Annotated in this window: 99 protein-coding genes and 1 pseudogene (2 of these 100 cut by a window edge); 47 read left to right on the top strand and 53 right to left on the bottom strand. The window is 63.4% G+C overall.

Annotation, left to right across the window (positions count from 1 at the left end; translation table 11 throughout):
* The 4 genes from AC07OE_RS13815 to AC07OE_RS13800 all read right to left on the bottom strand — a co-directional run.
* Window positions 1-284, bottom strand: the start of a protein-coding gene (locus AC07OE_RS13815) for a CysB family HTH-type transcriptional regulator (protein WP_495071144.1). It extends 658 nt beyond the left edge of the window; 284 of the gene's 942 nt are visible here — the first part of the coding sequence; it begins with the start codon at window positions 282-284; its stop codon lies beyond the left edge, outside the window.
* Window positions 285-290: 6 nt separating this feature from the next.
* Window positions 291-1,586: an O-acetylhomoserine aminocarboxypropyltransferase/cysteine synthase family protein gene (locus tag AC07OE_RS13810; RefSeq protein WP_495071143.1), complete on the bottom strand. Its 1,296-nt coding sequence runs from the start codon at window positions 1,584-1,586 to the stop codon at window positions 291-293.
* A 167-nt stretch (window positions 1,587-1,753) separates the two neighbouring features.
* Window positions 1,754-2,941, bottom strand: a complete 1,188-nt coding sequence (locus AC07OE_RS13805; RefSeq protein ID WP_495071142.1) for an MFS transporter — start codon at window positions 2,939-2,941, stop codon at window positions 1,754-1,756.
* Window positions 2,941-3,867 carry a TauD/TfdA dioxygenase family protein gene (locus tag AC07OE_RS13800; RefSeq protein ID WP_495071141.1) on the bottom strand — a complete coding sequence of 309 codons (927 nt, stop codon included), beginning with the start codon at window positions 3,865-3,867 and terminating at the stop codon, window positions 2,941-2,943. The genes AC07OE_RS13805 and AC07OE_RS13800 overlap by 1 nt, the downstream gene beginning before the upstream one ends.
* A gap of 208 nt (window positions 3,868-4,075) precedes the next feature.
* Here AC07OE_RS13800 and AC07OE_RS13795 point away from each other — a divergent pair, with 208 nt between their 5' ends.
* From AC07OE_RS13795 to AC07OE_RS13775, 5 genes are read left to right on the top strand one after another with little or no spacing between them, the layout of a single operon-like run.
* A complete protein-coding gene (locus AC07OE_RS13795) occupies window positions 4,076-5,089 on the top strand; it encodes an ABC transporter substrate-binding protein (RefSeq protein WP_495071140.1) in 1,014 nt (337 codons plus the stop codon).
* Window positions 5,086-5,940 (top strand): ABC transporter ATP-binding protein, encoded by an 855-nt coding sequence (locus tag AC07OE_RS13790; RefSeq protein WP_495071139.1) that lies wholly within the window; start codon window positions 5,086-5,088, stop codon window positions 5,938-5,940. Before AC07OE_RS13795 ends, AC07OE_RS13790 begins: the two co-directional genes overlap by 4 nt.
* A complete protein-coding gene (locus AC07OE_RS13785) occupies window positions 5,933-6,772 on the top strand; it encodes an ABC transporter permease (RefSeq protein WP_495071138.1) in 840 nt (279 codons plus the stop codon). Before AC07OE_RS13790 ends, AC07OE_RS13785 begins: the two co-directional genes overlap by 8 nt.
* Window positions 6,773-6,805: 33 nt before the next feature.
* The gene (locus tag AC07OE_RS13780; protein ID WP_495071137.1) at window positions 6,806-8,158 is read left to right on the top strand and encodes an LLM class flavin-dependent oxidoreductase; all 1,353 of its coding nucleotides are present in this window, start codon (window positions 6,806-6,808) and stop codon (window positions 8,156-8,158) included.
* 31 nt (window positions 8,159-8,189) lie between these two features.
* On the top strand, window positions 8,190-9,077 hold the full coding sequence (locus AC07OE_RS13775; protein WP_495071136.1) for a DMT family transporter: 888 nt from the start codon (window positions 8,190-8,192) through the stop codon (window positions 9,075-9,077).
* A 10-nt stretch (window positions 9,078-9,087) separates the two neighbouring features.
* Here AC07OE_RS13775 and AC07OE_RS13770 read toward each other — a convergent pair whose 3' ends face one another.
* The 3 genes from AC07OE_RS13770 to AC07OE_RS13760 form a co-directional block, all read right to left on the bottom strand.
* Complete coding sequence (locus AC07OE_RS13770; RefSeq protein WP_495071135.1) at window positions 9,088-9,303, bottom strand: TOBE domain-containing protein; 216 nt, start codon at window positions 9,301-9,303, stop codon at window positions 9,088-9,090.
* Window positions 9,304-9,338: 35 nt separating this feature from the next.
* Complete coding sequence (ssuE, locus tag AC07OE_RS13765) at window positions 9,339-9,929, bottom strand: NADPH-dependent FMN reductase (RefSeq protein ID WP_495071134.1); 591 nt, start codon at window positions 9,927-9,929, stop codon at window positions 9,339-9,341.
* A gap of 73 nt (window positions 9,930-10,002) precedes the next feature.
* Window positions 10,003-11,016, bottom strand: coding sequence for a sulfate ABC transporter substrate-binding protein (locus AC07OE_RS13760; RefSeq protein ID WP_495071133.1), 1,014 nt, complete (start codon window positions 11,014-11,016; stop codon window positions 10,003-10,005).
* A gap of 380 nt (window positions 11,017-11,396) precedes the next feature.
* On the opposite strand from AC07OE_RS13760, the gene AC07OE_RS13755 reads away from it, so the two are divergent.
* From AC07OE_RS13755 to AC07OE_RS13725, 7 genes are all read left to right on the top strand, one after another.
* Window positions 11,397-12,704, top strand: a complete 1,308-nt coding sequence (locus tag AC07OE_RS13755; RefSeq protein ID WP_495071132.1) for an ABC transporter substrate-binding protein — start codon at window positions 11,397-11,399, stop codon at window positions 12,702-12,704.
* Between the two features lie 76 nt (window positions 12,705-12,780).
* Entirely contained in the window at window positions 12,781-13,641 is an 861-nt protein-coding gene (locus AC07OE_RS13750) for a carbohydrate ABC transporter permease (protein WP_495071131.1), read from the top strand.
* An 8-nt stretch (window positions 13,642-13,649) separates the two neighbouring features.
* Window positions 13,650-14,480, top strand: coding sequence for a carbohydrate ABC transporter permease (locus AC07OE_RS13745; protein ID WP_495071130.1), 831 nt, complete (start codon window positions 13,650-13,652; stop codon window positions 14,478-14,480).
* Window positions 14,481-14,508: 28 nt separating this feature from the next.
* The gene (locus AC07OE_RS13740; RefSeq protein ID WP_495071129.1) at window positions 14,509-15,552 is read left to right on the top strand and encodes an ABC transporter ATP-binding protein; all 1,044 of its coding nucleotides are present in this window, start codon (window positions 14,509-14,511) and stop codon (window positions 15,550-15,552) included.
* 23 nt (window positions 15,553-15,575) lie between these two features.
* On the top strand, window positions 15,576-16,316 hold the full coding sequence (locus tag AC07OE_RS13735; RefSeq protein WP_495071128.1) for an SDR family oxidoreductase: 741 nt from the start codon (window positions 15,576-15,578) through the stop codon (window positions 16,314-16,316).
* Window positions 16,317-16,350: 34 nt separating this feature from the next.
* Window positions 16,351-17,751, top strand: a complete 1,401-nt coding sequence (gene dalD / locus AC07OE_RS13730) for a D-arabinitol 4-dehydrogenase (RefSeq protein WP_495071127.1) — start codon at window positions 16,351-16,353, stop codon at window positions 17,749-17,751.
* A 58-nt stretch (window positions 17,752-17,809) separates the two neighbouring features.
* Window positions 17,810-18,778 (top strand): AraC family transcriptional regulator, encoded by a 969-nt coding sequence (locus tag AC07OE_RS13725; RefSeq protein WP_495071126.1) that lies wholly within the window; start codon window positions 17,810-17,812, stop codon window positions 18,776-18,778.
* A gap of 9 nt (window positions 18,779-18,787) precedes the next feature.
* Here AC07OE_RS13725 and AC07OE_RS13720 read toward each other — a convergent pair whose 3' ends face one another.
* Window positions 18,788-20,389, bottom strand: a complete 1,602-nt coding sequence (locus AC07OE_RS13720; protein ID WP_495071125.1) for a flagellar assembly protein A — start codon at window positions 20,387-20,389, stop codon at window positions 18,788-18,790.
* 78 nt (window positions 20,390-20,467) lie between these two features.
* A complete protein-coding gene (locus tag AC07OE_RS13715) occupies window positions 20,468-21,268 on the bottom strand; it encodes an AraC family transcriptional regulator (protein WP_495071124.1) in 801 nt (266 codons plus the stop codon).
* An 84-nt stretch (window positions 21,269-21,352) separates the two neighbouring features.
* Here AC07OE_RS13715 and AC07OE_RS13710 point away from each other — a divergent pair, with 84 nt between their 5' ends.
* The 6 genes from AC07OE_RS13710 to AC07OE_RS13685 all read left to right on the top strand — a co-directional run bounded on the left by AC07OE_RS13710 (window position 21,353) and on the right by AC07OE_RS13685 (window position 29,425).
* Window positions 21,353-22,300, top strand: a complete 948-nt coding sequence (locus AC07OE_RS13710; RefSeq protein WP_495071123.1) for a DMT family transporter — start codon at window positions 21,353-21,355, stop codon at window positions 22,298-22,300.
* Window positions 22,297-23,526, top strand: coding sequence for a YbfB/YjiJ family MFS transporter (locus tag AC07OE_RS13705; protein WP_495071122.1), 1,230 nt, complete (start codon window positions 22,297-22,299; stop codon window positions 23,524-23,526). The genes AC07OE_RS13710 and AC07OE_RS13705 overlap by 4 nt, the downstream gene beginning before the upstream one ends.
* Before the next feature lie 113 nt (window positions 23,527-23,639).
* Entirely contained in the window at window positions 23,640-25,193 is a 1,554-nt protein-coding gene (locus AC07OE_RS13700; protein ID WP_495071121.1) for a methyl-accepting chemotaxis protein, read from the top strand.
* A 101-nt stretch (window positions 25,194-25,294) separates the two neighbouring features.
* Complete coding sequence (locus AC07OE_RS13695) at window positions 25,295-26,284, top strand: MYG1 family protein (RefSeq protein ID WP_495071120.1); 990 nt, start codon at window positions 25,295-25,297, stop codon at window positions 26,282-26,284.
* On the top strand, window positions 26,284-26,958 hold the full coding sequence (locus tag AC07OE_RS13690) for a hypothetical protein (protein WP_495071119.1): 675 nt from the start codon (window positions 26,284-26,286) through the stop codon (window positions 26,956-26,958). The genes AC07OE_RS13695 and AC07OE_RS13690 overlap by 1 nt, the downstream gene beginning before the upstream one ends.
* Before the next feature lie 13 nt (window positions 26,959-26,971).
* Entirely contained in the window at window positions 26,972-29,425 is a 2,454-nt protein-coding gene (locus tag AC07OE_RS13685; RefSeq protein ID WP_495071118.1) for a glycoside hydrolase family 3 C-terminal domain-containing protein, read from the top strand.
* A 65-nt stretch (window positions 29,426-29,490) separates the two neighbouring features.
* Here AC07OE_RS13685 and AC07OE_RS13680 read toward each other — a convergent pair whose 3' ends face one another.
* A complete protein-coding gene (locus AC07OE_RS13680) occupies window positions 29,491-30,084 on the bottom strand; it encodes a tRNA-uridine aminocarboxypropyltransferase (RefSeq protein ID WP_495071117.1) in 594 nt (197 codons plus the stop codon).
* A 38-nt stretch (window positions 30,085-30,122) separates the two neighbouring features.
* Between AC07OE_RS13680 and AC07OE_RS13675 the strand changes: the two genes are divergently transcribed.
* Window positions 30,123-31,343: an MFS transporter gene (locus tag AC07OE_RS13675; protein ID WP_495071116.1), complete on the top strand. Its 1,221-nt coding sequence runs from the start codon at window positions 30,123-30,125 to the stop codon at window positions 31,341-31,343.
* Here the strand turns inward: AC07OE_RS13675 and AC07OE_RS13670 are convergent.
* On the bottom strand, window positions 31,244-32,230 hold the full coding sequence (locus tag AC07OE_RS13670; protein ID WP_495071115.1) for a LysR family transcriptional regulator: 987 nt from the start codon (window positions 32,228-32,230) through the stop codon (window positions 31,244-31,246). The genes AC07OE_RS13675 and AC07OE_RS13670 overlap by 100 nt on opposite strands.
* Window positions 32,231-32,331: 101 nt before the next feature.
* Here AC07OE_RS13670 and AC07OE_RS13665 point away from each other — a divergent pair, with 101 nt between their 5' ends.
* The gene (locus AC07OE_RS13665; RefSeq protein ID WP_495071114.1) at window positions 32,332-33,345 is read left to right on the top strand and encodes an NAD-dependent epimerase/dehydratase family protein; all 1,014 of its coding nucleotides are present in this window, start codon (window positions 32,332-32,334) and stop codon (window positions 33,343-33,345) included.
* Between the two features lie 52 nt (window positions 33,346-33,397).
* Here AC07OE_RS13665 and AC07OE_RS13660 read toward each other — a convergent pair whose 3' ends face one another.
* Window positions 33,398-33,901: a DUF2127 domain-containing protein gene (locus AC07OE_RS13660; RefSeq protein WP_495071113.1), complete on the bottom strand. Its 504-nt coding sequence runs from the start codon at window positions 33,899-33,901 to the stop codon at window positions 33,398-33,400.
* Between the two features lie 276 nt (window positions 33,902-34,177).
* On the opposite strand from AC07OE_RS13660, the gene add reads away from it, so the two are divergent.
* Window positions 34,178-35,179 (top strand): adenosine deaminase, encoded by a 1,002-nt coding sequence (add, locus tag AC07OE_RS13655; RefSeq protein ID WP_495071112.1) that lies wholly within the window; start codon window positions 34,178-34,180, stop codon window positions 35,177-35,179.
* 7 nt (window positions 35,180-35,186) lie between these two features.
* Here add and AC07OE_RS13650 read toward each other — a convergent pair whose 3' ends face one another.
* The 10 genes from AC07OE_RS13650 to AC07OE_RS13605 form a co-directional block, all read right to left on the bottom strand.
* Entirely contained in the window at window positions 35,187-35,927 is a 741-nt protein-coding gene (locus tag AC07OE_RS13650) for a toll/interleukin-1 receptor domain-containing protein (protein ID WP_495071111.1), read from the bottom strand.
* Between the two features lie 160 nt (window positions 35,928-36,087).
* Window positions 36,088-37,347: a Zn-dependent hydrolase gene (locus tag AC07OE_RS13645; protein WP_495071110.1), complete on the bottom strand. Its 1,260-nt coding sequence runs from the start codon at window positions 37,345-37,347 to the stop codon at window positions 36,088-36,090.
* 28 nt (window positions 37,348-37,375) lie between these two features.
* Window positions 37,376-38,818 carry a dihydropyrimidinase gene (hydA, locus tag AC07OE_RS13640; RefSeq protein ID WP_495071109.1) on the bottom strand — a complete coding sequence of 481 codons (1,443 nt, stop codon included), beginning with the start codon at window positions 38,816-38,818 and terminating at the stop codon, window positions 37,376-37,378.
* 75 nt (window positions 38,819-38,893) lie between these two features.
* Window positions 38,894-40,201, bottom strand: coding sequence for an NAD-dependent dihydropyrimidine dehydrogenase subunit PreA (gene preA, locus AC07OE_RS13635; protein WP_495071108.1), 1,308 nt, complete (start codon window positions 40,199-40,201; stop codon window positions 38,894-38,896).
* Window positions 40,202-40,232: 31 nt separating this feature from the next.
* Window positions 40,233-41,585 (bottom strand): NAD(P)-dependent oxidoreductase, encoded by a 1,353-nt coding sequence (locus AC07OE_RS13630; RefSeq protein ID WP_495071107.1) that lies wholly within the window; start codon window positions 41,583-41,585, stop codon window positions 40,233-40,235.
* A gap of 130 nt (window positions 41,586-41,715) precedes the next feature.
* A complete protein-coding gene (locus AC07OE_RS13625; protein ID WP_495071106.1) occupies window positions 41,716-42,612 on the bottom strand; it encodes an alpha/beta hydrolase in 897 nt (298 codons plus the stop codon).
* Between the two features lie 207 nt (window positions 42,613-42,819).
* On the bottom strand, window positions 42,820-43,422 hold the full coding sequence (locus tag AC07OE_RS13620; RefSeq protein WP_495071105.1) for a TetR/AcrR family transcriptional regulator: 603 nt from the start codon (window positions 43,420-43,422) through the stop codon (window positions 42,820-42,822).
* Between the two features lie 60 nt (window positions 43,423-43,482).
* A complete protein-coding gene (locus AC07OE_RS13615) occupies window positions 43,483-44,382 on the bottom strand; it encodes a LysR substrate-binding domain-containing protein (RefSeq protein ID WP_495071104.1) in 900 nt (299 codons plus the stop codon).
* Between the two features lie 2 nt (window positions 44,383-44,384).
* A complete protein-coding gene (locus AC07OE_RS13610; protein ID WP_495071103.1) occupies window positions 44,385-45,191 on the bottom strand; it encodes a carbon-nitrogen hydrolase family protein in 807 nt (268 codons plus the stop codon).
* A gap of 5 nt (window positions 45,192-45,196) precedes the next feature.
* Complete coding sequence (locus AC07OE_RS13605; RefSeq protein WP_495071102.1) at window positions 45,197-46,882, bottom strand: flavin monoamine oxidase family protein; 1,686 nt, start codon at window positions 46,880-46,882, stop codon at window positions 45,197-45,199.
* A gap of 200 nt (window positions 46,883-47,082) precedes the next feature.
* On the opposite strand from AC07OE_RS13605, the gene AC07OE_RS13600 reads away from it, so the two are divergent.
* Both AC07OE_RS13600 and AC07OE_RS13595 read left to right on the top strand, forming a co-directional pair.
* Entirely contained in the window at window positions 47,083-48,279 is a 1,197-nt protein-coding gene (locus tag AC07OE_RS13600) for an acyl-CoA dehydrogenase (protein WP_495071101.1), read from the top strand.
* A gap of 51 nt (window positions 48,280-48,330) precedes the next feature.
* Window positions 48,331-49,359: a LacI family DNA-binding transcriptional regulator gene (locus AC07OE_RS13595; protein ID WP_495071100.1), complete on the top strand. Its 1,029-nt coding sequence runs from the start codon at window positions 48,331-48,333 to the stop codon at window positions 49,357-49,359.
* Here AC07OE_RS13595 and AC07OE_RS13590 read toward each other — a convergent pair.
* The 9 genes from AC07OE_RS13590 to AC07OE_RS13550 form a co-directional block, all read right to left on the bottom strand.
* Complete coding sequence (locus AC07OE_RS13590) at window positions 49,356-50,690, bottom strand: GH1 family beta-glucosidase (protein WP_495071099.1); 1,335 nt, start codon at window positions 50,688-50,690, stop codon at window positions 49,356-49,358. The two genes, AC07OE_RS13595 and AC07OE_RS13590, sit on opposite strands and share 4 nt — an antisense overlap.
* An 18-nt stretch (window positions 50,691-50,708) precedes the next feature.
* Window positions 50,709-51,782: a Gfo/Idh/MocA family protein gene (locus AC07OE_RS13585; protein ID WP_495071098.1), complete on the bottom strand. Its 1,074-nt coding sequence runs from the start codon at window positions 51,780-51,782 to the stop codon at window positions 50,709-50,711.
* 5 nt (window positions 51,783-51,787) lie between these two features.
* Entirely contained in the window at window positions 51,788-52,834 is a 1,047-nt protein-coding gene (locus AC07OE_RS13580) for a substrate-binding domain-containing protein (protein WP_495071097.1), read from the bottom strand.
* Between the two features lie 30 nt (window positions 52,835-52,864).
* A complete protein-coding gene (locus tag AC07OE_RS13575) occupies window positions 52,865-53,947 on the bottom strand; it encodes an ABC transporter ATP-binding protein (RefSeq protein WP_495071096.1) in 1,083 nt (360 codons plus the stop codon).
* A gap of 35 nt (window positions 53,948-53,982) precedes the next feature.
* Window positions 53,983-54,882 (bottom strand): carbohydrate ABC transporter permease, encoded by a 900-nt coding sequence (locus tag AC07OE_RS13570; protein WP_495071095.1) that lies wholly within the window; start codon window positions 54,880-54,882, stop codon window positions 53,983-53,985.
* A gap of 13 nt (window positions 54,883-54,895) precedes the next feature.
* Window positions 54,896-55,795: a carbohydrate ABC transporter permease gene (locus tag AC07OE_RS13565; protein ID WP_495071094.1), complete on the bottom strand. Its 900-nt coding sequence runs from the start codon at window positions 55,793-55,795 to the stop codon at window positions 54,896-54,898.
* A gap of 127 nt (window positions 55,796-55,922) precedes the next feature.
* On the bottom strand, window positions 55,923-57,149 hold the full coding sequence (locus AC07OE_RS13560; protein ID WP_495071093.1) for an ABC transporter substrate-binding protein: 1,227 nt from the start codon (window positions 57,147-57,149) through the stop codon (window positions 55,923-55,925).
* Window positions 57,150-57,225: 76 nt separating this feature from the next.
* Window positions 57,226-58,602, bottom strand: coding sequence for a GH1 family beta-glucosidase (locus AC07OE_RS13555; protein ID WP_495071092.1), 1,377 nt, complete (start codon window positions 58,600-58,602; stop codon window positions 57,226-57,228).
* Window positions 58,603-58,616: 14 nt separating this feature from the next.
* Complete coding sequence (locus AC07OE_RS13550) at window positions 58,617-59,762, bottom strand: LacI family DNA-binding transcriptional regulator (RefSeq protein WP_495071091.1); 1,146 nt, start codon at window positions 59,760-59,762, stop codon at window positions 58,617-58,619.
* Window positions 59,763-59,972: 210 nt separating this feature from the next.
* Here AC07OE_RS13550 and AC07OE_RS13545 point away from each other — a divergent pair, with 210 nt between their 5' ends.
* From AC07OE_RS13545 to AC07OE_RS13535, 3 genes are all read left to right on the top strand, one after another.
* Entirely contained in the window at window positions 59,973-62,414 is a 2,442-nt protein-coding gene (locus AC07OE_RS13545) for a beta-mannosidase (protein ID WP_495071090.1), read from the top strand.
* A 66-nt stretch (window positions 62,415-62,480) separates the two neighbouring features.
* The gene (locus tag AC07OE_RS13540; RefSeq protein ID WP_495071089.1) at window positions 62,481-63,341 is read left to right on the top strand and encodes a TolB family protein; all 861 of its coding nucleotides are present in this window, start codon (window positions 62,481-62,483) and stop codon (window positions 63,339-63,341) included.
* A complete protein-coding gene (locus tag AC07OE_RS13535; RefSeq protein WP_495071088.1) occupies window positions 63,338-64,600 on the top strand; it encodes a CaiB/BaiF CoA transferase family protein in 1,263 nt (420 codons plus the stop codon). The genes AC07OE_RS13540 and AC07OE_RS13535 overlap by 4 nt, the downstream gene beginning before the upstream one ends.
* Window positions 64,601-64,615: 15 nt before the next feature.
* Here the strand turns inward: AC07OE_RS13535 and AC07OE_RS13530 are convergent, their stop codons facing one another.
* On the bottom strand, window positions 64,616-65,569 hold the full coding sequence (locus tag AC07OE_RS13530; protein ID WP_495071087.1) for a LysR family transcriptional regulator: 954 nt from the start codon (window positions 65,567-65,569) through the stop codon (window positions 64,616-64,618).
* A 122-nt stretch (window positions 65,570-65,691) separates the two neighbouring features.
* Here AC07OE_RS13530 and AC07OE_RS13525 point away from each other — a divergent pair, with 122 nt between their 5' ends.
* Window positions 65,692-66,357, top strand: coding sequence for an NADPH-dependent F420 reductase (locus tag AC07OE_RS13525; RefSeq protein ID WP_495071086.1), 666 nt, complete (start codon window positions 65,692-65,694; stop codon window positions 66,355-66,357).
* A 16-nt stretch (window positions 66,358-66,373) separates the two neighbouring features.
* On the opposite strand, the gene AC07OE_RS13520 is transcribed toward AC07OE_RS13525, so the two are convergent.
* Window positions 66,374-68,338, bottom strand: a complete 1,965-nt coding sequence (locus AC07OE_RS13520; protein ID WP_495071085.1) for an ATP-binding cassette domain-containing protein — start codon at window positions 68,336-68,338, stop codon at window positions 66,374-66,376.
* Between the two features lie 37 nt (window positions 68,339-68,375).
* A complete protein-coding gene (locus AC07OE_RS13515; RefSeq protein WP_495071084.1) occupies window positions 68,376-69,551 on the bottom strand; it encodes a GGDEF domain-containing protein in 1,176 nt (391 codons plus the stop codon).
* A 77-nt stretch (window positions 69,552-69,628) separates the two neighbouring features.
* Between AC07OE_RS13515 and AC07OE_RS13510 the strand changes: the two genes are divergently transcribed.
* Entirely contained in the window at window positions 69,629-70,495 is an 867-nt protein-coding gene (locus AC07OE_RS13510) for a pirin family protein (RefSeq protein WP_495071083.1), read from the top strand.
* On the opposite strand, the gene AC07OE_RS13505 is transcribed toward AC07OE_RS13510, so the two are convergent.
* Complete coding sequence (locus AC07OE_RS13505; RefSeq protein WP_495071082.1) at window positions 70,467-71,510, bottom strand: LLM class flavin-dependent oxidoreductase; 1,044 nt, start codon at window positions 71,508-71,510, stop codon at window positions 70,467-70,469. The genes AC07OE_RS13510 and AC07OE_RS13505 overlap by 29 nt on opposite strands.
* 113 nt (window positions 71,511-71,623) lie before the next feature.
* On the opposite strand from AC07OE_RS13505, the gene AC07OE_RS13500 reads away from it, so the two are divergent.
* From AC07OE_RS13500 to AC07OE_RS13490, 3 genes and pseudogenes are all read left to right on the top strand, one after another.
* Window positions 71,624-72,148, top strand: coding sequence for an FxDxF family PEP-CTERM protein (locus AC07OE_RS13500; RefSeq protein ID WP_495071081.1), 525 nt, complete (start codon window positions 71,624-71,626; stop codon window positions 72,146-72,148).
* A 16-nt stretch (window positions 72,149-72,164) separates the two neighbouring features.
* Window positions 72,165-72,635, top strand: a pseudogene (locus tag AC07OE_RS13495) (FxDxF family PEP-CTERM protein); the annotation flags it as partial.
* 159 nt (window positions 72,636-72,794) lie between these two features.
* Window positions 72,795-72,965: a hypothetical protein gene (locus AC07OE_RS13490; protein WP_495071080.1), complete on the top strand. Its 171-nt coding sequence runs from the start codon at window positions 72,795-72,797 to the stop codon at window positions 72,963-72,965.
* A gap of 73 nt (window positions 72,966-73,038) precedes the next feature.
* On the opposite strand, the gene AC07OE_RS13485 is transcribed toward AC07OE_RS13490, so the two are convergent.
* Together AC07OE_RS13485 and aptA are read right to left on the bottom strand one after the other, a co-directional pair.
* On the bottom strand, window positions 73,039-74,544 hold the full coding sequence (locus AC07OE_RS13485; RefSeq protein ID WP_495071079.1) for a CoA-acylating methylmalonate-semialdehyde dehydrogenase: 1,506 nt from the start codon (window positions 74,542-74,544) through the stop codon (window positions 73,039-73,041).
* Between the two features lie 94 nt (window positions 74,545-74,638).
* Window positions 74,639-75,949, bottom strand: coding sequence for an omega-aminotransferase AptA (aptA, locus tag AC07OE_RS13480; RefSeq protein WP_495071275.1), 1,311 nt, complete (start codon window positions 75,947-75,949; stop codon window positions 74,639-74,641).
* A gap of 166 nt (window positions 75,950-76,115) precedes the next feature.
* On the opposite strand from aptA, the gene AC07OE_RS13475 reads away from it, so the two are divergent.
* On the top strand, window positions 76,116-77,042 hold the full coding sequence (locus tag AC07OE_RS13475; protein WP_495071078.1) for a LysR family transcriptional regulator: 927 nt from the start codon (window positions 76,116-76,118) through the stop codon (window positions 77,040-77,042).
* Window positions 77,043-77,044: 2 nt separating this feature from the next.
* Here the strand turns inward: AC07OE_RS13475 and AC07OE_RS13470 are convergent, their stop codons facing one another.
* From AC07OE_RS13470 to AC07OE_RS13435, 8 genes are all read right to left on the bottom strand, one after another.
* Entirely contained in the window at window positions 77,045-77,506 is a 462-nt protein-coding gene (locus AC07OE_RS13470; RefSeq protein ID WP_495071077.1) for a MarR family winged helix-turn-helix transcriptional regulator, read from the bottom strand.
* 45 nt (window positions 77,507-77,551) lie between these two features.
* On the bottom strand, window positions 77,552-78,286 hold the full coding sequence (locus tag AC07OE_RS13465) for an ABC transporter ATP-binding protein (protein WP_495071076.1): 735 nt from the start codon (window positions 78,284-78,286) through the stop codon (window positions 77,552-77,554).
* A gap of 11 nt (window positions 78,287-78,297) precedes the next feature.
* Complete coding sequence (locus AC07OE_RS13460) at window positions 78,298-80,067, bottom strand: branched-chain amino acid ABC transporter ATP-binding protein/permease (RefSeq protein WP_495071075.1); 1,770 nt, start codon at window positions 80,065-80,067, stop codon at window positions 78,298-78,300.
* A 1-nt stretch (window position 80,068) separates the two neighbouring features.
* Complete coding sequence (locus tag AC07OE_RS13455) at window positions 80,069-81,109, bottom strand: branched-chain amino acid ABC transporter permease (RefSeq protein WP_495071074.1); 1,041 nt, start codon at window positions 81,107-81,109, stop codon at window positions 80,069-80,071.
* A 102-nt stretch (window positions 81,110-81,211) separates the two neighbouring features.
* Window positions 81,212-82,345: an ABC transporter substrate-binding protein gene (locus AC07OE_RS13450; protein WP_495071073.1), complete on the bottom strand. Its 1,134-nt coding sequence runs from the start codon at window positions 82,343-82,345 to the stop codon at window positions 81,212-81,214.
* Window positions 82,346-82,435: 90 nt separating this feature from the next.
* Complete coding sequence (locus AC07OE_RS13445; RefSeq protein ID WP_495071072.1) at window positions 82,436-83,200, bottom strand: SDR family NAD(P)-dependent oxidoreductase; 765 nt, start codon at window positions 83,198-83,200, stop codon at window positions 82,436-82,438.
* 10 nt (window positions 83,201-83,210) lie between these two features.
* Window positions 83,211-85,082, bottom strand: coding sequence for a feruloyl-CoA synthase (locus AC07OE_RS13440; RefSeq protein WP_495071071.1), 1,872 nt, complete (start codon window positions 85,080-85,082; stop codon window positions 83,211-83,213).
* Between the two features lie 27 nt (window positions 85,083-85,109).
* Entirely contained in the window at window positions 85,110-85,892 is a 783-nt protein-coding gene (locus AC07OE_RS13435; RefSeq protein WP_495071070.1) for a crotonase/enoyl-CoA hydratase family protein, read from the bottom strand.
* A 123-nt stretch (window positions 85,893-86,015) separates the two neighbouring features.
* Between AC07OE_RS13435 and AC07OE_RS13430 the strand changes: the two genes are divergently transcribed.
* Window positions 86,016-86,879, top strand: a complete 864-nt coding sequence (locus tag AC07OE_RS13430) for an amidohydrolase family protein (protein ID WP_495071069.1) — start codon at window positions 86,016-86,018, stop codon at window positions 86,877-86,879.
* 27 nt (window positions 86,880-86,906) lie between these two features.
* Here AC07OE_RS13430 and AC07OE_RS13425 read toward each other — a convergent pair whose 3' ends face one another.
* On the bottom strand, window positions 86,907-88,232 hold the full coding sequence (locus AC07OE_RS13425; protein ID WP_495071068.1) for a D-amino acid dehydrogenase: 1,326 nt from the start codon (window positions 88,230-88,232) through the stop codon (window positions 86,907-86,909).
* Window positions 88,233-88,317: 85 nt separating this feature from the next.
* On the opposite strand from AC07OE_RS13425, the gene AC07OE_RS13420 reads away from it, so the two are divergent.
* Both AC07OE_RS13420 and AC07OE_RS13415 read left to right on the top strand, forming a co-directional pair.
* Window positions 88,318-89,232 carry a LysR family transcriptional regulator ArgP gene (locus tag AC07OE_RS13420; protein ID WP_495071067.1) on the top strand — a complete coding sequence of 305 codons (915 nt, stop codon included), beginning with the start codon at window positions 88,318-88,320 and terminating at the stop codon, window positions 89,230-89,232.
* 57 nt (window positions 89,233-89,289) lie between these two features.
* Window positions 89,290-89,907 carry a TetR/AcrR family transcriptional regulator gene (locus AC07OE_RS13415; protein ID WP_495071066.1) on the top strand — a complete coding sequence of 206 codons (618 nt, stop codon included), beginning with the start codon at window positions 89,290-89,292 and terminating at the stop codon, window positions 89,905-89,907.
* Between the two features lie 42 nt (window positions 89,908-89,949).
* On the opposite strand, the gene AC07OE_RS13410 is transcribed toward AC07OE_RS13415, so the two are convergent.
* On the bottom strand, window positions 89,950-90,864 hold the full coding sequence (locus AC07OE_RS13410; RefSeq protein ID WP_495071065.1) for an aldose 1-epimerase: 915 nt from the start codon (window positions 90,862-90,864) through the stop codon (window positions 89,950-89,952).
* A 400-nt stretch (window positions 90,865-91,264) separates the two neighbouring features.
* Here AC07OE_RS13410 and AC07OE_RS13405 point away from each other — a divergent pair, with 400 nt between their 5' ends.
* From AC07OE_RS13405 to AC07OE_RS13375, 7 genes are all read left to right on the top strand, one after another.
* A complete protein-coding gene (locus AC07OE_RS13405; RefSeq protein WP_495071064.1) occupies window positions 91,265-92,230 on the top strand; it encodes an ABC transporter substrate-binding protein in 966 nt (321 codons plus the stop codon).
* 72 nt (window positions 92,231-92,302) lie between these two features.
* Complete coding sequence (locus AC07OE_RS13400) at window positions 92,303-93,841, top strand: sugar ABC transporter ATP-binding protein (protein WP_495071063.1); 1,539 nt, start codon at window positions 92,303-92,305, stop codon at window positions 93,839-93,841.
* Window positions 93,838-94,905 carry an ABC transporter permease gene (locus AC07OE_RS13395; RefSeq protein ID WP_495071062.1) on the top strand — a complete coding sequence of 356 codons (1,068 nt, stop codon included), beginning with the start codon at window positions 93,838-93,840 and terminating at the stop codon, window positions 94,903-94,905. The genes AC07OE_RS13400 and AC07OE_RS13395 overlap by 4 nt, the downstream gene beginning before the upstream one ends.
* Window positions 94,902-95,861: a galactofuranose ABC transporter, permease protein YjfF gene (gene yjfF / locus AC07OE_RS13390; protein WP_495071061.1), complete on the top strand. Its 960-nt coding sequence runs from the start codon at window positions 94,902-94,904 to the stop codon at window positions 95,859-95,861. The genes AC07OE_RS13395 and yjfF overlap by 4 nt, the downstream gene beginning before the upstream one ends.
* A 2-nt stretch (window positions 95,862-95,863) precedes the next feature.
* The gene (locus tag AC07OE_RS13385; RefSeq protein ID WP_495071060.1) at window positions 95,864-97,513 is read left to right on the top strand and encodes a methyl-accepting chemotaxis protein; all 1,650 of its coding nucleotides are present in this window, start codon (window positions 95,864-95,866) and stop codon (window positions 97,511-97,513) included.
* Window positions 97,514-97,554: 41 nt separating this feature from the next.
* Window positions 97,555-98,538, top strand: coding sequence for an aldo/keto reductase (locus AC07OE_RS13380; RefSeq protein WP_495071059.1), 984 nt, complete (start codon window positions 97,555-97,557; stop codon window positions 98,536-98,538).
* A 6-nt stretch (window positions 98,539-98,544) separates the two neighbouring features.
* On the top strand, window positions 98,545-99,474 hold the full coding sequence (locus tag AC07OE_RS13375) for an NAD(P)-dependent oxidoreductase (RefSeq protein ID WP_495071058.1): 930 nt from the start codon (window positions 98,545-98,547) through the stop codon (window positions 99,472-99,474).
* Between the two features lie 6 nt (window positions 99,475-99,480).
* On the opposite strand, the gene AC07OE_RS13370 is transcribed toward AC07OE_RS13375, so the two are convergent.
* Window positions 99,481-99,903, bottom strand: coding sequence for a universal stress protein (locus AC07OE_RS13370; RefSeq protein WP_495071057.1), 423 nt, complete (start codon window positions 99,901-99,903; stop codon window positions 99,481-99,483).
* A 95-nt stretch (window positions 99,904-99,998) separates the two neighbouring features.
* Here AC07OE_RS13370 and AC07OE_RS13365 point away from each other — a divergent pair, with 95 nt between their 5' ends.
* Complete coding sequence (locus AC07OE_RS13365) at window positions 99,999-100,883, top strand: DNA ligase (protein ID WP_495071056.1); 885 nt, start codon at window positions 99,999-100,001, stop codon at window positions 100,881-100,883.
* Window positions 100,884-100,932: 49 nt separating this feature from the next.
* On the opposite strand, the gene AC07OE_RS13360 is transcribed toward AC07OE_RS13365, so the two are convergent.
* Together AC07OE_RS13360 and AC07OE_RS13355 are read right to left on the bottom strand one after the other, a co-directional pair.
* Window positions 100,933-101,739 carry a metallophosphoesterase gene (locus AC07OE_RS13360; protein ID WP_495071055.1) on the bottom strand — a complete coding sequence of 269 codons (807 nt, stop codon included), beginning with the start codon at window positions 101,737-101,739 and terminating at the stop codon, window positions 100,933-100,935.
* Entirely contained in the window at window positions 101,736-102,698 is a 963-nt protein-coding gene (locus AC07OE_RS13355; protein ID WP_495071054.1) for a LysR family transcriptional regulator, read from the bottom strand. The genes AC07OE_RS13360 and AC07OE_RS13355 overlap by 4 nt, the downstream gene beginning before the upstream one ends.
* Window positions 102,699-102,827: 129 nt before the next feature.
* Here AC07OE_RS13355 and AC07OE_RS13350 point away from each other — a divergent pair, with 129 nt between their 5' ends.
* On the top strand, window positions 102,828-103,235 hold the full coding sequence (locus tag AC07OE_RS13350; RefSeq protein WP_495071053.1) for a hypothetical protein: 408 nt from the start codon (window positions 102,828-102,830) through the stop codon (window positions 103,233-103,235).
* A 124-nt stretch (window positions 103,236-103,359) separates the two neighbouring features.
* Here AC07OE_RS13350 and AC07OE_RS13345 read toward each other — a convergent pair whose 3' ends face one another.
* Both AC07OE_RS13345 and AC07OE_RS13340 read right to left on the bottom strand, forming a co-directional pair.
* The gene (locus tag AC07OE_RS13345) at window positions 103,360-105,243 is read right to left on the bottom strand and encodes a phosphoenolpyruvate carboxykinase (GTP) (RefSeq protein WP_495071052.1); all 1,884 of its coding nucleotides are present in this window, start codon (window positions 105,241-105,243) and stop codon (window positions 103,360-103,362) included.
* 388 nt (window positions 105,244-105,631) lie between these two features.
* Window positions 105,632-105,772, bottom strand: coding sequence for a hypothetical protein (locus tag AC07OE_RS13340; protein WP_495071051.1), 141 nt, complete (start codon window positions 105,770-105,772; stop codon window positions 105,632-105,634).
* A 195-nt stretch (window positions 105,773-105,967) separates the two neighbouring features.
* Between AC07OE_RS13340 and AC07OE_RS13335 the strand changes: the two genes are divergently transcribed.
* Both AC07OE_RS13335 and AC07OE_RS13330 read left to right on the top strand, forming a co-directional pair.
* The gene (locus AC07OE_RS13335) at window positions 105,968-108,301 is read left to right on the top strand and encodes an ATP-binding protein (RefSeq protein WP_495071050.1); all 2,334 of its coding nucleotides are present in this window, start codon (window positions 105,968-105,970) and stop codon (window positions 108,299-108,301) included.
* 141 nt (window positions 108,302-108,442) lie between these two features.
* Entirely contained in the window at window positions 108,443-108,736 is a 294-nt protein-coding gene (locus tag AC07OE_RS13330) for a hypothetical protein (RefSeq protein ID WP_495071049.1), read from the top strand.
* Between the two features lie 13 nt (window positions 108,737-108,749).
* Here AC07OE_RS13330 and recQ read toward each other — a convergent pair whose 3' ends face one another.
* Window positions 108,750-110,633, bottom strand: a complete 1,884-nt coding sequence (gene recQ, locus AC07OE_RS13325) for a DNA helicase RecQ (protein ID WP_495071274.1) — start codon at window positions 110,631-110,633, stop codon at window positions 108,750-108,752.
* Between the two features lie 131 nt (window positions 110,634-110,764).
* On the opposite strand from recQ, the gene AC07OE_RS13320 reads away from it, so the two are divergent.
* Window positions 110,765-112,841, top strand: partial view of an EAL domain-containing protein gene (locus AC07OE_RS13320; protein ID WP_495071048.1) — the 5' portion only. The gene runs 185 nt beyond the window's last position; the window shows 2,077 of its 2,262 coding nt (coding positions 1-2,077); it begins with the start codon at window positions 110,765-110,767; its stop codon lies beyond the right edge, outside the window.

Genomic DNA, 112,841 nt, shown 5'->3' with positions numbered 1-112,841 from the left:
AGCTGGCCTTCCAGCTGCGCGCTGTAGTCTTGTCCGGCGCGTTTCAGGTTGTCGGCGTCCAGCAGCAGGCGCTCCACGATGGGCAGCAGGTCCTGCCCCGGCGCGGTGAGGCCGGTCAGGCGTTTGCCGGCGCGGCCAAAGATGTCCACGCCCAGCTCTTCCTCCAGCTCGCGGATCTGACGGCTTACACCGGGCTGCGAGGTGTGCAGCATGTGGGCCACTTCGGTCAGGTTGTAGCCGCAGCGAACCGCTTCGCGCACCGATCTGAGTTGCTGGAAGTTCATGCTGTCTTACACCGCGGCCAGTGCCTGGTCCAGGTCGGCCAGCAAGTCGTCAATGTGTTCAATGCCGACCGACAGGCGCACGGCATCCACCGGCACGCCCGCCTTGGCCAGCTCTTCGGGCGACAGCTGGCGGTGCGTGGTGGAGGCGGGGTGGGTGGCGAGCGATTTGGCGTCGCCAATGTTCACCAGGCGGGTGAACAGCTGCAGCGCATCGAGGAAACGCGCACCGGCTTCGCGGCCCTGACCTTCGGGCGCCTTCACGCCAAAGGTCAACAGGCCCGAGGCCTTGCCGCCCAAATACTTCTTGGCCAGTTCATGGTCGGGGTGGCCGGGGAGGGCGGCGTAGTTCACCCATGCCACCTTGGCGTGCTTCTGCAGGTGCTGCGCCACTTTCAGCGCGTTGTCGGTGATGCGCTCCAGGCGCAGTGCCAATGTTTCGATACCTTGCAAAATCAGAAAGGCGTTGAACGGCGAAATGGCGGCACCCGTATTGCGCAGCGGCACCACGCGGGCGCGGCCAATGTAGGCGGCGGGGCCCAGGGCTTCGGTGTAGACCACGCCGTGGTAGCTCGGGTCGGGTTCGTTTAGGCGCTTGAACTTGGCTTTGTGCTGGGCCCAAGGGAACTTGCCACTGTCCACAATGGCGCCGCCAATGGTTGTGCCGTGGCCGCCCAGGTACTTGGTGAGCGAGTGCACCACGATGTCGGCGCCGTGTTCAATGGGGCGCAGCAGGTAGGGCGTGGCCACGGTGTTGTCCACGATGAGCGGAATGCCGTGGGCATGCGCGATGTCTGCAATGCGGCGGATATCGGTCACATTGCCCTGCGGGTTGCCCAGCGATTCAACAAAGATCGCCTTGGTGCGCTCGTCGATGAGCGGCGCAAAGCTGTCGGGATTTTGGTGATCGGCAAAGCGCGTGGTGATGCCGAACTGGGGCAGCGTGTGGGCAAACAGGTTGTAGGTGCCGCCATACAGCGCGGTGCTGCTGATGATGTTGTCACCGGCTTCGGCAATGGTCTGGATCGCATAGGTCACCGCGGCCTGGCCCGAGGCCAGCGCCAGCGCGGCCAGGCCGCCTTCCAGGGCCGCCACGCGCTTCTCCAGCACGTCCTGAGTCGGGTTCATGATGCGGGTGTAAATGTTGCCTGGCACCTTCAGGTCGAACAGGTCGGCACCGTGCTGGGCGCTGTCAAAGGCGTAGGCTGCCGTTTGGTAGATCGGCACGGCCACGGCCTTGGTGGTGGGGTCAGGGCTGTAACCAGCGTGGACGGATTGGGTTTCGAATTTCCAGTTGTCAGACATGGGGACCTCTCCTTGGATGTTGGTTTGCTATAAAAACAGAAGCTGCTTGCGCATATTTCACGGGGGGTGTGGCCTATATTTGTATAAAAGCAGGCTGCAACCCCGATGGAGATGGCCTGACTCTAAAGTGCCGAAGTCAAAACTCAAAAGAATAAAAAGTTGAGTCTTTACGCCGAAATCATCTGAGCTCGCGCAGGCTGCCGGTAGGCCAACCAAGCCAGGCCGGCAAACACCGGCACCAACAGCAAGAACGCGGTTTGCAAGCCGACCACAGCACCCAGCGTGCCGCCCAGCAATCCCCCTACCAAACCTCCGCTGGGCCCGGCCAGAGCGCTCAGGCCCGACACCCGGCCGCGCCCCAGTCGCGCACCCAGTTGGGCAAACTGCGTAAGGGTGTGAATCTGCAGCAGCCCCAGACCCACACCCAGCAACGCGCCGCCCACCCACAGCCAAGCCATGTGCCGGCCCAGTGCCAACAGCAGCAAGGCGAGTACGGCCAGCGCACCCCCACTGAGCACTGTGACGCGCGAGCCCAACCGGCCAACCACCGGGCCCAGCACCATCAGCGCGGCAATAAAGCTGGCGCCCTGTACCGCCACCAGGCTGCCCGCGCCCAGTGCCGGCAGCCCCAACTGCTGCACCGCGATGACCACGATGTAGAAGGCGTAGTACATGTGCGCGGCTTGCACCGCACACTCTTGCGCGGCCAATGCCCGCACCTCGGGCTGCTGCCACAGGGCGCGCACCGACTGCAGCATGGACACACGTGCGCCGCCACCCGATGTAACCTGTGGGTGGTGGTTCATCACCTGCGCTGCGAAGAGGGCCGTGGCAAAAAACATGGCACCTATGAGCCAATAGCTGCCCGCATGCCCCAATGCTGGAATGACCGCCGCTGCCAGCACCGGCCCCAGCAGAAACATGCCCGACATATGCGCCCCGCGCTGCCAGCCTGCGCGGCCTTGGCCCAAGTGCTCCAGCGCGGCCATGAACACCGTGTTGAGCGAAACAAAGCGTAGCGGCATTAAAAAGCTGATGAGCGCCGTGAGCAGCAGCAGGTAGAGCGCATGGGGTACGGCGGGAATCAGCACATACAACACGCCCATGGCCCAACTGCCCGCCACAAACAGCCGCGCCGGGCCAAAGCGCTCTACCCAAAAGCCCACTGGAAGGCTGGTGAACACAATGCCCACCGACTGGGCACCGGCCATGGCGGCCAGCAGCCAACCCTGGGCGCCCAGCTCCAGCGCATACAGCGTGGTGGTGAACTTGGCCAGACCCACGCTGATACCCATGAACAGGGACAGGAGCGCAAAGCGCAGCAGGAAGGCGTTGCGCTCCAGAAAACCGCGCATCAAGCGGTCTGCGCAGGCTGTGTGCTGCCGCCCACCGCAAAGCTGCGCCGGCCGTCCACCGACACCGGTACCTCCCCGCGCACTGTCACACGGCGCACCACACGGTGCTGGTGGCCGTAGTCATTGATGGCGTAGTGCTGGGTGGCGCGGTTGTCCCAGATCGCCACGTCACCCGTGGTCCATTGCCAGCGCACGGTGTTCTCCAGGCGTGTGATGTGGTGCTGGAACACCTCGAATAGGCGGTCCGAGTCGTGCGTGTTGTAGCCCACCAGGCGCTTGATGAAGTGGCCTGCAATGAGTGTGCGCTCGCCGGTCTCGGGGTGCACGCGCACCAGCGGGTGCTGCGCCTCAATCAGGCGTGCGCGGAACACCTCGCGATAGTGCTTGGCACCTGCGTCATCGGGCTCCACGCGGGTGGCAGCGTAGTCATAGTCATTGCTGTGCACGGCCCACAACTTGTCGGCCAGGGCTTTCAGCTCTTCGGGCAGCTCGTTATATGCGGTGGCGGTGTTGGCCCAGACCGTGTCGCCACCCGACTCGGGAATGGTCACCCCGCGCAGCACCGACACCTTGGGGTAATCCGCATCAAACGTCACATCGGTGTGCCAGGAGTTGGCGCGCCCGCCATGGTTCGAGTCCAGCTCCAGGATCTGGGTGCCGTTGCGCGAGGGCACGGTGGGGTGGGCCACCACATCGCCCCACAGGCTGGCAAACGCCTGTTGCTCGGCATCGTCCAGGTGCTGCTGGCCGTGGAAAAAGATGACCTTGTGTTTGAGCAGTGCCTGGTGGATGGCCGCAAAGGTGACGGGAGCTAACTGGCCGGACAGGCGTACGCCATGGATGACCGCGCCTATGCGCCCAGCCAGGGGGCGCACCTCAATCGTGGTGGCAGTTGCAGTGTGGGGGTGTTGCAAGACAGCAGACATAAAAACTCCTTGGTGGGACAGCGTTGAAAGACAAGAAAAGAGAGAAAGCGCAGCCATCGTAGGAAGCCACTGTGTTATTGCGAAGCGCTCAATTCGCATGTCGATATGCGTTGCGTGCGTTCGCATATGCAAGTGCATTTTTCTTCGTTGTCGTGTGGACATGCCGTCCTTACGCTGCATTCCGATCACCAACCAATGAGGAATTTGCATGCGACAACTTTTCAAACTTTTGACTGCCTCCGCGGTGGCGCTTGGTTTTGTGGCGGGGGCCTGGGCCGAGGACACTCTGGAGGTCTCGGAGATCCGCTACCAGGGCACCGTGGGCCAGGTGGTCTGGATTGAACTGGCCGAACACCTGGGCTACCTGGCTCCGCTCAAGGCCAAGTGGGTGGGCAACACCATCAGCGGCCCGCAGGATGTGCAGGCGGTGGTCACCAATGACATCGACATTGGCGGTGCCTTCAATGGCGCACTGGTCAAGCTGATCGCAAAGCGGGCGCCCGTGAAGGCGGTGATTGGCTACTACGGGGTAGACGACAACACCTGGAGTGGCTACTACGTCAAGAACGACAGCCCGATCAAAACCGCCCGTGACCTGCTGGGCAAAAAGGTGGCCATGAACACGCTGGGCGCGCACCACGACTTCATCGTGCGCGAGTACCTGGAACGCAACAAGATCACCGATGAGGAGGCCAAACAGGTCACCTTCGTCATCACCCCGCCGGTGACAGGTGAGCAGGCCCTGCGCCAGAACCAGGTGGAGGTAACAACGCTGGGCGGCATCCTGCGCGACAAGGCGCTGGAACGCGGTGGCATCCGCCCGCTGTTCACGGACCGCGACCTGTTTGGTAACTTCACTGCGGGCTCTTATGTGCTGCGCAATAAGTTCATCGAGCAGAACCCCAAGGCGTCCAAACATTTGGTGAGTGCGATTGCCCGCGCCATTGAATGGGCGCGCACCACACCCGCACCGCAGGTGCGCAGCACGTTCGAGTCCATCATCAAAGCGCGTGGCCGCGCCGAGAGCGCCGATGCCATCCAGTACTGGAAGAGCACGGGCATCCCTTCTACCGGTGGTGTGGTGCTGGACAAGGACCTGCAGGTTTGGATTGACTGGCTGGTGAAAGAAGACATCGTCAAATCCGGCCAAATCAAGCCGACAGACTTGTACACCAACGCTTTCAACCCCTACGCCAATGGCGCCAAGGTAGCTGCCAAATGAGCGCCGCCAAGATCCGTTTCGAACACGTCAGCAAGGAGTTCACCGTGCGCGCCGAAGATGGAAGCTCGGACAAGCGCTTCACGGCCCTGCAGGACGTGACGCTAGACATCCGCCCGGGTGAATTCCTGGTGCTCGTCGGTCCCAGCGGCTGCGGCAAGTCCACCCTTCTGGATTTGCTGGCCGGTTTAACCCTGCCCACGAGCGGACGTGTGCTCATTGATGGCAAGCCCATCACCGGCCCTGCGCGCGACCGCGGCGTGGTGTTCCAGCAGTACGCACTGTTCCCGTGGCTTAGCGCGTTGGACAACGTGGCCTTTGGCCTGGAGATCGCAGGTCTGGGCAAGAAGGAGCGCCGGGAAAAGGCAGCGCACTACCTGGAGCTGGTGGGCCTGACTGACTTCCGCAACCACTATCCGCACGAAATGTCGGGCGGCATGAAGCAGCGCGTGGCCATTGCCCGCAGCCTGGCCTATGAGCCACAGGTCTTGCTCATGGACGAGCCCTTTGCCGCGCTGGACGCGCAAACCCGCGAGACCCTGCAGGAAGAGCTGGTAGAGATCTGGCACCGCACGGGCAAGACCATTGTGTTCATCACCCACGGCATCGACGAGGCCGTGGTACTGGGCCAGCGCGTGGCGGTGATGACTTCGCGCCCGGGGCGCATTAAGGAGATTGTGGACATCCCCGACACGCTGCGCGCCGACACACCGGATGTGCGCTCACTGCCCCTGTTTGGCGAGCTGCGCCACGAAATCTGGTCCCTGTTGCACGACGAGGTGGCTGCTGCGCGCCAACAGCGTCGTGCCCGTATTGCAACCCTACCCGCCCGCAAGGAGAGTTTCCATGTCTGATGTTTCGTTGACTGCGGGCGCCGCCCCTGTGGCCCTGGTGTCCCCCGCCCGCTGGACGCGCGTGCTGCGCCAGCTGGGCAATATCGGCTGGCGCTCCGCACTGGTATTGGCGTTGGCGTTGTGGTGGGAGCTGGCTCCGCGCCTGGAGCTGACCGATCCCGCCTTTTTTCCCCCACTCAGCGAAGTGCTGGCTGCGGGTTGGGCCCTAGCTCTGAACGGACAGCTTTGGCAGCACACCTCGGCCAGTGTGGCGCGGGCATTGGGGGGCTTCGCCATCGCCGTGCTGTATGCGGTGCCGCTGGGCCTGGCCATTGGCTGGTACCGCCGGCTGGGTCATTTTCTGAACCCGATCATTGAATTGCTGCGCAACACGGCACCGCTGGCCTTGCTGCCCGTGTTCTTGCTGTTGCTGGGCATTGGGGAAGTGTCCAAGGTGGCCATGGTGGTGTACGCCTGCTCCTGGCCGCTGTTGCTCAACACCATCTCGGCCGTCAAGCAAGTGGACCCGCTGCTGATCAAGTCCGCCCGCACCATGGGTGCCAGTGCAGGCCAGCTATTCCTGAAGGTCATTTTGCCGGCCTCGGTGCCCACCATTTTTGTGGGCATACGTCTGGCCAGTGCTACCGCCATTCTGGTGCTGGTAGCCGCGGAGATGGTGGGGGCCAAGTCCGGCCTGGGCTATCTGATCATCTACGCACAGTACAGCTTTCTGATCCCCGACATGTACTTCGGAATTATCGCCATCACCTTCATCGGCGTGCTGTTCACCTTGGTGTTGGGGCTGGCGGAGCGCCGCCTGACCGCCTGGAAGCCCGCACCAACATTGGCTTAACCCCTTTTCACTTTATTCAATCAAGGAATCTTCATGTCTGACCGCAAACTGCGCCTGGGCGCCTTCATCATGGCCACGGGCCATCACATTGCTGCCTGGCGCCACCCCGGATCACAGATCGACTCGGGTACCAATATCGACCATTACATCGAGGTGGCCAAGACTGCCGAGCGCGGCTTGTTTGACCAGGTCTTTGTGGCCGATAGCCCGGGCCTGTGGTTTGAGGGCGATGACGAGGCTTTCAGCCGCCAGGGCCGGGTCTCGCACTTCGAGCCCGTCACGCTGTGGGCCGCATTGGCCGCCGTGACGAAGCACATTGGCTTTGTGGCCACGGCCTCCACCACCTACGAAGACCCGTACTTGCTGGCACGCAAGTTCGCCTCGCTGGACCACATCAGCAAGGGCCGTGCAGCCTGGAACGTGGTGACCACCAGTGCCGAAAACGTGTACGGCAACTTTGGCCTGGACAAACACCCCGACCCCGAAACGCGCTACGAGCGTTCGCACGAATTTGTGGATGTGGTGAAAGGCCTGTGGGACAGCTTTGAAGACGACGCCTTCAGCCGCGATGCAGCCAGCGGTGTCTACTTTGACCCTGCCAAACTGCACACGCTCAACCACGTGGGCAAGCACCTCAAGGTCAAGGGTCCGCTCAACATCGAACGTTCACCCCAGGGCTATCCTGTCATCGTGCAAGCTGGCTCCTCCGAGCCTGGCAAAGAGTTGGCGGCCGCCACGGCAGAGGCCATCTTCACTGCCTGGACCAGCCTGGCGGAGGCGCAGGCGTTCTATGCCGATGTGAAGGGCCGCTTGGCCAAATATGGCCGCCGGCCGGAACAGCTGCTGGTGCTGCCCGGCATTTCTCCCGTGGTTGGCCGCACGCAGGAAGAGGCCGAGGCCAAGTGGGCCACGCTACAAAAGCTCATCCACCCCTCGGTCGGACTGAGCACCATAGCGCCGTTCTGGCCCGGCGAAGATCTGACGAAATGGGATCTGGATGCCCCACCGCCCTACATTCCCCAGCCACCCATTGGCCGCAACAGCCGGGCCCATGTGGTGCTGGAGCTGGCGCGCCGCGACAAGCTCACCGTGCGCCAGCTCTACGAGTACCTGGCAGGTGCCCGAGGCCACTGGGTGGTGGTGGGTACGCCACAAAAGATTGCTGACGAGATCCAGACCTGGTTTGAGAACGGCGCGGCCGATGGCTTCAACGTCATGCCACCCGTGCTGCCCGAATCGCTCGACGACTTTGTGGACCTGGTCATCCCCGAGCTGCAACGCCGTGGCCTGTCCCGCACCGAGTACGAGGGAACCACATTGCGCGAGAACCTGGGGCTGGAGCGGCCGGTGAACCAGTTCACGGTGCGCAAACAGAAAGCGGCCTAATAGCGTCACTGTCGCGCTCTAAGATCGGGGCATGTCTTCCCGCCCCGATCTTTCTCCCTCTCTCTCCTCCCTCTATCCCCTGTTGTTTGTGGCCCTGTGGAGCACTGGCTTCATCGGCGCCAAATTCGGCCTCCCGGATGCCGGGCCGCTCACCTTTCTAAGCCTGCGCTACGCCATTGTGTTGGTGCTCATGGGCGCATTGGCCTGGTACACAGAAGCCTCGTGGCCGCGCACTGCGCGCGATTGGATGCACATCGGAATTTCGGGTGTGCTGGTGCATGGCGTCTATTTGGGCGGTGTGTTCATCGCCATCAGCCACGGTCTTCCAGCCGGGGTAACGGCCATTGTGGTGGGCCTGCAGCCTGTGCTCACGGCGCTCGGCGCTGGGCTGATGCTGGGTGAGCGCGTGCGCCCCACGCAGTGGGCCGGGCTGGCCCTGGGCTTCGTGGGTGTGGCGCTGGTGGTTGCGCACAAGGTGGCGGGCAATACGGGCGGAGGCCTGTTGCTTCCCATGCTGTTGCCTGCTTTCATCGCCTTGCTTGCTATTACGGCGGGCACGCTGTACCAGAAGCGCTTCTGCCCGTCGTTTGATCTGCGCACCGGGTCGGTGGTGCAGTTCCTGCCCACGCTGGCTCTGACGGTTCTGATGGCAATGGCCACCGAGAACCTGCAGGTGCATTGGACGCCGTCGTTCGTGTTTGCGCTGGCCTGGTTGGTGCTGGTGCTGTCTCTGGGTGCGGTGAGCCTTCTCAATGTGCTGATCCGCAGCGGTAGCGCCGTGAATGTGGCCAGCTTGTTTTACCTGGTGCCGCCTGCCACGGCGCTGGTCGCCTGGACCTTGTTTGGCGAAACCCTCACCGGCCTGTCCTTGCTGGGCATGGGCCTTACTGTGCTGGGGGTGTGGCTAGCGCGTAAGTAGCGTCGTCAGGTCAAAGTTTGGCGATCGACACTTCGGTGGACTTCACCAGCGCCACCACGTCGGAGCCGACCCGCAGTTGCAAATCGTCCACAGAACGCGTGGTGATGACAGAGGTGACGATGCCCCAAGGCGTTTCGACATCGATCTCGGAGACGACATCGCCGCGGATGATTTCGCGGACTTTGCCTTTGAACTGGTTGCGTACGTTGATGGCTTGGATGGACATGGAAATTCCTGAAAAAGTAAATGGGCGTGCGTGACTTAGGAGCTGTACTGCACTTGTGAAAACGCGACCGGCGCGAACCGGGTGGCAATGGCCAGGCCGGTCTGCAGGGTCTCGGTGATCAGGGTGTGCACGGCATCGTCGAGGCGTTCGCCGATGTCGGGGGTGACCTGGTAGCTGCCGCCTTCGGACAGCGTGACCTGGGCGTCGGTGGCATAGATGCCGGGCAGGATGTGCTTGGCACCGAGCGACTGCAACACGGGGCGCAGCGAGTAGTCCAGCGCCAGCATGTGGTGCGGACTGCCGCCGGTTGCCAGGGGCAGGACCACCTTGTTCTTGAAACCGTCTTGCGGCAGCAGGTCCAGAAAGACCTTGAGCACGCCGCTGTACGCCGCCTTGTAGACCGGTGTGGCGACGATGATCACGTCCGCCTCGGACACCTGGCCCGTGGCCTGGCTGATGGAGGGGTGGCCAAAGTCCGCCAACAGCAGGGCCTGGGGAGACAGGTCGCGCACGCGCAGCCGGTCCACCAGCACACCGCGTGCCTCCAGGCGCTGGCCCGCGGCTTCCAGCAGGGCCGCGGTACGCGAGCGCTCCGAAGGGCTGCCTGCGATGAGTAGGACGGACATTCTTGTTTTCTCCCTGCCTTGATGTGCTATGAAAATGATAGCTACTAGCGCAATATTTATGGGGGCTAGAGGCTTATTTCTTGGTGTAGATCTGGTCGAAGCTGGCGCCGTCGGCAAAGTGCGCGGCGTCGGCCTTCTCCCAGCCGCCAAAGGCTTCGTCAATGGTGAACAGCTTCACCGGCTGGAACTGCTTGGCGTACTTGGCCTTGGCTTTTTCAGAAATCGCCGGGCGGTAGAAGTTCTTGCCGATGATGTCCTGGCCTTCTTCGGAGTAAAGGTACTTCAGGTATTCCTCGGCTACGGCGCGGGTGCCCTTCTTGTCCACGTTCTTGTCGACCACGGCCACGGCGGGCTCTGCCAGGATGGACAGGGGAGGCGCGATCACGTCAAACTTGGCGCCGAATTCCTTTTCCAGCAGGTAGGCCTCGTTTTCCCAGGCGATCAACACGTCACCCTGGGCGCGTTGTGCAAAGGTGATGGTGGAGCCCCGTGCGCCGGTGTCCAGAATCGGCACGTTGGCAAACAGCTTGGCAATGAATTCTTTGGCCTTGGCATCACCGCCGTACTTGCGCTTGGCAAATTCCCAAGCCGCCAGGTAGTTCCAGCGGGCGCCACCCGAGGTCTTGGGGTTGGGGGTGATGACTTTCACGTCGGGGCGAATCAGATCGTCCCAGTCCTTGATCTTCTTGGGGTTGCCTTCCCGCACGGCGAACACGATGGTGGACGCATAGGGCGTGGAGTTGTGAGGCAGGCGTTTTTGCCAGTCCGGGTTGATCCAGCCACCGTTTTTCACAATGGCGTTTGTGTCACCGGCCAGGGCCAGGGTGACCACATCGGCATCCAGGCCGTCGATCACCGAGCGGGCCTGTTTGCCCGAGCCACCGTGGCTTTGCTTGATGGTCACGTCCTGGCCGGTCTTGGCCTTCCAGTACTTGCTGAATGCGGCGTTGAATTCGACGTAGAGCTCGCGCGTCGGGTCGTAGGACACATTGAGCAAGGTAACGGCTTGCTGGGCCAGGGCGCCGGCGGTGGCGCTGACCAGGGCAGCAGCCACGGCAAGGTTCAGAAGGTGGCGACGGTGGGCCATGAAACAACTCCAGATAAGCAACGCAACAGTGCGATGGGGTGGATTCTGGAAGCCTGTCGTTAAAACGAGAACTACTGTTTTCTCAGTTCTTAATTACCCAAACATCTTAAAAAGAATGATTTTCGGACCCGGTAAGGGGCTGAAAACGCCTGTGCGATACCCCGCAGTCCCTCTGAAGGCCCTGCGGAACTTCGCCAAAATTTCGCCATATCAATACGTTATCGCGTGTATATGGGAAAACCCTGACTACTTTTTGCATGCGAATACTGTCAATCGTTCCAAAAGTATCAACCTCAAAAGGGGGCGACTTCTACTATTCAGGCCTGTCGATGCATCGTTGGCATTGGCTGAACACCCGAACTTCCATTAGGAGACAAAACATGAAACTCAAGGCATCTTTGGCCCTGGCATTTGGATTGCTGGCCAGCGCCGCATACGCTCAACAGACCGAACTCGTTGTGGCCACCGTGAACAACGGCCACATGATCGAAATGCAGAAGCTCAGCAAGAACTTCGAAACCGCCAACCCCGATATCAAGCTGAAGTGGGTGACGCTGGAAGAAGGCGTGCTGCGTCAACGCGTGACCACGGACATCGCCACCAAGGGCGGCCAGTTCGACGTGATGACCATCGGCATGTACGAAACCCCGATCTGGGGCAAGAAGGGCTGGCTGCAAGAACTGAAGACTGACGCCAAGTACGACGCGGACGACATCCTGCCCGCCATGCGCAATGGCCTGTCGGTGGACGGCAAGATGTTTGCGGTGCCGTTCTACGGCGAGTCTTCCATGCTGATGTACCGCAAGGACTTGGCGGACAAGGCTGGCATCAAAGTGGCTGACCACCCCACCTGGACCGACATCAAGGCCCTGGCTGCCAAGATCCACGATCCCAAGAACGGCGTGTATGGCATCTGCCTGCGTGGCAAACCAGGTTGGGGCGACAACATGGCCTTCCTGTCCACGCTGGTGAACACCAATGGCGGTCAGTGGTTCGACATGAACTGGAAACCCCAACTGGAAAGCCAGCCCTGGAAGGATTCCATCAACTTCTACGTGGACCTGCTGAAGAACTACGGCCCTCCCGGCTCGTCGGCGAACAGCTTCAACGAAATTCTGGCGCTGTACAACGAAGGCAAGTGCGGTATGTGGATCGATGCGACCATCGCAGCCTCCTTCATCACCGACCCCAAGCAGTCCAAAGTGGCTGACAAGGTGGCATTTGCCCAAGCGCCTACCGCTGTGACCCCCAAGGGTGCCAACTGGCTGTGGGCATGGGCACTGGCCATTCCATCGGGTTCCAAGAAAGTGGACGCCGCCACCAAGTTTGTGACCTGGGCGACTTCCAAGGAATACATCGAGCTGGTGGCCAAGACCAATGGTTGGGCCCACGTGCCTACCGGTACTCGCAAGAGCACCTACGCCAACGCCGATTTCCAGAAGGCTGCCAAGTTCGCTGCCGCTGAAAAGGCTGCGATCGACTCTGCCAACCCCAACGACAGCACGCTGCCCAAGAGCCCCTATGTTGGCGTGCAGTTCGCTGCCATCCCCGAGTTCCAGGCGATTGGCGCCACCGTGGGTCAACAAATGAGCGCAGCCTTGGCTGGCAAGACCACAGTAGACGAAGCCCTCAAGGCCTCTCAAGTCGCGGCTGACCGCGAAATGAAGAAGGCGGGCTACTACAAGTAAACCCTCCTCTCCGGTTGGTGGACTTTCAGGCGCGCGGGGTCTCCTCCGCGCGCCCTTTTTCCCGCGAGGTCGTTGTATGAGCCGCTTTATTCCCCGTGCCCTGATGGCGCCGGCCGTTCTATCCCTGTTCCTGTGGATGATCGTGCCCTTGGTGATGACCCTGTATTTCTCGGTCATTCGCTACAACCTGATGCAGCCCGACCAGGTGGGCTTTGTGGGCCTGGAAAACTACATCTACTTCATGACCGACCCGTCCTTTGGCACGGCCGTCATGAATACGCTGTTGCTGCTGGGCAGTGTGATCCTGATCACCGTCATTGGCGGCACCCTGGTGGCCCTGCTGATTGACGAGCCGTTTCTGGGCCGTGGCTTGGTGCGCATCCTGCTGATTTCCCCGTTCTTTGTCATGCCCACGGTGAATGCGCTGCTGTGGAAGCACATGATGATGAACCCCATCTATGGCGTGCTGGCCCAGGTCTGGCACTTCTTTGGCGCAGCGCCGGTGGACTGGCTGACGGACTTCCCGTTGCTCAGCGTCATCGTCATCGTGTCCTGGCAGTGGTTGCCCTTTGCCACGCTGATCTTCATCACTTCGCTGCAAAGCATGAACCGCGAGCAGCTCGAAGCCTCGCGCATGGACGGCGCCAACTACCTGCAGCAGCTGCGCTATTTGTACCTGCCGCACCTGGCCCGCTCCGTGGCCATCGTGGTGATGATTGAAATGATCTTCTTGCTCAGCGTCTTCGCCGAGATCTACACCACCACCGGTGGCGGTCCGGGCGACGCCAGCACCAACGTGGCCTTCCTGATCTTCAAGCAGGCGCTGCTGAACTTTGATGCCGGTGTGGCCTCTGCGGGCGCCCTGTTCGCCGTGGTGCTGGCCAACATTGCCGCGGTCTTCCTGATTCGCATGGTCGGCAAAAACCTGGACAAGTGAGCACACCCATGACACCCCACAAAACCTTCCCCTGGTTGCACTGGCTGCGCACCTTGAGTGCCTGGGCCGTGACCTTCGTGCTGTTCTTCCCGCTGGGTTGGCTGGTGCTCACCGCCTTCAAGACCGAGTTGCAGGCCATCTCGGTGCCGCCGCTGCTGTTCTTCACGCCTACGCTGGAGAACTTTGAGATCGTGCAAGAGCGCAGCGACTACATGCTCTACGCCACCAACTCGCTCATCACCAGCGTGGCCTCCACCATTCTGGGGCTGGCATTGGCCTTCCCCGCGGCCTACGCCATGGCCTTCTTCAAGGGCAAGTACACCAAGGACATTCTGATGTGGATGCTCTCCACTAAGATGATGCCCGCCGTAGGCGCCCTGGTGCCCGTGTATGTGATGGCGCAGACCAGCGGCCTGCTGGACACACGCACTGGCCTGGTCATCGTGTTCACGCTGTCCAACCTGCCCATCATGGTCTGGATGCTGTACTCCTATTTGAAGGAGATTCCGGCCGAGATTCTGGAAGCCTCGCGTATGGACGGCGCCACGCTGTGGCAAGAGTTCCGCCATGTGCTGCTGCCGCTCACCATGGGTGGCCTGGCCTCCACGGGTCTGCTGACCCTGGTGCTGAGCTGGAACGAGGCCTTCTGGTCGCTGAACCTGAGTGCGGCCAAGGCCGGCACGCTGGCCACGCTGATTGCCTCGTACTCCAGCCCTGAAGGTCTGTTCTGGGCCAAGCTGTCCGCCGCGTCCTTCATGGCCATCGGCCCCATCGTGGTGTTCGGCTGGTTCAGCCAAAAACAACTGGTGCAAGGCCTGACCTTCGGCGCCGTCAAGTAAACCAAAACAACAAGCGGAGACCTCTCTCATGTCTTACCTCAAACTCAGCGGCGTTGAAAAACTGTTTGGCGAACACCGCGTCATCAAGGGCATCGACCTGGACATCCAGCCTGGCGAATTTGTGGTGTTTGTGGGCCCATCCGGCTGCGGCAAGTCCACCCTGCTTCGCCTCATCGCTGGCCTTGAAGCCATCGACAACGGCAGCTTGCATTTGGACGGCCGCGACATCACCCACCTGCCCTCCAGCAAGCGCGACTTGGCCATGGTGTTCCAGAGCTACGCTCTGTACCCCCACATGAGCGTGTTCGAGAACATGAGCTTTGCGCTCAAGCTCGCCAACGTAGACCCCGGAGTCATCAAGGAAAAGGTGGATCGCGCCGCCAAGATCCTGAACCTGACCAATTACCTGGAGCGCACGCCCAAGGAACTCTCGGGCGGCCAACGCCAGCGTGTGGCCATCGGTCGCGCCATCGTGCGTGCCCCCAAGGTGTTTTTGTTTGACGAGCCGCTTTCCAACCTCGACGCTGCATTGCGCGGCCAGACCCGTATCGAGATTGCCAAGCTCCACCGCGACCTGGGCGCCACCACCATCTACGTGACGCACGACCAGGTGGAAGCCATGACCCTGGCCGACCGCGTCGTGGTACTGCGCGACGGCAACATCGAGCAGGTGGGCACACCTCTGGAGCTGTACGACCGTCCCGCCAACCAGTTTGTGGCGCAGTTCATCGGCACCCCGCAAATGAATGTGATCGAGGCTGCCAAGCTGCCCCAACTCACCACCGTGGCCGGCATGGCCGTGCCGGCCCTCGGCGCCATTGGCCTGCGTCCTGAAAACCTCACCCTGGTCGCCCCCGGCCAGGGCCAGGTGCAAGCCAAGGTGGAGCTCATCGAAGCCCTGGGCGCCGAGACCCTGATTTACGTGAGCACCGACAGCGGTGCCCAGCTTGTGGCGCGCCTGAATACGCGCACCGAATTGCAAGTGGGTTCCACCGTGGGCGTGCAGATCGACGGCACGTCTGCCCATCTGTTTGACGCCAATGGCCGCGTAGTGGCGGCCGGCAAGCACTGATTCCAACCTCTCCCCTGAAGACCATGAACCCCAACACAACATCCCCTTTGCAAGGCCAGGTGGCTGCCGTCACCGGTGCCGCTTCCGGCATCGGACTGGCCAGCGCGCGCGCGATGGTGGAAGCGGGTGCGCGCGTCGTCCTGATTGACCGCGATGAAGCGGCGCTGGGTCGAGCCTGCGCGGACCTGGGTGTCCAAGCCCTTCCCCTGGTTCTGGACTTGCTGGACGCCAAGCAATGCGCCACGCTGCTGGCGCGCGTGCTGGCGTTGGCCGGACGGCTCGACATCTTCCATGCCAACGCGGGCCTGTACGTGGGCGGTGACCTGGTGGATGCCGACCCGGACGCCATCGACCGCATGCTCAACCTGAACGTGAATGTGGTGATGAAGAACGTCCACAACGTACTGCCCCACATGATCGAAAAAGGCGTGGGCGACATCATCGTCACCAGCTCGCTGGCCGCGCACTTTCCCACGCCGTGGGAGCCCGTCTACGCCTCGTCCAAATGGGCCATCAACTGCTTTGTGCAAACCGTGCGACGCCAGGTCTTCAAACACGGCATCCGCGTGGGTTCCATCTCCCCGGGGCCCGTCATCACTTCGCTGCTGGCCGACTGGCCCGCCGAAAAGCTGGAGGAGGCCAAGGCCAAGGGCAGCTTGCTGGAAGCGTCCGAGGTCGCCAACGTGGTGCTTTTCATGCTCACGCGCCCGCGGGGTATGACCATCCGCGACGTCGTGATGATGCCCACCCAGTTCGACCTGTGAGTGATTTGAGAGTTAACTTTTTCCACGCCTGACCATGTACACGATTCTTCACCTCGGACTGGGTTCGTTCCACCGCGCGCACCAGGCGCTCTATATCCACGAACTGCGTCAGACGGGCGACACCCGCTGGTCCATCGCCGGTGGCAACCTGCGCCCCGATATGGCCGACACCATGGCAGCCCTGCAAGCGCAGGGCGGGGCCTACACACTGGAAACCGTCACGCCCCAGGGTGAGCGCAGCTACACGCGCATCGAGTCCATCCAGCGCGTGATCCCCTACCAGGACGACCTGGCGGATCTGATTGCCGTCGGCGCAGAGCCCGCCACCCGCATCATCTCTTTCACTGTGACCGAGGCCGGCTATTACCTGGACGCCAAAAACCAGCTGGACTGGGCCACCTATGCCGACCTGCGCGGGGACCTGGAGGCCGTCAAACAAGGGCTTGCCGGTCATACCATCTATGGTGGCCTGGTGAGCATCCTGCGTGCGCGGATGCAGAGTGGTGCAGGCCCGGTCACGCTGATGAACTGCGACAACCTGCGGCACAACGGCGAGCGTTCGCGTGCAGGCCTGTTGCAGTTCATTGATGCGCTGGGCGATGCTGCGCTCAAAGCCTGGGTGGAGCAAAACACCAGCAGCCCCAATGGCATGGTGGACCGCATCACCCCGCGCCCTACACCCGATGTGGCCGAACGCGTCAAGACCGCCACTGGCTGGGACGACCGCGCGGCCCTGATGGGTGAGAGCTTCATCCAGTGGGTGCTCGAAGAAAATTTCATTGCAGGCCGCCCCGAATGGGAGAAGGTGGGGGTGGAAATGGTGGCGTCGGTGGACGCGTATGAAGAGGCCAAGATCCGCTTGCTGAACGCCACCCACAGCTGCATTGCCTGGGCCGGTACCCTGGTGGGCTACCAGTACATCCACGAAGGTACGCATGATTCGGTTATCCGCCGCTTTGCCTTTGACTACGTGACGGACGACACCATCCCCGTGCTGGACACGCCCGAAAAGCCCAGCCCCTTGGACCTGCGCAAGTACCGCGATGTGGTGCTGGACCGATTTGGCAACCCCGCCATCTGCGATACCAACCAACGGGTGGCCATGGACGGCTACTCCAAGATCCCCGGCTTTATCGTTCCCACCATCCGTGAGCGCCTGGCGCGGGGCGAGTCGATCACCAGCGTGGCCATGTTGCCCGCGCTGTTCCTGACCTACCTGCAGCGCTGGCACCGGGGTGAAATTGCTTACACCTACCAGGACCAGGCCATGGACCCTGCGGCAGCACACGCCATCTGTGAATCGGCAGACCCGGTGGCCGCATTCGCCGCGGACCCGGTGCTGTGGGGATCGTTGGCCTCGCGCCCCCAACTGGTCGATGCCCTGCGGGTTGGCCATGCGCGGGTTCAGCTCTTTGTGAAAAACCATTTGGGCTGAGTGTTGGGGCTGAATGCTGGTAATGTGAGGTGTTGAACCCTTTTTGACGGAGGTTGCTATGGGCGCTACCCATCCATCGATTGCACAACTGGGGAGTCAGGCCAGTCGTCGTCGCGCGCCTGAGCTGGAGGCGGACTACAACCGCAATCCCTCGTTGGGCTATGAGCCCACCGACGAAGTCGGCTTCATCCGCTGCCTGGACCACGGCTACCCCACGCCCCTGGCGCGCTGGCACTGCCACGACGAGTACGAGCTGCACCTGATCACGGCCACCTCGGGCAAGGCCTTTGTTGGTGACTGGATCGGTCCGTTTGAACCCGGCCACCTGGTGCTGTGCGGGCCACGCCTGCCGCACAACTGGATCTCGCTGGACCTGCCCGACGAGGGCGTGCCTAACCGTGATCTCGTCATCCAGTTCCGCCACGAACCACTGGAGCAGGCCTGCCAGGCCATCCCCGAATTTGCTGAAGTGCTGCCGCTGCTGGAGCGTGCCCGCCACGGGATCGAGTTCTTCGGCATGGCCGAGACGGCCGCAGCGCATTGGCGCTCGGTGAAAGCGTCGCGCGGGCTCAAGCGGGTGGCGGCCTTTTGCGATCTGGCGTCCGAGTTGGCCCGTTGTACCGACTACCGGCTGCTGTCGAATGTGCAGATGCGCGGCGTGGAAAACGACGCTGAGCTGGACCAGATCAACACCATCGTGAACCGCATCACCGAGAACCCCTCGCACTCGCAGACCGCGGCTGAGGTGGCCTCCGAGCTGGCCATGAGTGAAAGCCGCTTCTCCCGCTTCTTCCGCCGTGCCACGGGCAACACCTACACCGACTTCGTGAATCGCGTGCGCATCAACCGTGCCTGCCAATTGCTCATGAGCTCGGACCGGTATGTGACGAACATCTGCTACGACGTGGGCTTCAACAACGTGGCCAATTTCAACCGCCGCTTTCTCGAGCTCAAGGGCATGACGCCCTCGGAGTTTCGCAAGCAGGCCGAGAGCCGCTTTGGCGGGGCTCCGGCCCAGGCTGCCTGATCATGCATATCAGGCAATCGGGTAGGCCTGTCCACTGGGTTCGGTGAACTGAACACGGTTGTCCGGGTCTACCGAAAACGCGCCCGCACCGAACTCCTTGTGCAGCGCCACCCTGCGCTTGCCGAACACCAACTCCACAGCGCCCGAGCTGCCCTGGGTTACCTGCACCTTGGCATTGCGCGTCAAGGCCAGTTCCCGGTCTAGCTCCGCGCGTTCGACCAGGGATTTGGCCCAGGTCTTGGTGGCCTGCTGCCAGGAGGCGCGTACCCGCGGCAGCATCTGTTTAGGGTCTCCCGCATGGTTCAGGTGCGCGATCAGCTTGGCCAGGTTGTCTTCCTGCGCCTTCTCCTTCTCAATGCGCTCCTGCAGCGCCTGGTAGCGCTCTTCCAGTTCGGGGTTGGCCCCCACACACACGCTGGTGGTGCCGGCTTTGTCCGAGCCCACGGTGGGGGTGCGCACCAGCACCATGGCCATGGCGTGTCCGCCAACCAGCTTGCCACGCTGCGGGTTCTTTTCGCCCACGAGGATCTGGTTACCGGCCCGCAGCTCGGACTCCAGCGCCATGTCCTGCAGCACCATCACGGTACCGGCCTGCACGGTGGCGGACTGGGTGAAACGCGCGGTCACGCTACCTTCGGCACGCACCCGCGCGCCCGCAATGATGCCGCCTGCCACCAACACATTGCCACCGCTCTCCACCCATCCGCCTTCCACGGTGCCGCCTATGGACACGTCACCCGTGGCCTGCACCTTCATGCTGTGCATCACGTCGCCATCCACCTGCACACAGCCGTCAAAGTAAATGTTGCCGGTGGTCAGGCTGACATCGGCCACCTTCAGCACCGGCTCCACATGCACCCCTTGCGGCACCAGCACGGGCTGGCCCTTGATGGAGGCACACAGCAGGTTGGCATCGTCGGCCCGGGGCATGCTGCCATGCAGGCCTTCGGCGAATGGCAGGTCCTTGCCCGGTGTAGGGGGTAGCGTTTGCCCTGTGACTGTGCGTCCCGCCAGTCCGGGCGTGGCGGGCTGGCGCCGCATCAGCGGCGTGTTGGCTTCCACCAGGCAGATACCGTTGTGCTCCCGGTAGTCAATCAGGCCATCGGCATTCACCTTGGGCGCCCGGTCAGACAGGCCTTCCGTCAGCGTGCTGAAGGTGGCGTCTTCCCCATGTACCGCCGGCGTTCCACTGGCCACCAGCCACTGGGTGGCCTGTCCTTGTGCGAAGGCGCTGCGCAGGGCTTCCAGGTCCAGCCCATAAGTCACCCCCGCTTCTGCCAGTGCCAGCTGCAGGTCTTCCAGCGTGGCGGAGCGACCGCCTTCTGCGGGCGTCAGGTCGATCAAGGCCTGCATGCCATCGCTGCTCACCGCCACGGCGATGCGTGCAGGGCGCAGCTCGCCCACGGCGTGCTCAAAGGGTTCCTGGCGTTTGTTGCAGTCGGCCACGGCGGTCTGCAGAGCCTGCTCCAGCAGGTGGCAGGTGGCGTAGCCGGCTTCTGCCAATGCCTGGCGCAATTGCTCCTCGGTGACGGGTGGGCGTTGCGCGGACGGTTTACCCCGCAACAGTACCTGCCCACCCAGCGCAATGAGGGAGATTCCAACGATGTCCACGTGCCGTGTCTCCTCTGACGGGAATTAGCTATGGTCCATTCTGGTGCAAAAGCTGGCAAACGCCAATCCGGACAAGCGCTAGGGAGCAGGTGCGCGCGTGCCTTTGCGGTACTCGTCGGGCGTGGTGCCCATCAGGCGCTTGAACATGGAGATAAAGGCTGAAGCGCTGCCGTAGCCCAAGTCCAGCGCAATGGTCTCTACAGTCTGGCCGGCTTCCAGCAGCGGCATGGCACGCACCACGCGCAGCCGCTGGCGCCACTCGGCCAGTGACATGCCCAGGTCGCGCTGGCAGCGGCGCGTGAGCGTGCGCTCGGTGGTGTGCACCGCTTGCGCCAGTTCGGGCAGGGACCGGTTGTCGCCGGGGTTGTCTTCCAGCAGGCGCAGCACCGCACCGAGCAGCGGGTCTTCCGAGGTGGGCAGGTAGCTCCCGGCACGGGGCGCCTGCACCAGTTGGTCCAGCAGCACCTGCAACAGGCGTGCGTCTTGCGCCGTGGTGGGTTGGCCAGACGGCTGCTGGCGCAGGTGTTCCATGAAGGCACGCACCAGCGGGCTCACCGTCAGCGCACACGGCGTGGCCGGCAGCAGATGGCACAACGCAGGCCCCACGTAGAGCGAGCAGTGGTGCGCCTCATAGCGGTTCAGCCCCACGTGCTTGAGGTTGGGCGGCAGCCACACGCCGTACTGCGGTGGCGCCAGGTAGTGGTGGTCGGCTACCTTCACCTCCATCACCCCGCTGAAGGAGTACACAAACTCGCCCCACGCATGTTGGTGCAGCGGGTAAATGCCCTCGGCCGGCGCCACGGCGCTGCGAAACATGATGGGCGCGGGCAGGTTGGGGCTGGAGAGCGGGATTTCCAGCTTGGGCTTGAGGATGGGCATGGTGGGTGGCGGTTGTCGCCTTCGCCGTATGGCTTGTCTGGTTTTCACTATATCAATGAAAGCCGTCAATTCAATAATCCTTGCATGGACACCCGAAAACCTCTCGATTCCCAAGCCATCGGCTGCATGCTGGTGCTGTGCGTGCTGTGGGCTCTTCAACAAGTTGCACTCAAAGCCACCGCTGGCGACATTGCCCCCATCTTTCTGATTGCCCTGCGTTCAGGCGCCGCCGCGGTGTTGGTGGGCCTGCTGATGGTGGTGCGCGGCGAAAACTGGGGCCTGCGCAATGGCAACTGGCGTGCAGGCCTGGTGGTGGGCTCGCTGTTTGCGCTGGAGTTTTTGCTGGTGGGAGAAGGCCTGCGCCACACCAGTGCCTCGCACATGGTGGTGTTCCTGTACACCGCACCCATCTTCGCCGCACTGGGCCTGCACTGGCGCTTGCCGGCGGAGCGCCTGGGAGCGGTGCAGTGGCTGGGCATTGCACTGGCGTTTGGGGGGCTCGCCATTGCGTTCTTTGGGCGCAGCCAGCCCACCGCAGCGGTACCCGGCAACATGCTGCTGGGCGATTTGCTGGGCCTGATGGCCGGCATGGCCTGGGGCGCCACCACGATGGTGGTGCGCTGCTCACGCCTGTCTGGCGCACCTGCCACGCAAACACTGCTCTACCAACTGGTGTGCGCCTTTGGCTTGCTGCTGGTTGTGGCGCTGTTCACCGGGCAAGCCCACTTCGACCCCATTCCCCGCGTCTGGGCCGCGCTGGCCTTTCATACGCTCGTGGTGTCGTTCGCCAGTTTTCTCGTCTGGTTCTGGCTGCTGCGCCACTACCTGGCGTCGCGCCTGGGGGTGTTCTCGTTCATGACGCCGCTGTTCGGCATCGTGCTCGGGGCCTGGCTGCTGGATGAGCCCATCGAGGCCAGCTTTCTGATCGGGGCGGTGCCCGTGCTGTTGGGCATTGTCTTGGTGAGTGGCGGCAACTGGGTGGCGCAACTGTTGGCACCTTTGACCAAAAAAGCAGCCTCCGATCCGCTATGAAAACAGGTACGTACGGCCTGCACAATGCGGGCATGCGTGCTCCAAAACCCATTGCCATCGCCCTGGCCGGTATGGTGTCCCTGGCGGTGGCCATGGGCATTGGCCGGTTTGCCTTCACACCGCTGCTGCCCATGATGCTGCACGACGGCGTGATCGACCTGCACGGCGCCAGCTGGCTGGCCACGGCCAACTACATCGGCTACTGGTTGGGTGCCATGGCCTGTGCACTGCAGCCCTGGGTGTGGTCGCGCCGTCCCGCACTGCCGCCCGTGGTGCACACCCAAGCCATGCGCCTGGGGCTGGCGCTGACGGTGGTGCTCACGCTGGGCATGGCGGCACATTGGCCTGCGGCCTGGCCGCTGTGGCGCTTTCTGGCTGGCATTGCCAGTGCGCTGGTGTTTGTCTACACCTCGGGCTGGTGCCTGGCGCGGCTGGCCGCGCTGGGTGCGCCGCAATTGGCGGGAGTGATCTTTGTCGGGCCGGGGCTGGGCATTGCGGTCAGCGGCCTGGCTGCCACGGCCATGGTGGCTGCTGGCCTCAGTGCGGCCACGGGCTGGATGACCATGGCCGCACTGGCGCTGGTGCTCACCACGCTGCTGTGGCGCCAGCTGCAAGGCGTAGTGCCCGCGGTGGCACCGCCTACCGTGGCGTCCGAGGCATCCGGCGGCGGCGCCATGGCCGTGCTGGCGCTGGCCTATGGCCTGGCCGGTTTTGGCTACATCGTCACCGCCACGTTCTTGCCGGTGATCGCGCGCCAGGCCTTGCCGGACTCGATCTGGCTGGATTTGTTTTGGCCCCTGTTTGGCGTGGGCGTGGGGCTGGGTGCATTGCTCACCATCCGCTTTCCCACGCATTGGGATCGGCGCCATCTGCTCATGGCCTGCTATGCCCTTCAGGCCAGTGGCATTTTGTTGGGGGTGTGGTGGCCCAGCCTGGTTGGCTTTGCGCTGGGCAGCCTGCTCATTGGCTTGCCGTTCACCGCCATCACCCTGTTTGCCATGCAGGAGGTGCGGCGCCTGCGCCCGCATGGTGCCTCGGCCTTCATTGGCCTGCTGACGGCCGTGTATGGTCTGGGCCAGATTGCCGGTCCTCCCTGGGTTGCCCTGCTGCTGGCCCACAGCACCAACACCGCACACGGCTTTGCCGTGTCGCTGGAAACTGCCGCGGCCAGCCTGGTGTTGGGCATCGCGCTGTACTACTGGCTGGCCAAGCGCCACCCGCAGTAAGCCGTCAGACCCGCAGAAACCGCTATCTTTTTTGACGGCCTGGTGCCTAGAATCGCCAGCGCCTGTGCGCAGCCCGTCAAGAAAAGAACCCACCCTCTGAAAGGTGCCGCCCCATGTCTCTCTCCGATTACAAGATCTCGACCAAGCTGGTACTGGCCTTTGTCCTGGTGTCCCTCATAGGCGCAGCCCTGGGGCTGTTCGCTATCCGCAACATGGGCGTGCTGAACGACGCCGACACCGCGCTTTACGAAAAAGAAACTGTGGGCTTGGCACTGGTCAAAGAGGCCAATGTGCAGCGCTACGCGGCCGTGGTGGCATTGCGTGACGCCATCATCGCGACCAACCCGGAGGGGCGGGATGGTGCGCTCAAACGCATGGCCGCCTGGCGCGCCAAAAGCCTGGAGCTGATGAACGAGGCCCGTGGCAAGGCCGATGATCCCGAAACCCTGGCTGCGTTTGCGGCGGTGGACGACGCCTGGAAGGCTGACCAACAGGCGCTGGAGGGCATCCTCAAGCTGCTGGCCACGGCCGAGATGCAGCCCGACTCCCCATTGCTGCAGTTCCTGGGCAGCAGCGTGGTGCAGCCCAGCATCAAGGTGGGTACGGTCATGTCCGATCTCACCAAGGTGTTCGAAGCCAAGGCCCACCGTGTGTCTGATGACAACACCGCGCTGTACGTGAGCAGCCGCAATGTGACCTTGGGCCTGATCGCCGTTTGCGTGCTGCTGGGCGTGGGCCTGGGCGTGGTGATCAGCCGCAGTGTGACCGGCCCCTTGGCCCAAGCCATGGAGACCGCCCGCGCGGTGGCCGAAGGCGATCTGTCCCGCCCCATCCATGCGCAAGGCAAGGACGAAATCGCCCAACTGCTGCAAACCCTGTCTTCCATGCAGGACGGCCTGATCAAGGTGGTGTCCTCCGTGCGCACCGGCTCCGAATCGGTGGCCAGCGCCAGCTCCGAAATCGCCCAAGGTAACCAGGACCTGAGCGCGCGCACCGAAAGCCAGGCCAGCGCACTGGAAGAAACCGCGGCCAGCATGGAAGAGCTGTCGTCCACCGTCAAGGCCAACGCGGACAACGCCCGCCAGGCCAACCAACTGGCGCAAAGTGCCTCCACGGTGGCGATGGAAGGCGGCAGCGTGGTGTCGCAGGTGGTGGACACCATGAAGGGCATCAGCGACAGCTCCAAGCGCATTGCAGACATCATCAACGTGATCGACGGCATCGCGTTCCAGACCAACATCCTGGCGCTGAACGCGGCGGTGGAAGCCGCACGCGCCGGAGAGCAGGGTCGCGGTTTTGCGGTGGTGGCTAGCGAAGTGCGCAGCCTGGCGGGTCGCTCGGCGGAAGCGGCCAAGGAAATCAAGAACCTCATCAACGACAGTGTGGGCCGTGTGGACCAGGGCACTGCGTTGGTCGACAAGGCCGGCAGCACCATGAACGAGGTGGTCACCAGCATCCGTCGTGTGACCGACATCATGGGCGAGATCAGCGCCGCCAGCAGCGAGCAGAGCGCGGGTGTGTCCCAGGTGGGTGAAGCGGTTACGCAAATGGACCAGGCCACCCAGCAAAACGCTGCGCTGGTGGAAGAAATGGCGGCGGCGGCGAGCAGCCTGAGTGGCCAGGCGCAGGAACTGGTGCACGCGGTGTCGGTGTTCAAGCTGCGCTAGCCGCAACAGTGATATTTATCTAAGTTTTTTACTATTGAAACGGGTGATGGTGGTGCAGCTTCATTGGGGAATAGTCAGGTATTTGACCCTAGAATTTCCGCATGACTGCTGCCCCCATCACCATCGCCACGCACAGTGGCACCTTCCACGCTGACGATGTTTTTGGCGTGGGCATCCTCATGGGGGTCTTCCCATCGCACACCCTGGTCCGTACCCGCAAGCAGGAGCTGATTGACGCGGCCGACTACGTCGTGGACGTGGGCGGCACCTGGGACGCAGCCACCGGCCGCTTTGACCACCACCAGCGCGGCTTTGACGGCGCGCGCCCCGCGCGCGAGGTCGACGGCACCAACGTGCCCGGCGTGGGCTACGCCAGTGCGGGCTTGGTGTGGTCGGCCTTTGGTACCGCCTACGTGCAAGCCTGGGCCGCCGCCCAAGGCCACAGCCTGAACGACGAGGCCGTGGCCGAGATCGTGCGCTCCATCGACCATTCGCTGGTGCAGTACCTGGACATTGTGGACACCGGCCAGGGCGATGTGTCGCCCGGCATCTTTGGCCTGTCATCTCTCATTGCTCAGCTCAACACGCATTGGCTGGAAGAGCAGGGCCTGGACCACACCGCCAAGGCCCAACTGCTGGAAACGCGCTTTCGCGAAGCCATTGCCATCACCCGCAAGTTTTTGGACCACGCCATCAGCAAGAAAGTGGCGCAGCTGCGCGCCATGGACACCGTGCGTAACGCCCCGCGCCTGCTGGGCGGCCGCGTGCTGCACCTGCAAGAGGGTGGCATGCCCTGGACGCATGTGGTGGTGAATGAAATGCCCGAGGTGATGTTTGTCATCTATCCCGACTCCGACGGCAACCAGTACCAGATCAAGACCGTGCCGGTGGAAGCTGGATCGTTCACCGCCCGCATGGACCTGCCCGAGGCCTGGGCCGGCCTGCGCGATGCCGAGCTGGCCGCGGTCAGCGGCGTGGCAGACAGCGTGTTCTGCCACCTCAACCTCTTCATTGGTGGCGCGCGCAGTTTTGACGGCGCGGTGAAGCTGGCCGCGCTGGCGCTGGCCAACCGCACGGCGGCGGCTGTCTGATGTCGGTTGCAGCGCATCCCACAGCCCTGCACCAGGTTCGCAGCGCGGTTCTGGCGAATATGAAGCCGGGGCTGGTGCTCTGGAGCGGCTTGGTGCTGCTGTTGCTGGCCTATGTGTGGAGCCCGGCCGTGCAGGGCGGGCTCACCCAGTGGGGCGAGTTCAAGCAGGCCTGGGGCTACACCGGTTCGTTCTTCACCTACGCAGCCTTTGCCGTGCTGGTGCCCGAACTGCTGGCCTGGGCCGTGTTGCGCCAGCCTGTGCCGCCCACCATCGCCCGCGACATGGCGTTTGCCTTTGTCGTGTTCGGCCTTATCGGCATGTCGGTGCAGGTGCTCTACACGGTGCAGATCATCCTGTTTGGCAGCGGCAATGACGCCGCCACCATCGTCAAGAAGATGCTGTTCGACCAGTTTGTCTATTCGCCGGTGTCCAACTTCTTCATGGTGGCTGTCTTCATCTGGAAGGACGAAGGCTTCACCGCCGCCTCGCTCAAACGCTTCTTCACCACTGACTTTCTGAGCCAGCGCTACCTGCCCGTGATCATTGCCGTGTGGTGCGTGTGGGGTCCGGGCGTGCTGGTCATCTACTTCATGCCCACGGCCTTGCAGTTCCCCGTGGCCTCGCTGATTCTGAGCTTCTGGATCCTGATTTTCAAGTTCATGCGCAAACACTAAGAGGAGACACACCATGACCGCCAACACACTCGACGCCCTGCTGGACCCCATGACCCTGGAGGAGCAGGTCTCCCTGCTCACGGGGGCCGATTTCTGGACCACCGTGCCCATCCCCCGCCTGGGCGTGCCCGCCGTGAAGGTGAGCGACGGCCCCAACGGCGCACGGGGTGGCATCTTCAAGGACGGCCCCAGCACCGCCTGCTTTCCGGCCGGCATTGCACTGGCCGCCACCTGGAACCCCGCGCTGATCCAGCAAACCGGCGCCGCGCTGGGTGAAGAAACCAAGATCAAGGGCGCCCGCGTGCTGCTGGCCCCCACGGTGAATCTGCAGCGCACCACGCTGAATGGCCGCAACTTCGAATGCCATTCCGAAGACCCCTGGCTGTCCTCCGAGATGGCCGTGGCCTATGTGCGCGGCGTGCAGAGCACCGGCGTGTCTGCCACCATCAAGCACTTTGTGGGCAACGAGAGCGAATACCAACGCATGTCCATGAGCTCGGACATTCCCGAGCGCGCACTGCGCGAGCTGTACCTGCTGCCGTTTGAGCGCGCCGTCAAAGAAGCCGGCGTCTGGGCCGTGATGACGGCCTACAACCGCATCGACGGCACCTTTGCCGCCGACCACCGCCGCCTGGTGACCGAGGTGCTGCGCAACGAATGGGGCTTTGACGGCTTGGTGATGACGGACTGGTTTGCCAGCCACGACACCGTGCAGGGCGTGCTGGCCGGCACCGACCTGGAAATGCCCGGCACCACGCGTGAGCGCGGCCAAAAACTGGTGGACGCGGTGAAGGCCGGCCGCCTGCCCGCCCAGGCCGTGCGCGACTGCGCCCGCCGCGTGCTGCTGCTCATGCAACGCGTGGGCAGCTTCGCCGACCCGGTGATTCCCGCCGAGCGCGCCGACGACGTGCCCGCCCACCGCCAGCTCATCCGCACGCTGGGTGCCGAGGGCGCCGTGCTGCTGAAGAACGACAAAAACACCCTGCCCCTGGTGGCCAGCACGGCCCGCCGCGTGGCGGTGATCGGCGTGCCCGCCGTGGTGCCGCAGATCATGGGGGGCGGCAGTGCCACGGTGAACGCGCATTACCGCGTGGCCCCGCTGGATGCGCTGCGTGCCCAGTGGCCCAACGCCACCTTCACCCACCACGCGGGGGCCGACATCCACCGCTGGGTGCCCGTGCTGCGCACGCCCATGCAGCTGGAGTTTTTCAACAGCACCGACCTCAGCGGCCCCGTGGTCTGCACCCAGACTGTGGACAACACCGAGCAAATCTGGGCGGGCCATGTGCCCGATGGCGTGCAGCCCGGCAAGTTCTCGGCCCGCGCTACGCTGCGCTTTGTCTCCACGGCCGCGGGTGAGCACCAGTTCTCCCTCATCAGCGCCGGCCTGAGCCGTGCCTCCATCAACGGCACGCCGGTCCTGGACGCCTGGAGCACCTGGAGCCGTGGCGAGCCCTACTTCACCTTTGGCTGCGAAGAAGTGCGCCACACCCGCCACCTGCGAGCCGGCGAGGTGTGCGACATCACCGTGGAGTACAGCTCCGCCGCCTACGAAGAAGTGAACTTCCGCGCCCTGCGCTTTGGCGCCAGCCGCGTGCTGGACGCCACCGACATTGCCGCCGCGGTGGAAGCCGCACGTACCGCCGACGTGGCCGTGGTGTTTGCCGGCCTGAACGCCGAGTGGGACAACGAGGGCCTGGACCGCACCAGCATGACGCTGCCGCACCACCAGAACACCCTCATCGCCCAGGTGGCCGCGGCCAACCCGCGCACCGTGGTCGTCTTGCAAACCGGCTCCCCGGTGACCACGCCCTGGCTGGCCGATGTGCCCGCCGTGCTGCAGGCCTGGTACCCCGGCCAGGAGTGCGGCAACGCCATTGCCGATGTGTTGCTGGGCGCGTCTGAGCCCGGCGGCCGCTTGCCCCAAACCTGGCCTCTGCGCATGGAAGACACCGTGGCCTTTGGCGACCCCGCGCAGTACCCCGGCGTGGACGGCCATGTGCGCTATGGCGAAGACGTGTTCATCGGCTACCGCCACTACCAGCAGAAGAAGCTGGCCGTGCAGTTCCCGTTTGGCCATGGCCTGTCGTACACCACGTTTGACTACGGCCCTGTGCGCGGCGTGCCCGCCACCTTTGGCCCCGGCGACAGCATCACGCTGGAGGTAGATGTGCGCAACACCGGCACTCGTGCCGGTCAGGCTGTGGTGCAGCTGTATGTAAGCGATGCCCAGGCCAGCGTGGCCCGCCCCGGGCGCGAGCTCAAGGCCTTCGCCAAGCTGCACCTGGCCGCCGGCGCCAGCGGCACGGCCAAGCTCACGCTGAACATGCGCGCCTTTGCCTTCTATGACGTGGCGCACCAGCGCTGGACCGCCGAGGCCGGCAGCTTCGGCCTGCACCTGGGCACCAACGCAGACAGCGCCTTTGCCAACCACAGCGTGACGCTGACCGGCGACTGGCACGGTTGATGGGTATGGCGGAGGTTTGCTCCTAAAACAGGAGCTGCTAGCGCATATTTGCCGGGGGCTGGAGCCTAGCTTGGCACCAAACCCTGCTGCTGCGCGACAAAGCCGTCAAACGCCGCCAGCAGCGGTTGCCAGCGCGCGGCGTCGCCTTCCAGCTGCGCCAGCGCAGCGCAGGTGGCCTCCAGCGTCGACAACTGCCCCGGCGCATGCGCCTTGCGGATGGCGTAGCGGCCCGTGGGCACTTCGCGCAGGGCCAGGCGTGGCAAGCGCTGCAGCGCGGGGCTTTGGTGCAGCATCTTGCGGCTCTTGCGCCAGGTGGCGTCCAGCACCACCAGCCGCAGCCGGGCCGGATCGTGCAGCGCCGCGGGGTCCAGTGGCGCAGGGGGTGTGTGGTCTGCGTACGGTGTGGCCGGGTAGAGCAGCAGGGTGGTGCGGGTGTCGGGCAGCAGCGTGTGCAGGGTGGCGTCGTCAAACACCTCGCCCACCACCAGGCGGCTGCCGGGCAGGCTTAGGTGCAGCAGGCGTGCGCTGTTTTTGGCGTGGTGGGCTTCCAGCGGGTGCTGGAGGATGAGCACCTCACAGGCAGGGGCAATAGGCGTGACAAAGCGGCAGATGCAGGTGGCCTGAGGCCGCAGGCAGCGTGGGCAAATGGGGCGGGGCATCAGGGCCCAATTTTTTGGTTCAACACAGAGAGACTTTCATGACAGAAGACAGCACGCGTCAACCAACCTCACTCAGCTGGCGGCTGGGCCTGAACATGCCCATGCACCGCCGCGTGTTTGCCAGCTTCTTTCTCTATGCATTCTGCATCGGCGGCTTCTTTCCCCGGCTGGCCGAAATCCAGCGCAGCATGGGTGTGGGGGAGGGCGCGCTGGGGCTGGCCCTGATCGGCGTGGCGGCGGGCACGCTCGTGTCGCTGACCTTTGGCGGACCGCTGGTGGAGCGGGCTGGGCACCGCCGCGTGTTCCTCTACTTGCTGCCTGTGTTGCCGGTGTTCTACGCCCTTGCCGCCGTGGCCAGCTCGCCGGCCTGGATGTTTGTCTGCCTGTTCCCGGCCGGTCTGATGCTGGGGGCAATCGAAGTGGGCGTCAACCTGGAAGCCGACCGGGCCGAGCATGCGTCGGGCCGACGCATCATGAACCGCTCCCACGCGTTCTGGAGCATTGGCTTTTTCACAGCCGCGGCGCTGGGCTCGCTCATGGCGTACCTGAATGTGTCGCCCCTGGCGCATCTGCTGCTGGTGGTGCTGATCTCGTGCGTGCTGACCACCCTGCTGCTGGGCAAGTTTGAGGTGGCGCCGCAGCGCGAAGCCGATCAGCAGCATGCGGACGTGCCGGCCCCCAAGTTCTCGGTGCCCAGCGGGGCCATCCTGCTGCTGGTGCTGGTCACCCTGCCGGCCATGGTGCTGGAAGGCGCGGGCTTTGACTGGTCTGCCATCTACATGCGCAACATCTTCGATGCCACACCCTTCATGGGCGGCGTGGCTGTGGCCACTGGCGCCGCTGCGCAGGCCTTCACCCGCTATGTGGCCGACCGCTTTGTCGAACGGCACAGCCCCGTGCTGGTGACGCGCTGCCTGCTGAGCGTGCTGGCCGTAGGCTGCCTGCTGGTGTACCTGACGCTGAACCCTGCACTCTCGCTCTTGGGCTTTGCACTGATGGGCGTGGGCAGCAGCGCTATCTTCCCGCTGGCCATGTCCGCCGCCGCGCAGCGCACCGACCGGCCCTCGAATGTGAACGTGGCCGCCCTGGCGCAAACCGCGTTTGTGTCCTTCCTGCTGGCGCCGCCCTTGCTGGGCTTTGTGGCGCAGCACTTCGGCATTCAATGGGCATTTGGCGTGGCCTTGCCGTTGGTAGTGCTGAGCCTGAGTGTGTCGTCCGTCATTGGCGCATCGGGCAAGGCCTCATCCTCCCCCATGTAGGCCTGCAGCCCCTGCAGCAGTGCGTCAAACGTCACCTTGCAGCGTGGCGTGTTGCGCAGGTCTTCGTGCATGGTGAGCCAAGTCTCCAGGTTCAGCGAAAAGTCGTCAGCCAGCAGGTGCACCAGCTGCGGGTGGCGCGCTGCCAGCGGCAGCTGGCAAATGCCAATGCCGCAGCCCGCGCGGATCAGCGCCAGCTGGGCCACATCGTTGTCGGTGCGCAGGGCAAAGGCCTCGCGCTGCCATAGCGCAAACCCCTTGCGGGCCGCGCGCACAAACGCTGTCTCCTCGTCAAAGCCAATCAGCGCGTGTTGGGCCAGTTCGGCCAGGGTGGTGGGGGTGCCGCGGCGTTGCAGGTAGGTGGGGTGCGCGTGAAAACCCAGGCGCACCTGGCCCACGCGTCGGGCAATCAGCTGCTCTTGTTTGGGCTGTGTCATGCGCACGGCAATATCGGCCTCGCGCTGCAGCAGGTCTTGCACGCGGTTGCTCAGCACCAGCTCCACCTTCAGGTCGGGGTAGGCGCTTTGCAGCTGGGCCAGTATGGGGGGCAGCACCTCCACGCCCACCACCTCACTGGCCGTCACACGCACCGTGCCGCGTATGCCATCGCCCTGGCTCTCGGCGGCGCGCTTGAGCGCAGCGGCAGAGCTGCTCATGGCTTGGGCAAACGGCTGCAGCGCCCGCGCGGCGTCGGTGGGCAGCAGCCCGGTTTGTGAGCGGGTGAACAGCGCCACGCCCAGTGCCTTCTCCAGCGCATCAATGTGGCGCCCGACGGTGGGCTGGGCAATGCCCATGGCGCGCGCCGCCCCAGACAGCGAGCCCTCTTCCAGCACGCCCAAATAGGAGCGGTACAGCTCCCAGCCAATCTCTGTGTGGTTGTCGGTAGTCATACAGAAATGTATGGCCGCTGGTGCATGTTGGTCAATTGCTTATTAGCCCCCGCCATCCCAAACTTCATCCCATCGCAACACGTTTTTGAAGGAGCAATGAGATGAGCAACAACACAGCATTGGTATTGGGCGCCACCGGTGGCATTGGCGGCGAAGTGGCACGGCAACTGGTGGCCGCAGGCTGGACCGTGCGCGCCCTGCGCCGCGGTGGTGCGCAGGCCAGTGAGCGGCGTGATGGCATCGAGTGGGTGCGCGGCGACGCCATGGAGCGTGCCGATGTGATGGCCGCCGCCCAGGGCTGCGCCGTCATCGTGCACGCCGTTAACCCGCCCGGCTACCGCCGCTGGGCGCAGGTGGTGCTGCCCATGGTGGAAAACACCATCGCCGCCGCGCAGGCGCAGGGCGCCACCATCGTGCTGCCCGGCACGGTCTACAACTTTGGCCCCAGCGCCTTTCCCCTGCTGCGCGAAGACTCGCCGCAGGAGCCGCTCACCCGCAAAGGCGCCATCCGCGTGGAACTGGAGCGCCGCCTGCGCCAGGCCAGCGGCCAGGGCTGCCAAGTGATCGTGGTGCGCGCGGGCGATTTCTTTGGCCCCAAGGTGGCCAACAGCTGGTTCTCGCAGGGGCTGGTCAAGCCTAACCAACCGGTCAAGGCCATCAGCCTGCCCGGTGCGCCTGGTGTGGGCCACCAGTGGTCGTATGTGCCCGACGTGGCCCGCACCATGCTGCAGCTGCTGCAGCGCCGCGACACGCTGGAGCCCTTTGCCGCCTTCCACATGCAGGGCCATTGGGATGCCGATGGCACCCAGATGGGCGAGTCCATCCGCCGCGTGGTCCTGCGCCGCGGTGGCGCTCAGCCCAAGCTCAGCGCCTTCCCCTGGTGGCTGATGACGCTGGCCGCGCCGTTTGTGGTGACCCTGCGGGAACTGCAGGAGATGCGCTACCTGTGGAAGACGCCTGTGGGCATGAATAACGCCAAGCTGTTGGCGACGCTAGGCCAGGAGCCCCACACGCCGCTGGACGAGGCGGTGGAGGCGGCGTTGGTGGGGCTGGGCTGTCTGGATGCGGCGAAGACAGGAGCGCTAAAGCCGGTCGCTGTGCGCATGACCCATTGAGCGATAGCAACAAGGGCTGCACTGCAGCCCAGCAAGGCAAGACGTGTCTCTCTCAGACTGTGCCTTGGGTCGAAGCCCCGGCGCCTTGATGTCTGCGGCGCCTTAGCCTCACCACCATGTAGGCAACAACTGCAATGTTTCCAACCAACACCAAGCCGTTGATGGCAGTGGTGTGCCGCGCCAAGTGGCTCAGCTCCAGAGGCAAATAGATCGCGCCAGACACCGCAGCTAGCCACTCGGCCCATGCTTTGTCGCGCCACAGGCCATAAGCTTCCGTCAGCCGAATGGCTGCATAGCCCCAGGCCAACAGTACAACCTGGCGCAAGTTCGCGTTCTGAAGCGCGCTAATGTCATTGAGCAGCATCTGGGGGAAGCGCGCATCCGGGTTCACGTGCAAATGGCCCATCAGCGCATAGGCGATGGCGCGCACATCGTGGTGTACCAAGCTCAGCAGACCCAGACTGGCCGCGATCGCGGCCAAGCCCTTCAGTCCCTCAAACAGGGCGATGGCGTGGAGGGCTTTGTTCTTGACAGCGGGTGTGTGAGACGGACGCATAGGTTTGCAATGTACAGGCTGATTGCAGCCATTCGCCGTGTCCATCGTCAAGCGTGGCGACGCCCAGCCCAAGGTTAGCGCCTTCCCCTGGTGGAGATGGGCAACCAGGTCGCCGCGGGCAGATAACAATAGGGGCTCCCCAGAAATCCACAGCAAGGAGTTCCCCATGGCAGCCCCTGAGAAAGTCAAAGGCCCAGCGTCGTACTTCCCGTCCATCGAGAAGACCTACGGCCACCCCATGACGCACTGCCTGGCGGCCGCCCAATGAGCGCGCCTATGTCTCCCGCGGAAGAAAGTCGCCTGCGCGCCCTGCCCAAGGCCGAAGTACACCTGCACCTGGAGGGCTGCTTTGAAGCCGCGCTGATCGCCCATTGGGCCAAGACCGAAGGCGTGGCCTTGCCCCGGCCGCAAGAGGACTTGTTCAAGTTCTCCGGCCTGGCGGACTTTCTGGGCTTTCTGGACCTGGCCTGTGGCCTGGCCCGCACGCAAGACCGCTTGGTGGAACTGAGCTACGGCCTCAGCCAGCGGCTGGCGGCCAACGGCACCGGCTATGCCGATGTCATCTTCAACCCCACCCACTGGCACGCATGGCATGGCCGCCTGGGCCCCATGCTCGACGCCATCCACGCGGGCTTTAGCGCCGCGGAGCAAGACGGCCTGCCCGGCGTGGGCCTGTGCGTCAGCCTGCTGCGCACGCAGTCGGCCGACGAGGCTATTGAGTTGGTAGACACGCTCACCACATTGCGCCACCCGCGCGTGGTGGCTCTGTCGGTAGACGGCAACGAAGCCACCGCCGGCCGCACCGGCCCCCGGTTTGCAGAGGCCTTCCGCAAGGCCGGCAGCGCCGGCCTGCGCCGCACCGTGCATGCGGGCGAATCCAGCGGCCCCGAAGGCGTGTGGGACGCCGTGGACCTGCTGGGCGCGGACCGCATCGACCACGGCGTGCGCGCCATCGAAGACCCGGCACTGGTGCAAATGCTGGCCGACCGGCAGATCCCGCTGGGCGTGTGCCCCACGTCCAATCTGGTGCTGGGGGTGTATCCGTCTATCGAGGCGCACCCCATCGAGCGGCTACGGCAGGCCGGTGTGCGTGTCTCCGTCAACACCGATGACCCGGCGCTGCTGGGCGCGAGTTTGGTGGGGGAGTACGCGCTGTGCCGGCAGGCGTTTGGGTGGACGGATGAGGTGACGCGGGAGGTGGCGCGGACTTCGATTGAGGCTAGTTTTGCGAGTGGGGATCTGAAGGTTGGGTTGCTGGAGAAGATGAGGGCGTGGTGAAAGTTTTTTAGCGATGTAGTTTGTGGTGAAGTGCGTATTGCTTCCCCTTCGTCGTCAGACGGATATCCTTGTCCTCGTCCTGAGTGATTAGGCGTTCCCCTTTTGCTTGCTCGACAAGGGCATCGAACATCAGTCTGGAAATTTTTGAATTGGCGAGTAGTTTCCCGTAATTCATGAAGTCGGCTGTTGTCCGTTCAAATTCCCAAACAATACGACTCATTAGTTCAAGCAAACCGTCACCAGTTCTCTCGGGCGGGGCGGCCGCAACTGAATTGAAGGGATTGTTACCAATTGGTGGTTTAACAAATAGCGGTGCCCCGTGGAGGGTTCGTACAAGCTCATCAAAAGCAAATTCCGTCTGATCTAAACCGGAGAAATCGATAAATAGCTTGGATTTCAAAAACGTTGGAACAGCATGAGTTCCAGTTTGCCGAATTACTGGAATTACCTTGTTTGAATCAATGCTCTTTAACAGGTCTGCTGTGACGATCATCTTTTCGTAGCCTACCCCGCCCGCTCCTGAATTAGCCTTTTCTACATAGCGCTCCGTGCAAACCATGATTACGCGGTCTGACGAAGAAAGGTTTTTCTCCATGAAGTGCGGAAGATCATCACCGGGTTGCAATTCCCATTGATCAAGAATTGCATCTACCCCGGAGTTACGCAATCTTGTTGCAAACTCCAAAACCCATTTCTTGTGTTCTTGGGAGTCGTGTGAATAGGAAATGAATGCTTTAGGAATTTTCATTTTGCGGTCCTTCAAATGCCAAACTCAGCCTATCAGAAGTACACACCGCTCAAGACGGAAAAAAGAAAGCTCCTGATTTGCTACCAAATCAGGAGCTGCTTGCTCAACAAATACGGGGGCTAGAGGCCAATAAGCCTCATATTCTTCCCCTTGTGGCCAGTCAAACCACCCCAGCCCTCTCCAACATCGCATGCAACAGCACATTGCACCCCGCGGTGATGTGCTCCGGCTTCGCATCCTCGATCTCGTTGTGGCTGATGCCGTCTTTGCAGGGGATGAAGATCATGCCGGCGGGGGCGAGCTTGGCCATGTAGACGGCGTCGTGGCCGGCGCCTGAGACGGCGGGCATGTTGCTGTAGCCCAGCTTCTTGGCGGCGCGGCCCACAGCGTCGACGCAGTTCTCGTGGAAGGCGATGGCGTTGTAGCTGGAGACCATTTCTATCTTCACGTCCACGCCGTGCTCCTGGCCGACCTTGGCGGCAAAGGCTTTGACCTCGTCGGCCATCTGGTCCACCAGCGCGTCGGTGGCGTTGCGCAGGTCGATGCTGAACTTGACGCGGCCGGGGATCACGTTGCGGCTGTTGGGGAAGACCTGCACCATGCCCACGGTGCCACGGCCATGCGGCGGGTGGCGGTGTGCCGCGGCCACCACGTCTTGCATGATGCGTGTGGCGGCCAAGAGCGAATCCTTGCGCAGCGCCATGGGCGTGGGGCCGGCGTGGGCTTCCATGCCGGTCACGGTGCAGTCAAACCAGCGGATGCCCAGCACGCCGCTGACCACGCCAATGGTCACGTCGTTGTCTTCCAGCACGGGGCCTTGTTCGATGTGCGTCTCAAAGTACGCGCCAATCGGGTGGTCGCCGGGCTCCTGCGTGCCGATGTAGCCGATGCGTTCCAGCTCGCCCTTCACGCTCTTGCCTTCGGTGTCCGTGGCCGCATACGCATGCTCCAGCGTGAAGGCCTTGGCAAACACGCCCGAGCCCATCATCACCGGCACAAAGCGCGAGCCTTCTTCGTTGGTCCAGAAGGCCACTTCGATCGGCGCTTCGGTCTCAATGCCCAGATCGTTGAGCGTGCGCACCACTTCAATGCCGGCCAGCACGCCGTAGTTGCCATCGAACTTGCCGCCCGTGGGCTGGGTGTCGATGTGGCTGCCGGTCATGATGGGTGGCAGGCTGTTGTTGCGCCCGGCGCGGCGCATGAAGCCGTTGCCGATCTTGTCGATGGTGATGGTCATGCCGGCGTCGCGCGCCCAGCCCAGCACCAGGTCGCGGCCCTGCTTGTCCAGGTCGGTCAGCGTCAGGCGGCAGACACCGCCTTTGGGCGTGGCGCCAATCTGCGCCAGCTCCATGAGCGAAGCCCAGAGGCGGTCGCCGTTGATGCGGACCTTGTCGATGTCGATGGCGGTTGCGGTGGTCATGGTGGTGTCCTTCGGGCTTAGCTTTGGTCTAACGCTTTACGGCGGTGGGGGCCAGCGTCTCGGCGCGCAGGCGGCTGGCAGAGAAGTTGTCGCTGAAGGCGGGGCGCTTGAGGTAGCGGCCCTTGCCCTTCACAGCGCGCAGGTCGCCCTGCACATAGACCAGCTCACCCTGGCTGATGGTGTGGCTGGGGATGCCCTTGACCCGGCGGCCTTCGAAGATGTTGAAGTCGCCCTTGCTGTGCTGCGTCTTGACCGACAGGGTCTTGGTGCCTGCGGGGTCCCACACCACCAAATCGGCGTCGGCGCCCACAGACACGCTGCCCTTTTGGGGGTAGATGTTGAACAGCTTGGCGGTGTTGGCCGAGGTGACGGCCACAAACTCGCTGGGCGTCAGGCGCCCGGTGTTCACGCCTTCGTCCCAGATCACAGCCAGGCGTTCTTCCACGCCGCCGCAGCCATTGGGGATTTTGGTGAAGTCGTCCTTGCCCGCGGCCTTTTGCGCGGCGCAGAAGGTGCAGTGGTCGGTGGCGGTGGTGTGCAGGTTGCCGCTCTGCAGGCCACGCCAGAGGAATTCGCTATTGCCCTTGGGGCGGAAGGGCGGGCTCATGACGTGGGCGGCGGCCGTCGCAAAGTCGGGGTGGCGGTAGACGCTGTCGTCCAGCACCAAGTGGCCGGCCAGCACCTCGCCGTACACGCGCTGGCCGCGTGCGCGGGCGCGGGCAATGGCTTCAGCCGCTTCCACGCAGCTCACGTGCACCACATAGATGGGTACGTTCAGCACATCGGCAATGGCGATGGCGCGGTTGGCGGCTTCGGCTTCCACCATGGGCGGGCGGGAGAGCGGGTGGCCTTCGGGGCCCTTGATGCCCATCTCGGACACCGTTTTCTGCAGCAGGTAGACCAGTTCGCCGTTCTCGGCGTGCACCGTGGGCATGGCACCCAGTTCCAGCGCGCGCTTGAAGCTGTTCACCAGCGTTTCGTCGTCGCACATGATGGCGTTCTTGTAGGCCATGAAGTGCTTGAAGCTGTTCACGCCCTCTTGCTGCACCAGCGTGCCCATGTCCTGGCGCACCTGCTCGCTCCACCAGGTGATGGCGACGTGGAAGGTGTAGTCCGACGCCGACTTCTCGGCCCAGCCGCGCCATTTGCGGTAGGCGTCCATGATGTTTTCTTGCGGGTCGGGGATGACGAAGTCGATGATGGTGGTGTTGCCGCCCGCCAGCCCGGCCGCGGTGCCGGTGTAGAAGTCGTCCATGGTCACCGTGCCCATGAAGGGCAGCTGCATGTGGGTGTGCGGGTCGATGCCGCCAGGCATCACATACTGGCCGCCCGCGTCCACCGTCGTCGCACCGGCGGGCGCCGTCAGGTTCTCGCCCACGGCCACGATCTTGCCGTCCTGGGTAATCACGTCCGCACGAAAAGCACGGTCGGCGTTCACCACGGTGCCGCCTTTGATCAGAATGCTGGTCATAAATGCTCCTAAAACTGTAGCTGCTTTCGCAATGGATACGGGGGCTAGAGGTTGATTTGATGCATAAAGGCCAGCTCAGGCAGCCTGGCGCATGGGGTTATTGGGGTGGGTGGTCCAATCCGCATGTTTATCGCTCACCAGGCTACCAGTGCGCAAGTCTTTTTCGCCGGGCGCCAGGTCGCGCAGGGAGATGGTGTTGGGCACGGGGCATACGGTCACGCACAGGTTGCAGCCCACGCATTCGTCTTCCTTCACCTCGAAGTGGCGCTTGCCGTCTTTCTCGAAGGTGATGGCCTGGTGGCTGGTGTCTTCGCAGGCAATGTGGCAGCGGCCGCACTGGATGCAGCTGTCCTGGTTGATGACGGCTTTGCTGATGTGGTTCAGGTTCAGGTAGCGCCAGTCGCTCACCGTGGGCACGGCGCGGCCGACGATCTCGCTAACGCTCTTGAAGCCCATCTCGTCCATGTAGTCGGACAGGCCGCTCTCCATTTCCTGCACGATCTTGAAGCCGTAGACCATGGCCGCCGTGCAGACCTGCACCGTGCCGGAGCCCAGGGCGATGAAGTCCAGCGCATCGCGCCAGTTGCCAATGCCGCCGATGCCGGAAATGGGCATGCCGGCGGTGGCAGGGTCGCGCGCAATTTCGGCCACCATGTTCAGCGCAATGGGCTTCACGGCCGGGCCGCAGTAGCCACCGTGGCTGCCCTTGCCGCCCGTGCTGGGCGACATGGTCAGCGTGTACGGGTCCACGCCCATGATGGAGTTGATGGTGTTGATCAGGCTCACCGCATCGGCGCCGCCTCGCTTGGCGGCTTGCGCGGGTTTGCGGATGTCGGTGATGTTGGGCGTGAGCTTCACGATGACGGGCAGCTTGCTGTATTGCTTGCACCAGGCGGTGACCATCTCGATGTACTCGGGCACCTGGCCCACGGCGGCGCCCATGCCGCGCTCGCTCATGCCATGCGGGCAGCCGAAGTTCAGCTCAATGGCGTCGGCACCCGTGTCTTCCACGCGCGGCAGGATCGCTTTCCAGCTTTTCTCTTCACAGGGCACCATGAGCGAGACGACCATGGCGCGGTCGGCCCAGTTGCGTTTCACCTCGGTGATCTCGCGCAGGTTCAGCTCCAGGTCGCGGTCGGTGATGAGCTCGATGTTGTTGAAGCCCATGAGGCGGCGGTCGTTGGACAAGAGCGCGCCGTAGCGGGGGCCGTTCACGTTGACGACGGGGGGGCCGGCTTCGCCCAAGGTCTTCCAGACCACGCCGCCCCAGCCGGCTTCAAACGCGCGGTTGACGTTGTAGGCCTTGTCGGTGGGTGGCGCAGAGGCGAGCCAGAAGGGGTTGGGGCTTTTGACGCCAGCGAAGGTGGTTTCCAGATTGGCCATGGTGATTCTCCAGATAGGGGTGACGCGGCGTTCAGGCGGTGATGTAGGCGTGGATGGCGTGGGCCGAGCGTTTGCCGTGCTCCACGGCTTCCACGGTCAGGTCCAGCCCGCCGGCACGGCAGTCGCCGCCGGCCCACACGCCCTTGAGATTGGTGGTGCCTGCCTCGTCGGTGGCAATCTTTCCGCCAGCCAGCGTGAGGCCGGCGTCCGCCAGCACGGGGTTGCCCAGCTTCTGGCCAATGGCCTTGAGCACGGTGTCGGCCTCGAAGGTGATCTCGCGGCCTGTGGGGGTGAGCTTGCCGTTCACCAGGGCTTGGTCGGCCAGGCGGATGGCGCTGACATGGCCGTCCTTGCCCAAGATCTCGACTGGTGCCAGCCAGTTGTGCAGCACCACGCCATTGGTTTGCGCCCATTCTTGCTCGGCCTTGGAGGCGGACATGGTGTCCACCCCGCGGCGGTACACCATGTGCACCACCTTGGCGCCCAGCAGCTTGCTTTGCACCGCGGCGTCTACGGCGGTCATGCCGCCACCGATGACCACCACACGGCGGCCCACGGGCAGGGTGGCCTTGTCTTCGGTCTGGCGCAGCGTGGCGATGAAGTCCACCGCGTCCTGTACGCCTGCCAGCGTTTCGCCGGGTACGCCCAGAGCATGCGTGGTGGCCAGGCCCATGCCCAGAAACACCGCCGCATAGTCCTTGCGCAGTGCTTCCAGCTGTGCCACGGTGTCCAGCTTCCAGTTGTTCTGGATGGTGATGCCACCAATCCCCAGCAACCACTGGATCTCTTGTTGGGCAAAGTCGCCCGGCGTCTTATAGCTGGCCAGGCCGTATTCGTTCAGGCCACCGGCCTTGGGTTTGGCGTCAAACACCACCACGTCATGGCCCTGGCGCGCCAGCGTGTAGGCACAGGCCAGGCCCGCGGGGCCAGCGCCCACCACGGCTACCTTTTTGCCGGTGGGCGCCGCGCGGGTAAAGATTTGCGGCTTGTCGCTTTCCATCAGTGCGTCCACCGCGTGGCGCTGCAGGCGGCCGATGGCCACGGGGCGGTCTTCTTGCGTGTTGCGCACGCAGACGGCTTCGCACAGGTTCTCGGTGGGGCAGACGCGGGCGCACATGCCGCCCAGCGGGTTGCTCTCCAGAATGGTGCGCGCCGCACCACGCAGGTTTCCATCGCCAATGCGGCGGATGAAGGAGGGCACATCAATGCTGGTGGGACAGGCCGTGGCGCAGGGTGCGTCATAACAGTACAGGCAGCGCTCGGCCTCCAGCAGGGCCTGGCTATGGGTAAAACGCGGGGTGGCGTCGGCAAAGCGCTGGGCGTATTCCTCGGTGCTGAGGCGGCCTGCCTGCACGTCGGCGAAGGAAGAAGAAGGGATGGACACGCGGACAACTCCTTAAAAAACTGACCGTTTGGTCAAGTCATGAGTTGCATGCTAGCAATCCACGTGCCACGCTGTAACTAGGGTTTGCCCGCAACCCCGGGCACCTGGGGGATGCGGGCCTTCGGGCGGCTCAGCGTAAAAAGTCGGTCACCGCCTGTGCCACCTGGGCGTCGCGCAAGAGGCGGGTGTGGCCCAGGCCTTCCGTGGCCAGCAGCCGGGCGCCAGAAATGGCCTCGGCAAACGCGCTGCCATCGGCAAAGGGGTTGATGCGGTCGCCCCGGTCATGTACCACCAGGGTGGGTTGGGCAATGCGCGGGCCGCTGGCGTGTGGCTCGAACTGGGCCATGACAATGCCCTCGCGTGCTTCAATGCGGCGCTGCAGGGCCGCGCGCATAGGCTCATGCAGGCCAAACACCTGGGCAAACAGGCGCGTGTATTCGCGTGGCGAGGCGGGTGGTGCCAGCAGCACCAGGCGTTCTGTGGGCAGCCCGCGTGCCGCGGCAAAGGCCAGGCCGTTGGCCGCCAGCGAATGCGCCACCACGCCCTGCACGGTGTGCCCCTGCTGGGCCAGGCGGGCCAGCGTGTATTCCATGGCGCGGGCAAACTGCGGCAGGTTGCTCACCCGCCCGGCGTTTTTGCCGTGGGCCGGCAAATCCAGCAGCACGGGGCGCAGGCCCTGGGCCATGAGGGTTTGGGCCAGGGGCAGCATCTGGCCTGCATGGCCGCCCCAACCATGCACCAACAGCACGCATGCGCCTTCTGCTGGTGCGTCAGGCACGGGTGTGGGGTGGTGCAGGGTCAGGCTGGCCTGTTCAAACGGCCAACGCTCCTGCGTCCAAGCGCCCGGCCAGGGGCGGTCGCGGCGCAGCCAGCGCGGCGGCAGTGGCGTGCCAAACAGGCGGTAGGCCAGGCGCAGGCCCAGCGCCGGCCAAAGCCGCTGGGAGGTGCCCAGGGCCAGGCGCAGCAGGCGGGTGGCGGGATTGCTGGCGTAAAAGTCGGAGGTGGCTTGCAGGGTGGTGGATGACATGGCGGGTTCCGTTTCGTGTCAGTAGTGAATCCAGTCCGCATTGCTGCGGGGCAATCCGTCAAACAGACGGCACAGGCGCAGGCCCAGGGCGAGCACCGCCGCGACGGCGGCAATAAACAGGGCAAAGATCAGCATGGAATTTCCTTTCTTCGCACAGTCGTGCGAAATTTACTCGGACCAGGGGAACAAGATGACACGGTCAAACCTTCAGGTGCGGTAGCTGGCCAGCATGCGTTGCCAGGTGGCCTGGGCGTGCTGGGCGGCGTGGGTGTCGCGCAGAAAGCGCGCGTCGTGCAGCAGGGCCATGGCCATGCCGTTGAGTTCGGCCACCAGTTGGCCAGGGTCGGTGTCGGGGCGCAGGTGGCCGGCGTCCATGGCTTGCAGCACCGTGCGCCGCAATGCGGCGCGCCAGCGGGTCACTTCCTGGAATAGCAGGTCGCGCAGCTCGCCTTCGCGGTCGTCCAGTTCAAAAGCGCCCGCCGTGTACAGGCAGCCGGTGTGCACTTCCACATCGCGCATGCGCACGATCCAGCGCTGCACGATGCCATCCAGCCGCGGCAACCCCTTGGGGGCCTGCATGGCGGGCACAAACACATCGGCCAGAAAGCGGCGGCCGTATTCCTCGATGACTGCCTTTTGCAGTGCCTCGCGCGAACCCACGCGGGAGAACACACCGCTCTTGGACAAACCCGCGCGATCAGCCACCACCTGGAGGTTGATGGCTTCCAGGCCTTCGTCGGCAGCCAGCTGCAGCGCCGCGTCCACGATGGTGGCGCGGGTCAGTTCGCTTTTGTGGGTTTTGGCATCCATGGGGCAAATTTAGCACACTTGTGCGAAATTACAAACCCGGTCGGTTGGAAGCCGCCGAAGCTAGTTCTGGCTGGCCTGTTGCAGCCAGCGGCTGAAGTTTTGCACGGCGGGTTTGTTGTCGGCCCCCTCGGGCAGCACCAGGTAGTAGTGGCGCGCGCCGGGCAGCGCTGCGGGGTGCGCCAGCACCAGTTCGCCACTTGCCAACTCGGCCTCTATGAGCAGGCGCGGCACCAGCGCCACGCCCATGCCTTGTGCCGCGGCAGCGGTGGTCATGGAGAACTGCTCGTAGCGCGGGCCGGACAGGGCCAGCGGGGCCTCCACGCCCTGCGCAGCAAACCAGGCCTGCCAGCTGTCAGGGCGGGTGCTTTGCTGCAACAGGGGCAGGGTGGCCAGCGTTTTGGCGCTCAGGCTTTTGCGCCCGGCCAGCAGCGTGGGACTGCAGACCGTTACCACCTCTTCTGCCATGAGCGGCATGCCGTGGGTACCAGCCCAATGCTGCACTTGGGTTGCGGTGCCGGCGAAGATGGCCGCGTCAAACGGCGTGTCGGCAAACAGAAAAGGGCGGGTGCGGGTCTCGATGTGCACCGTGGTGTCCGGATGCAGCGCGCTGAAGGCCTGCAAGCGCGGAATGAGCCAGCGCGCGGCAAAGGTGGGTACGCTGGCTAGCTGCACGGTGCCGCCGCGTCCCTGGGTGGACATCAGGTCCAGCGTGTCCTGCTCCAGCCCGCGCAGGCGCAGTGCTACCTGCCGGGCGTAGCGCGCACCGGCCGTGGTCAGCGCCACGCCGTGGCGCGTGCGGCGAAACAAGGGCGTACCCACCAGCTCTTCGAGCGCGGTGATCTGGCGCGAGACGGCGCTTTGCGTGAGCGCGAGCTCTTGCGCTGCGCGGGTAAAGCTTTCGTGGCGGGCTGCAGCGTCAAAGCACAGCAGCGCCTGGGTAGCGGGGATTTTGCGGCGCATGGCTATCGGGGCATGTGGGGCGGCACTGTAGCGGCGTCCCGCACATGATCGTTTGCTGCGCGGGCTGCGGTCAGGCGCGCGTCGTTTAGCGTGGCAATCAGCAGCGTGGCATCGCGGTGGGCCTGCGCCACGACCAGGCCATCGGGCGCAGCTAGCAGGCTCAGCCCCCCGTAGTGCACATCGCCCTCGGCGCCCACGTAGTTGGCGTAGGCCACATACAGCTGGTTTTCATAGGCACGCACAGGCACCAGGGACTGGGCCACGAAGTCGTACGCCGGCATATTGGCCGTGGGCACCACGATGAGGTCGGCCCCTGCCAGCGCCAGGCGGCGCGTGGCTTCGGGAAACTCCACGTCGTAGCAAATCAGCAGGCCAATCGTCCAGCCCTGCCAGGTGAAGGTGGTGGCACTGGGGGCCGCGGCCGCAAATTGCTGGCGGTCCAGATCGCCAAACAGATAGGTCTTACGGTAGTTCAGGCAGCGCCGGCCTCGGGCGCTGATCCATTGCGCGGCGTTGAACACCGCGCCGCCAGTGTCTCGCTCCGGGTAGCCATAGACCACGGCAATGCCGTGACTCTGCGCAATGGCCGCTACGGCTTGGGCCCAGGCGCCGTCGGCGGGCTGGGCCAGCTGCTGTACGGCGGCCGCGCCAATGGCGTAGCCGCTGACAAACATCTCCGGGCACACCAGCGCCTGCGCACCCGCCGCCGCGGCCTGTTGCGCGGCCTGCTCCAGGCGCTGCAGGTTGCCTGCCACGTCCAGCGGCAAGGGCGGGCATTGCAGCAGGGCCAGCGTCAGGGGCGTGCGCATGGCGTTCAGTCCGGCAGGGCCATGGGGCCTAGCGCGTCAAATACATCGCCGGGTCCGGGGTTGCTGGCGTGGGTGCGGCCGCCAAGGTGGTGGACGATGCCCCACACGGCGTTCAGCGAAGTCTGCACCGCGCCCTCCACCCAGGCGGGCGTCCATGACACGTCGTCACCCGCAATGAACAGGCCTTTTTGCTCGACGGGAAACGCGTCCTGCATGAAGTGCGCGTACATGCGCTGGTTGTAGCGGTAGTGGCCGGGCAGCGCGCCTTTGAAGGCACCCAGAAAATAGGGGTCGGCCTCCCACGACACACAGATGGGATCGCCAATGATGTGGCTGGCAATGTCTACCTTGGGGTAAATCTTCTTGAGCGCTTGCAGCGCGAGCTTCACGCGCTTTTCGGGCGACTGCGGCAGCATCTTGAGCGCATCCCCCATCCAGGCGTACGACAGGCAAATCACTGCCGGCTGGTCCGGGCCGTTGTCAAACAAATAGGTGCCGCGCGTGAGCCGGTCGGTCAGCGTCATGCTCATCACGTCGCGGCCGGTCTCGGGGTCTTTGTCTTTCCAGAATGGGCGGTCCACCATCACAAAGGTCTTGCTGGACTGCATGTAGCGCGTGCGGTCCAGCGCCATCCACATCTTTTGCGAGAACAGCGACTCTTCCAGCGCAATCTGCGTGGTCAGCAACCAGCTCTGGCAGGTGGTGAGCACGGCGTTGTAGTGGCGTGTGTCGCCCCAGCAGTCGGTCACAGCCAGGCGTCCATCGGCGGCGCGGGCGATGGACGCCACACCGGCGCGCGTGGCGCCAGCGTGCAAGCTTTGCAGGGTGGTGCCTTGCGGCCAATGCGTGATTCGCGTGGGTGCGTGGCGCCACAGGCCGTGTGGTACCTGGTCGGCCCCGCCTACGATGAGGCGCTGCTCGTCGTCGCAGTTGGTCAACACCACGCGCAAAATCTCAAGCATGGAGTTGGGGAAGTCCGAATCCCAACCGCCTGTGCCAAAACCCACCTGGCCAAAAATCTCCCGGTGCCGGAACGACAGCTTGGAGAATGCCTTGGAGCTGGCGATGAAGTCGTAAAACGTGCGGTCGTCCCAGAGCGGCACCAGCGTGTTCCACAGGCGCTTGAGCGTGGGCACATCGCGCGTGCGGATGGCGTCCTGCATGTCGGAGAAACGCGCGTCATCTTCTAGCGCCTTGGCCCAGGCCTCGGCCACTTCGCGAAACACGGCGGGCAGGTCGGTCAGCGATTGCGCGTAGTGCGTCTCGCCCTCCAGATCAATCACCGTGCTGCCCGAGGCGGGGGTCAACGGGTTGGGGAAGGGGCGCGTCTGCAGGCCTAGTTGGTGGACATAGTGGTAGAACGCAGTGCCCGAGACGGGGAAGCGCATGCCGCCCAACTCCGCCACGGTGGCTTGCGTGCCTTCAAAGATTTGCGAGCGCAGGCGACCGCCCATTTTGGACGCTTCGTAGATCACGGGCTTGAGGCCCAGCTTCATGAGTTCGTAGGCCGCCACCATGCCGGCCATGCCGGCGCCCACAATGGCCACCTCTTCGCCCAGGCGCGTCGTAGGTAGCTGGCCCAGACCCGCAGGGTGCGCAATCCAGTCGTCAAACGCGAACGGAAAATCCGGCCCAAATATGGTCACCGGCGGACGCGTGCCGGACGTTGTGGTGGGTGTGGTGATGCCCATGGCAGGAAGCCCAAAACAAAAGCGCACTATGGCATAGGTATGCGTGAATCACAAGATAAGTTGCGCAGAACGACGGCTATAGCAGCCGAATGCCCGATTTAAAAATGCGTATTGCGCATACCTAGGTGCAAAAGCCTTGATTGTGCGAACCGGGTCTGCGGGCTACCATAGCGTTTCCGATCACCGCCTGGAGCCCCCGCATGCCGCACGCCGCTTTCAACTGGCAAGACCCCTTTTTGCTGGACAGCCAGCTCAGCGACGACGAGCGCATGGTGCGGGACGCAGCGGCGGCCTACTGCCAGGACAAGTTGCTGCCCCGTGTGACACAGGCTTTCCGCGACGGCAGCACCGACCCCGCAATTTTTCGCGAGATGGGCGCACTCGGTTTGCTGGGTCCGACGATTCCTGAGCAGTACGGCGGCCCGGGACTGAACTACGTGGCCTACGGCCTGATTGCGCGCGAAGTGGAGCGTGTGGACAGCGGCTACCGCAGCATGATGAGTGTGCAAAGCAGCCTGGTCATGGTGCCCATCTTTGAATATGGCACCGAGGCGCAAAAACAAAAGTACCTGCCCAAGCTGGCCACGGGCGAATACATCGGTTGCTTTGGCCTGACCGAGCCCGACCATGGTTCGGACCCCGGCAGCATGGCGACGCGCGCCCACAAGGTGGCGGGCGGCTACAAGCTGACCGGCAGCAAGATGTGGATCAGCAACAGCCCGATTGCCGATGTGTTTGTGGTCTGGGCCAAAGAGGTGAGCGAGGGCGGCAAGGTCGGTCCCATCCGCGGCTTTGTGCTCGAAAAAGGCATGGCGGGGCTCTCTGCCCCGGCCATCCACGGCAAGGTGGGTTTGCGTGCCAGCATCACTGGCGAGATCGTGATGGACGGCGTGTTCTGCCCCGAGGAAAACGCCTTCCCCGAAGTACAGGGTCTCAAGGGCCCGTTCACCTGCCTGAACAGCGCGCGTTACGGTATCGCCTGGGGCGCACTGGGCGCGGCCGAGGACTGCTGGCTGCGCGCGCGTCAGTACACGCTGGACCGCAAGCAGTTTGGCCGCCCACTGGCCGCTAACCAGTTGATCCAGAAGAAGCTGGCAGATATGCAAACCGAGATTGCGCTGGGCCTGCAGGGCTGCCTGCGCCTGGGTCGCATGAAAGACGAGGGCACGGCGTCGGTGGAGATCACCTCCATCCTCAAACGCAACAGCTGCGGCAAGGCCCTGGACATTGCACGCCTGGCGCGCGACATGATGGGCGGTAACGGTATCAGCGATGAGTTTGGCGTGGCCCGCCACCTGGTGAACCTGGAAGTGGTGAACACGTACGAGGGCACGCATGACATCCACGCGTTAATTCTGGGCCGTGCGCAGACGGGCATTGCTGCCTTTGCCAACTGAGCGCCCCGGCCTGTTGCAGGGCAGGGGCATCGCATAAACTTGTCGGGGTATATGAGTACCCCTTCCGACGCACTCCCCTCCGCCGGGCCAGTCACCCTGCTCGATGTGGCGCGGGTGGCAGGGGTGTCGGCGAGCACGGTATCGCGCATTCTCAACGGCACGGCCAAGGTGGCGCCGGCCAAGCGCGAAGCAGTCGAAGAGGCCATTCGCCGCCTGAACTTCAAGCCCAATCTGTTTGCGCGCAGCCTGAAAACTGGCATCACGATGACCGTGGGTGTGCTCACGCAGGCCATTGAGAGCCAGTTCTACTCGCGTGCGCTCAAGGGCATCGAGATGGGCCTGCAGGGCAGTGGCCATTCCCCCATCATTGTGAGCGGCCACTGGAACGCCGAAGCTGATGCGGCCAGCCTGAAGCTGTTGGCATCACGTCGCGTGGACGGCCTCATCATCCTGACCGGCAATATTGCCGACAGCGAGGTGTTGGCGGCGGCGCAGCACCGCCCGGTGGTGATTACGGAGCGTCAGCTCGAAGGACCCAACCTGCGTTCCATCACGTTGGACCAGAAGCGCGGTGGCTACATGGCTACACAGCACCTGCTGGCCTTGGGCCACACGCGCATTGCCCACCTGGCGGGGGCAGAAGACCGGCCTGACGCGCACCAGCGCTACTTGGGCTACTTGCAGGCGCACGAAGAGGCCGGTGTGGTTCCCAACCCGCGCTGCGTGGTGCGCGGCAACTTCACTGACCAAAGTGGGTACCTGGCCGCGCAAAAATTGTTGGACAGTGGCGAGCCCTTTACGGCCATTTTTTGTGCCAATGACGAGTCGGCCGTGGGTGCGCGTTTGGCGCTGTACCAGCGCGGCATCCGCGTTCCGGAGGACGTGTCCCTGGTGGGGTTTGATGATCTGCCCTTGTGCAGCTACACAACGCCGCCCCTTACCAGCGTGCGCCAGCCGGTCTACGAGGTCGGTTTGTACGCGGCCCACACCTTGTTGGAGATGATGGGCTATCCCAGCGAGGCCATACAAGTGCCGCCCTTGCAGCTCATGGTCCGCCAGACGACCCAGGCTTTGCGCTAGGTCTGGTTGGCGCGTTGTTGTGCGATGAAGTCACGCAGCCATAACGCGCTGCTTTTGGGAATGCGCTGCTGCGTGGCGTAGTCCACATAGCAAATGCCAAAACGGCGGGTGTAGCCGTGGCCCCACTCGTAGTTGTCCAGCAGCGACCAGGCCAGGTAGGCACTGACGGTAACCCCGGCGGCGCGGGCTTGGGCAACGGCTGCGATGTGGGACTGCAGGTAGTTGCGCCGCACCGGATCGTGCACCTGGCCGTTTTCCAGTACGTCGTCCATGGCGGCACCGTTTTCGGCGATGTAGATGTCGGGTACGCGGTAGTCCTGGTGGATGCGTACCAACATTTCGCGCAGGCCGTCGGGCCAGATCTCCCAGCCCATGTCCGAAAACGAAGAGGTAGCGCAACGCACCTCGGCGGCATGCGGAAACGCCTTGGCCACGCTGTACTCCACATGGCCCCGCGAGTAGTAGTTGATGCCCAGGGTGTCGATGGGCTGGCAGATGGTGGCGAGATCCCCGTCTTGAATGCTAGGTACCAGCGAACCATAGCCATCCCAAATGTCTTGCGGATAGTGGCCCAGAAACATGGGGTCCATGAACCAGCGGTTGAACACGCCGTAGGCGTTGTGCGCCGCCTGGCGGGAGGCCGCAGAGTCGTCGGCCGCATGGTAGGGCTTCACATCCAGCACTACGCCCAAGCGGGCTTTGCGGGTGTTGGCCCGCAGGGCTTGCATACCCAGGCCGTGGGCCAGCATCAGGTGGTGGGCCACTTGCAGGGCCTTGGCCTGGTCCATCTCGCCGGGGGCATGTCGACCTTCCAAATAGCCCACGGTGGCTGAGCAGCGCGGCTCGTTGAAGGTGGCGTAGCCATAGACCCGGTCGCCCAGGCGTTGTGCGACCACGGCGGCGTAGTCAGCAAAGGCGTGGCAGGTGTCGCGGTTCAGCCAGCCGCCCTGCGTGTGCAAGCCCATGGGCAAGTCCCAGTGGTAGAGCGTGGCATAGGGCGCGATGCCGTTTTCCAGCAGGCGGTCTACCAGCCGGTCATAGAAATCCAGCCCTTTGGGATTCACCGCGCCGCGGCCTTGCGGGATCACGCGGGGCCAGGCGATAGAAAAGCGATAGGCGTTGTGGCCCAGCGAGCGAATCAGGTCCACATCGGCGCTCCAGCGGTGGTAGTGGTCACATGCCACGTCGCCAGTGCTGTTGTCCTTGATGCGCCCGCTCTTGTGGGCAAATTCATCCCAGATGCTGGATTGGCGGCCGTCTTCATGGACTGCGCCTTCTATCTGGTATGCCGAGGTGGAGGCGCCGAAGTGGAAACCGGGAGGAAAGTTCATGGGGACCGTGGTGGGGCGTTAAAGGGGAAACTCCAGCGGCGCCGGGCGCTCGCAGGTGGTGGTGATCTGCTGTGCCTGGCCTGTACGGGCTGCGTCGAGTGCGCGCTCCATCACCTCCAGCACATGCAAGGCCAGCTCTGCACTGCAGCGGTGCGGGCGTCCCGCTTGCAGGGCCTGCGCCATGTCAATGAGCCCCAGGCCCCGCATATTGGTGGTGTAAGGGCGTTTGCCCGTGGCGCGTATCCAGGGACCGTCGCGGAGGGCCGATTTGACCGTGCCTCCAAAGAGGTTGGGGTCGGGCAGCAGGATGCTGCCCGCCTCGCCATAGAACTCCATGGGTTGGTGTGCGTGCTTCCAGACATCAAAGCTGCTGGTCAGCACCACGTGGGCGCCCCCCGCAAACGCTAGCTGCGTGACGATGTGGGTGGGTACCTCTACGTGCAATGTCTTGCCGGCATTGGGGCCGTTGGCGATGGTGCGCTGGGTGCGCGTGGTGTGCGCTGTGCCGCTGACCTGGGCTACTGGCCCTAAGTGGTGCACCAGGTGCGTGAGGTAGTACACGCCCACATCGAGCAGCGGGCCCGCGCCCGGCTGGTAAAAGAATGCAGGGTTGGGGTGCCATTCATCGGGACCCGGGGCCATGAAGTGGGCCGTGCCGTGGCGGATGCGACCAACGGAGCCACCGTCCACCAGCGCGCGCACGGTCTGCGCCGCCGAACCGAAAAAGGTATCTGGTGCGCTGCCCAGACGCAACTGCTGTTGCGCAGCCAGTGCCGCCAGCGCTTGCCCTTGGGCCAAGGTGGCGGCCAGCGGTTTCTCAGTGTAGAAATGTTTGCCCGCCTGCAGGGCTCGCATGCCGATGGCATGGTGGGCCAGCGGTGGTGCGAGGCTCAGGATGATGTCGGCTTCGCTGTCCAGCAGTGCGTCCGGCGACAGGGCGCGCAAGCCAAACTCCTGGGCACGACGCTGCGCACTGGCGCCCGAGCCCGCGTCGGCCAAGCCGACAATACGAAACAGCTTGCTGCGTTGCAGAGTGCGCAGGTACGCCGGGAATATGTTCCCGACGCCCACAATGCCAAGTGCGAACGACATGGGGCTCAGTCGCGCACTACGGTGGTCAGAGCCAGCGGGCGATGAGGCCCCGGACCGACCGACGCGCGCCACACCACATGGGCAGCAAAGTCACGTTCTACGGGCAGGTTTAGTGCGTAGCACATGTTCAGGAGAAAGCGGCAAGCATTTGTGGTGACCTTGTCCATGGGAATGCGCACAGTGGTCAGTGCCGGAGCGGTGTAGGCGGCGATGTCCGTGTCGTCGTAGCCGACCACGGATACATCGTGCGGCACCTTGCGGCCTGCCTGCAAGAAGCGGGAGATGGCGGCCATGGCCATGACGTCATTGGCGCAAAAGACAGCGGTGTAGTTCTGGTCATGCTGGGTGAGCAGCTGCTCGGCGCCTGCATAGCCGGAGACAAAGCTGAAAGTGCCATCCACCAGGTGTTGCGGCTTGACCTGCACGCCATGCCGCGCCAGTTCGGCATGGAAGCCGCGCATGCGGGCGTGGTTGTCGGGCGCGTCACGGTTACCCTGGATCACGGCAATGTCGCGATGCCCATGGGACAGCAGCGCCATGGCCGCGAGCCGACCCGCATGCTCATGGTCCGCGCTGAAAGAGTGCGCGCCCATTGTCGGGCTGATGTGGTTGAGCAGGACCGTGCGGGGGTAGCGTCGGAACAGGTCTGCCAGATCGGACTCCAGCAGGTCGTTGCTGAGAATGCAAATGCCATCGCATTGGCGCTGCATCAGGAACTCCACGCCTTGCAGCGCTTTTTGGCGTTCATCGCCATGGCCACAGCCGTTGGTGGCCACCATGTGGCGGTCTACCGCCCGCAGTTCCCGGTCAATGGCCTGCAGGATGGGCGAATAGAACGAGCCCTCGAACAAGGGAACGTAAACGCCCAGCATGCCCAGGCTTTTGAGCGAGAGCGCCCGCGCCACATTGGAGGGACGGAAGTCCAGCTCCTGAATGGCGCGTTGCACCCGGCTCAGTGCATCGGCCGATACGCCTCCTCGGCCTGAAATGGCCCGAGACGCGGTACCTACGCCAACCTGAGCCAGTTTGGCGACATCCTTGATGGTTGCCATCGCGAACGCGGTGGAGATTTTTGGACGTCTTTACAGGCGGCTCTCACCGTCGCCATGGAAGATGGATGCACGGGCGCAGTCCACCGACAGGTTTAGCGAATCACCTGCGTGGTACGGTGTCGAGCTTTCGGTATGGATGCTCATTGTCTGGCCATGGCAGTCCACCCACAGGATCTGGTGTGCACCCATGGGCTCCACGAGTTTGACCTTGCCGGTAACGGCACCGGGAGTGCCGTCGGAGGCCAGCTGGATGTGCTCGGGGCGGATGCCCAGAACGACATCCTGGCCATGCTGCGATGCGGCCTTGAAAGGATAGGCGGTCACGTCCAGCGCAAAGTCGCCGGCGCGCACGGTGGTGCGGCCACCAGCGACGTCCAGGCTGCCCTTGATGAAGTTCATGCTGGGAGAGCCCAGGAATCCCGCCACAAACACGTTGGTGGGCTGGCCATAGACCATGGCAGGTGTGTCGATCTGCTGGATCTTGCCAAAGCGCATGACGGCGATGCGGTCGGCCAACGTCATGGCCTCGACCTGGTCGTGGGTCACGTAAATCATGGTGGCGCTCAGGTTCTGGTGCAGTTCCTTGAGCTCACGGCGCAGTTCGGCACGCAGCTTGGCGTCCAGGTTCGACAGCGGTTCGTCGAACAGGAAGACCTTGGCGTCGCGCACCAAGGCCCGGCCAATGGCGACGCGCTGGCGCTGGCCGCCGGAGAGTTGCGAGGGACGGCGTTTGAGCAGGTCCTTGAGCTGCAGCATCTCGGCCGCGCGGTTCACACGCTTTTCGATTTCTGCCTTGTCCACGCCGGCCACGCGCAGGCCGAACGACATGTTGCGTTCCACGTTCATGGTGGGGTAGAGCGCGTAGGACTGGAACACCATGCCGATGTCACGGTCCTTGGGGTCAGCCCAGGTTACGTCCTTGTTGCCAATGATGATCTGGCCGTCGTTGACGTCATAGAAGCCGGCAACCGAATGCAAAAGAGTGGATTTGCCGCAGCCCGAGGGCCCGAGCAGCACGAGGAATTCGCCTTCCTTGACTTCCAGGTTCATGGATTTGAGGATGCTGTTGCCCCCCAAGACGATATCGAGATCTTTGATATGGACGCTGGCCATGATGAGTTCTTTGTGTTGTAAGTTAAAAGAGAAGGTCAGCCCTTGACGGCGCCGGCGGCAATGCCACGGACGAACCAGCGGCCAGAGAAGAAGTAGATGGCCAGGGGCACCAACGAAGTCAGGATGGTGGCGGCCATATCGATGTGGTAGCGGCGCTCACCAAATGTGGTGTTCACCAGGTTGTTGAGCTGTACGGTCATCGGATAGTTGTCCTTGCCCGCGAAGATCAGGCCGAACAGGTAGTCGTTCCAGATGCCGGTCACCTGCAGGATGGTGGCCACAATCAGCATGGGCGTGGCCATGGGCAGCATCAGCTGCAAAAAGATGCGCCAGAAACCACCGCCGTCAATGCGCGCCGCCTTGAACAGCTCTTGTGGCACCGACACGTAGTAGTTCCGGAACAACAGCGTCAACACCGGCATGCCGAAGATGCAGTGCACCAGCAGGATGGCCCAGTAGGTGTTGTAGAAACCGCCAATACGAAACCATGTCACCAAGGGGTAAATCATGACCTGGAAGGGCACGAAGGCGCCCAGCATGAGGATGGCAAACAGCAGGTCTCCCCACTTGGAGCGCCAGAAGCTCAGGGCGTAGCCGTTCAGCGCACCCAGGAAGACGGACAGGATCGTAGCAGGCACTGCCAGACGCACCGAGTTCCAGAAGCCGCCCTGGATGCCTTCGCAGGCGACCGAGATACAGGCGGTGGACCAGGCTTCCACCCAGTTGCCGAACTGGGGATTGCGGGGCCAGGCAAACAGAAGGGCCTCACGGACCTCGGGCCCTGTTTTGAGGGACGTGACGACCATCACGTACAGGGGCAGCAGAAAGAAGGCGGAGACGCTGATCAGGAAGGCATACACCCCCAGGCGGGCTGGCGTGAAGGCACTTTTTCGGGGGCGTGCAGCCTTGGGAGGCAGGGAAACAGTGGAATTCATGGCGTATGTGCTTTCAGTGGCCGGCATTCAGGCGGGCCTGAACTTTGGAGCGCCAGTACAGCATCGGTGTCAGCACGGTGAAGACCGTGATCAGCATGACGACAGAAGCGGCCGACGCCAGGGCGATGTTGTTGCGCTCGAACAGGTGATCAATGATGAACTTGGCGGGCACTTCGCTGGCATCGCCCGGGCCACCATGGGTCATGATGGCCACGATGTCGAAGGTTCGTACCAGTGCTACGGCGAGCAGCACAAAGGACGTGGCAAAAGCGGGGCCAATTTGCGGCAACACGATGCTGAAGTAGTAGCGTGGTTTGGACACGCCCTCGAGTTGGGCGGCTTTCCATTGTTCTTCGTCCACGCCGCGCAGTGCGGCCAGGATGATGGCCATGGTGGTGCCGGAGCCTTGCCAGACCATGGCAATGCCGACCGCATAGATCACCAGGTCTTGCCGGGTGGTCCAGTCAAAGGTGAAGGACTCCCACCCCAAGTCGCGAAAGGCGTGCTGCAAGCCCAGTCCGGGGTTGAACAGCCATTGCCAGATCAAGCCGGTGACCACAAAGCTCATGGCGAAGGGGTACAGAAAAATCGTGCGGAACCAGCTTTCGGCCTTGACGCGCTGGTCAATGAAGATGGCCATCAAGGTGCCCAGCACGATGACGCCGCCGATGTAGACCACCGCCAGAATGCCCATGTGTTGCAGGGACACCATCCAGCGGTCGGTGTTGAACAAACGTTCAAATTGCATGAAACCAACCCAGTCGTCCTTGGGCAGCATTCTGGACGTGGAAAACGAAATCCGGATGCTCCACAGCACCGAGCCTATGTAGGCCAACAAGGTGGTAATGGCCAGAGGCAGCAAGGCGGCATTTAATGCCAGGTTGATGCGTCGTGGTCGTGAACTTCGTGCCATGGTGTAAATCTCAAGTCAAGCAACAATTCCGCTGGGCCCATACTCCCCACCCAGCGGAACCTTATCGAAAAAGGGAAAAGATCGGGGTCATTGCACCCGACGGTGCAGCGCCCCGATCACAGGCACCTTACAGCTTCAGAGCCGCTGCAACAGCCTTGACGGCTTCTTCTGGGGTCTGGTTGGAGTTCCAGAACTTGCTGATGGCATCTTCAAAGGCGCCCTTGACGTCAGGCGACAGCAGGTCGTCAATGCCTTCAACCAGACGGTTTTCTTTCACGGCCTTCACACCACCTGCAGCGCAGATGTCCACGCCGCTCAGGTCCACGTCCGTACGGATGGGGATGGAGCCTTTCTTGTTGTTGAACGCCACTTGGATCGCAGGAGAGATCATCATCTCAGCCAGCTTCTTCTGGGTTTCAGCACTGCCAGCGGCCTTGTTGCGTGGGAACACGAACACGTCGCCACCGATGGAGTAGGGGCTGTTAGCGCCACCAGCCATGAAGCAACCGAATTCCTTGCCGGCTGTCTTGTTGGCGTTGATGAATTCGCCCTTGGCCCAGTCACCCATCAGCTGGAAGCCAGCCTTGCCGTCGATCACCATGCCAGTGGCCAGGTTCCAGTCACGGCCAGGAGAGCCTGGATCGATGTAGGACTTCAGTTTCTTGAAGTTTTCCACAGCCTTGAGGAAGCCGGGGCCTGACACGTCCTTGTTCTTCAGGGTCTTCAGGTACAGGTCCTTGCCGCCGGTAGCGATCAGGATGGAGCGGAAAGCGATGTTTTCCTGCCAGCCTTGTCCACCCAGAGCCAGTGCGGTCACGCCAGTGGCCTTGACTTTGTCCATGGCAGCAAAGATTTCGTCCAGGTTCGCTGGGTCTTTGGTCACGCCAGCCTTGGCCAACACGGCTTTGTTGTACCAGATCCAGTTTTCGTTGTGCAAGTTCACAGGCACTGCGTAGTAGTGGCCATTCACCTTCACTTGGCTCTTGATCTTCTCGGGCAGGATCTTGTCCCAGTTGCCCTTGGCAGCTACGTCATCGAGGTTGTTCAGCAAACCTTCCTTGATGATTTCTTCGTATTGCTTGCCGTAGTTGAACTGGGCTGCCATGGGGGGATCGCCACCGATGGTGCGGTTAATGATCACGGTACGGGCAGCAGCGCCACCGCCGCCAGCGATGGGGGTGTCCACCCAGCTGCCGCCGGCCTTGTTGTAAGCCGCTGCGAATTCCTTGATGGCAGCAGCTTCACCACCGGAAGTCCACCAGTGAATCACTTCTGCCTTTTGAGCGTGGGCCACACCCATGACGCCCATGGTAGCTACCAAAGCTGCCAGAGCATGTTTTTTCCAAATACGCATTCTCGTCTCCTCTGTGGTGGGCAACATGCCCGTTTAAAAATCGGCCAAATGAACGCTATTGATCAACTGGTCCGGATCAAGACCCTCTGCGGAGGGCCAGGAACGCTTTGAAAGCCTGGGCGCTGCGCTTGAGCGTCCGGACTTGTGTCTTGTAATCCACGTGCACGATGCCAAATCGGCGCTCGTAGCCGAAGGCCCATTCGAAGTTGTCCATGAGGGACCAAGCAAAGTAGCCTCGCACGTCCACGCCCGCATCGATGGCGCGGCTCACCGCGGCAAAGTGGGACTTCATGAAGCGCATGCGCTGCTCGTCCACCACTTCGCCGTTGATGACTGCGTCGTCGGACGCCATGCCGTTTTCGGTGATGTAGATGGGTGGCAGGCGGTCGTACTGGTCCTTGAAGCGGCGCAGCAGGTCTTCCAGACCCTGGGGATAGACTTCCCAGCCCATCTGGGTGCGTTCCACGCCTTCGAGTGGAACGTCAACAAAACCGGTTCCACCATCACTGTGCAGATTGCAGCGGAAGTAGTAGTTGATGCCCATGAAGTCCATGGGGCGGCTGATGATCTCCATGTCACCGTCCAGCACCAAGGGCTCGGTACCGGGCCACAGCTTGAACACCTCGTCGGGGTAGCTGCCCTTGAGCAGGGGCTGCAGGATCCAGTCGTTGTGCTGCACTTCGTAGCGGTGCGCCGCAATGATGTCGGCTTCTTTGGTGCTGTCGGTCGTGCCGCGGCCCACATTGCAGACGATGCCGCGCTTGGCAGCGGGGTCATTGGCTTGCAGGATAGGCAGGGCCAGGCCATGGGCCAGCAACAAATGGTGCAAGGCTTGGGTGGGGTAGCGCGGATTGGCCAAGCCGGGGGCGTGGTGACCATTGCCGTAACCCAGGTAGGCAGAGCACCAGGGTTCGTTCAGCGTGGCCCAGCCGGTGACCAGGCCCTTGAGCTCGCGGCTGACCAGGTCGGCGTATTCGGCAAAGCGGTAGGCGGTGTCGCGGTTGAGCCAGCCACCGCGGTCTTCCAGGTACTGGGGCAGGTCCCAGTGGTACAGGGTGACGAAACGCTGGATGCCCTTGTCGGCCAGGCGCTGGAGCAGCTTTTTATAAAAATCCAGGCCCTTGCGGTTGGGCGTGCCGTCGGCGTGCATGACGCGGGGCCAGGCGATCGACAGGCGGTAGGCATCCACACCCAGGGACTCGATCAGGTCCACATCCTCGCTCCAGCGGTGGTAGTGGTCACAGGCACCGTCACCGGTGTCGCCGTGCAGTACCTTGCCGGGCGTGGCAGAGAAGGTGTCCCAGATGCTGGGCAGGCGGCCGTCTTCGGCAATGGCGCCTTCGATTTGGTATGACGCAGTGGCCACGCCCCAGACAAACTCAGGGCGGGACATGGCGGAAGCGGCAGGTGGCGCAACGTGTGCGGCCAGGGCTTGCGCAGTAGGGGTGGACATGCAATAGGCTCCGATTAGTGCGCTGAACCGTCACTGAGCAGGGCTTCTTGGCCTTGGCCAGCAGAATTTGGAACCGGTTCCGCGGTCGGGCTGAATTTAAGCACCTTCCGGTAGGGTGCCTCATCCGAACTAACCCTTAGTAACTCCACGTAACGCAGTTCACATGGCAAAACGCGTTGCAGGGTTCCTGCTGCCTCACCCTGGATGCGGCGCAGCAGGAAGTCGCACAAGGTGCTGGCCACCGTGCGGATATCCAGGAAGAGCGTCGGCAAGGGCGGGAACAGGTAGTCGCTGATATAGGCTCCGTCGCGGGAGACCAGCTCCACGTCTTTGCCCGGGGTGCGGCCGGCATCGCGCAGTCCGGCCATCACACCCAGGGTGGCCACCTCATTGGCGCAGACGAAGCCGGTTGGGGCATCCGCCATGCTGGCGAGTTGGCGGGCTACCGTGCGTGCCACGCGCGCGTCCTGCCCGGCTTCGCAGAGCAGGGCCGGGTCGGCGGGCAGCCCTGCGTGTTGCAGTGCCGCCCAGTAGCCGCGCCGGCGTTGCAGCGCATAGGTGTAAGCCAGTGGGGGGCTGATCAGGGCAATGCGGCGGTGGCCGCGCTCAATCAGGTACTGCGTCGCGACAAAGGCGGCCTGCTCGTTGTCGGCGTCCACATAAGGGTGCTCGGACACCAGCTCAGTGCGCCCGAAGGTCACGAACGGGAAGTTGTGTTCCAGCAGGTAGCGCACGCGCGGGTCTTGCGGCTGCGTGGTGTCCAGCACGATGCCATCGGCCAAGCGGCCTTCCACGATGCGGCGAATGGCGGGCAAAGGGTCTTCGGTGGCGGTATTCCAGGGGACGATTTGCAGCTGATATGGGGTGCCGGCCAGGCAACTGGCAATGGTTTCAATCTGCGCTGCCACGATGGCGTCGGGCACATCCTGCATCGGGGCCACGGCTTTTTGGTAGTACAGCAGGAAGGTCCGGCCCGTGCGCAGTTTGACGCCGCGCAGGTCGGGCTCGTAGCCCGCGGCCCGGGCGGCCAGACGCACAGCCTCGGTTGTTTGGGCACCCACATCGGGCGCGCCTTTCAAGGCCTTGGACACGGTGGACACAGACAACCCCAAGCTCTGTGCGAGGCTTTTGAGGGTGGGGCGGTGTTTGAGCGAGGCCATGAACGACAAAAAAAGAAGTTGCGAAATCGTTATCGTATATGAGAGACTGCGAGTGGTTTCAATGGAACCATGAATGGAATATTAATTGCATATTCCAAGAAATTCCAACCCATGCCAATGCTGGATTACCCTCGTAACTGGTTTGTTCTGGATTACGAAATCGATTTTGTTTTATAGTCATTTGGACTATCCGCCGAAGAAAAACACACCATGACACGTCCAGCCAATTCCCCTGTGTGCACCCTTGACCTGGGGGGCCACTGGCACCTCCACGATGCGGAGGGCGGCCATGCCTGCGACATAACGATTCCGGGCGACGTGCACTCTGCACTGCTGGCGAATGGCGCCATCCCCGACCCTTACTTTGGCGCCAACGAGCATGTGGTGCAGTGGGTGGCGCACCGTGACTGGGTGCTGCGCCGTAACTTTGAGGTACCCGCCGATGCCTTGGGCCGCTGGGTGCTGACGCTGGACCAGGTGGACTGCCTGGCCAGTGTGTGGCTCAACGGCCAGAAAGTGGCCGATCTGGAGAACCAGTTCCGCCGCCACCGGCTGGACGTGACAGCCCAGCTGCGCAGCGGCAGCAATGAGCTGAAGGTGGTGCTGCACGACGCCTTTGCCGAGGCGAACAAGCGCCACGACGAACACCGCTTCCCGTTGCCCTGGGATTTCAACGGCGACCGGAAGGCCCCGGTGAACCTGCTGCGCAAGACCCAGTGCGCCGCCGGCTGGGACTGGAACCTGAGCCTGATGCCGCTCGGCTTGTATGGCGAGGTGCAGCTGCAGTGCGTGCCGGTGGCCCAGGTGGAGCACATCACCGTGCACCAGACCCATGGCGCCAAGGGTGTGGACGTGGTGGTGGAAGTGGACACCCGCGTGGCCCAGGCCGGCGTGGCGCAACTGGTGGTCCGTTTCAACGGTGAAGAACGCGTGGTCGAGGTCCACTTGGCCTCCGGCCAAACGCAGCACCGCGAAACCTTTGTGGTGGCATCCCCCCGCCTGTGGTGGCCCGCCGGCCAGGGCGCGCAGCCGCTGTACCCGCTGGAGGTGGTGCTGGACGGCGTGTTGCACACGCGCCGCGTGGGCCTGCGCACCATCGCGCTGGTGACCGAGCCCGACGCCGTGGGCACCACCATGAAGCTGCGCGTGAATGGCCGCGATGTGTATGCCAAGGGTGCGAACTGGATTCCGGCCGACGCACTGCCAGGCCGTATCACCGAGGCCGCGGTGCGCCCGTTGCTGGAGTCCGCGCGCGATGCGCACATGAACATGATCCGCGTCTGGGGCGGTGGCAACTACGAGACCGAGTTCTTCTACGACCTCTGCGACGAACTAGGCCTGCTGGTCTGGCAGGACTTCATGTTCTCCTGCATGCACTACCCGTCCACCAAGGACTTTTTGGCCGAGGTGCAACAAGAGGCGGTGTACCAGGTGCGCCGCCTGCAGCACCGCGCCAGTGTGGCGCTCTGGTGTGGTGACAATGAAATCATCGGCGCCCTGGGTTGGTACGACGACGCCAAGGCCAACCGCGACCGCTACCTGGTGAACTACGACCGCCTGAACCGATTGCTGGCCGAGGCCGTCGAAGACCACGACCCGGCGCGCCGCTTCTGGCCCTCATCGCCCTCGCTGGGCGAGCTGGACTTTGCCGACGGCTGGCACTGCGATACGCGCGGCGATTTGCACTTCTGGGACGTGTGGCACTCGGCCAAGCCGTTCGAGCACTACCGCACGGTCAAGCCGCGCTTTGCCAGCGAATTCGGCTTCCAGTCCTTCCCGTCTACCTACACCGTGGAGAGCTTCACCGAGCCCGCGGACCGCAATGTGTCGTCCCGCGTGATGGAGGTACACCAGCGCAACAAGGGCGGCAACGCGCGCATTGTGGAGACGCTGACGCGCTACTTCCGCTTCCCGCGCGACTTTGACCAGCTCACCTATGTCTCGCAAATCCAGCAGGCGCTGGCCATGCAGACCGCCATCGATTCGTGGCGTTCGCTCAAACCGCGCTGCATGGGCACGCTGTACTGGCAGCTCAACGACACCTGGCCCGTGGCCTCGTGGTCCAGCATCGAGTACGGCGGGCGCTGGAAGGTACTGCAGTACCTGGCCCGTAACTTCTACGCGCCGGTGAGCGTGGTGGCCGTGCCGCAGGACGGTGAAGGTTGTTTTGCGGTGGTGGCGGTGAGCGATGAACCGGTGGCGCAGGCTCTGCAGGTGCAGGTGGTGGCCGTGCAGGTGCACACCGGCGCCACGCGCACGCTGTGGAGTGGCGAGGCCACGCTGACCCACGAGGCAGCGCAGACCCTGGCCGCGCTGGACGATGCGCTGGTCGGCGCGGAAGAGTTTGTGCAGATCCGCTGGACCACGCAGAGCGGTGCAAACACCGGCTGCCGCGACCATCTGGTGCGCCCCTACAAGGACACGCCCATGGCCACCGCCCCCGTCGTGGCCACGCGGGTGGACAGCCACACCGTGCGCCTGGAAAGCCCGCAGACCAGCTTCTTTGTGTGGCTGGAGACACCCGCGGCCGGCCGTTTTGAGGACAATGCCCTCACCCTGCTGCCTGGTCAGGTGCGCACCCTGCGCTGGCTGGGCGCCGAGCCGCTCGACATGAGCACCCTGCGCGTACGGCATCTGGCACAAAGTTATTGATAAAAGGGGCCTGTAGCCCCCGAAAACAATAGATAAGTTGCTATTGTTTTTGAAGTGGAGGATGCCATGGCCCCTGTGCACAGCACGCTGGAAATCTACGACCTGGAGCTGCGCCAGCGGCGCGTACTCCTGAGACTGCCGCGCCACCTGGAGGCGCCCAACTGGAGCCGCGACGGAGCGTTCCTGGTGGTCAACGGCGACGGCCTGCTCTACCGTGTGCCGCTGGACCAGCCGCGACTGGAGCCTATCCCCACTGGTAGCGCCCGGCGCTGCAACAACGACCACGGCATCTCGCCCGACGGGCAGATGCTGGTGATCAGCCACCACGACACGCAGGACGGTGAATCCATCCTCAGCCTGCTGCCCATCGGAGGTGGGGAGCCTGAGCTCGTGACGGCGCTGGCGCCCTCCTACTGGCATGGCTGGTCCCCCGATGGGCGCATGCTGGCCTTTGTGGCCGGGCGTGCTGCCCATGCCGACTTCAAGATCTACCAGCTGGACCTGCAAACCCGTGAGGAGAAACAGCTGAGCTTTGGCGCGGGGCTGGACGACGGGCCAGAGTACTCGCCTTGCGGCCGCTACCTCTATTTCAATGGCTTTCGTGCCGGCCGCATGCAGATCTGGCGCATGGACGCCGATGGCGGCAATCCGCAACAGCTGGTGCGGTCCGAGAGTTCGGACTGGTTTCCCCACCCCTCGCCCGACGGGCAGCACCTGCTGTTCCTGCGCTACCTGCAGGACCAGGGGCAGGGCCACCCGTTTGGCCAGAGTGTGCAGCTCCTGTTATTAGATCTGCGCAGCGGCGCACTCACCGAGCTGACCGAACCCTTCTATGGCGGACAAGGTACCCTTAACGTACCGTGCTGGGCGCCCGACAGCCGCGCCTTTGCTTTTGTGTCTTACCGCAACCCGGATTTCCAACCATGACCACCCCTGCCTCTGCAGTCCCCGGCGCCCTCAGCCACCTCAAAGTCCTGGACCTGTCCCGCGTGCTGGCCGGTCCCTGGTGTACCCAGATGCTGGCCGACCTGGGCGCCGATGTGGTGAAAGTCGAGCGGCCGGTCACGGGGGATGACACGCGGCACTGGGGACCTCCGTTTCTGCAAGACGCACGTGGCCATGACACGGCCCACGCCACCTACTTCACGGCCTGCAACCGCAACAAGCGCTCCATCACCATCGATATCGCCAAGGCCGAGGGCCAGGCGCTGATCCGCCAGATGGCGCTGCAAAGCGACATACTGGTGGAAAACTTCAAGGTGGGCGGCTTGGCGCACTACGGGCTGGACTACGCCAGCCTGAAGGCCCTGAACCCGCGCCTGATCTACTGCTCCATCACAGGCTTTGGCCAGGACGGGCCGTACGCGGAACGCGCGGGCTATGACCTCATGGTGCAGGCCATGAGCGGCATGATGAGCATCACCGGCCAGCCCGATGGCGCACCTGGCGCCGGCCCGCAGCGCGCGGGTGTGGCCATTACCGATGTGTTCACCGGAATCTACGCCACCAGCGCCATCCTGGCGGCGGTGGAAATGCGCCACCGCACGGGCCAGGGCCAGCACATCGACATGGCGCTGTTGGATGTGGGCATGGCCATTTTGGCCAACCAGGCCGCGGGCTTTTTGAACACCGGCAAGGTGCCCCAGCGCATGGGCAATGCCCACCCCAGCCTGGTGCCTTACCAGGACTTCCCCACGGCGGATGGCGCCATGCTGCTGGCCGTGGGCAACGACGGGCAGTTCGCCCGCTTCAGCGAGGCGGCCGGCCACCCCGAGTGGGCGCAGGACCCGCGCTTTGGCACCAACACCGAACGCGTGGCGCACCGCGCCACGCTGATTCCACTGATGAGCGCAGTGACGCGCGGGCGCACCACGGCCGAGTGGATTGCGCTGCTGGAGCACCGCGCCGTGCCCTGCGGCCCCATCAACACCATGGACCAGGCCTTTGCCGATACGCAGGTGCAGGCCCGGGGTTTGGTGCAAAAGCAGGCGCTAGCCCCCGCCGCTACTGCGCAAACAGCTATTGAAAACATAGCAACTGTGGCCAGCCCGTTGCGCCTGAGCGATGCCCCGGTGCAACTGCGCTATGCGCCGCCGGCGCTGGGCGAGCACACCGAAGAAGTGTTGGCGGGGCTGGGGCTGAACGCCGCTGCGATTGCCGCGTTGCGCACCCAAGGGGTGGTGTGACCGCGAGCGGCGGACTCAGATGCCCACGCTGCGCAGCTGCGCGGGGCTGAGGTTCAGCTCCTCCATTTGGGCGAAGCCCTGGAGCAGGTAGTCCACCGTGACCCGCACCCGGGGCGCTACCAGTGCGCGGTGCGGATACTGGAGTGTCACGCTGCGGCTGCCGGGGTCGTGCAAGCCCGGAAGCACCACCTGCAGCGCGCCGCTTTGCAGGTGGTGCCAGGCATGGTGAACACCGCACTGGGCAATGCCCATGCCATACAGGGCTGCATCCACCGTGGCTTCGGGGTCTGACAGTACCAGCACCGGGTTGTCCGGCACCCACTCCAGCGGCGTGCTGCCCGGGCGGCGGAAGCGCCAGGGCGACGCCGTGCCGTTGAGAAAGCGCACCGCGACCAGTTGATGCCGGGTCAGATCGTCGACCGACTGGGGCTGGCCCCGTGCCGCCAGGTAGGTGGGCGCGGCCACCAGCACCAGATGCAATTGGCACACGGTGCGAAACACCAGGCTGGAGTCATGTGGGTCGCCGCCGCGCAGCCCCAGGTCAAAGCCTTCACGCACCAGATCCACGCGGCGGTCTTCAAACTCGACGTCGGGCAGCAGGCCTGGGTGCGCCTGTTGCAGACCGGGCAGCAGCGGCAACAGGCAGCGGCGGCCAAACCCGTGGCTGCAGGCAATGCGCACACGGCCCACCGCCTGGGCGCGCTGGGCGGCTACGCCGTCGATGGCCGCGTCCAGGGCGTCAATCGCCTCGCGCGCGCCTTGCAGGAACACCTCGCCCTCGCGGGTGAGCTGCAGGCTGCGGGTGCTGCGGTTCATCAGACGCACCCCCAGCGCCCCTTCCAGGCCCGCCACATTCTTCCCCACGGCCGCGGCCGAGATGCCCAGGGTGCGCGCGGCCGCTGCAAAGCTGCCGCGATCGGCGGCTTGCACAAAGGAGAGCATGGCCCTCACACGCTGGGTGGCATCCATGGGGTAATTCTAAACATTGAGTTGTGAATGTACCTACCTTTAGTGTCGTTCACTTTGTCATTGCAAGTGCCCAGAATTCGTCTGCACTCCCTGCAATCCCTCCATTTCACAAAGGAATCACCATGAACACATCCTCCGCAAAGTCCGTCGCCATCCTAGGCAATGGCGGTGTTGGCATTGCTCTAGCCAAGGGCTTTTCCTCGCTGGGTTTTGAAGTCATTTTTGGCACCCGCGATGTCAGCAGCAGCAAGACCCAGGCGGCGCTAGCCGCCGTGCCGGGTGCCCGGGCTGCCAGCTACGCCGAGGCCGCCCGTGCCGGCCAGTACGCCGTGCTGGCCTTGCCCTGGGGCGGCCTGGAGGCCGGACTTCAGGCCGCAGGGCCTGACAACCTGGCGGGCAAACTGGTCATTGACCCCAGCAACCCGCTGGATTTCAGCGCTGGCGCGCCCACACTGGCGGTTGGCCACACCGATTCAGCGGGGGAGCTGGTGCAGCGCCTGTTGCCGGGCGCCAAGGTCGTCAAAGCCTTCAACACCATCACCGCTGCGCACATGGTGCACCCCAAGTTGCCAGACGGGCAGCCGGACATGTTCATTGCCGGCGACGATGCGCAGGCCAAGGCCCAGGTGAGCGAATGGCTCATGGCTTGGGGCTGGCGCAACCCCGTGGACATGGGAGGCATTGCGGCCAGTCGCCTGCTGGAAGCGCTGGCCATGCTGTGGATCAGCTACGGCTTTCGCAACAACCATTGGACACACGGCTTCAGCCTGCTGGGCCGAAAAGCCTGATCTCCGGTGGGCTTGCTCAGGCGGGCTTGCCCAGTTCTTCCCAGCGCTCCAGCGCGGCCATCAGTTCCTCGTCGATCTGCGCATTGCGTTCAGACAGGGCGATGGCGCGCGCGTTGTCGCTGGCATAGAGACTGCCGTCAGCCAGGGCTTCGGTGATCTCCGCCTGTTCCGCCTCCAATGCGGCAATCCGGTCAGGCAGGCTGTCCAGCTCGCGTTGCTCCTTGAAGCTGAGCTTCTTGGCCTTGGTGGGGGTGGGCGCGGCTGGCGCGGTGGCGCTGACCTGGGCAGTGGCCTGCTCCTGTTTTTGTAGCTGCTCGCGCTCGTAGTTGAAGGGCTTGGCCGTGGTTTTGCCCTGGGCCGCATTGATGGCGTTGGCGCGTTTAGTCTGGATCAGCCAGTCGCTCACGCCGCCTTCGTATTCGCGCCATTTGGCATCGCCTTCGTAGGCAATGGTGCTGGTGACCACGTTGTCGAGGAAGGTCCGGTCATGGCTGACCAGGAACACGGTGCCATCGTAGCTTTGCAGCAGGTCTTCCAGCAGTTCCAGCGTGTCGATGTCCAGGTCGTTGGTCGGTTCGTCCAGCACCAGCACGTTGGCGGGGCGGGCGAACAGTCGGGCCAGCAGCAGGCGGTTGCGTTCACCACCGCTCAAGCTGCGCACGGGTGAGGTGGCGCGCGCCGGCGAGAACAAGAAGTCGCCCAGGTAGCTCTTGCGGTGCTTCTTCTGGTTGCCAATCTCGATCCATTCGGAGCCGGGGCTGATGAAGTCTTCCAGCGTCGCGTCCAGGTCCAGCGCGTTGCGCATCTGGTCGAAGTAGGCGACGGTGACGTTTGCACCCAGGCGCACCGTGCCCCAGGGGCTGTGGCCGGGTTCGGGCTTGGGGGCGTTGGCCGGTGCCGGGTCGGGCTTGTGCTCGCCCAGGATCAGCTTGAGCAGCGTGGTCTTGCCCGCGCCGTTCGGGCCCAACAGGCCGATCTTGTCGCCGCGCAGAATCGTTGCGGTGAAGTTGTCGACGATCTTGCGGTCACCAAAGGTTTTGCTCACGTGCACCATCTCGGAGACCAGCTTGCCGCTCTTGTCGCCGCTGTTCACGTCCATGTTGACGCTGCCGACCACGTCGCGGCGTGCTTCGCGGCTGGCGCGCAGCTCTTGCAGGCGGTTGATGCGTGCGGTGGCGCGGGTGCGCCGTGCTTCCACGCCCTTGCGAATCCACACTTCTTCCTGCGCCAGCAGCTTGTCGGCCTTGGCATTGATGATGGCTTCCTGCGCCAGTTGCTCTTCCTTTTGCAGCAGGTAGGCGGCAAAGTTGCCGGGGTAGCTCATCAGCTTGCCGCGGTCCAGTTCGACGATGCGCGTCGCCACGTTGTCCAGGAACGAGCGGTCGTGGGTGATCGTGATGATGGACCCTTTGAAGTCCACCAGCAGGCCTTCCAGCCATTCGATGGAGTCCAGATCCAAGTGGTTGGTCGGCTCGTCGAGCAGCAGTACGTCGGGCTGGGCCACCAAGGCCTGGGCCAGGGCCACGCGTTTCTTGGTTCCGCCGGACAGGGTGTTCACCACCGCGTCGGGGTTCAGGTGCAGGCGCTGCAGGGTTTCGTTGACGCGCTGCTCCCAGTTCCAGCCGTCCAGCGTTTCGATCTCGCTTTGCATCGCATCCAGGTCGCCGTGGCCCAGGCAATACTCTTCAATCAGGCCGATGACCCTCTCCAGACCTGCGCGAACAGCTATGAAAACTGTAGCATCTCCGTCCAGTTGCGGCTCCTGTGCCACATAGGAAATGCGGGTGCCGCCTTGCACTTGCAGCGTGCCGTCGTCGGGTTTTTCCATGCCGCCCAAGATCTTGAGCATGGAGGATTTGCCCGCGCCGTTGCGACCGATCAGGCCCACGCGCTCCTGCGTTTCCAGGGAAAAGTCAGCGTGGTCGAGCAGCGGGACGTGCCCAAATGCCAGCTGGGCGTCGAGAAGGGTAATAAGTGCCATAGGGATCCGTGTAACCCCCGATTATCCCTTGCCCCGTTTAAACCACCCGGTTGCGTCCCCGTTGCTTGGCCAGGTACAGGGCTTTGTCTGCCTCGGTGTAGAGCGTTTCGAAGTCACGCTTTTCCTCCACCGTGGTGCTTGCCAGGCCAAAGCTGGCGGTAACGGAGATGGTGGTGGACTCCCACGGCACGGGTGCGCTTTCCAGCCGGTAGCGCAGCTTCTCGGCCAGCTTGCGCCCGGCCTCGGCTGAGGTGTTGGGCAGCAGCACGATGAATTCCTCGCCGCCCAAGCGGCCCACCAGGTCCGTGCTGCGCACCGTGGTGCTGGCCAGCGTGGCCACATGGCGCAGTACGGCGTCGCCGGCCGGGTGGCCCCAGGTGTCGTTGATGCGCTTGAAGTGGTCCAGGTCCAGCAGAAGAATGGTGGTGGAGCTCCCTTGGCGCTGGGCACGGTCCAGCTCGCGCCGGCTCAGCTCCACAAAGGTGTTGCGGTTGAACAGACCGGTCAGGCCGTCCTGCCGGGTCAGTCGCTCCAGCTCGCGCTGTTTTTGCTGCAGTTCGGCCTGGGCCTTGTCCAATTGCTCCTGCTGCAGGGTGATGACCGTGAACTTGCGCCACAGCAGCACCGACAGCGCCCAGCCCGCGCCGCAGGCTGCAAACGCGCTGAGCCGGTTGGACAGCAGCAGGGCCGGATTGAGCTGGGTCCAGCCCAGCGCGACGTGGAAACCGCTGTAGGCCGCAACGTACAGCAGGGCCGCACTGACGGGGCGCATGTAGAGCACCAGGCTGACCACCATGCAGGTCACCAGAAATGGCGTGATATTCGGGGTGACCCACTGGTCAATGGCGACAGCCGCAATGGCGAACGCCATGGCCACGGCCACGGTGAACAGACCCAGCCATCGCCCGGCCAGCGTGCGGTGGCCATGGCGCAAGGCGCGCGCGGCCCAGGTGCAACCCAGCATGGCCAGGCCCATGCCGGTGTGTACCAGTAGCAGGGCCAGCTTCCAGCGGTAGGCCGTGTCTTCGGGGGGCGCGGTGAGTGCCAGCACCAGAAACACCAGCGCCAACACACCGTTGATTCCGGCCACCACGGGACTCAGCAGGCGGGTGCGCTCCAGGTTGGTGGCGCAGGCCTCGTCCGCCACGCGGTCGTGCTCGGTGCGCCAGCGTTCCAGCGTGTGGCGCAGGTCTCGGGAAAGGGGGGTAATCATGGGGCGCTGGTGACTGTAGCAGAGCAGACTTGCTACGATGTGCTGGCGGCGCGTGCGCTGCGCAACCAAGGATTTTTATGCCCGAACGCATTACCCCCCGCGCCCACGATCTGGGCGGCGGCTTCACGGTGCGGCGCGTGCTGCCCGCCATGCAGCGCCAGGCCATCGGCCCCTTTGTCTTTTTTGACCACTTTGGCCCGGTCACCGCGCATCCTGGCGACAACCACGATGTGCGCCCCCACCCCCACATTGGCCTGGCCACGGTGACCTATTTGCTGGAGGGCGCGATGATGCACCGCGACTCCACGGGCGTGGTGCAGCGCATCGAGCCCGGTGCCATCAACTGGATGACGGCGGGCCGCGGCATCGTGCACTCCGAGCGTACGCCGGACGACCTGCGCAGCGTCACCCGCCGCAGCCATGGCTTTCAGCTCTGGTCTGCGCTGCCAGCCGAGCATGAAGAAGATGCGCCGTCGTTCGCCCACACCCCGGCCAGTGCGATTCCCGCAGTGCAATTGCCGGGTGCCACGGTGCGTGTGCTCATCGGGTCGGCGTTTGGCGCGACTTCGCCTGTGGCTACCTTGTCCCCCACGCTGTATTTGGCGCTGGAACTGGAAGCAGGCGCTCTGATCACCATCCCCGATTCGGCGCAAGAACGCGGCATGTACAGCGTGGACGGCCCGCTGGAGGTGGATGGCGAGCTGCTCGAGCCCGGTGAAATGCTGGTGCTGGAGGCCGGCAGCACACCCACCCTGTGCGCCCGCGAGACCACGCGGGTGATGGTGTTGGGTGGTGCTCCGCTGGGCCACCGCCACATGGTGTGGAATTTTGTCTCCAGTCGCAAGGAGCGCATCCTGCAGGCGCAGGACGACTGGGAGGCCCAGCGCTTTCCCACCGTGCCTGGCGAAACCGAATTTATCCCCCTGCCTGCACGGCGCCCCTAGCGGCGTCGGCCTGGGCGTCCTGGATGGACTGCGCTGCAATGTCCAGTGAGCGCAGGCGCAGCGCGGGGTCAAATACGTCGCAGACCAGCATCAGCTCGTCGGCTTGCGTGGCTTGGGCCATTGCGGTCAGGCCCTTTTGCACCGTGGATGGGCCGCCAATCACGGCTTCGCCCAGAAAATCGCCAATCGCGGCACGCGCGTCGGCCGGGCACTGGGCCAGAAAGTTGGGCACCGGGGCCGGCAAGGCCTTGCGTTGCCCGGTCAAGATACCCAGCACACGCTGGTAAATGCTGCTGGCCAGCAGCTCGGCTTCCTCGTCCGTGGGGGCGGCCACCAGGGGCACGCCCACCATCACATAGGGCTTGGCCAGCGTGGCCGAGGGCTTGAACAGGCTGCGGTAAAGGTCCACCGCCTGGTGCAAGAAGCGGGGCGCAAAGTGCGAGGCAAACGCATAGGGCAGGCCCATGTGTGCGGCCAGCTGCGCCGAATACAGGCTGGAACCGAGCAGCCAGATCGGCACATGGGTGTCCGCACCGGGCATGGCTACCAGCTTTTGCCCTGGCTGCAGCGGGCCCAACAGGGTTTGCAGCTCCATCACATCACGCGGAAAGTCTTCCTCGCTCTCCACCTTGCTGCGGCGCAGGGCGCGCATGGTGGCAGGGTCGGTGCCAGGCGCGCGGCCCAGGCCCAGGTCGATGCGACCCGGATACAGCTCGGCCAACGTGCCAAAGGCCTCGGCCACCACCAGCGGCGCATGGTTGGGCAGCATGATGCCGCCCGAGCCCACGCGAATGCGTTCGGTGCCGCCGGCAATATGGCCGACCAGCACCGCCGTGGCGGAGCTGGCAATGCCCGGCATGTTGTGGTGTTCAGCCAGCCAGTAGCGGCTGAAGCCCAGTTTTTCGGCATGTTGCGCGGTGCGCAAGGCAATCTGCAGAGCCTCGCCGACGGTGCCACCTTCGCGCACGGCAACGAGGTCCAAGAGCGACAGGCGGGTGTTTTTGGGAGGATTCATGTAAGCAATTGTCATAAGAAGCCAAAAACCTTGCCCGACTAGTCCGATTGAACTATTGCTGCAATGCAATACAGGGTTAATACTGAACCCGTCACACAATTTTTGGAGTTTCTATGCTGACATCTGTCATGAAAAAGACCGCAGTCGCCTTTGCGATTGCTGTAGCGGTGGGCTCAGCGGGAGCTATGTCCGTTAATTTTGGTACGGTTACAGGCGTCGTTGGCGTTGCTGACGTCCATGTCTCGGGTTCGTTTGACGACGTTTATAGCTTTACCCTAGGCTCCGGTACGGCAGGTTTGGGTAGTTTTGTCGGTGTGGATCTGTTGGGCGATTTGGCACTGCAATATCGCTTTGGCGTTGGTGCCACTCCGGTCTGGGGCAGTTTCTCTCCCTCTTTCACGGTGCCTTCCGATGCAAATACAGGTGCCTTTTCGCTCGCCACGACTTTTAGTGGTCTGACCGCGGGCACCAAATACTGGGTGAATCTGAAGGGTTCGGCGACGGACGCGACCTATTCCGTCACTTTGGCGCCGGTACCAGAGCCTGAAACTTATGCCCTGTTGCTGGCAGGTTTGGGGCTGATGGGAACTATCGCTCGTCGCCGCAAAGCAGCTGTCGCTGTCCAAGAAGGAGTTTGAGATGAAAAAGATTGCCCAACTCTCGCTGGTAGCAGCAGCTCTGGTCGCTGGACAGGCAGCCAACGCCCTGAGTTTTCAAACCGTTGCCAACTCCAGCTTTACTGAATATTTCACCCTGACGCCCGTCACGACCAATCGCTTGGCACTGTCGGTTTCGGGTCTGGCTGCGCAGTTCAGCGCTCTGAATTTTGAAATTTTGAGCGGTGGCCCTGCAGTGACTGGAACCTTGGTAAATGGCAGCCTGGTCGGCGCATTCAATGATGCGCGTAATGCAGGCTACACATTGACTGGCGGAACCTCTTATGTTCTGAAAATCACCGGTACTACCAAGGCCAACCCGCCTGGCCTGTATGGTCTGGTTTCCATCGGCACATTGAACGGCACCGTCACCCCCGTCCCAGAACCCGAGTCTTACGCCATGCTGTTGGCCGGTCTGGGGTTGGTGGGCACCATCGCGCGTCGTCGTTCAAAGAAGCAAGCTGTTTAATCACAGTTTCTGATCCCAAAAAAGGCTTGCGTGCTCCGCAAGCCTTTTTTGTTTTTTGCTGTGTAACCCACGAATACATATTGGATCCAAACGGACTATTGCTGCAATGCAGCATAGGGTTAATACTAGGAACGTCATTCAATTACCACTGGGGGTTTTATGAAGTTCAAGTCACTGATCGTCATCGCAGTCACAGCCACTTCCACCTGGGCGGTTCATGCAGCAGGTCAGGATTTACTCACCATTGCCGCACCCGACAGAAACCCCGCAGCCCTGCTTTTGGTGGGGCTGGGATTGATGGGAGCCATCGCTCGTCGTCGGTTCCGCTAATTCACCGGGGCACCTTCGGGTGCGTCGAAAAAAAGGGCTTGTCATCGATCGACAAGCCCTTTTGCATTTAAGACTAGCGGCTGCTGGGGAAGCTGAACACCGCCCCTTCGCGCACCCCGGCGCTGGGCCAGCGCTGCGTGATGGTCTTGCGCTTGGTGTAGAAGCGCACGGCGTCGGGGCCGTAGGCGTGCAGATCGCCAAACAGGCTGCGCTTCCAGCCGCCGAACGAGTGGTAGGCCACGGGCACGGGTAGGGGCACGTTCACGCCCACCATGCCGACCAGGATGTTGTCTGTGAAGTAACGCGCGGCCTCGCCATCCCGCGTGAAGATGCAAGTACCGTTGCCGTATTCGTGGGCGTCAATGAGGTCCATCGCTTCCTGCAGCGTCTTCACGCGCACCACGCCCAGCACCGGGCCAAAGATTTCTTCCTGGTAGATCACCATGCCGGGCTTGACGTTGTCAAACAGGCAGGGGCCCAGGTAGTAGCCGTCTTCATGGCCGGCCACTGTGAGGCCGCGGCCATCCACGACCAGTGTGGCGCCCTCCTTCACGCCCTGGTCCACATAACCCTTCACCTTCTCGAAGTGCGGTTTGGTGACCAGCGGGCCCATGTCCATACCGGGGGATGTACCGGGGCCCACCTTCATTTTTGCGATTTCGGTCTTCAGGCCGGCAATCACGGCGTCGGCCGTGGCGTCGCCCACGGCGACCACCAGAGGAATCGCCATGCAGCGTTCACCGCAGGAGCCATAGGCTGCGCCCATGAGGGCAGAGACCGCATTGGCCACGTCAGCATCCGGCATGACCACAGCGTGGTTCTTGGCGCCGCCCAGAGCCTGCACGCGCTTGCCGTGCTTGCAGCCTTCCGAATAGATGTATTCGGCGATCGGCGTCGAGCCCACAAAGCTCACGGCCTTCACGCGCGGGTCGCGCAACAGCGTGTCCACGGCTTCCTTGTCACCGTTGACCACGTTGAGCACACCGGGCGGCAGGCCGGCTTCCAGTGCCAGTTCGGCCACGCGCAGCGTGGAGCTGGGGTCGCGCTCCGAGGGCTTGAGCACAAAGGTGTTGCCACAGGCCACGGCCATGGGCCACATCCACAGCGGCACCATGGCGGGGAAGTTGAAGGGGGTGATGCCAGCGGTTACGCCCAAGGCCTGGAACTCGCTCCACGAGTCGATGGCCGGGCCGACATTCTTGCTGTGCTCGCCTTTGAGCAGCTCGGGCGCGTAGCTGGCGTATTCCACGTTTTCGATGCCGCGTTGCAGCTCGCCCAGCGCGTCGCTGAGCACCTTGCCGTGTTCGGCGGTGATGAGTGCACAGAGTTCGTCGGCGTGCTTTTCCAGCAAGACCTTGAGATTGCTCATGACGCGCGCGCGCTTGAGGGGCGGCGTGTTGCGCCAGGCGGGGAAGGCGGCCTGCGCATTGGCAATAGCTTCTTCCACGGTGGCCTTAGGGGCTAGCAGCACACGCTTCTCGGCACGGCCGGTGGCGGGGTTGAAGACGTCTTGCGCGCGTTCGCCGGTGGTGATGATCTTGCCGCCGATCAGGTGGCCGACGGTGGGGAGTGAGGACATAGGGTGCTTTATAAGAAAAATGGGCTGCTAGCCCGCATGGAATGTGCGCTAGTAGCTATGAAAACAATAGTGATTCGCAGCGTCAAAGACGTGCTCAGGCGGTTTCGTTGATGGCCTCGCCCAAGGCGTTGACCAGGCTGTCGATTTCTGCCTCGGTGGTGATGAAGGGCGGCGCCAGTGCAATGCAGTCGCCGGCATAGCGCACGTAAAAGCCCTTGTCCAAGCAGCGCATGGCCACCTCGTAGGGGCGCTTGGCGGGCTCGCCGGGCACGGCGGCCAGGGTAAAGCCTGCCGACAGGCCCAGGTTGCGAATGTCGGTGATGTGCTTGGTGCCGCGCAGGCTGTGCACGGCTTTCTCGAAGTAGGGGGCCAACGCGTTCACCCGCTCAATCATGTTTTCCTTGACCAGCAGGTCCAGCGCCGCAATGCCGGCCGCGCAGGCCACGGGGTGCGCGGAGTAGGTGTAGCCGTGGGGGAATTCCAGCATGTAGTCCGGGCCGCCCTGTGCCATGAAGGTGTCGTAAATCTCCTTCTTGGCCACGGTCACGCCCAGGGGCTGGGCGCCGTTGGTGATCTGCTTGGCCGCGTTCAGGATGTCTGGCACCACGCCAAAGTAACCTGCGCCCGTGTAAGCGCCCAAGCGGCCAAAGCCGGTGATGACTTCGTCAAAAATCAGCAGGATGTTGTTCTGGGTGCAGATCTCGCGCAGGCGCTGCAGGTAGCCCACAGGCGGCACCACAATGCCGGCCGAGCCGGACATGGGCTCTACGATCACGGCGGCGATGTTGGACGCGTCGTGCAGCGCGATCAGGCGCAACAGCTCGTCCGCCATGTCGCCGCCTTTTTCGGGCAGGCCCTTGCTGAAGGCGTTGGATGCCAGTTGGGTGTGGGCCAGGTGGTCGGCCTCAATGCCCTGGCCGAAGGTCTTGCGGTTGGCCGGCAGGCCGCCCACCGAGATGCCGCCGAAGTTCACGCCGTGATAACCCTTCTCGCGGCCGATCAGGCGGGTCTTGCTGCCCATGCCTTTGGCGCGCCAGTAAGCGCGGGCCATCTTGAGCGCGGTGTCGGCGGACTCGGAGCCGGAGCCGGTGTAGAACACATAGTCCAGGCCTTCGGGGGTCAGCTCCACAATCTTGTTGGCCAGCTCAAACGACAGCGGGTGGCCGAACTGGAATGCGGGCGAGTAGTCCATGGTCGCCATTTGCTTGCTCACCGCCTCGGTGATCTCGCGGCGGCCGTGGCCCAAGCCTGCGCACCACAGGCCCGACAGGCCGTCAAAAATCTTCTTGCCGTTGGAATCGGTGAAATAGGCACCCTGCGCGCCCACCATCATGCGGGGCTTGGCCTTGAAATCACGGTTGCCGGTAAAGGCCATCCAGTGCGATTCCATCCACTCGCGGGACATGGGGAATTTGGATGCGCTGGTGATGGCCTCACCGGTGGCGGGCGTGGTGCTGTCATTGAGCTTCATGGGGAACTCCAAGGGTTAAAGCCGGATTAGGCGATGCTGCATTGTGGGTAGCTCTGTTACTCTTATAAAGTCACAAATAGCACTATTCACTTGTTACTTTATGAAAGTTAAAGCCAAAGCGGTTCTCGGCCAGATCAGCGACATGGACCTGCGCCTGTTGCGCGTGTTCAAAGCGGTGGTCGATTGCGGGGGCATGGCCGCGGCCGAACTGGAACTCAATATAGGCACTTCCACCGTTAGCCGCCACATCAAAGATCTGGAAACCCGACTCGGACTGACCCTGTGCCGGCGCGGCCGGGCGGGCTTTGCGCTCACGCCCGAGGGCGAAAAAATCTACGCCCAGACCGGCCAGCTGCTGGCCGCTACCGATGCGTTTCGCAGCAGTGTGGACGAAATTCATCAACGCATGGGCGGGCAACTCCAGGTGGCGGTGTTCGACAAGACGGCCAGCAATCCGGCCAGCCACATTGCTGAAGCCATCGCGCACTTTCATGCAGAAGCACCGGACGTGGGGCTGAATCTGCATGTGGCCACGCTGACAGCTATTGAGCGTGGCGTGCTGGACGGGCAGTTCCACGTGGGCGTCATTCCTGGCCACCGCAGTTCGGACGTGCTGGAGTACACGCCGCTGTTTGACGAGGGCATGCTGCTCTACTGCGGCACGCGCCATGCGCTGTGGAATGCGGACCACAGTGTCCTGAACTGGGACACGCTGCCCAAACACGAATTTGCCGGGCTGGGCTACCACTCGCCCAATATGGAGCTGAGCCAGCGCATGCGCCTGCCGCGCCGCGCCACGGGTTTCGACCAGGAGTCGATCGCCACGCTGATTCTGTCGGGCCAGTTTCTGGGCTTTCTGCCTGACCACTACGCCGAGAGCTTTGTGCGCCGCGGCCTCATGCAGGCGGTACGGCCCGACTTGCTGCACTACGCGTGCCAGTTCTTCGCCATCACACGGAAGTCACCGCAGCCCAGCCGGGCGACGCGGGCGTTTCAGCAGTGTTTGGTGCGGGCGCACCAGGCCTAGCGTCACAGATAAATTTTTTGCAGCAGCTGCATGAGGGTTTTCCTTTCTGCGGCACTGAGGCGGGCCGTGGCCTCTTCTTCCAGCTCGAATGCCGTGACTTCGGCCTGCTGCATGAGGGTGCTTCCACTGGGGGTCAGGTGCAAACCCATGGCCCGGCCGTCACGCGGATGGGGCCGGCGCACGATCAGCGAACGCTTTTGCAACTGGTTGATCATGCCGACCAGGTTGGGCGGCTGGATGTTCAGGGTCGCGCACAGTTGCCGCGAGGTGATGCCGGGGTTGTGGCCGATCAGTGAGAGCACAGAAAAATCGACCGGCCTCAGGCCGTACACCGCCATGTTGCGCAGAAAGGCGTCGACGATGACCAGCGTCGCACGCCGGGCGTTATAGCCGACCAAGCTGTCCAGAAACCGAGTGTCGACCTGTTCAATGGCTTTGTCGGGAGGGGATTTTCGGATGTTCATGGGTTCGGGTCACCACCGCGGTTGGGGTGTGCGATTGTGCCCAACTCAGGCCTTGCGTTTTGCGGCACCCAAGTAGGTGTCGATCACGCGCGGGTCCTCGGCCAACTGGGCCGCCGGGCCCTGCAGCGCAAGTTCACCCATTTCCAGAACGTAGCCGTGGTCGGCCACGGCCAGCGCCGCCCGGGCGTTTTGCTCCACCAGCACGATGGTCACGCCGGTGCGACGCAACTGTTCGATGATGGTGAAGATCTCGCGCACGATCAACGGGGCCAAGCCCAGGCTGGGCTCATCGAGCATCAGGAGTTTGGGGTCCGCCATCAGCGAGCGACCGACGGCCAGCATCTGCCGTTCGCCGCCCGAGAGGGTGCCGGCCAGCTGGCTGCGGCGCTCTTTCAGGCGTGGAAACAGGGTGTAGACCTCGTCAAGTTTGTCGCGCCAGCGGGCGTTGCCCAGGCGTTTCTGTCGGAAGCCGCCGAGAACGAGGTTGTCCTCGACCGGCATGCTGGAGAACAGTTCGCGTTTCTCGGGCACCAGCGAGATGCCGCACATGACGCGTTCCTCCAGCGTCAGGCGGGCGATGTCCTGGCCGTCAAAGTGGACCGAGCCCTGGCCGGGCAAGATGCCCATCAGGGTGTTGAGCAGCGTGGACTTGCCAGCACCGTTGGGCCCGATCACGGTGATCACACGGCCCTTGTCGGCCTGCAGACTGAGGCCATGCAGCACTTCGGCGCGGCCGTAGCCGGAGCGCAGGTTCTGTACCTGCAACAAAGGGGTAGGCATGTTCGTCATCGTTAGTGCTCCGTGCCCAGGTAGGCGGCACGCACCTTGGGGTCCTGCTGGATGTGTGCGGGTGGACCCTGCGTCAGCAAGGTGCCGAACTCCATCACCACCAAGTGGTCGCAGACGTCCATCACCAAGTCCATGTCGTGTTCCACGAGCAGGATGCTCATGCCCTCGGACTGCAATTGCCGCAGCACGGCGATCAGGTCCTGCTTCTCTTTGTGGCGCAGGCCGGCGGCCGGCTCGTCCAGCAGCAGCAGGGTCGGGTCACTGCACAGGGCGCGGGCGATCTCCATCAGGCGCTGCAGGCCCATGGCCAGGTTGCCAGCCTGCTCATGCAGGTGCGCGCCCATGCCAATGCGCTCCAGCTGGCGCTGTGCTTCCCGGAAGAGCTGCCGCTCCTCCTCGCGGTTCAGCCGTGCCATGGCACTCAGCACACCCTTGCGTCCGCGCAGGTGGGCGCCCAGCGCCACGTTTTCCAGCACGGTCATGTCGGGGATCATCTTCACGTGCTGGAAGGTACGGCCCATGCCGCGGCGCACGATCTCGCGCGTGGGCAAGCGGTCCAGCTTTTCTCCCGCAAACACCACGTGGCCGCGCGTCATGCCCAGCACGCCGGTGATCAAGTTGAAGGTGGTGGATTTTCCGGCGCCGTTCGGGCCGATCAAGCCGACGATCTGGCCAGCATGGATCTGGAAGTTGATGTCATTGACGGCCACCAGCCCGCCGAATTCCTTGCGGATCGCCTCTACGCTCAGCAGCAGTTCGCCGGGGGCGGGCTTGGCGCGCTCCGGCAGGGGGGTGGCTTCGCTCCAGTCGTTGGAGCGCTGGCGGCGCGGCAGCTTCTTCTCGACCAAGGACCACGCGCCATCGGGCAGGTACTTGAGCACCAGCACCAGGCTCACACCGAAAACAATGATCTCGTAGCTGCCACTGGTGCCAATCAGGCGCGGTAACAGCACCTGCAGTTGGTCATCCAGCACCTTGATCAGGCCGGCACCCACCAACGCCCCCCAGACATGGCCAATACCGCCAATCACGGCCATGAAGAGGTATTCGATGCCCATCTTCAGGCCGAAGGCCGTGGGGCTGATCGAACGCTGGAAGTGCGCGAACAGCCAGCCTGCCAGTGCGGCCAGCAGCGCCGCCAGCACGAATATCGTGACTTTGTAGCGGAAGGTGTTGACGCCCATGGCTTCCGCCATCTGCGCGCCACTCTTCAGGGCGCGGATGGCACGGCCAGCGCGCGAGTCCAGCAGGTTGAGCACGCCCACGGCCGCCAGCAGCACGATGCACCAGGTCAGTACGAAAAAGCCACGGCCCTCGCCAAAGTCGAGGCCGCCCAGCGCCAGAGACTTGATGCCGGTGATGCCGTCGTATTTGCCCAGCGCCTCCAGGTTGCCCATCAAGTAGTAGAGCGACAGGCCCCAGGCAATGGTGGCCAGGGGCAGGTAGTGGCCCGACATGCGCAGTGTGATGAGGGCCAGCAGTAGGGCGCATGCGGCCGTCAGTGCCAGGCCAATGGGCAGGGTGAGCCAGGGAGAGACGCCCAGTTGTACGGTCAGCACAGCCGTGGTGTATGCGCCGATGCCGACAAAGGCAGCTTGTCCGAATGAGGTGAGTCCGCTCACTCCGGTGAACAGCACCAGGCCCAGGCAGGTCAGGCTGTACAGGCCGATGGTGTTGAGCTGGGTGAACCAGAAGTCCGGCAGCGGCAGCACGGTCAGCAGCGGGATGGCCAGGGCGGGGGCCATGAAGCCCAGGGTACGCGGTGACTTCATGTCAATGGTCCTCGTCAGCGTGGGTGCTGGTGAGTGAGCGCACCAGGAGCACAGGAAGGATGACAGTGAATACGATGACTTCCTTGAAGGCGCTGGCCCAGAAGGAGCCGAACGATTCGATTACACCCACGAACATGGCGCCGACCAGCGCACCCGGGTAGCTGGACAGGCCCGCCACGACGGCGGCTACAAAACCTTTGAGGCCGATGATGAAGCCCGAGTCGTAGAAGATGGTGGTGGTGGGGCCGATCAGCAGGCCCGAGAGTGCGCCGATCAGCGCAGCCATGGTGAAGCTGAGTTGGCCGGCCGCCTGGCTGGAGATGCCCATGAGGCGTGCACCCAGGCGGTTCACAGCGGTGGCCCGCAGTGCCTTGCCGAAGAGGGAGCGCTCGAAAAACAGCCACAGCAGTGCGATGAGCGCGAGCGAGACCACACCGATGATCAGGGCCTGCCCCGATAGCGTGACGGGACCGAGGTTCAGGCGCAGGTCCCAGAACGCTGGATTGCGGAAACCCTCGGCGCCGAAGAACAGCAGGCCCAGGCCGGTCAAGGCAAAGTGCACACCCACCGAAACAATCAACAGTACCAGCGGCGTGGCCGACTCCAGCGATTGGTAGGCCACGCGGTAGATCAAGGGGCCGAAGGCCGTGACCACCGCGACGGACAGCAGGGCCTGCAGCAGCAGGGGGAGTTGGTGCGGCGCAGCCCAGACCGTGAGCAGGGAAACAAGGGTCGGGACGACCAGGGTTTTGAGGGCCGCCTTGCCTGCGGCCGCCAAGTCATGGTGGTGGCGCCAGCAGGTGTACAGCTCCATGAGCGCGGCCACGCCGGCCAACAGCAGCAGCAGCCAGACCGTGCCGGGCACCCGCCCGGTCTGCAGGATGGCCAGCGTCAGGGCGCCATAGGCGACGAACTCACCCTGCGCAATGAAGATCACCCGTGTCACAGCGAACACGAGCACGGTGGCGATGCCCAGCAGCGCATAGATGGCGCCGTTGGTGATGCCGTCGAGCAGCAGAATGCTCGCGATAGTCGAATCCATGGGTGAAGGTCCGGACAGTGAAAGAAATGGGGGCTGCCCGGTGCAGGCCTAAGCCCGCACCGGAACTGTCATGCCGCGGGCAGCGGCAGGGTAAACCAATGCTTATTGCACAACGACGAACTTGCCGTCCTTGACTTGCAACAGCACGGCAGTTTCGTTGGTGTAGCCCCAGTGGTCCGTGGCGCTCCAGTTCATCACGCCGTGCGAGAACACGGTGCGACCCATGGTTTCCATGGCGTCACGCAGCGCGGCACGGAATTCGGGCGTGCCTGGCTTAGCCTTCTGCAGCGCCATGGGCACGATCTTCTGCAACACGATGGCGGCGTCGTAGGCGTGGGCGGCAAACTGGTTGCGGCTGCCCGCACCGTAGGCCTTCTCGTAGTTGGTGACGAAATCCACCGAGGCTTTCTTGGACGGGTGGTTGTCGGGCAATTGCTCTGCCACCACGGCCGGGCCGGAGGACACATAGCCGCCTTCCACGTCCTTGCCGCCGATGCGCATCAGGTCTGGCGTGGCGGCGGCGTGGGTCTGGTAGACCTTGCCTTTGTAGCCTCGGTCAACCAGGCCCATTTGCGGCATGGCGGCGCCCGATCCCGAGGCCACCACCAAGATCGCGTCCGGGTTGGCCGAGGTCAGCTTGAGCGCTTGGGGCGTCACACTGGTGTCCGTGCGGGCAAAGCGCTCGACCGACACCAGCTTGATGCCGGCTTTTTCCAGGGCGGGCTTCATGGCGCTGAGCCAAATCTCGCCGTAGGCGTCGGCGTAGCCGAGGAATCCGACGGTTTTGACGCCGGTCTTCTTCATATGTTCGACGATCGGGTGGGCGATCACGTCGGCGCCTTGCGGCAGACGGAACAACCAGCGCTCCTGGTCGGGCGGGCCGCCTACGGGTGAGGCTGCGAGCTGCACGGTTTTGGCTTCGGCAGCCAACGCAATCATCGCAGCCGACACTGGCGTGATGGTCGAGCCGATGATCATGTCGACTTTGTCATCGGTGATAAAGCGCCGCGCATTGTTCGCACCCTTGCCCGGGTCAGAGGCATCGTCCAAGATGATCAGGTTGACCTTTTCGCCGGAGATGGTCTTGGGAAAGAGTTTGAACTGGTTGTTCACCGGAATGCCAAGCCCGGAGCCCGGGCCGGTCAGCGAGAGGCTGACGCCAATATTGATGTCTGCCAGCGCAGAGCCGCAGGCCAGTGCGGCCATCGCAGCCAACAGGGTTAAGCGTAGTTTCATGGGGGTCTCCTCTTGGTTTTGGGTTGTGCAACGCGGGTGAAAACGATCGGGTACGGGGTGAAGCTCTGGTCTGGGGCTTGCTGGAGCGACTTAGCGTGGCGCCATGCGCAGAGCCCCATCGAGGCGGATCACCTCACCATTGAGGTGACCGTTGGTGACGATGTGGCAAGCCAACTGTGCGAACTCCTCGGGCTTGCCCAAGCGCGGCGGAAAGGGGATGGACGCGGCCAGTGACTGCTGAACGGCCTCGGGCAACTCCTTCATGAGCGGCGTGGCAAACAGGCCGGGCGCCACGGTGCAGACGCGGATGCCGTGCTGAGCCAGGTCACGCGCCATGGGCAAGGTCATGCCGACCAGGCCGCCTTTGGACGCGCTGTAGGCCTGCTGCCCGACCTGCCCGTCGAAGGCGGCCACCGAGGCGGTGAACATCATCACGCCGCGCGCACCGTCTTCCAGCGTCGGTAGTTTCACGCACTGCGCGGCGAAGAGGCGGCTGATGTTGTAGCTGCCGATCAGGTTGATGTGGACCACGCGTGCAAAATCTTCCAGCGGCGCAGGGTTGCCGTCCTTGCCAACAATGCGTTTGGCGCTGCCGATGCCGGCGACGTTCATCAGAATGCGCGCTGGGCCGTGTGCCGCTGCGGCCTTGGCCAGTGCGGCGGTCACGCTGTCGGTGTTGGTGATGTCGCAGGTGCAGGCAATGCCGCCAATTTCTGCCGCAACTTTCTCGGCCCACGCCGTGTTCACGTCGAGCACCGCCACCTTGGCGCCCAGGCGCGCCAGTTCGCGGGCGGTGGCTTCGCCCAGGCCCGATGCGCCACCCGTCACCAGTGCGGTTTGTCCTTCGATGTGCATGGGAGTGTCCTCAGGGCTGGGGTTGAAGAATGTGGGGCGCGCTGCCGTTGTGCAGGGCCTGTACCAGGGCATCACGGTGCTTGAGCACGGCGCGCTGGTTAATGGAGCCCTTGTCGGTCACCTCGCCCTTGTCTATGGAGGGCGGGTCCGTCAGCAGCAGCGCGCGCGCGATGCGGTTGGCACTGCCCGTGGCCTGGCGGGCAAGTTCGTTGAGGATGGCCTGGAAGCGATCCCGCACGGGGGCGCTGGCCAGCACCGCATCCCATGGCGCATCCGCGGGCAGGCCACTGACCGCGCGGCAGGCTGGGGATGGGAAGATCAGCGCCCCGACTTCCTTCATGTTCAGGCCTGTGAACACCACGTCCTGCACATAGGGGGCGCCGGTCACGATGACTTTGGCGCGCATGGGCCCCACGCTGACAAAGGTTCCCGTGGCCAGCTTGAAGTCCTCGGCAATGCGGCCGTCGAACTTGAGGCCGCGGTGGACGTCCTCGGGGTCGATCCATTGCACGGCGTCGCCGGTGCAGAGATAGCCTTCGTCGTCAAAGGCATCGCGTGTGGCCTGCTCAGAGCGCCAGTACCCCGGTGTGACATTCGGGCCCTTGTAACGTACCTCGGTTTTGCCGTTCACTTGTACCAGCTTGAGCGTCATGCCCGGCACCGGAACGCCAATGTCGCCGGCCTTTACATTCGGGCTATTGACGAACATAGCCGAAGGGGCCGATTCGGTCATGCCAAGACCGGTGGCCATGACAATGCGTTCACCGACCTCGGCTTGTGCGATCTGGTGCAGGCTGTCCCACACCGGCTGGGCCAGGCCGGCGCCCGAGTAGAAAAACATGCGTACACGGGACAGCAACTGCTTGCGCAGTGCTTCGTCGCTCTCCATGGCCTGGGCGATCATCTCGAAACCTGTGGGCACATTGAAATAGACCGTGGGAGCGATCTCGCGCAGGTTGCGCAGGGTCTCTCCAATCAGGCCCGCAGTGGGCTTGCCGTCGTCAATGTAGAGCGTGCCACCGTGCTGCAGCGTGAGGCCCACGTTGTGATTGCCGCCGAAGGTATGGTTCCACGGAAGCCAGTCCACGAAGACCGGGGGGGCTTCGGCCAACACGGGCAGGGACAAGGTGATCTGCTGCAGGTTGGCGCACCACATGCGGTGGGTGTTGATCACCGGCTTGGGCATCTTGGTGGAGCCCGATGTGAACAAGAATTTGGCAATGGTGTCGGGGCGTACCGCATGCATGGCGGTGTCCACCGCGGCAGTGGCCACGGTGCTGCGCAGCGCATCGAATGCGGTGGTGGTGCGGCCTTCGATCGCACCCTGGGCCAGCACCACTTCGATCTCCGTCCCGACCGTAGCCTGGATGGCACGACCGTAGCGCGCACCGTCGGCAGCGAACACCAGGCCCGGCGTCAGCGTGGCCAGCACATGGCGCAGCTTGTCATAGTCCTGGCTCACGGTGGCGTAAGCGGGAGAGACTGGACAGTAGGGGATGCCAGCATAGATGCAGCCCAGCGAGAGCAGGGCATGTTCCAGCGTGTTCTCGCTCAGGATCACCACCGGGCGCTCGGCGTCCAGTTGGCGATCCAGGAGCGCCTGGCCAATGCGGCGTGCCGCATCCAGCGTCTGGGCGTAGCTGATGTGCTGCCAGTCACCGGTGCGGCCTTCGCCCAGCTGTTCGCGGCGGGCCATGAAGCTGCGCTCCGGTTCGGCTTCCGCCCAGTGCACCAGAAAGTCGCTCAAGCGCCGGGCATAGGCGCCCAGCGGCAACTCGGCCTGCACGTAGCGGGTGCCGGGTACGCCGTCGCGCACCGCTACGCGGGTCACGCCAAAGGGCACAGGCCGGTAGCGCGGTGGGGTGGTGGAGGTCTCACTCATGGTCTTGTTCTGCGATCGGTGGCTGAGTCAGGCCTTCTTGACCTTGGCGGCTTTGCCGTCCAGGAAGGCGCGCACGCGCTGTTTAGCCTCCGGTGCGCTTTGGGCAATGGCGGCCATCATGGCTTCGGTCAGGAAGCCCTGGTCGGCAGGCTGCTCGGCAATGCGGGGGAGGGCATGGATCAGTGCGTAGTTGGTGAGCGGGGCGTTTTGCGCCACGCGCAGGGCGAGCTCCATGGCTTTGTCGAAAGCCGCGCCTTGCGGAACGAGGTACTGGGCGAAGCCGACTTTTTCGCCGTCCTCAGCGTTGTAGACGCGGCCGGTCAGCATCATGTCGCTCATGCGCGCGGCACCGATCAGACGCGGGATGCGCACCGCGCCGCCACCGCCTACAAAGATGCCACGTGAACCTTCGGGCAGGGCATAGAAGGTAGACGTATCCGCCACGCGGATATGGCAGGCGCTGGCCAGTTCCAGGCCGCCACCGACCACCGCGCCGCGCAGCGCAGCGATCACGGGCACGGGGCCGTATTGCACGCGTTCCAGCGCGGCATGCCACATGCGGGAGTGGTACAGACCCTGGCCTGCGTCACGCTCCTTGAGTTCGCTCAGGTCCAGACCGGCGCAGAAGTGTTCTCCCTCGCCGTCGATGACGGCAGCGCGCACACCGTCGGGCATGTTTTCGAACAGATCGCGCAGGGACAGGATCAAGGCGTCATTGAGCGCATTGCGTTTGGCCGGGCGCGTCAGACGGATGACGGCAACTTCCTGTTGCTCGCCGCGGCGCTCGAAGTGAATGTCTGGATTGCTCATGTTGCGTTTCTTTCTGGAATCGATTATGGTTATTGAATATAACTAAATCAAGCGGTCGCCAGCCGCTTTTCATCAGGACTTACCCTTGGATGCCAGTCCGGCATTCGCCGCCAGGAGACCACCATGGACCACCAGAATCTCATCGCTATCGACATCCATACCCACGCAGAAGTCAGCTGCTGGAACCCGTTCGACAACTACGGTGAAGAGTACGACCGCGCGGCCGACAAGTACTTTCGCAACAGCCGCCGCCCGACCATCCAGGAGACGGTGGACTACTACCGCGAACGCAAGATCGGGTTGGTGATGTTCACGGTGGACAGCGAGTCCCAACTGGGGCGCCGACGCATTCCGAACGAAGAGATTGCCGAGGCCGCCAAGGCCAACAGCGACATGATGATGGCCTTCGCCAGCATCGACCCGCACAAGGGGAAGATGGGTGCGCGTGAAGCGCGCCGCCTCATTGAAGAGCACGGTATCAAGGGCTTCAAGTTCCACCCCACGGTGCAGGGCTACCACCCCTACGACAAGATGGCCTGGCCGATCTACGAGGTGATTGCGGAGCACAAGCTGCCGGCCATCTTCCACACGGGCCACAGCGGCATCGGCAGCGGCATGCGCTGCGGTGGCGGGCTGCGCCTGGAGTACAGCAACCCCATGCACCTGGACGACGTGGCAATCAGTTTTCCCGACATGCAGATCGTCATGGCCCACCCCAGCTTCCCCTGGCAGGACGAGGCGCTGAGTGTGGCCACCCACAAGCCCAATGTCTGGATTGACCTGTCGGGCTGGAGCCCCAAGTACTTCCCCAAGCAGCTGGTGCAGTACGCCAACACGCTACTGAAAGACCGCGTGCTGTTCGGCTCAGACTACCCGCTGATCACGCCCGAGCGCTGGATGAAAGATTTTGAAGAGGCCGGCTTCAAGCCCGAGGTCATGCCCGGCATCCTCAAGGGCAACGCGGTGCGCCTGCTGGGGCTGGCTTAGGCCGCGGGGCCTTTGCGGCCCCAGCGCTTACATGCCGTAGAACCTGAAATTCATCTCCGGCTTGTCTCCATGGATCAGCTCGGCGATCGCCTTGCCTGAGCCCGCACCGTGCGTCCAGCCCAGCGTGCCGTGTCCCGCGTTGACCCAGAGCCCGCGCACCGGGCTTTGGCCGATGTAGGGGATGTTGGTGGGGGTGGCTGGGCGCAGGCCGGTCCAGTAGTTAGGCTGGCCGCCTTCGGCCTCGCTGCGGGTGTCGCAGACGCCGGGCAGCACTTCCTCGATGCGGCGCGCCAGCATGTTGCAGCGGGCCTGGGCCACGGGCGAATCCAGGGTCAGGTCAAAGCCGCCCACTTCGATGGTGCCGGCCACGCGCAGCTGGTCGCCCAGGCGGCTGATGGCGATCTTCTTGGCGTCGTCGATGGTGGAGACCAACGGTGCCAGCTCGGGCTTCAGGATCTTGAAGGTGGCGCTGTAGCCCTTGCCGGGATAGATGGGCAGGTTCACACCCACGGTACGCAACAGAGGCGCGGTGTACGAGCCCGCGGCCACCACGATGTGGTCGGCCTGCAGCGTGTGCAGCGATCCAGGAGTATTTCGGCCTCTGGCCCCTGTGGACAGTGCGCGAACAGCTATGGATTTGATAGTGCCGTGGCTGACGTTGAGCGAATCCACGCTGTGCTCGTACAGAAACTCGGCGCCGCGCGCCGCGCAGAGTTTGGCCAGTTCCTGGGTGAACACGCGGCAATCGCCCGACTCATCGCTGGGCGTGATGGTGCCGCCCACGATGTTGCTGCTGAACGAGGTGAACGCCGGTTCGATCTTCAACAGCTCTTCCTTGCTGATGACCTGGCGGTTCACGCCGTACTTGCGCATCAGCGCGGCGGCGTCGCCCGCAGTGTCAAAGGATTGCTGGTCGCAGTAGTAGTGGGCAATGCCGCGCTCCAGCCGGTTGTATTCGATGCCGGTGGCGGCCACGACGTCTTTCAGCGCTGCGTGGCTGTAGGCGCCCAGTGCGACGAGTTGCTGCACATTGCGCTCAAACGCGGTGTCATTGCAATTGGCCAGGAACTGCAGGCCCCAGGTGTACTGGTGCAGGCCGGCGCCAAAGGGGTTTTGCGGGCGGAACAGCAGCGGGGCTTCCTTGCTCAGCATCCACTTCAGGGCTTTCAGCGGGGCTTCCTTGTTGGCCCAGGGCTCGCAGTAGCTCACCGAAATTTGCGCGCCGTTGGCAAAGCTGGTTTCCATCGCGGCGTCGGGCTGGCGCTCCACCACGGTCACTTCATGGCCCAGCTCCAGCAAATGCCAGGCGGTGCAAATGCCGATGGTGCCGGCGCCGAGAACAATGATTTTCATCCTGCCAGTGTCGTGCAAGGCAGGTAACTCTAAAAGTGAAATGAAAGTGTTTGCGAAAACATTAGGAGCGCTAATAATCTCGCCCATGCGAACTTTTGACACCGATGCCCTGGAATGCCTGGCTGCCATTGTGGAAGAGGGCGGCTTCGAGCGCGCCGCCGTGCGCCTGTCCATCACCCAGTCCGCCGTTTCCCAGCGTCTGCGCGCGCTGGAAGCCCAGGTGGGCACCGTGCTGCTGGTGCGCAGCCGCCCGGTCAAGGCCACCAGCGCCGGGCGCCTGCTTATCAAGCACGCGATGCAGATGCGCCTGCTGCGCGCCGACCTGGAGGGCGATCTCAAAGAGCTGGCCCCCAACACCGGTGCGGTGCGCGAGGACGAACGCATCTCGATTGCCGTGAACGCCGACAGCATTGCCACCTGGGCGCTCTCGGCGCTGGACCCGCTGGTACACGCTGGGCTGCCGCTGGAAATCATTACCGACGACCAGGACTTTACCCACGAATGGCTGCGTGAAGGCCAGGTGCTGGGCTGCGTGACCACGCTCAAGCAGGCGCTGCGCGGCTGCAAGGTGCTGCCGCTGGGGGCCATGCACTATGTGGCGGTGGTCAGCAAAGACTACGCGCAGGCCCATTGTCCGCAGGGGCTGACGCCGCATAACTTCCGCAGCATTCCGTTTGTGGCGTTCAACCGCAAGGACGATTTGCCCTCCGAATTCGTGGGTCGGGCGCTCAGCCTGCGCCGCGTTTCCGTGGGGCAGCGCTTTGTGCCCAGCTCTGAGGGCATGGTGCGCGCGGTGCTGGCCGGCTGGGGTGCCAGCGTGGTGCCAGAGCTGCTGGTGCGTGGCCTGATTGACAGCGGGCAACTGGTCAACCTGGTGCCCACGGTGACCCTGCCGGTGAACCTGTACTGGCACTGCTGGAACCTCAATTCCGAGGTGATAGACCGACTGACCAATGCGCTGTCGCAAGCGGCGGCCCGTCTGTTGGACAGCAAAAACTGAGCAGTCACAAATTGACCGACCTCTCCACGGTTTGACGGCCGTGAATAGAATGGGGCCATGAACACCGCTGCCCCCGTCAAAATTTCCTTCAAACAGCAAATGCTGCAGGCGCGGGAAGACGCCATCATCCGTGCAGTGAACCAGCTGCTGGCCGAAAAAGGCTTTGAGGCGATGACCGTGGACGAGGTGGCGGCCCAGGTAGGCATAGCCAAGGCCAGCCTGTACAAGCACTTTCCCAGCAAGGAGGACCTGGCCGCCGCGGCCATGGCCCACCTCATGGGGCAGGCCCAGGCCTTTTTGGACACCTTGGCCGAAGACCAGCCGCCTCTGGACAAACTGCGCGCCGTGGTGCGGTGGACCATGGGCCTGAAGCTCGGCGGCGAAATGCCTTCGTTACCCAGCCAGAACTCCACGCTGCGTGCCACCCTGATGGACAACCGCGCCTACATGGATGGCCTGATGGATGTGAGCGACCGGCTGGGTGCCTGGATCGAGGCGGCGCAGGCGCAAGGCGTGATCAACCCGAAATTGCCGGCTATTGCCGTGCTCTACACGCTGTACGCGCGGGCCTGTGACCCGGTGCTGGAGTTCCTCAAGATGAGTGAGCTGCACTCTGACGACGAAATCATCGAGCTGGTGCTGTCCACCTGCTTTGACGGTCTAAATGCCCGCTAGCCCCCGTAGATTCTGCGCAGGCAGCTCCTAAAACAATAGCGTTTAGCCTAGCGTTTCAAAACGCCATTCCACGCGCTGGCTCAGTGTCTGCCCGGTGCTGAGCACCTGCAGGCCCGGCTGGCCGTCCATATGGAACGCGTCGATCGGGTGGGTCACGGGCTCAAAACAGAAGTGGGGCCCTTGCGCTGGGCGGTACAGCAGGCAAAAGCCATCGTTTGCGCCACGGGCCAGCACGGCGGGGTCGCGCATGTGCAGGCGCAGGCCGTGTTCGGGCCAATCGATATGGGCCTGGCCGCTCCAGCCGGAGTAGGCGTTGTCGATCAGGCTGCCACGCACGTCCATGCCGGTGCGCGGGTCCCAGCTGGGGGGGAAATCAGTCGTGTGGGCCGTGGGCATGGGGTCGTTCCCACTGAGCCACACGCCTTGTACGGACGCCTGCAAGCGCGCACTTGGCGTGCGCAAAAACGCCGGGTGCTGGCCCAGGCCGTAAGGCAGGCTGTCCGGGCCCAGGTGGGTCACTTCCAGCAGTTGGTCCATGCCGTCCTCGCGCAGCACAAAGCGTTGCAGCGCACGGTAGTGGTGGGGGCTACCACCGAAGTGTGCGGACTCCAGCGCCATTTCCAGCGTATCCACGCCGCGTTGGCGGATCACCCAAGGCTGCAGCCAGCCATCTCCGTGGATGGGATAAGGCTCGCCCACGCGATTGGGGGCCATGGGGTGGGTGATGCCGTTGTGTGCAAAGCCACCGTGCCCAATGCGATTGGACCAGGGAACCAGGGGGAAGGATGCGGTGGTGTAAAGGTCATTGCTGGCCCCATCCCAGGGGCGCCACAGGTCCACCGCGCCCTGCTCTGCGGTGCGCTGCCAGGTGGCCACACTGCCGCCCAGGGTCGGTAGCAACCCCAAGCGCTGGTTGGCGTGTTGCAGCCAGTGGATGGTGTGGGAGGCAGGAGACATGGGTACTTTCAAGGGCGCGAACGCAGCGGTCGCGGGGTCCAAAACGTGCGGCATCCTACGGTGGTTTGGCCATAAACAAAAATCAAAAAATGGCTGTCTGACATATCGAATTAAATATGTATTGAGATGAAGATTTGTTGCGGCGAAATTCATCAAAAATTCAGATTTACTAGGGATTTCGCGGTACCTAGGGTTTTCCTGAATTTGAATATCAGTATGAGTAATACCTAAAACTCTATTGGTTCTGTGTATTTTTGATACGTATCATCCGCCTCACTTCTTGACGTAACTGGCAGCTTGAAATCGTTGTCTAAACCGAAGAGGGAGCGAGAGGCTGAACGCGGGCGGCCTCACTAACGCCCGATACCCGTTTTCATTGATAGAGAAAGAGGAGACACCCATGACAAACAATCGCCGTACCCTGATGGCCACCCTGTTGGCCGCATCCTTCGCCGTGGCTGCCCCCATGAGCGCATTCGCACAAAAGAAAATTGTGGTTGGTTTCAGCCAGATTGGTGCCGAGAGTGAGTGGCGTACCGCCAACACCAACTCCATGAAGACAGCGGCTGCCGCAGCCGGCATCGAGCTGAAGTTCTCGGACGCGCAGCAAAAGCAGGAAAACCAGATCAAGGCCCTGCGCTCGTTCATCGCCCAAAAGGTGGACGTGATTGCTTTGACGCCTGTCGTCGAATCCGGCTGGGACACCGTGCTGAAGGAAATCAAGGATGCCAAGATCCCCTTGATCCTGATGGACCGTTCGGTGGATTCCAAAGATACGTCCTTGTACGCAACCCATATCGGCTTTGACTTTGTCAAAGAAGGCGAAATGGCCGGTCAATGGCTGGTTGAAAAAGCCAAGACCATGAAGGGCGACATCAACGTCGTCGAACTGCAAGGTACCGTGGGTTCCGCGCCAGCGGTTGACCGCAAGAAGGGCTTCGAAGACGCCATCAAGGCCAACCCCAACATCAAGATCATCCGTTCTCAGACCGGTGACTTCACCCGTGCCAAGGGCAAGGAAGTCATGGAAGCCTTCCTGAAGGCCGAGGGCAAGAAGATCAATGTGCTCTACGCACACAACGATGACATGGCCATCGGTGCGATCCAGGCTATCGAAGAAGCCGGCCTCAAGCCCGCCAAGGACATTCTGGTGATTTCTGTGGACGGTGTGAAGGGCGCGTTTGAAGCCATGATCGCTGGCAAGCTCAACGTCACCGTGGAATGCAGCCCTCTGCTCGGACCCCTGGTGATGGCAACTGCCAAGGACCTCGCTGCTGGCAAGACCGTGGCTCGCCGCATCATCGGCAAGGACGGCGTGTACCCCATGGAAACTGCTGCCAAAGAGTTCCCAAGCCGCCAGTACTGATCCCCGTTTCGCTTTTCGGTCACTAAGGTTTGGCCCGCGGCTTTTGGCTGCGGGCCTTTTTTACAAAACACCATGACATACACACAACAGGCCCCGGCAGAGGCCACCCCGGTGTTGGAGCTCTCTGGCGTGGCCAAGCAGTTTGGCACCGTGCGGGCGCTTTCGGGCGTCAACCTGCGTCTCTTCGCAGGTGAAGTGCATGCCCTGATGGGGCAAAACGGGGCGGGCAAGTCCACCCTGATCAAAGTGCTGACCGGCGTCTACCCCGCTGACCATGGCGATATGCGCCTGGGCGGCAAGTCCATCCGTGCCACTTCCACGCTGCACGCCCAGCACCTGGGCATCAGCACTGTGTACCAAGAGGTCAACCTCTGCCCCAACCTCTCGGTGGCAGAGAATATTTTTGCCGGTCGCTATCCCCGCAAGGGGGCGGCAGGTTTGTGGTCCATCGACTGGGCCCGTATGCACCGCGAGGCCCAGGCCCTGCTGGCGCGCCTGAACCTGGACATTGACGTCACGCAGACGCTCTCCAGCTATTCGGTGGCTGTGCAGCAGATGGTGGCCATTGCCCGCGGTCTGAGCATCTCGGCCCAGGTGTTGATCCTGGACGAACCCACCTCCAGCCTGGACGATGAAGAGGTGGAGCGCCTGTATGGCGTGCTACGCCAGTTGCGCGACCAGGGCATGGCGATTCTGTTTGTGACCCACTTTCTGGACCAGGTCTACGCGCTGTGCGACCGCATCACCGTGCTGCGCAACGGCGAGCTGGTGGGCGAGTACCCCGCGGCCGAGCTGGGCCACAACGCGCTGATTGCTGCGATGGTGGGCCGCGAGTTGGCGGCTGTGGCACCTGCGGCGTCGGCTGCCGACGACACGGGCGAACCGGCACCCGAATGGCTGCAGACCCATGCGCTGAACCGCCGTGGCCACGTGAAGTCCATGAACCTGGGCATACGCCGGGGCGAGGTAGTAGGCATTGGAGGCCTGCTGGGCTCGGGTCGCACCGAGCTGGCGCGCCTGTTGTTTGGCCTGGACCGCAGCGATGCGGGCGAGATCAGCCTCGGTGGCAAGACCGTGCGCATGGATTCTCCCGCCACCGCCATCCAGCTGGGGCTGGGCCTGTGTCCGGAGGATCGCAAGGCCGAGGGCATCATTTCCGAATTGTCGGTGCGCGAGAACATTGCGCTGGCGCTACAAGCTCGCCAGGGGCTGTGGCCTGCCATCAGCCGAATCCAGCAAACCACCATGGCCGAGGGCTATGTGAAAGCGCTGGGCATCAAGACCGCCGATGTGGATACCCCCATCGGCCAGCTCTCCGGCGGCAACCAGCAAAAGGCGGTGCTGGCCCGTTGGCTGGCGACGCAGCCCAGTCTCCTGATATTGGACGAACCCACGCGCGGCATCGACATTGCCGCCAAACAAGAAATCATGAACGAGATACTGGCGTTGGCCAAACAAGGGATGGCCGTGTTGTTCATCTCCTCCGAGATGGACGAGGTGGTGCGTGTGTCTGACCGCATTGTGGTCATGCGCGACCGCGCCAAGGTGGGCGAGCTACCAGCGGGCAGCTCCGATGCGGCGGTCTACGCCATGATTGCGGGGCAAGCATGAGCACGCGCAAAGACCTTTCCCTGTGGAAGCGCGTGCAGGCGCACCACCTGCTTTGGCCGCTGGTCACCCTGGTGCTGATCCTGAGCGTCAACGCCAGCCTGAACCCCGGCTTCTGGATGTTGCAGTGGCGCGATGGCCACCTGTATGGCAGCGTGATCGACATCCTGAACCGTGCGGCCCCGCTGATGCTGGTGTCCCTGGGGATGACGCTGGTCATTGCTACGCGCGGCATCGATATCTCGGTGGGCGCGGTGGTTGCCATCAGCGCGGCGGTAGCGGCGCTGATGGTCGGCGGCAAGCTGGTCATCACCGATGGTGTGGCCCAGCACATCAGCCGATTCCCCATGTGGGTGGCGATTCTGTGTGCGCTGTTGACGGCCTTGGCCTGCGGCCTGTGGAACGGTGTGCTGGTGGCCAAAATTGGCCTGCAGCCCATCATTGCCACCTTGATCCTTATGGTGGCCGGACGTGGCGTAGCCCAACTGCTGACCGATGGACAAATCGTCACGGTCTACTATCCGCCGTACTTCTACATTGGCAGCGGCTATTTGTGGGGGCTACCGTTTGCGCTGTTTGTAGCCGGCTTTGTCTATGTCGTGATGCACATTGCCGTCACCCGCACGGCGCTGGGTTTGTTCATCCAAGCCATTGGCATCAACCCGGCAGCTGCCCGTGTGGCGGGTGTGCGTGAGCGCCTCATCAGCGTTTGTGTCTACGCGTTTTGTGGGCTCACTGCGGGTATCGCGGGGCTCATCATCAGTTCCAACGTCAAGAGCGCTGATGGCAACAACGCCGGCAACTTGTTGGAGCTGGACGCCATTCTGGCCGTGACGCTGGGCGGCACGCTGCTGACCGGGGGACGGTTCACCCTGGCAGGCAGCATGATTGGTGCGCTCATCATCCAGACGCTCACCTCCACCATCTATTCCATCGGTGTTCCGCCGGAAATCAATCTGGTGGTGAAGGCCGCCGTGGTGTTTGTGGTCATGCTCATGCAGTCTGCGGAGTTTCGCCGCGCTGTGCGCGGCTGGGTTGTACGTCCGAACGCAGGGAGCCACGCATGAAGCTGCAGAGCAAATTTGTCCCCCTGGCGGCCACCGTGTCGCTGTTCGCGGCCATGTCGGTGTTTGGCTCGGTGTCCTACAACGGGTTTTTCTCGGCCCAGGTGTTTTTGAACCTGCTGATTGACAACGCCTTTCTGGTCATCGTCGCCGTGGGCATGACCTTCGTGATCTTGTCTGGTGGCATTGACCTGTCCGTGGGTTCTGTCGTGGCGCTGAGCACCATCGTGCTGGCCAAACTGGTGGAGCACTTGCATTGGGACCTGAGGGCAGCCATTCCGCTGGTGCTGTGCATGGGCGCGCTGTTTGGTGCTTTCATGGGCTGGCTGATCCAGCGCTTCCGCCTGCAGCCCTTCATCGTCACGCTGGCGGGCATGTTTTTGGCGCGCGGCCTGTGCTACCTCATCAGCATCGACTCCATCAGCATCACCGACCCCGACTACACCGTTCTGGCCCAGACGCGTATCCATTTGTGGCCCGAGGGGCCCATGGTCTCCATCAGTGCCCTCCTGGCGCTGGCCGTGCTGGCGGTGGCCGTGTTTGTGGCCCACCGCACGCAGTTTGGCCGTACGGTGTATGCCATCGGTGGGTCGGAGCATTCCGCGGTGCTCATGGGGCTGCCGGTGGCGCGTACCAACGTGGCGGTCTACGCGCTGAGCGGCTTCTGCGCCGCACTGGGCGGTGTTGTGTTCACCTTCTACATGCTGTCGGGCTACGGACTGCATGCCGTGGGGTTGGAACTTGATGCCATCGCGGCCGTGGTCATTGGCGGCACCCTGCTCAGCGGCGGTGTGGGCTACGTGGTGGGAACACTGTTTGGCGTACTTACCCTGGGTGTCATCCAGACGTTGATCATGTTCGACGGCTCGCTGAGCTCCTGGTGGACGCGCATCGTGATTGGCGCGCTGTTATTCGTGTTCTGCGTGTTGCAGCGGGTTTTTGAAACCGGAAGGAAATAGCCATGCGCTTGCCGTCGCCACTGCTCTGGTTTCTGCGTTTGCCACTGGGCGCCAAGATTGCACTTCCCCCGGCATTCGCCACCATCTGTCTGTTGGTGATCTCGGGCATTGCGTGGTTTGCCAACAGCGGGCTGTCGCGCGAGCTGCACCAGGTGGCCGACAAGGGCATGGTCAACATTGACCAGGCGCACCACTACGAGTCGGCCTTGCAGGAGTTGCAGCTGGGTGCGACGCAAGTGGTGGCTGCGTTGGCCCTGCAACGCGATGCGGCCATCGTGGATTCCATGAAGACCCGTTTGGGCGGCAAGTTGGCGGAGTTTGAGAAAGCCATTGCCTCGGCGGTCCAGGCCGTGGGCACGCCCGCACCGGACTCCGAAAACAGCGAACTGGCCGATGACCTGCAGGCCATCACCGAGGCGGTGGCGGCCTACCACGCGAGCTACGACAAGGTCTTTGCGGTACCTGCCGGTGACGCCAATGCCGCCGGCAATGCGCTGACCATGCTCAATGACGCGCACCGTGTGGCGGCCGACAAGATCGCGATTCTGTTGAGCCGCGAGGCCAATGCTGCCCAACAGTCACTGGACAAGGGCGACGCCCTGGCCACGCTGAACATGCGCCTGATTGTGGGCTGTGTAGTTTTGTCGGTACTACTGTCGACCCTCATCAGCTGGGCCAGCAGCCGCTACCTGACGCGTCTGCTGCGCCAGGGCGGTGCCATTGCGGCCGCGCTGGAGCGTGGCGACCTGACGCTGCGTGCCGACGTGGAGCCGCACGACGTGGCGGGTCACACGGTGCGTGCGCTGTCCGATGTGTCCACCAACCTCAGCCACCTGGTGACCCAGGTGCGCGACGCGGCCATGCAGGTGGAGATGGCCTCGCGCGAGATTGAGGCCGGCAACCACGACCTGTCGCACCGCACCGAGCAGCAGGCTGGCATCCTGCAGGAAACCGCTACGTCCATGAAGGAACTCAGCGCCGCCGTCACGCGCAACGCGGGCAACGCCCACCAGGCCAACCAGCTCGCCATGACCGCCTCCAATGTGGCCAGCCAGGGCGGCGAGGTGGTGGGGCAGGTGGTGCAAACCATGAAGGGTATCAACGAGTCGTCCCGCAAGATCAGCGACATCATTGGCGTGATCGATGGCATCGCCTTCCAGACCAACATCCTGGCACTGAACGCAGCGGTGGAAGCCGCGCGCGCTGGCGAGCAGGGCCGCGGCTTTGCCGTGGTGGCCTCCGAGGTACGCAGCCTGGCTGGGCGCAGCGCCGATGCCGCAAAGGAAATCAAACAGCTCATTGGCACCAGCGTGGAGCGCGTGGAGCAGGGTACGGCGCTGGTAGACCGCGCCGGCGCCACCATGACCGAGGTGGTGCAGGCGATTCGCCGTGCCACTGAAATCATGGGCGAGATCAGTGCTGCTAGCTCCGAGCAGAGCCACGGCGTGCAGCAAGTGGATGCCGCCGTCGCCCAAATGGACCAGACCACGCAGCAGAACGCGGCACTGGTGGAGCAAATGGCCGCGGCCGCCAGCAGCCTCAAGGCCCAGGCCACCGGCATGGTGCAGACCGTGGCGGTTTTCAAGCTGGACGCTGCAGGGCAAGGGAAAGCTGGGCAAAATAAGCCTCTGGCCCTCGCAAAATCTGCATAGGCCGCTCCTGAAACCATAGCAATCCACAGCAAGGCATCTGCATGCAATACCGTCCCCTTGGCCGCACCGGCTGGAACATTTCAACCGTCAGCTTCGGCGCCTGGGCCATTGGCGGCACCTGGGGCGCGGTAGACGACAACGACTCCATGGCCGCGCTGCACCGCGCGTTGGACCTGGGAGTCAACTTCTTTGACACCGCCGATGTCTACGGCGACGGCCGCAGCGAACGCCTGCTGGCCCGCCTGCGCAAGGAGCGCAGCGAACCCTTCTATGTGGCTAGCAAGGCCGGCCGCCGGCTGGACCCGCATGTGGCCGCCGGCTTCACGCGTGCCAACCTCACCGCCTTTGTGGAGCGCAGCCTCACGAACCTCAACACCGAGGCCATCGACCTGCTGCAACTGCACTGCCCACCCACCGAGGTGTTCTACATGCCCGAAGTGTTTGGTGTGCTGGACGACTTGGTGAAAGCCGGCAAGCTGCGCCACTACGGCGTGAGCGTTGAAAAGGTGGAGGAAGCCCTGAAGGCCATCGAGTACCCCGGCGTGCAAAGCGTGCAGATCATCTACAACCTGTTTCGCCAGCGCCCGGCCGAGCTGCTGTTTGCGCAGACGCAAAAGCGCGGCGTGGGCATCCTGGCGCGCCTGCCGCTGTCCAGCGGCTTGCTCAGCGGCAAGATGAGTGCACAGAGCACCTTTGGCGCCGACGACCACCGCGGCTTCAACCGCGAGGGCGCTGCCTTTGACAAGGGCGAGACGTTTTCGGGGCTGGACTTCAACGTCGGCCTGCAAGCCGTGGAGGCCATGCGCCCGCTGGTGCCTGCGGGTATGAGCATGGCGCAGATGGCGCTGCGCTGGATCCAGATGCACCCGGCCGTGACCTGCACCATCCCCGGCGGCAAGAACCCGGCACAGGTGGCTGACAACGTGGCGGCGGCGGACTTGCCCGCCCTTAGCGACACCACCATGCAGGCCCTGGCCGACATTTACACCCGCTACGCCAAACCCCTGGTGCACCAGCGCTGGTAGCTCGCCATGCAACCTCCGCACGAAACCATCGGGTTTATCGGGCTGGGCCTCATGGGCCATGGCATGGCCAAAAACATCGTGGACAAGGGCTATGCCCTGACGGTGTGCGCGCGCAAGCCCTCGGCAGCGCTGGGCGATTTGCTGCAACGCGGGGCGGCGCGGGTGGAAACGCCCCAGGCCGTCGCCGAGCGCGCCACCGTTGTGTTGTTGTGTGTGACCGGCTCGCCCGATGTGGAGGCCATCGTGCGGGGCCCTCAGGGGTTAATGAAGGGCTTGCGCCCAGGCTCTGTGGTGGTGGATTGCTCCACGTCCGATCCCACCTCCACGGTGGTGCTGGCCGCCGAGCTGGCCGCCATGGGCGTGACACTGGTGGATGCACCCCTGAGCCGCACGCCCAAAGAAGCCTGGGAGGGCACCCTGGACACCATGGTGGGCGCCGATGCGGCCACCATGGAACGCATTCGCCCCATCCTGGCGACCTGGGCCGCGCGTATTGTCCATATCGGAGGGCCTGGCGACGGGCACCGCATGAAGCTGATCAACAACTTCATCTCGCTCGGGTATGCGGCTTTGTACTCGGAGGCGCTGACGCTGGCGCAGTCGGTGGGTATTGGCCCGCAGCGCGTGGACGCGGTGCTGCGCAACGGCCGCATGGACTGTGGCTTCTACCAGACCTTCATGGGCTATACGCTCGAAGGCAATCGGGATGCCCACAAGTTCACGCTGAAAAACGCGTTCAAGGATTTGCGTTACCTGGAGTCCATGGCCGATGCCGCAGGCATTTCCAATAGCCTGGGCAATGCCGTGAAGAATTCGTTTGCCATGGCACTGGCCACAGGTGGTGCGGAGGCTTACATCCCCATGCTGCCAGAGTATGTGGCGCGGCTCAGCGGTGTGGATCTGGCCCCGGATGCTCCGAGTTCCGATGCACCCTGAGACGCCTTAGCGCACCAGCAACACGGGCACCTTGCAGTGCGCCAGCACGTGGGTGGTGACAGAACCCATCACCAGGCCGCTCAGGGCGCCATGGCCGTGGGTGCCCATGACCAGCAAATCAAACTTGCCGCTCTCGGCGGTCTTGGCAATCAGCGTACCTGCGTGGCCCGCCTTCCAGCTGGTTTTTGCGTCAATGCCATGGCGCAACAAGAATTTGGCAACTGGTGCGAGTACCTTTTCACTTTCTTCGGCGTAGTAGCTCTCCACCACGTCTTTGCCCACCATGCTGCGGGCGCGCGCTGGCAGGGCGGCCGCAGCGGTGAACACGGTGTAGTCGTGTTCCGCGGAGAGCAGGGCTTCGTGCGTGGCCAGATAGGCCAGCATTTTTTTGCTGTAGGTGCTGCCGTCAACTGCCAATAGAATTTTCATGCGTCCGCTCCTCGGGTTGAAAAGCCCAGTCTAGGCGGCACGCGGCCAGACGTTCTGCGCCATGTCAAACACCATAAAAAAAGAGGGGGAAGGCCATGCGCCATTCAGGAGAGATTTCACGTCGTCACATCGTGTGGGCCCTGGGCGCCGCGTCCCTGCCATGGACCAGACCCGTAAAGGCCGCCAGCGCCCCGCCCCTCATGCTGGCCAAGTCCTACGAGGGTCGCAGCGACCCCACCGGTTTCTGGGTTAGCGAGAAATACGATGGTGTACGCGGCTACTGGGATGGCCAGCGCCTGCTCACGCGCGCCGGTAATACGATTGCGGCACCCGCGTGGTTCACCCGCGGTTGGCCAGCCACGGCCATGGAGGGCGAACTGTGGGCCGGGCGCGGTCAGTTCAGCCAGGCCGTGTCCACCGTGCGTCAGCAGACGCCCGACGACGCGGCCTGGCGCGCTCTGCGCTTCATGGTGTTCGATCTGCCGGCGGAGGTCGGCACTTTCAATGAACGCCTGCCGTTGCTGCAGGCGCGTGTGGCGCAGCTGGACCAGGCCTGGGTGGTGGCCGTAGAGCAGATCCCGGCCACCACCCAACAGGCCCTGCGGGCACGCCTGAGCGAAACCGTGCGTACTGGCGGCGAAGGGCTAATGCTGCACCGTGGCAGCGCCCACTATGTAGCCCGGCGCAGTGATGACTTGCGCAAATTCAAACCTTTCGATGACGCCGAAGCACGCGTGGTCGCCCATGTGGCGGGCACGGGTAAACATGCGGGACGCCTGGGGGCGCTGTGGCTGGAGCAGCCGGCCGGTGAAGGCCAGCCCGCGCTGCGGTTCAAACTCGGTACTGGCTTTAGCGACGCCGAGCGCCAGACCCCGCCGCCCGTGGGCAGCTGGGTGACGTACCGCTACCGCGGTGTGACGGACAAAGGTGTGCCGCGCTTTGCGAGCTTTCTGCGCACGGCGGCAGATCCAGGCTTGTGAATCTAATTTGCTCCTTATTTGGGAGCAATCAGTGCAATAACGACGGGGGCTAGGGGCTGATTTCGATCAAGAGGTCGGGCTGGTAGCCCTCTTGCTCGTTCTTGCGCGCATAGCCCAGCGGGTTGGCTACCACGCGGCAGCCGCCCACGCGGTAGTCGCTGGGCGCGTGCAGGTGGCCGTGCAGCCAGAGCTGGGCCTGCGGCAGCAAGTCGTCCAGCGCGTTGCAAAAGCCGGCGGTGCCCGGCACCAGGCCGTAGCGCGGGTCGGCGCTCAGCAGACTGGGCGCAAAGTGGGTGATAACCACCGTGGGGCCGTCAAATGGCGTGGCCAGCGCCGCGCGCAGCCAGGCTTGGCATTGCAGCGCCTGCACGCGCAGGCCCTCGGCCAGCCAGGGCTCGCCATGGCGTGTGCTCAGGGTCTTCTTCAAGTAGTAGTTGGCGGCGCGGTAGGCCTTGTCGCGCGCCTTGAGTTGCTGCGCCTCGGGGGCGTTCACAGCCAGCGCGTCAAAGTCGGTCCACAGCGTGGTGCCCAGCAGGCGCACGCCGTGCATCACTAGCGTTTCGCGCTCCAGCCAGTGCATGCCCAGCCGCGCGCAGGTGGCGCGCAGGCGGGCGTGGGCCTCGTCGAAATCAAAGCCGTCGTACTCGTGGTTACCGGGCACAAACACCACGGGCGTGGGCCAGCCCTGTAGCGGCGAAAAACGACCCAGGCCAAAGTCGTCGTCCGTCAATTGCGAGCCAGTCTGGTACGAGCCCACATCGCCGGCCAGCACCAGCAGGTCAGCGCCGGGCAGGGGCTGGGCTTGCCAGTGCGGGTTGCCTTCCAGGTGCAGGTCTGACAGCAGCTGGATCTTCATGCGGAGAACAGGCGGTCGCCTAGCAAGGCAATCTGCTGGCGCAGCCAGACGTGCGGGGCTGCCGCGTCCAGCCGCTGGTGCCACAGCGCATCCACCTGAATCGGCGGCACGGTGAAGGGCAGCTCGCGGATTACCAGCTGGTCGGCATAGCCGGTCATGGCCACAAAGTGGCGCGGCAACACGGTCAGCAGGTCGGAGTGCACCACCACGCGGCCCGCGGTGAAAAACTGGTTCACCGTGAGCACCACGCGGCGCGTGCGCTTGAGGTGGGTCAGCGATTCGTCGATGAAACCAAACGCCCGTCCCGAAAAGCTCACCAGCATGTGGCTGGCGTCGCAGAAGCGGTCCAGCGTGAACTTGCCCTTCGTCAGGGGGTGGTCCTTGCGCATCACGCACACGTAATCACCCACAAACAGCCGGTGGTGGTGGAAGGTCTCGGCCGCGCCGGCTTGGGCACGGGCCGTGAGGTCGGTGATGACGGCGGGAAAGTGGCCAATGGCCAGGTCGGCCGCGCCTTCGTCGAGCACGCGGCGCGGGTCGCGCGTGGTCAGCGGCACCACGCGCAGCGAGACACCGGGTGCCTTGCGCGCCAGCACTGCCACCAGGTCCGGCAGCAGCTCGGCGGCGGTGGCGTCGGCCATGGTCAGCACAAAGGTGCTGTCGGCGGTGGCTGGCTCAAACACCGCTGGCGCCAGCGAGGTCTGTAGCTTCTGCAGGGTCTCGCGCACGGCGGGCCAGAGTTCCTGCCCACGCGGCGTGGGCTCCAGCGCGCGGCCCTTGCGTACCAGCAGTTCGTCGCCCAAGGCATCGCGCAGGCGGCGCAGGGCGTTGCTCACGGCGGGCTGGGTCAGGGCCAGTTGCTCGGCCGCCTTGGTCAGGCTGCGTTCGGCCATCACGGTGTCAAACACCTTGAGCAGGTTCAGGTCAAAGGTGCGCAGGTTGAGCGGCGGGGCAGGCATGACCAATCATAACTTTGGTGAATAGTAAACATCACTAACCAAAAGTTGAATCGCATGAGGGAAAACCCTATGATTCACCCAGTTCAAAGATTTAACCCAGTGAGCATCAACCTTTTCAAGGAGTTGACCATGACACAAGTACTCTCTTCTACCTATTTTGCTTCCGCGCCCGTAGCGCAGTCTGCCTCCGTTCGCACATCCGGTAAGACCGAAGGCTCCCGCACCCTGGCTGGCATGCTGCTGGCGGCTGTGCTGGCTGCCCTGTTGGTAGTGGCTGACCAAGTGATCGACACTTGGGCCGACGGCCACTTGCTGGCCGGTTGGGTGGCCCTGTGGACCGTGGCATTTGCCGCGCTGGCCTTGCTGGCTCCCCCCCTGCGCAAGATCTCTTCGGCCGCTTCGGCGCTCATCATGCGCTGGGTGCGTGCTTCGCAAGAGCGCGCCATGGAAGAAAAAATGTGGGAATACGCCCACCGCGATCCCCGCATCATGGCTGAGTTGCAACACGCAGTGATGCGCAGCCGTAGCGACGCTTAAGCTTTCGCTCTTTCACCGCACGCCATCCTGGGTAGCGTGCACAAAAAAGCCACCGGTTCGGTGGCTTTTTTGCTTTTCAGGGCTCGGCCGGGGTGCTGGCTGCCCGTCTTTCTTGTATGGCCCTTTAGGCAGCCAAACGCTGCGCCAGTTGGGCTTGGGTCTCTTCGAGTTCCTTCGGCAAATGGTAGGCAAGTTGGGTGAACAGCTCGGTGTGCAGGGCAATCTCGGCTTTCCAGTCGTCCTTGTTCAGGCTGGTCACCGAGTCGAACTGGGCTTGGCTGAAGTCCAGTCCGGTCCAGTTGATCTCGCCGTACTGGGGCGCCACGCCAAAGCCGGTTTCCACGCCGGTGGCTTGGCCTTCCAGGCGGTCAATCATCCACTTCAGCACGCGCATGTTCTCGCCATAGCCGGGCCAGACGAACTTGCCGTCTTCGCCTTTGCGGAACCAGTTGGTCGTGAAAATCTTGGGCTGCTTGGCGCCCGACTTGGCCAGCTTGTCACCCATATTGAGCCAGTGCTGGAAGTAGTCGCTCATGTTGTAGCCCATGAAGGGCAGCATGGCAAAGGGGTCGCGGCGCACCACGCCCTGCTGGCCCACGGCGGCGGCGGTGGTCTCCGACCCCATGGTGGCGGCCATGTAGACGCCTTCAGTCCAGTTGCGGGCTTCGGTCACCAGCGGCACGGTGGTGGAGCGACGGCCACCGAAGATGAAGGCGTCAATGGCCACGCCATTGGCGTCGTCCCACTGGCTGTCCAGCGCAGGGTTGTTGCCCGCAGCCACGGTGAAACGGGCGTTGGGGTGGGCCGCCTTGGCGCCGGTTTCCTTGGCAATCGCGGGCGTCCAGTTTTTGCCTTGCCAGTCGATCAGGTGCGCGGGCAGGCCGCCGGTGTCTTTCTCCATGCCTTCCCACCACACATCGCCGTCATCAGTCAGCGCGACGTTCGTGAAGATCACGTTCTTGTCCAGGCTGGCCATGCAGTTGGGGTTGGTGTGGAAGTTGGTGCCGGGCGCCACGCCAAAGTAGCCCGCTTCGGGGTTGATGGCGTACAGCTTGCCGTCGGCACCGGGTTTGATCCATGCAATGTCGTCACCAATCGTGGTGACTTTCCAGCCTTCGAAGCCAGTGGGTGGCACCAGCATGGAGAAGTTGGTTTTGCCGCAGGCGCTGGGGAAGGCCGCTGCCACGTGGTATTTCTTGCCTTGGGGATTGGTCACGCCCAGGATCAGCATGTGCTCGGCCAGCCAGCCCTGGTCGCGGCCCATGTTGGAGGCAATTCGCAGCGCAAAGCACTTCTTGCCCAGCAGCGCGTTGCCGCCATAGCCCGATCCGTAAGACCAGATCTCACGCGTTTCGGGGTAATGCACGATGTATTTGGTCTTGTTGCACGGCCATTTCACGTCAAGCTGGCCCGCTTCCAACGGCGCCCCTACGGTGTGTACGCAGGGCACAAACGCGCCCTCCACACCCAACACGTCATACACCGCCTTGCCCATGCGGGTCATGATGCGCTGGTTCACCGCCACATAGGCGCTGTCGGACAGCTCGATGCCAATGTGGGCGATGTGCGAACCCAGCGGCCCCATGGAGAAGGGCACCACATACATGGTGCGGCCTTTCATGCAGCCGTCAAACAGGGCTTTTTCACCGGGCTTGCCGGTTTGCAGCAAGCTGCGCATCTCGGCAGGCGCCATCCAGTTGTTGGTGGGGCCGGCGTTTTCCTTTTTCTCGGAGCAGATATAGGTGCGATCTTCCACGCGGGCCACGTCGCTGGGGTCGGAGCAGGCCAGGAAGCTGTTGGGGCGCTTGGCGGGGTTGAGCTTCTTGAACGTGCCGGCGTTCACCAGTTGTTGGCACAGGCGCTGGTATTCCTCTTCGGAGCCATCGCACCAGTAGACATCCTTGGGTTTGCACAAGGCCACCATGTCGGCGACCCAGGCGATGAGACCGGCATTTTTAACGTAGCTGGGAGTGTTGAGGGCGAGACCCTGCATCACGGGTGCGTTCATGAATAGCTCCTAAGTTTGAAAATCGTCTTTTCAAAACCAGGGCAGGGAACGGGGCGCCACGAACTTTGAGAAGACGGCTGACAGGGGTGTTTCAGACCAGAAATCTGAAGCATCCATGCCGAATTCTAAGAACGTGTACCCGAGTTACATAGTGATTACATTAAATAATTATGCGTAATATGCATTGAAGTATATGAAAAAATTTACTTGAAGTGGGGTCTGCGGCGCACAAAAGCCACACGAATTCCGACAGTGCGCCAGCAAAAGAGAGGGATTTTTAGGTGTTGGCGGCCTGCGGTGTAGCAGGGGCCAGGAATACAGGCCATGCCGGGCGCAGGGCCGTCATGGCAAACCCGGTGTGCGTTGCGCAGACCGGGTGGAGGCGCTGTCAGGCCATGGAGACTGCGATGAATGCCAACAAGAACATCAGCACGCCGCCCACGAGTGGGAGCACCAGGGGCATCATGGGGACGACGGCGTCCACGGGATCCTCCGCGTGGTGGTCAGAGTGGTTGTCTGGTGCAGACATGGGCAATCCTTGTGTTCTTCGTTAGGGGAGTTCGAATTTTACCCACAAGGTGCAGGGCTGGCAGCACTTCAGGTCGGTGGGTCGTGAAAACCTGCGGCCTGCAGCACGCCTGGCGGAAATTTCTGGCCAAGGCTTCCATCTTGGCCCGGACTGCGCTATCGTCATTTCAGCACGTCGCAGTGCTGGAGGCGTTTGATGGCCAAGCGTTCGCTGTTCCAGCCCCTAGGTGGGCATCTCATCCCTTCGCCGGGCTTGCAAGAAGCGCCGGTGTTGGATTTGATGTGCTCCCACTTTGTATTGACGCTGGCCGCGCGACAGGGTGCCAGCTTCAACGTTCGGCGCGATTTCAACGGCGTGGTGGGGCTGGCGGGCCGCCACTTGGTGTGGCCGGTGTCCGTGCTGGGGCGCTTGCGGGAATTTCTGGCGCGCCGCTGCCAGGGCAACGAGCTCTGGCGCGGCCACGAGGCGCTGGAAGCCAATGAGTTTTTGGCCCGCTACGGCGTTTGGTGCGGCCCTTATGACGAAGCCACCGTGTTCTTCTTTTTGGATGAATACGCCAAGGACCAGCCCAAGGACCTGATCAGCCTGCTGTCGGTCACCGGGGAGTGGCTCAGCCATGCGCTCAAGAAGCAATCCACGCTGGTGGAGAAGAACATCAACGCGCTGGCTGGCCTGTTGCAGCTCAACAAGGCAGAACGTGCGCTCTTGCTCTACGGCACGCTGGCGCGCTACCAGCGCGACATGCGCAGCATCCTCGTGGAGTTCAAGGTCAACAACGCGCCGGAAGCCTATGCCGCCATTGCCGAGGTGGCTGGAGTCAGCGCCCAGGAGCTCGGTGAGGCCCTGCGGGTCGGTTCACGGCTGGAGCGCATTGGCCTGGTGGAAAACCTGATCTCCGAGCACAACATCACTGACCTGGCCGATCTCATGAAGGTCAGCGAGAAACTGCCGCCCGTGCTGATGCGCCACTACCGCGACCAGGCCGAGCTGATGGCCGTGTTCACCAGGCTATCCACCAAAAGCACGTTGTCGTTGCAAGATTTCGACTTTGTCAGCGAAGACGCGTCCGTCATGTGCAACTTGCTGGCCAATGCCGTGGCGCGCAGGGAAGTGGGTATCAACGTGCTGCTCTACGGCCCGCCGGGCACGGGCAAGACCGAGCTGGCCAAGGTGGTGGCCCAGCATGCTGGGCTGGAGCTGTTTGAAGTGGAGTATGCCGACCGCGATGGCAACAGTCTGAGCGGGCGGGACCGCTACCGCTCCCTGCAGATCGCCCAGGTGTTCCTCAAGGGCAGTGCGCAGGCGGCGCTGTTGTTCGATGAGGTGGAGGATGTGTTCCCCCCTCTGTCCAACGAAGCCGCCCACCTGATTGCCCGCGCCGATGCCTCGGCTACGCCGGCCAGTGGCAGCGTGAGCGGCAAGGCCTGGGTGAACCAGATTCTGGAGTCCAACGTGGTGCCCACGCTATGGGTGACCAACCGCATTGAGCAGATTGACCCGGCGTTTCGTCGTCGCTTTGCCTACCACCTGGAGCTCAAATCGCCGCCGCCCGGCGCGCGCGAGGGGGTGGTGCGCAAGACGCTGGAGGGGGTGCAGGTTTCGGACGCTTTTGTGGCCCGTCTCACCAGCCGCAAGGGGCTGACGCCGGCGCAAATCCGCACCGCAGTGCGGTTTGCGGGGCTGGCCCGCGGTACTGAAACTGCGGCGGCGGAGGATGCGGCGGGTACGGAGGCCTTAATAGAGCGGCAGCTCAAAAATGCAGACCTGGCGCTGGGCAACCCGGCAGCCGCCACGGCTGTGCCCACGGTGCTGAGCCAGTACCAGCTGCGGCACCTGAATGTGGAATCCCGCTTTGAGCTGCCGCGTATCGTGCAGGCGCTGCAGACCCGCGGGCACGGCACCCTGTGCTTTTATGGCCCGCCCGGCACCGGCAAGACCGCCTTGGGCGAGCATTTGGCGCAGGCGCTGAACAAGCCGCTCATGGTGCGCCAGGCCAGCGACCTGATGAGCAAGTACATCGGTGAAACCGAACAGAACATGGCGGCCATGTTCCGGGAGGCCGAATCGGAGGGGGCGGTGTTGTTGCTGGACGAGGCAGACAGCTTTCTGCAGGACCGCCGCGGCGCCCAGCGCAGCTACGAGGTGACCGAGGTGAACGAAATGCTCCAGGGCATGGAGCGCTTCCGGGGTATTTTTGTCTGTACCACCAACCTCATGGACCGCATCGACCAGGCCGCGCTGCGGCGTTTCACCTTCAAGATCCAGTTCAAGCCGCTGTCTCCCACCCAACGCACCGCGGTTTTCCTGGCGGAGGCTTGTGCCGACGATGCCCAGCGGCTGACGTTGGTGCTGGAGCGCCGTCTGGCGGTGCTGGATCAACTGTGCCTGGGGGACTTTGCCGCGGTCAAGCGCCAGGCCGCGATCCTTGACGCGAACCTGAGCCCCGAGGAATTCCTGGAACAGCTGGAGGCCGAGCACCGGATCAAGCCCGAGGTGCGGGAAAGCCGGGGCATGGGGTTTTTGCCGTAACTTCGCCGTAATTTTTTGCCCGGCCTGTCAACCAGCCGATACGTTCGTGCGTATTAGGCACAGGCGGGTACTGAATTTCCCCAGTTCGTTGGAACATTGGCTGGCGGTCGGTACCTATTTCTCTCCCTTTGCACTGTATATATGCACAGAGATACGATTCAAGTGCCTGAAAAAGGTACTTACAAGTGGCAGCTGTTTGACTACTGGTCTGGCGAATTTCGCCAAACCCATGCGGACCACTCGGCGTACATTGCCCTGAACTTTGCCGGCGCGCTCGAAGCCTGCCGCACCAAGTTCCAGGCCCTGGTGCAACAGCACCGTGCCAAAGCAGCAGACGCCGCCAGCTCTGCGCGCCACCTGCGTGCCATCGAACGCCTGCAAAACACCATGTCCGGCGCCGCCATGGCGTACGAAAGCGGCTTCCGCCGCCACTGAGCGCCGGCCTTTTTTATTCCAGCGCCACCACCCGTAGCACATCGCTGGCATAGGCTTCCAGCTTCTTGGCGCCTATGCCGCTGATGCCCTGCAGGTCGTCCAGACTCTGGGGTGCCCGCTGCGCAATGGCTGCAAGCGTGGCGTCGTGGAAAATCACATAGGCGGGCAGGTTGTGCTCCTTGGCCACCTCGGCGCGCCAGGCCTTCAGGGCCGAGTAGCGCAGCAGGCCTTCGCTGTCCAAATTGATCGGTGCCTTGACCACCGCCCCCAGACGCGGGTTGCGCCGGCTCTTGCGCTCAGCTGGCGTGGATACCGATTCCCGCAACATCACCGGTACTTCGCCTTTGAGTACGGCGCGCGATTCGGCCGTGAGCTGCAAAGTATTGAACTCTCCTTGCACCGCCACGGCCCCCATGGCAATGAGTTGGCGCAGAACGCCGCGCAGCTGCAGTTCTGAAAAATCTGACCCCAGGCCGAAAGTGCTCAGGCTGGCATGGTTGTACTGGGTCACTTTCTCTGTAGTCTTGCCACGCACGATGTCCATCAGGTGGCCGGCGCCGAAGGTCATGCCGCCCATCTGCTGGATGCGGTAGATGGTGGAGAGCAGCTTGCGCGCGGCGTCGGTGCCGTCCCAGACCGCGGGCGGGTTCAGGCAGTTGTCGCAATTGCCACAGGGCTGGCTGGCCTCCCCAAAGTAGCCCAGCAGCCGCACCCGGCGGCAGTCGGTGGCTTCGGCCAGGCCCAGCAGGGCATCCAGCTTGCCGCGCATGACCTGTTTGAATTCTTCGCTGGCCGGGCTTTCGTCAATCATGCGGCGCTGGTTCACCACGTCCTGCAGGCCATACGCCATCCAGGCGTCGGCGGCCAGGCCATCGCGGCCGGCGCGACCAGTCTCTTGGTAATAGCCTTCGATGTTCTTGGGCATGTCGCGGTGGGCGACAAAGCGCACGTCCGGCTTGTCGATGCCCATGCCAAACGCGATGGTGGCCACCATCACGATACCTTCCTCGCGCAGAAAGCGGTCCTGGTGGTCCTGGCGCACCTTGGGCTCCAGGCCCGCGTGGTAGGGCAGGGCCTTGATGCCAGCGTCCACCAGCGTCTGCGCCATGTCTTCCACCTTTTTGCGGCTCTGGCAGTAGACGATGCCGGCCTCGCCCTCGTGCTCGCGCTCAATGAAGCGCAACAACTGCAGCGTGGAGTCTTTTTTCTCGACGATGGTGTAGCGGATGTTGGGCCGGTCAAAGCTGCTGACGAAGGCGCGCGCGTCCTCGAGCTGCAGCCGCTCCAGGATGTCGGCGCGCGTCAGGTCGTCCGCGGTGGCGGTGAGCGCGATGCGGGGGATACCGGGGTAGCGCTCGTGCAGCACCGTGAGGTTGCGGTAGTCGGGACGGAAGTCATGGCCCCACTGGCTCACGCAATGCGCTTCGTCGATGGCAAACAGGCTGAGCTTGCCGCGCTCGAACAGCGAATCCAGCAGCGCGAGAAAGCGTGCGTTGTTCACACGCTCCGGCGCGGCGTAGAGCAGGGTGATCTCGCCGCGCAGCAGTTGTTGCTCGATCTGGTAGGCCTCGTCGCTGCTGAGCGTGGAGTTGAGGAAGGCGGCGCTGACACCGGCCTCGTGCAGTGCGCCCACCTGGTCGTGCATGAGGGCGATGAGCGGGGAGATGACCAGGGTGGCCCCTTGACCAGCCTGCTGGCGGACGATGGCTGGCACCTGGTAGCACAGGCTCTTGCCGCCGCCTGTGGGCATGAGCACCAGTGCATCGCCCCCATCAGCCACATGCTGCACGATGGCCTGTTGCGGGCCGCGAAAGGCGTCGTAGCCGAACACGGTGCGCAGAATGTCGCTGCAGGCGTCCAGAGTGGTGCTGGAAGTGGAAGTTTCTGCTATCAAAATGGGAGCTGGTGGCGCAGTGGTTACGGGGGCTGGGGCACTAAAACATTCAACACCTGGCGGCGCCAGCGTGTGGCGCCGGGCTAAGGGTGATTCCCCTATTGTCGGGCAAGCCTGTCGCTACACTTGAGCGCATGATCGACCAGCCCATAGTGCTCGACACCCAGTTGCAAACCAAGGCCTTGTTGCAGCTGTGCAAGCGTCTGGAGCGCGCCTGGAGTCTGCCGGACATCCTGGCGGCGGTGGCGCCTACAGTGGAAGAGGTGCTGGGTTATCCCCATGCGTGGCTGGCCCTGGTCGGAGACCGGCCGGGGTTTGTGTCCATCATCAGCCAGGCCTCCTCGGACGCCGAGTACTTGGCCATGCACGCCAAGGCGCAGACCATGGAAATCCCCATAGCGGGCGACCGCATGCTGGAGGAGATCTTGTCCGCGGACCATGTGGTGGTGGTCAATGATGCCCGCACGGACCCGCGCACCAACAAAGAGGTGGTGGCCCAGTTGCACAACCGCACCATCATCAATGTTCCCCTGCTGCTGGCAGATGAGCGCCTGGGGGTGGTGGGCATCGGCACCTTTGGCGACGCGGAGGGCGTGCGCCCGCCGGTGGAATGGCAGCTGGATTTCATGCAGGCGCTGGCTGGCCATGTGGCCGTGGCGCTGGACCGGGTGCGCTTCATGCAGGCACGCAAATTTGCCGAAGACGCGCTGTACCAAGAGAAAGAGCGCCTGCAGGTCACCCTGCACTCCATCAGTGACGCGGTCATCACCACCAATGCCGAGGGGGAACTGCTCTATATCAATCCGGTGGCCGAGACGCTGACAGGCTGGCCGCTGGCCAGTGCGGTAGGCCACCCTTACCAGACCGTGTTTCACCTGAATGACACGGGGGTGCTGGCGCCTGGCGCCGATCTGGTGGTCCAAGCGATTGCGACGGCAGAGACCCAACGCTACCCCCAGCTCAGCCTGGCACATCGCGTGGAGGGCAGTTTGCTGGTGGAGGCGGCCGTTTCCCCCATTCGAGATGCCGATGGTGATGTGCAGGGCGCGGTGCTGGTGTTCCGCGATGTGACCGAACAGCGTCGCCTGAGCCAGGAAATCGCCTTCCAGGCCACGCACGACGAATTGACGGGCTTGGGCAACCGCCGTGCCTTTGAGCAGGCACTGACAGAGTACTTTGAGCACACCCGTGACCAGGAGCAGCGCCACGTGGTCTGCTATCTGGATCTGGATGAGTTCAAGGTGGTCAACGACACCTGTGGTCATACGGCCGGCGATGAACTGCTGCGCCAGACGGCGCAGCTCTTCCTGGAAGTGCTGCGCGACGAAGACCACCTGTGCCGCATTGGCGGGGATGAGTTCGGCATCATCCTGACCCATCAGACCGTGGCCCAGGCCTTGCGCGTGGCCGAGCGCCTGCAGCTCAGCCTGGCCGCCTACCGCTTTGTCTGGCGCGACCAGAGCTTTGGTGTGGGCGTGAGCGTGGGCATGGTGGTGCTGGATGCGCAGAGCGAAAGTGTGGGGGCTTTGCTGCAAGCCGCTGACAGTGCCTGCTACGTGGCCAAGGACTCCGGGCGCGGCCGCATCCATGTGTACGCCAGTGATGATCCGGCGTTGGCCCAACGCTACGGCGTGATGGAGTGGGTGAGCCGTATCGAGCGGGCGCTGCAGCAGGACCGGTTTGTGCTCTATGGCCAGGCCATCGTGCCCGTGAACCCGGGCCCCCGGGCCGGGCTGCACTGCGAATTTTTGCTGCGCATGCGCGATGAGGCGGGTGCGCTGGTGCTGCCGGGCCAGTTCATGCCGGCGGTGGAGCGCTACCACCTGGCTGCCCGCGTGGACCGCTGGGTGGTGACCCATGCGCTGCAATGGATGGTGCAGCACCAAGACCAGATCGACCAGTGCTCGATCAACCTCTCCGGCCAGTCGCTGGGGGATGAGGTGTTCATGGCCTTTGTACTGGACACGCTGGCCCATACACCCCTGCCTTGCCGCAAGTTGTGTTTTGAGATTACGGAAACCGCTGCCATCAGCAATCTGCACACCGCGCAGCATTTCATCGACACCTTGCGCCAGCTGGGCTGCAAGCTCTCGCTGGACGACTTTGGCAGCGGCCTCTCCTCGTTTGCCTATTTGCGCAACCTGCCGGTGGATGTGCTGAAGATCGACGGCCAGTTTGTGCGCGACATCGCCACCGACCCTATCAGCCTGG

This window comes from Rhodoferax sp. GW821-FHT09E07, assembly GCF_059416145.1.
Note: the sequence above shows the minus strand (reverse complement) of the source record. Positions and strands in the feature narration are given on the sequence as shown.

Excerpts from the sequence above, each read along its gene's own strand:
- AC07OE_RS13810 (WP_495071143.1), bottom strand. The coding sequence starts at position 1,586 with ATGTCTGACAACTGGAAATTCGAAACCCAATCCGTCCACGCTGGTTAC.
- AC07OE_RS13805 (WP_495071142.1), bottom strand. The coding sequence starts at position 2,941 with ATGCGCGGTTTTCTGGAGCGCAACGCCTTCCTGCTGCGCTTTGCGCTC.
- AC07OE_RS13800 (WP_495071141.1), bottom strand. The coding sequence starts at position 3,867 with ATGTCTGCTGTCTTGCAACACCCCCACACTGCAACTGCCACCACGATT.
- AC07OE_RS13795 (WP_495071140.1), top strand. The coding sequence starts at position 4,076 with ATGCGACAACTTTTCAAACTTTTGACTGCCTCCGCGGTGGCGCTTGGT.
- AC07OE_RS13790 (WP_495071139.1), top strand. The coding sequence starts at position 5,086 with ATGAGCGCCGCCAAGATCCGTTTCGAACACGTCAGCAAGGAGTTCACC.
- AC07OE_RS13785 (WP_495071138.1), top strand. The coding sequence starts at position 5,933 with ATGTCTGATGTTTCGTTGACTGCGGGCGCCGCCCCTGTGGCCCTGGTG.
- AC07OE_RS13780 (WP_495071137.1), top strand. The coding sequence starts at position 6,806 with ATGTCTGACCGCAAACTGCGCCTGGGCGCCTTCATCATGGCCACGGGC.
- AC07OE_RS13775 (WP_495071136.1), top strand. The coding sequence starts at position 8,190 with ATGTCTTCCCGCCCCGATCTTTCTCCCTCTCTCTCCTCCCTCTATCCC.
- AC07OE_RS13770 (WP_495071135.1), bottom strand. The coding sequence starts at position 9,303 with ATGTCCATCCAAGCCATCAACGTACGCAACCAGTTCAAAGGCAAAGTC.
- ssuE (WP_495071134.1), bottom strand. The coding sequence starts at position 9,929 with ATGTCCGTCCTACTCATCGCAGGCAGCCCTTCGGAGCGCTCGCGTACC.
- AC07OE_RS13760 (WP_495071133.1), bottom strand. The coding sequence starts at position 11,016 with ATGGCCCACCGTCGCCACCTTCTGAACCTTGCCGTGGCTGCTGCCCTG.
- AC07OE_RS13755 (WP_495071132.1), top strand. The coding sequence starts at position 11,397 with ATGAAACTCAAGGCATCTTTGGCCCTGGCATTTGGATTGCTGGCCAGC.
- AC07OE_RS13750 (WP_495071131.1), top strand. The coding sequence starts at position 12,781 with ATGAGCCGCTTTATTCCCCGTGCCCTGATGGCGCCGGCCGTTCTATCC.
- AC07OE_RS13745 (WP_495071130.1), top strand. The coding sequence starts at position 13,650 with ATGACACCCCACAAAACCTTCCCCTGGTTGCACTGGCTGCGCACCTTG.
- AC07OE_RS13740 (WP_495071129.1), top strand. The coding sequence starts at position 14,509 with ATGTCTTACCTCAAACTCAGCGGCGTTGAAAAACTGTTTGGCGAACAC.
- AC07OE_RS13735 (WP_495071128.1), top strand. The coding sequence starts at position 15,576 with ATGAACCCCAACACAACATCCCCTTTGCAAGGCCAGGTGGCTGCCGTC.
- dalD (WP_495071127.1), top strand. The coding sequence starts at position 16,351 with ATGTACACGATTCTTCACCTCGGACTGGGTTCGTTCCACCGCGCGCAC.
- AC07OE_RS13725 (WP_495071126.1), top strand. The coding sequence starts at position 17,810 with ATGGGCGCTACCCATCCATCGATTGCACAACTGGGGAGTCAGGCCAGT.
- AC07OE_RS13715 (WP_495071124.1), bottom strand. The coding sequence starts at position 21,268 with ATGCCCATCCTCAAGCCCAAGCTGGAAATCCCGCTCTCCAGCCCCAAC.
- AC07OE_RS13710 (WP_495071123.1), top strand. The coding sequence starts at position 21,353 with ATGGACACCCGAAAACCTCTCGATTCCCAAGCCATCGGCTGCATGCTG.
- AC07OE_RS13705 (WP_495071122.1), top strand. The coding sequence starts at position 22,297 with ATGAAAACAGGTACGTACGGCCTGCACAATGCGGGCATGCGTGCTCCA.
- AC07OE_RS13700 (WP_495071121.1), top strand. The coding sequence starts at position 23,640 with ATGTCTCTCTCCGATTACAAGATCTCGACCAAGCTGGTACTGGCCTTT.
- AC07OE_RS13695 (WP_495071120.1), top strand. The coding sequence starts at position 25,295 with ATGACTGCTGCCCCCATCACCATCGCCACGCACAGTGGCACCTTCCAC.
- AC07OE_RS13690 (WP_495071119.1), top strand. The coding sequence starts at position 26,284 with ATGTCGGTTGCAGCGCATCCCACAGCCCTGCACCAGGTTCGCAGCGCG.
- AC07OE_RS13685 (WP_495071118.1), top strand. The coding sequence starts at position 26,972 with ATGACCGCCAACACACTCGACGCCCTGCTGGACCCCATGACCCTGGAG.
- AC07OE_RS13680 (WP_495071117.1), bottom strand. The coding sequence starts at position 30,084 with ATGCCCCGCCCCATTTGCCCACGCTGCCTGCGGCCTCAGGCCACCTGC.
- AC07OE_RS13675 (WP_495071116.1), top strand. The coding sequence starts at position 30,123 with ATGACAGAAGACAGCACGCGTCAACCAACCTCACTCAGCTGGCGGCTG.
- AC07OE_RS13670 (WP_495071115.1), bottom strand. The coding sequence starts at position 32,230 with ATGACTACCGACAACCACACAGAGATTGGCTGGGAGCTGTACCGCTCC.
- AC07OE_RS13665 (WP_495071114.1), top strand. The coding sequence starts at position 32,332 with ATGAGCAACAACACAGCATTGGTATTGGGCGCCACCGGTGGCATTGGC.
- AC07OE_RS13660 (WP_495071113.1), bottom strand. The coding sequence starts at position 33,901 with ATGCGTCCGTCTCACACACCCGCTGTCAAGAACAAAGCCCTCCACGCC.
- add (WP_495071112.1), top strand. The coding sequence starts at position 34,178 with ATGTCTCCCGCGGAAGAAAGTCGCCTGCGCGCCCTGCCCAAGGCCGAA.
- AC07OE_RS13650 (WP_495071111.1), bottom strand. The coding sequence starts at position 35,927 with ATGAAAATTCCTAAAGCATTCATTTCCTATTCACACGACTCCCAAGAA.
- AC07OE_RS13645 (WP_495071110.1), bottom strand. The coding sequence starts at position 37,347 with ATGACCACCGCAACCGCCATCGACATCGACAAGGTCCGCATCAACGGC.
- hydA (WP_495071109.1), bottom strand. The coding sequence starts at position 38,818 with ATGACCAGCATTCTGATCAAAGGCGGCACCGTGGTGAACGCCGACCGT.
- preA (WP_495071108.1), bottom strand. The coding sequence starts at position 40,201 with ATGGCCAATCTGGAAACCACCTTCGCTGGCGTCAAAAGCCCCAACCCC.
- AC07OE_RS13625 (WP_495071106.1), bottom strand. The coding sequence starts at position 42,612 with ATGTCATCCACCACCCTGCAAGCCACCTCCGACTTTTACGCCAGCAAT.
- AC07OE_RS13620 (WP_495071105.1), bottom strand. The coding sequence starts at position 43,422 with ATGGATGCCAAAACCCACAAAAGCGAACTGACCCGCGCCACCATCGTG.
- AC07OE_RS13615 (WP_495071104.1), bottom strand. The coding sequence starts at position 44,382 with ATGCGCCGCAAAATCCCCGCTACCCAGGCGCTGCTGTGCTTTGACGCT.
- AC07OE_RS13610 (WP_495071103.1), bottom strand. The coding sequence starts at position 45,191 with ATGCGCACGCCCCTGACGCTGGCCCTGCTGCAATGCCCGCCCTTGCCG.
- AC07OE_RS13605 (WP_495071102.1), bottom strand. The coding sequence starts at position 46,882 with ATGGGCATCACCACACCCACCACAACGTCCGGCACGCGTCCGCCGGTG.
- AC07OE_RS13600 (WP_495071101.1), top strand. The coding sequence starts at position 47,083 with ATGCCGCACGCCGCTTTCAACTGGCAAGACCCCTTTTTGCTGGACAGC.
- AC07OE_RS13595 (WP_495071100.1), top strand. The coding sequence starts at position 48,331 with ATGAGTACCCCTTCCGACGCACTCCCCTCCGCCGGGCCAGTCACCCTG.
- AC07OE_RS13590 (WP_495071099.1), bottom strand. The coding sequence starts at position 50,690 with ATGAACTTTCCTCCCGGTTTCCACTTCGGCGCCTCCACCTCGGCATAC.
- AC07OE_RS13585 (WP_495071098.1), bottom strand. The coding sequence starts at position 51,782 with ATGTCGTTCGCACTTGGCATTGTGGGCGTCGGGAACATATTCCCGGCG.
- AC07OE_RS13580 (WP_495071097.1), bottom strand. The coding sequence starts at position 52,834 with ATGGCAACCATCAAGGATGTCGCCAAACTGGCTCAGGTTGGCGTAGGT.
- AC07OE_RS13575 (WP_495071096.1), bottom strand. The coding sequence starts at position 53,947 with ATGGCCAGCGTCCATATCAAAGATCTCGATATCGTCTTGGGGGGCAAC.
- AC07OE_RS13570 (WP_495071095.1), bottom strand. The coding sequence starts at position 54,882 with ATGAATTCCACTGTTTCCCTGCCTCCCAAGGCTGCACGCCCCCGAAAA.
- AC07OE_RS13565 (WP_495071094.1), bottom strand. The coding sequence starts at position 55,795 with ATGGCACGAAGTTCACGACCACGACGCATCAACCTGGCATTAAATGCC.
- AC07OE_RS13560 (WP_495071093.1), bottom strand. The coding sequence starts at position 57,149 with ATGCGTATTTGGAAAAAACATGCTCTGGCAGCTTTGGTAGCTACCATG.
- AC07OE_RS13555 (WP_495071092.1), bottom strand. The coding sequence starts at position 58,602 with ATGTCCACCCCTACTGCGCAAGCCCTGGCCGCACACGTTGCGCCACCT.
- AC07OE_RS13550 (WP_495071091.1), bottom strand. The coding sequence starts at position 59,762 with ATGGCCTCGCTCAAACACCGCCCCACCCTCAAAAGCCTCGCACAGAGC.
- AC07OE_RS13545 (WP_495071090.1), top strand. The coding sequence starts at position 59,973 with ATGACACGTCCAGCCAATTCCCCTGTGTGCACCCTTGACCTGGGGGGC.
- AC07OE_RS13540 (WP_495071089.1), top strand. The coding sequence starts at position 62,481 with ATGGCCCCTGTGCACAGCACGCTGGAAATCTACGACCTGGAGCTGCGC.
- AC07OE_RS13535 (WP_495071088.1), top strand. The coding sequence starts at position 63,338 with ATGACCACCCCTGCCTCTGCAGTCCCCGGCGCCCTCAGCCACCTCAAA.
- AC07OE_RS13530 (WP_495071087.1), bottom strand. The coding sequence starts at position 65,569 with ATGGATGCCACCCAGCGTGTGAGGGCCATGCTCTCCTTTGTGCAAGCC.
- AC07OE_RS13525 (WP_495071086.1), top strand. The coding sequence starts at position 65,692 with ATGAACACATCCTCCGCAAAGTCCGTCGCCATCCTAGGCAATGGCGGT.
- AC07OE_RS13520 (WP_495071085.1), bottom strand. The coding sequence starts at position 68,338 with ATGGCACTTATTACCCTTCTCGACGCCCAGCTGGCATTTGGGCACGTC.
- AC07OE_RS13515 (WP_495071084.1), bottom strand. The coding sequence starts at position 69,551 with ATGATTACCCCCCTTTCCCGAGACCTGCGCCACACGCTGGAACGCTGG.
- AC07OE_RS13510 (WP_495071083.1), top strand. The coding sequence starts at position 69,629 with ATGCCCGAACGCATTACCCCCCGCGCCCACGATCTGGGCGGCGGCTTC.
- AC07OE_RS13505 (WP_495071082.1), bottom strand. The coding sequence starts at position 71,510 with ATGAATCCTCCCAAAAACACCCGCCTGTCGCTCTTGGACCTCGTTGCC.
- AC07OE_RS13500 (WP_495071081.1), top strand. The coding sequence starts at position 71,624 with ATGCTGACATCTGTCATGAAAAAGACCGCAGTCGCCTTTGCGATTGCT.
- AC07OE_RS13490 (WP_495071080.1), top strand. The coding sequence starts at position 72,795 with ATGAAGTTCAAGTCACTGATCGTCATCGCAGTCACAGCCACTTCCACC.
- AC07OE_RS13485 (WP_495071079.1), bottom strand. The coding sequence starts at position 74,544 with ATGTCCTCACTCCCCACCGTCGGCCACCTGATCGGCGGCAAGATCATC.
- aptA (WP_495071275.1), bottom strand. The coding sequence starts at position 75,949 with ATGTCCCGCGAGTGGATGGAATCGCACTGGATGGCCTTTACCGGCAAC.
- AC07OE_RS13475 (WP_495071078.1), top strand. The coding sequence starts at position 76,116 with ATGAAAGTTAAAGCCAAAGCGGTTCTCGGCCAGATCAGCGACATGGAC.
- AC07OE_RS13470 (WP_495071077.1), bottom strand. The coding sequence starts at position 77,506 with ATGAACATCCGAAAATCCCCTCCCGACAAAGCCATTGAACAGGTCGAC.
- AC07OE_RS13465 (WP_495071076.1), bottom strand. The coding sequence starts at position 78,286 with ATGCCTACCCCTTTGTTGCAGGTACAGAACCTGCGCTCCGGCTACGGC.
- AC07OE_RS13460 (WP_495071075.1), bottom strand. The coding sequence starts at position 80,067 with ATGAAGTCACCGCGTACCCTGGGCTTCATGGCCCCCGCCCTGGCCATC.
- AC07OE_RS13455 (WP_495071074.1), bottom strand. The coding sequence starts at position 81,109 with ATGGATTCGACTATCGCGAGCATTCTGCTGCTCGACGGCATCACCAAC.
- AC07OE_RS13450 (WP_495071073.1), bottom strand. The coding sequence starts at position 82,345 with ATGAAACTACGCTTAACCCTGTTGGCTGCGATGGCCGCACTGGCCTGC.
- AC07OE_RS13445 (WP_495071072.1), bottom strand. The coding sequence starts at position 83,200 with ATGCACATCGAAGGACAAACCGCACTGGTGACGGGTGGCGCATCGGGC.
- AC07OE_RS13440 (WP_495071071.1), bottom strand. The coding sequence starts at position 85,082 with ATGAGTGAGACCTCCACCACCCCACCGCGCTACCGGCCTGTGCCCTTT.
- AC07OE_RS13435 (WP_495071070.1), bottom strand. The coding sequence starts at position 85,892 with ATGAGCAATCCAGACATTCACTTCGAGCGCCGCGGCGAGCAACAGGAA.
- AC07OE_RS13430 (WP_495071069.1), top strand. The coding sequence starts at position 86,016 with ATGGACCACCAGAATCTCATCGCTATCGACATCCATACCCACGCAGAA.
- AC07OE_RS13425 (WP_495071068.1), bottom strand. The coding sequence starts at position 88,232 with ATGAAAATCATTGTTCTCGGCGCCGGCACCATCGGCATTTGCACCGCC.
- AC07OE_RS13420 (WP_495071067.1), top strand. The coding sequence starts at position 88,318 with ATGCGAACTTTTGACACCGATGCCCTGGAATGCCTGGCTGCCATTGTG.
- AC07OE_RS13415 (WP_495071066.1), top strand. The coding sequence starts at position 89,290 with ATGAACACCGCTGCCCCCGTCAAAATTTCCTTCAAACAGCAAATGCTG.
- AC07OE_RS13410 (WP_495071065.1), bottom strand. The coding sequence starts at position 90,864 with ATGTCTCCTGCCTCCCACACCATCCACTGGCTGCAACACGCCAACCAG.
- AC07OE_RS13405 (WP_495071064.1), top strand. The coding sequence starts at position 91,265 with ATGACAAACAATCGCCGTACCCTGATGGCCACCCTGTTGGCCGCATCC.
- AC07OE_RS13400 (WP_495071063.1), top strand. The coding sequence starts at position 92,303 with ATGACATACACACAACAGGCCCCGGCAGAGGCCACCCCGGTGTTGGAG.
- AC07OE_RS13395 (WP_495071062.1), top strand. The coding sequence starts at position 93,838 with ATGAGCACGCGCAAAGACCTTTCCCTGTGGAAGCGCGTGCAGGCGCAC.
- yjfF (WP_495071061.1), top strand. The coding sequence starts at position 94,902 with ATGAAGCTGCAGAGCAAATTTGTCCCCCTGGCGGCCACCGTGTCGCTG.
- AC07OE_RS13385 (WP_495071060.1), top strand. The coding sequence starts at position 95,864 with ATGCGCTTGCCGTCGCCACTGCTCTGGTTTCTGCGTTTGCCACTGGGC.
- AC07OE_RS13380 (WP_495071059.1), top strand. The coding sequence starts at position 97,555 with ATGCAATACCGTCCCCTTGGCCGCACCGGCTGGAACATTTCAACCGTC.
- AC07OE_RS13375 (WP_495071058.1), top strand. The coding sequence starts at position 98,545 with ATGCAACCTCCGCACGAAACCATCGGGTTTATCGGGCTGGGCCTCATG.
- AC07OE_RS13370 (WP_495071057.1), bottom strand. The coding sequence starts at position 99,903 with ATGAAAATTCTATTGGCAGTTGACGGCAGCACCTACAGCAAAAAAATG.
- AC07OE_RS13365 (WP_495071056.1), top strand. The coding sequence starts at position 99,999 with ATGCGCCATTCAGGAGAGATTTCACGTCGTCACATCGTGTGGGCCCTG.
- AC07OE_RS13360 (WP_495071055.1), bottom strand. The coding sequence starts at position 101,739 with ATGAAGATCCAGCTGCTGTCAGACCTGCACCTGGAAGGCAACCCGCAC.
- AC07OE_RS13355 (WP_495071054.1), bottom strand. The coding sequence starts at position 102,698 with ATGCCTGCCCCGCCGCTCAACCTGCGCACCTTTGACCTGAACCTGCTC.
- AC07OE_RS13350 (WP_495071053.1), top strand. The coding sequence starts at position 102,828 with ATGACACAAGTACTCTCTTCTACCTATTTTGCTTCCGCGCCCGTAGCG.
- AC07OE_RS13345 (WP_495071052.1), bottom strand. The coding sequence starts at position 105,243 with ATGAACGCACCCGTGATGCAGGGTCTCGCCCTCAACACTCCCAGCTAC.
- AC07OE_RS13340 (WP_495071051.1), bottom strand. The coding sequence starts at position 105,772 with ATGTCTGCACCAGACAACCACTCTGACCACCACGCGGAGGATCCCGTG.
- AC07OE_RS13335 (WP_495071050.1), top strand. The coding sequence starts at position 105,968 with ATGGCCAAGCGTTCGCTGTTCCAGCCCCTAGGTGGGCATCTCATCCCT.
- AC07OE_RS13330 (WP_495071049.1), top strand. The coding sequence starts at position 108,443 with ATGCACAGAGATACGATTCAAGTGCCTGAAAAAGGTACTTACAAGTGG.